A 113171-nucleotide genomic window follows, 5' to 3' on the forward strand; every position below is an offset into this window, starting at 1 on the left:
GATTACCTCGCGGGGGTCGGGGATCGCCCGGTGCGGGCGCAGGTCGGCCCCGGCGAGGTCTACCGGCAGATCCCGGCCGCGCCCCCCGCGACGGGCGAGCCCATGGAGGCGATCTTCGCCGATCTCGACCGGATCATCCTGCCGGGCATGACGCATTGGCAGCATCCGCGCTTCTTCGCCTATTTCCCCGCCAATGCGAGCCCGCCCTCGGTGGTGGCGGAGTTCGTCACCGCGGCGCTCGCCGCGCAATGCATGCTCTGGCAGACCTCGCCGGCCGCGACCGAGCTGGAGAGCCGCGTCACCGACTGGCTGCGGGCCATGATCGGGCTCGGGCCGGACTTCTCCGGCGTGATCCAGGATTCGGCCTCCGGCGCGACCTTGGCCGCCCTGCTCACGGCGCGCGAGCGGGCCCTCGGCCTCGCGGGCAACCGCGAGGGCCTCGCGGGGCAGCCCCCCGTGCGGGTCTACGCCTCGGCGCAGGTCCATTCCTCGGTGGACAAGGCGGTGCGGATCGCCGGGATCGGCGACGCCAACCTCGTGCGCATCCCCGTCGCCGGCCCGCTCTTCGGCATGGATCCGGACGCCCTCGACGCGGCGATCCGCGCCGACCGGGCGGCCGGCCTCCTCCCCGCCGCCGTGGTGGCCTGCCTCGGCGGCACCAGCGTCGGCGCCTGCGATCCGATCGAGGCGGTGGCGGCGGTGGCCCGGCGCCACGGGGTGTTCCTGCACGTGGACGCGGCCTGGGCGGGCAGCGCGATGATCTGCCCCGAATTCCGCGACCTGATGCGGGGCGCGGAGGCGGCCGACAGCCTCGTGTTCAACCCGCACAAGTGGCTGTTCACGCATTTCGACTGCTCGGCGCATTTCGTGAAGGATCCACGGGCGCTCACCGACACGCTCGGCATCCGCCCGCCCTTCCTGCGCACCCTCGAGCGCGAGGGCGTGGTCGATTACAACGAATGGTCGATCCCGCTGGGGCGGCGCTTCCGCGCCCTGAAGCTGTGGTTCGTGATCCGCTCCTATGGGGTCGAGGCCCTGCGGGCGATGATCCGCCGGCACGTGGCCTGGGCGGAGGAGCTCGCGCGGCTGATCGCGGCGCATCCGGATTTCGAGCTGGTGACGGGGCCGATCCTGTCGCTCCTCAGCTTCCGCTACGCGCCGGCCGGGGCGGCGGACCTCGACGCCCTCAACGCGCGGCTCCTCGCGCGGATCAACGACGACGGGCGCACCTACCTCACCCAGACCCACCACGACGGGCGCTTCGTGATCCGGTTCCAGATCGGCCAGACCACGACCACGTGGCGGGACGTGGCGATCGCCTGGGAGGCGGTGCGGGAGATCGCGGGATCGCTGGAGCGAGCGTAGCGGCCGCGCCTCACGGCAGCGGCACGCTCCGCCCGAGCAGGCAGCCCACCGCCTGGCGCCAGCCGGCGAGCTTGCGCTCGCGCACGGGCGCGTCCATGGCGGGGGTGAAGCGGCAATCCAGGCGCCAGCGGTCGGCGAAGCGCGCCGGCTCGGGATAGATCCCGCAGGCGAGCCCCGCGAGGTAGGCCGCCCCGAGCGCCGTCGTCTCCCGCACCTCCGGCCGGTCCACCGGGGCGGCCAGGAGGTCGGCGAGGCGCTGCATGGTCCAGTCCGACGCGACCATGCCGCCATCGACCCGCAGCACCGTGGCGCGGGCGTCGCCGTCCGGCCAATCGGCCCGCATGGCGGCGAGAAGATCCGCGGTCTGGTAGCAGACGCTCTCCAGCGCCGCCCGGGCGAGTTCCGCCGGGCCGGTGCCGCGGGTGAGCCCGGTGAGCATGCCGCGCACGTCGGGCTCCCAGTAGGGCGCGCCGAGGCCCACGAAGGCGGGCACGAGGTAGACGTCCTGGGCGGGATCCGCGCGCGCGGCGAGGTCGCCGGTCTCGGCCGCGGAGGCCACCACGCCGAGGCCGTCGCGCAGCCACTGCACCGCGGCCCCGGCCACGAAGATCGAGCCTTCGAGGGCGTAGGTGCGCTCGCCGCCGAGCTGGTAGGCGATGGTGGTGAGGAGCTTGTTCTGCGACGCGACGGGCGTCGGGCCGGTGTTGAGGAGCGCGAAGCAGCCGGTGCCGTAGGTCGACTTGACCATGCCGGGCCGGAAGCAGGCCTGCCCCACCGTCGCCGCCTGCTGGTCGCCGGCCACGCCCCGGATCGGGATCGGCGCGCCGAACAGCGCCGGGTCGGTGGCGCCGAAATCCCCGGACGAATCGCGCACCTCCGGCAGCAGGCTCGCCGGGACGTCGAGGAGGCGCAGGAGATCGTCGTCCCAGGCTCCGCGATGGATGTCGAACAGCAGGGTGCGGGCGGCGTTGGTGGCGTCGGTGACGTGGAGCCGCCCGCCGGTGAGCCGCCACAGGAGGTAGCTGTCGACCGTGCCGAAGGCGAGGTCGCCCGCCTCGGCCCGGACCCGCGCCCCCGGCACGTTGTCGAGGATCCAGGCGATCTTGGTGCCGGCGAAGTAGGGATCGAGGATCAGCCCGGTCCGCGCGCGCACCAAGGGCTCGTGTCCCTGCTCCTTCAGGCGGGCGCAGAGGCCGGCGGTGCGCCGGTCCTGCCAGACGATGGCGCGGTGCACCGCCTCGCCGGTGCGCCGGTCCCAGATCAGCGTCGTCTCGCGCTGGTTGGTGATGCCGATGGCGGCGACGTCGCGGGCCTCGGCCCCCGCGCGGCTCAGGGCCGCCCGGCAGGTGTCGAGGGTGGTGCGCCAGAGATCCTCCGGCTCGTGCTCGACCCAGCCCGAGGCCGGGAAATGCTGCGGGAACTCGGCCTGCGCGAGCGCCGCGACCGAGGTGTCGGGGCGGAAGAGCAGGGCCCGGGTGGAGGTGGTGCCCTGGTCGATGGCGAGGACGAAGCGCGTCACGGGCGGGCTCCCTGATGATGCCGTCGCGGGTGTCCGGCTGATCCGAGATAGCGCGGGATCCCGGCTCCCGCGCAGCGGAATCGGGGAGGCGCGCCGGGCCGCCCTCAGGCGGCCGCCACGGCCGCCTCCCGCATGAAGGCGTCGAGGGCGGCGGCCTCCCCGGCATCGAGCCGCAGGCCGAGCTTCGTGCGGCGCCAGAGCACGTCCTCGGCCGTCACCGCCCATTCCCGCCGCATCAGGTAGCGCACCTCCCGCCCGGTGAGGTCGGCCCCGAAGACCGGGCCGAGATCGGCGCTGCGCGTCGCGCCCGCCAGGATCTCCCGGGCGTCGGTGCCGTAGGCCCGCACCAGCCGGGCGGCGTGCCCCGCGGCGAGGAAGGGGAAGTCGCGCCGGATCGCCGCCACGAGCGCGTCGTAGCCCGTCGCCGGGAAATCGCCGCCGGGCAGGGGCGCGTTCCGCGTCCAGGCCGGCGCGCGGGCGGCGGGGAGGTGGTCGCGCAGGCGCTCCAGGGCGGATTCCGCGAGCCGCCGGTAGGTCGTGATCTTGCCGCCGAAGACCGAGAGCAGGGCGGGGCGGTCCGCGCCGGCATCAAGGGTCAGCACGTAGTCGCGGGTGGCCTCCTGGGCCTTGGTCGCGCCGTCGTCGTAGAGGGGGCGCACGCCCGAATAGGTCCAGACCACCTCCTCGCGCCGCACCGGCTCGCGGAAATACTCGCTCGCGGCGGCGCACAGATAGGCGATCTCCTCCTCGCTCGCCGCGACCTCGGCCGGGTCGCCGCGATAGTCGCGGTCGGTGGTGCCGATCAGCGTGAAGTCGCGCTCGTAGGGGATCGCGAAGACGATCCGGCCGTCGGGATTCTGGAAGATGTAGGCCCGGTCGTGCCGGAAGAGGCGGCGCACCACGATGTGGCTGCCCTGGACGAGGCGCACCCCGGCCGCCGCGTTCGCCCGCACCACGCCGGTGAGCACGTCGCCGACCCAGGGGCCGGCGGCGTTGACGAGATTGCGCGCCCGCACGATCTCGCGCCGGCCCCCCGCCTCGATGGTCAGCTCCCAGCACTCCGCCCGGCGCAGGGCGGCGACGACCCGGGAGCGGGTGCGGATCGCGGCCCCGCGCGCTGCGGCGTCCCGGGCGTTCAGCACCACGAGGCGCGCATCCTCCACCCAGCAATCCGAATACTCGAAGCCCCGCCGGAAGCCGGGCTTCAGGGCCGCGCCGGCCTCGTCGCGGGTGAGATCGAGGCTGCGGGTGCCGGGCAGGCGCTCGCGGCCGCCGAGGGTGTCGTAGAGCCAGAGGCCGAGACGCAGGAGCCAAGCCGGACGCAGGCCCGGCAGGTGGGGCAGCACGAAGCGCAGCGGCCAGACGATGTGCGGTGCGTTCGCCCACAGCACCTCGCGCTCCCGCAGCGCCTCGCGCACGAGCCGGAACTCGTAATGCTCCAGGTAGCGCAGGCCCCCGTGGATCAGCTTGGTGGAGGCCGAGGAGGTGCCGCTGGCGAGGTCGTTCTGCTCGAACAGAACCACCGTGGCGCCCCGGCCGGCCGCGTCGCGGGCGATGCCGCAGCCGTTGATGCCGCCGCCGATGATCGCGAGATCGAAGAGGCCGGGCTGCTCACGCGGCGGGCTCACGGGTTCGCTCCTGGGTCGAACCGGAGCCTGGGGCGGCTCCGGGGATTTTCGTTTTGAGATCAAAACGAACTTTAGCGCGCCCGAAACCGAAAGCAAGACGGCGAAAGCGAAACGGGAATGGGTTCGGATGCGCCGGAGCCGGGGCCTCGTCCGCGCGGGGCCGGCCCTGGACGGGCGGATCCCGCGCGCGGGATCCACCGGTCCGGCGCCGGCCTGCCCAATCGCGCGACAGGTCCCGCCCGCGATTTCCGCAGCCGATCCTCTTGCGCTCATCCCGGACCCGGGTATCGTTCGTATACGAATGACTTGCCGAAGTTCGGAAAAGCGCCCGATACTCGGCCCCGCGCCTTCAGACGCTGGAGATTCGTGTCATGAACCGTTCCCCGCTCTCTCGCCGTGCCGTGATCGGCGGGCTCGCCGCAGCCCCTCTGATCGCACGGTCCGCGCTGGCGGCGGACGGGCCGGTCCGGATCGGGGAACTCAATTCCTACGGGCGCATGGCGGCCTTCGCGGGGCCCTACCGCAACGCCATGCAGCTCGCCCAGGACGCGATCAACAAGGCGGGGGGCGTCAAGGCGCTGGGCGGGCGCCCGATCGAGATCGTCTTCCGCGACGACGGCTCGACCCCGGGCGACGCGGTGCGGGTGGCCGAGGAGCTGCTCACCCGCGAGAACGTCGCCTTCCTGTGCGGCACCTTCCTGTCGAATGTCGGGCTCGCGGTGGCGGACCTCGCCAACCAGCGCAAGGTGCTGTTCCTGGCCACCGAGCCGCTCACCGACGCCCTCACCATGGGCAGCGGCAACCGCTACACCTTCCGGGTCCGCCCGAGCACCTACATGCAGACGAAGATGCTGGTCGAGGCCGTGAAGGCCCGCGGCGTCAAGCGCTGGGCCATCGTCGCGCCGAACTACGAGTACGGCCAGTCGGCGGCGGCGAACTTCAAGAAGCTGATGGCCGCCGCCGTGCCGGGCTTCGAGGTGGTGGGCGAGCAATATCCGGCGCTCGGCAAGGTCGATGCGGGCGCGACCGTGGGCGCCCTGTCCCAGACCAGGGCGGACGGCCTGTTCAACGTGCTGTTCGGCGCCGACCTCACGGCCTTCGTGCGCGAGGGCAACACCCGCGGCCTGTTCGAGAAGAAGACCGTGGCGAGCCTGCTCACCGGCGAGCCCGAATACATGATCCCCCTCGGCGACGAGACGCCCGAGGGCTGGATCACCACCGGCTATCCGTGGGAGACGGTTCCGACGCCCGGCCACAAGGAGTTCGTGGCGGCCTACCGCGCCCGCTTCAACGACACGCCGCGGCTCGGCTCGCTGCTCGGCTACGTCGTGGTCCACATGATCCGCGACATGCTCGAGACGGCGAAGTCCACCGAGACGGAGGCGATGATCAAGGCCCTCGAAGGGCTCACCTCCGAGACCATCGCCGGCAAGGTCACCATGCGCGCCCTCGACCACCAATCGACGCTCGGCGCCTGGATCGGCGAGACCGCCCTCGACGGCCGCAAGGGCACGATGCGCAACGTCCGCTACGCGGACGGGGCCGATTACATGTTCCCCGAGGCGGAGGTGAGGAGCGCCCGCAAGGCGTGAGACGGAAGCGCGGCTCCCCCCTCCCGCGCGGGCCTCTCCCGCGCGGGAGGGGGGCCACGAGGAGCATCGACGAGACCGCATGGACCCCTCCTTCCTCGTCCTGCAAGCCCTGTCCGGCCTTGCCAGCGCCGCGTCGCTGTTCGTGATCGCGTCGGGGCTCACCCTCGTCTTCGGCGTCACCCGCATCGTGAACTTCGCCCACGGCTCGTTCACCATGCTGGGGGCCTACATCGCGGTCTCCCTCGTCCCGCGCCTGCTCGATCTCAGCTACGCGCCCTGGACCTTCTTCCTCGGAATCCTGCTCGCGGCTTTCCTGGTCGGGCTGATCGGCATCGCCGTCGAGATGCTGCTGCTGCGGCGCCTCTACCGGGTGCCCGAGCTGTTCCAGCTGCTCGCCACCTTCGGCGTGGTGCTGATCGTCGAGGATCTGGTGCTGGCGATCTGGGGGCCGGTCGATCTCGCGGGCCCGCGCGCGCCCTCCCTGCGCCACGGCGTCGAGATCCTGGGCCAGCGCTTCCCGGCCTACGACCTCGTGCTGATCGGCATCGGCCCGGTGGTGCTGGGCCTGCTCTGGCTGCTGATGCACCGCACGCGCTTCGGCATCCTGATCCGCGCCGCCACCCAGGACCGCGACATGGTCGGCGCGCTCGGGGTGAACCAAGCGCGGCTCTTCACCCTGACGCTGTTCCTCGGCGCGAGCCTCGCCGGGTTCGGGGGCGCCCTGCAGATCCCCCGCATCCCCGCCAATTCCCACATGGACCTCAGCGTCATCACGGACGCCTTCGTGGTCACGGTGATCGGCGGCATGGGCTCGGTGCCCGGCGCCTTCCTGGCCGCGCTCCTCATCGGCGAATTGCAGGCCTTCGGCATCCTGATCCTGCCCAAGGCGACCCTGGTCCTCGTCTTCGCCCTGATGGCGGTGGTGCTGGTGGTCAAGCCCTGGGGGCTGCTCGGCCGGCCCGAGGCCGCCTCCGGCGTGGTGCGCCTGCCCGAGGGGATCCTGCGCCTGCGCCGCTTCCGGCCGGCCGAGACCGCCCTCGCGACGTTGGTCGTGGCGGCGCTGCTCGCCATCCCGCTCCTCGGCGACGCCTACATGGTGAAGGTCGCCACCGAGATCCTGATCTTCGCGCTGGCCGCCTTCTCGCTGCAATTCCTGGTCGGCGTCGGCGGCCTCGTCTCCTTCGGGCACGCCGCCTATTTCGGGCTGGGCGCCTACGCGGCGGGTCTCCTCGTCACCGGGCCGCTCAAGGTCCCGATGCTGCCCGCCCTCCTCGCCGCGCCGCTGGCGGCGGCTTTGGGCGCGGCCCTGTTCGGCGCCTTCATCGTACGGCTGTCGGGCATCTATCTGGCAATGCTGACGCTGGCCTTCGGGCAGATCGTCTACGCCATCGGCTTCCAGTGGGTGGAGGTGACGGGGGGCGACAACGGCATCGTCGGCGTCTGGCCGGCGCCCTGGGCCGCCGACCGCTCCGTGTACTTCTACGGCGTGGCCGCCGTCGCGCTCGGGGCCATCGTGCTCCTGCGCCGGATCATCGTCGCGCCCTTCGGCTACACCCTGCGGGCCGCCCGCGATTCCGCCACCCGGGCGGAGGCGATCGGCCTCGACGTGCGCACCCACCGCTGGCTCGCCTTCACCCTGGCGGGGGCGGCGGCGGGCCTGGCCGGCGGCCTCTACGCCTTCGAGAAGGGCTCCATCGACCCGACCCTCGCGGCGATCCCGCTCTCCATCGACTTCCTGGTCATGGTGCTGGTCGGCGGCATCCGGACCGTGATGGGTCCCCTCGTCGGCGCGGGCTTCTTCCACGCCCTCAAGGACGCGGTGATGCCGCTCACCGCCTATTGGCGGCTGCTGCTCGGACTCGCCATCATCGCCACGGTGCTCGTCTTCCCGCGCGGCCTCGCGGGCGCCGCCGAGGCCCTGCGCGCCCGCCGCAGCCCCGAACCCGCGGCGGCCTCCGCATGACGCTCCTCGTCGTCGACCGCCTCGCCAAGCGCTTCGGCGGCGTCGCCGCCGCCAAGGACGTGTCCTTCACGCTCGCCGCCGGCGAGATGCTGGCCCTGATCGGGCCGAACGGGGCGGGCAAGTCCACCACCTTCAACATGGTGGGCGGACAGCTGAAGCCCGATTCCGGCAGCGTGACCCTGGCGGGCCAGCCGATCGCCGGCCTGCCCGCCCGGGCGATCTGGCGGGCCGGGGTCGGGCGCACCTTCCAGATCGCCCAGACCTTCGTGTCGATGAGCGTCGCCGAGAACGTCCAGATGGCGCTGGTCTCCCGGCACGGGCGCAGCCGCTCCCTCTTTTCCGACACGCGCCGGCTCTACCGCGACGAGGCGCTGGAGCTGCTGGCCGAGGTCGGGCTCGCCGCCGAGGCCGACCGGCCGGTGGCCGAACTCGCCTATGGCGACGTGAAGCGGGTCGAACTCGCGGTCGCCCTCGCCTCGCGTCCGAAGCTGCTGCTGATGGACGAGCCCACCGCCGGCATGGCGCCGCGCGAGCGCGGCGGGCTGATGGCGCTCACCGCCCGGCTCGCCCGCAGCCAGCGCATCGGGGTCCTCTACACCGAGCACGACATGGAGGCGGTGTTCGGCCATGCCGACCGGGTGCTGGTGCTGGTGCGCGGCGAGATCATCGCCGCCGGGCCGCCCGAGGCGGTGCGGGCGGATGCCCGGGTGAAGCAGGTCTATCTCGGCGAGGCGGGGGCGGCGGCCGCCCTGCGTGCCCGCCGCCGGGAGGTGGCGTGATGGGCCCGCTCCTCGACGTCGCGGCCCTGCGCGCCGCCTACGGGCAGGCGGAGGTGCTGTTCGGCGTCTCGCTGAGCTTGCGCCGCGGCGAGGTGGCGGCCCTGATGGGCCGCAACGGGGCGGGCAAGTCGACCACCCTCAAGGCCATCATGGGGATGCTGGTGCCGACCGGCGGCCGCGTGACCTTCGAGGACCGTGCCGTGACCGGCTGGGAGCCCTTCCGCATCGCCCGCCTCGGCCTCGGCTACGTGCCGGAGGAGCGGCGCATCTTCACCGATCTCACGGTCGCGGAGAACCTGGAGGTCGGCCGCAAGGGCCCGGCCATCGGGCAAGGCCCGACGGATGGACGGGAGGCCTGGACGCCCGAGCGCCTGTTCTCGATCTTCCCGAACCTCGCCGAGATGCGCGGGCGGCGCGCCTCCGCCATGTCGGGGGGCGAGCAGCAGATGCTCACCATCGCCCGCACCCTGATGGGCAACCCGCACGCGGTGCTGCTCGACGAGCCCTCCGAGGGGCTGGCGCCGGTCATCGTCGAGCAGATGGCCGAGGCGGTGCTGCGCATGAAGCGGGAGGGCATCGCGGTGCTCCTCTCCGAGCAGAATCTCGGCTTCGCGGCGGCGGTCTGCGACCGGGCCTTCGTCATCGAGAAGGGCACGATCCGCTTCGAGGGAACGATGGCGGAGCTGGAGGCGAACGACGCGGTGCGGGAGGCCTACCTCACGGTGTGACGCGGGGCAGGGGGCGGGCCCGCGCGCGGCGGGACCGTTCGTAGACGAACGATCGGGGTGTGGGATGGCGAATCTCTCAGATGATCCGGGGCCGGGGCAGGGGCGACGGCGTTCGGTGTTGCGGGTCGGGTCCCTCCACCTCCCCCTTTCCCGGATCGTCCTCCGCTCTCGCCTCGGTCGTCCGGGACAAGGGGAGCAGCGGAAGCGCTGCGTGGTTCTCGCGACCGGCTTCGGCGGTCGCACCCGGGGAGCCGCCCGATGAGACGCGTGGCCGGCATCGACGTCGGGGGCACCTTCACGGACCTCCTCCTCACCGAGGCCGAGCCGGGCGGGCCGCTCCGGGTGCGCCTCGCCAAGGTGCCCACCACCGTGCGCAACCAAGCCGGCGGCGTGCTCGCGGCGATCGCGGCCGCGGAGGCCGCCCCCGCCGATCTCGACCTCGTCATCCACGGCACCACCGCCACCACCAACGCCGTGCTGGAGCGCAAGACCGCCCGGGTCGGCCTCGTCACCACGGCGGGGTTCCGCGACGTGCTGGAACTCGGCCGGCGCACGCGGCCCAAGCCCTACGGGCTGTTCGGCACCTTCGAGCCGCTGATCCCCCGCGACCTGCGCCGCGAGGTGCCCGAGCGCGTGATGGCGGACGGGCGCGTGCGCACGCCCCTCGACGAGGCGGCCGTGCGCGAGGCCGTCCAGGCGCTCCTGGCCGCGGGCTGCGAGGCCCTGGTCATCCACTTCCTGCACGCCTACGCCAACCCGGCCCACGAGAGGCGGGCGGGCGAGATCGCCCGCGAGATCTGGCCGAACGCCTACGTCACCCTCGGCCATTCGCTGCTCTCGGAGTTCCGCGAATACGAGCGGGGCACCACCGCCGCGGTCAATGCCGCGGTCCAGCCGATCCTCGACCGCTACCTGCGCCGGCTCCAGGAGGAGCTGGCCGCCCAGGGCTTCGCCCGCGACCTCCTCGTCATGAACGGCAATGGCGGCACCGTGCCGGCGGGCCGCGTGGTCGAGGCCGCCGCCAAGACCGTGATGTCGGGACCGGCTTCGGGGGTCATGGCCGCCGCCGCGACGCTCGCGCAATCGGGCCTGTCGAACGCCATCACCTACGACATGGGCGGCACCTCCACCGACGTGGCGCTGATCGCGGGCGGCGTGCCGGAGGTCTCGGCGGAGCTGACCCTCGCCTACGGGCTGCCGATCCACCTGCCGATGGTGGACGTGCACACGGTGGGCGCGGGCGGCGGCTCCATCGCCTCGGTCAACCGGGCCGGCATGCTGCAGGTCGGCCCCGAGAGCGCCGGCTCCGAGCCCGGCCCGATCGGCTACGGCCGCGGCGGCACGCGGCCCACCATCACCGATGCCAACCTCGTGCTCGGCCGCCTCGACCCCGAGCGACTCACCGCCGTGCGCGAGGGCGTCTCCCTCGACGCGATCCGCGCCGCCTTCGCGCGCGACCTCGCCGGGCCGCTGGGCATGAGCGTCGAGGAGGCCGCCGCGGCGGTGATCCGCCTCGGCACCGTGCACATGTCGGGGGCGATCCGCATGGTGTCGCTCTCGCGCGGCTACGACCCGCGCGACTTCGTGCTGTTCGCCTTCGGGGGCGCGGGGCCGCTCCACGCGGTGGCGCTCGCGCGCGAACTCGGCATCCCGGAGGTGCTGGTGCCGGCCCGCCCCGGCCTCACCAACGCGCTCGGCTGCCTCGTGGCGGACCTGCGCCAGGACCGGATCAACACCCTCAACCGGCCCCTCGACGGGCTCGACATGGAGTCCCTGCGCGCCGTGCTGGAGGCGCAGGAGGCGGAAGCCCGCGCGGTGATCGAGGAGGAGCGGGCCGAGATCGACGCCGTCGCGGTGACCTACGGCGCCGACATGCAGTTCCGCGGGCAGACGCACCTGATCCGCGTGACCCTGCCCGGCCCGGACATCACCCGGACCGACCTCCAGGCGCTGTTCGAGGCCGCTTATTACCGGCGCTTCCAGGTGCGGCTGCCGGAGATCCGCGCGGTGGTCGTCAACCTCGTCACCTCGGTGATCGGCCGCCGCCGGGCCTTCCCGCTCGCCGCGCTCCTCGATCCGGCCGCCCGCACCGACCTCGCGGGGGCGCGGCTCGGCACCCGCCCCCTCCACGCCGAGGGGCGCTGGCACGAGGCGGCGGTCTATGCCCGCGAGCGCCTGGCCGAGGGCGCCCGCATCGCCGGGCCGGCGGTGATCCAGCAGGTCGACGCCACCACGGTGATCGAGCCCGGCGCCACCGCCACCGTCGACGCCATCGGCAACCTGAGGATCCGCGTATGAGCGCCATCGATCCCCTCACCCTCGCGGTGATCCAGGCCGGGTTGCAGCAGGTCTGCAACGAGATGGACATCGCCTTCTCGCGCTCGGCCTTCTCGCCCGTGATCGCCGAGGCCGACGACCGCTCGGACGGGATCTACGACCGCGACACCGGCGCGCTGATCGCGCAGGGCGAGTACGGGCTGCCGGTCTTCGTCGGCACCATGCAGCACTCGACGGGCGAGCTGATCCGGCTCATCCGCGAGGGGAGGGTGGGGGCGCCCGAGCCGGGCGACGTCTACATCGTCAACGACCCCTATCTCGGCGGCACCCACCTGATGGACGTGCGCTTCGTGCGCCCGGTCTTCGTGGAGGGCGCGCTGTTCTGCTGGCTGCAGAATACCGGCCACTGGCCCGACATCGGCGGCATGGTGCCGGGCGGCTTCTCGGCCCACGCCACCGAGGTGGAGCAGGAGGGCCTGCGCCTGCCGCCGGTCAAGCTGTTCAAGCGCGGCACGATGGATCCGGAGATCGTCTCGATCATCAGCTCCAACATCCGGGTGGCCGACCAGCGCATCGGGGACATCAAGGCGCAGGCGGCGGCGCTCGCGGTGGGCGAGACCCGGCTCAACGACCTCCTCGCCAAGTTCGGCCGCGCCACGCTCGATCAGGCCATCGCGGAGATCCGCGCCCGCTCGGCCGAGCGGATGCGGGCCGAGATCCGCCAGATCCCGGACGGCACCTACCGCAGCGAGGCCTTCGTCGATTCGGACGGGGTGGTGGACGCGCCCTTGCGCATCGCGCTCACCGTGACGAAACGGGACGACACCCTCACCTTCGATTTCGCCGGCTCCTCGCCCCCCTGCCGCGGGCCGATGAACTCGGTCGTCGCAACGACCTACTCGTCGGTCTACCTCGCGGTGAAGCACGTCTTCCCGGACGTGCCGATCAACGCCGGCACCTTCGAGCCCCTGGTGATCCACCGGCCCGAGGGCACCTTCCTCGACGCGCGCTACCCGCGCCCGGTCTCGGGCTGCGCCGCGGAGGTGAGCCAGCGCATCGCGGAAGCCGTGTTCCTCGCCCTCGTCCAGGCGATCCCCGAGCGGGTGACGGCCGCGCCCGCCGGGACCTCCGGCAATTTCGCGCTGGGCGGCTTCGATCCGGAGAAGAACGCCCCTTACGTGATGTACCAGATCACCGGCGGCGGCTACGGCGGCAACGCCGATCACGACGGGTTGTCGAACGGCTGCTCGACCATCGGCATCTCGAAGACCGCGCCGGTCGAGGTGATGGAGCAGTACTACCCGGTGCTGTTCCGCCGCTTCGCCCTGCGCGAGGGCTCCGGCGGGGCGGGCGCCCACCGGGGCGGCTTCGGGGTGCATTACGAGGTGGAGCTGCTGCGGGGCGAGGCCCGCGCCTCCTTCGTGATGGATCACGGCCGCTTCGGCCCGCCGGGCGCGCGGGGCGGGCAGGACGGGGCGCCGAACGTGGTGCGCATCCACCGCGACGGGGAGGTGTTCACGCCGCTCCACCTGTCGAAGGACCAGAACATCGCCATCCGGGCCGGCGACCGGGTCGAGATCATGACCCCGGGGGGTGGGGGCTACGGCGATCCGCGGGAGCGCGATCCGGCGCTGATCGCGCGGGACGTCGGGCGCGGCTACTACACGGCCGAGGAGGCCGAGACGCTGTGGGGGAGGCGGGGCTGATGCGCTACTTCCGGCCCGCCTCCCTCGCCGACGCCCTCGCCATCCGCCGCGAGCACGCGGTCACCGTGCTGGCGGGGGGCACCGACGTCTACCCGGCCGCCGCCACCCGCCGGGCCTGGGGCGACCCCATCCGCACCGACATCCTCGACATCTCCGGCATCGCCGCGTTGCGCGGCATCGCCGAGGAGGGCGACCACTGGCGCATCGGGGCGCTCGCCACCTGGACCGACCTGATCCGCACCGACCTGCCGCCGCTCCTCGACGGGCTCAAGGCCGCCGGGCGGGTGGTCGGCGGGGTGCAGATCCAGAACCGCGGCACCCTCGTCGGCAATGCCTGCACGGCCTCGCCCGCGGGCGACGGCATCCCGAACCTGCTCGCCCTCGACGCGGTCTTCGAGGTCTCGGGCCGCGCCGTCGCCGCCGCCGATTTCTTCACCGGCTACCGCACCACCGCGGCCGGGCCGCACGACCTCGTGACGGCGATCCGCATCCCCAAGCGCGCGGGGCAGGGCCACTTCGAGAAGCTCGGGGCGCGGCGCTACCTCGTGATCTCCATCGCCATGGCGGCCTTCGCGGTCGAGGCCGATCCGGCCGGGCGCGTGCACGACGCCCGCATCGCGGTCGGCGCCTGCGCGGCGGTGGCCCGGCGCCTCGGCGCCCTCGAGGCGGATCTCCGCGGCGTCCCGCTCGCCGAGGCGCCCGGCCTCGTCGGAGCGCACCACCTCGCGGATCTCGCGCCCATTGACGACGTGCGGGCGAGCGCCGCCTACCGCATGGCCGCCGCCCGCGCCCTGGTGGCGGACGGTCTCGCCGCCCTGAACCCGACCTCCGGCCGGAGGGCCGCCTGATGACGCAAGAGACCGCGCTCCCGATCGCCCTCACCGTCAACGGCGTCGCCTGCACGGTCGCGGCGGCGCCCTTCGCGAGCCTCGCCGACACCCTGCGGGAGGGGCTGCACCTCACCGGCACCAAGATCGGCTGCGAGGCGGGCGATTGCGGCGCCTGCACGGTGCTTCTCGACGGCGAGCAGGTCTGCGCCTGTCTGGTGCCGACCGCCCAGGCCGAGGGCCGCGCGGTCACCACCATCGAGGGCCGCGACCCGACCGGGCTGATCGACCGCCTGCGCGACGCCTTCCTGGCCCACGGGGCGGCGCAGTGCGGCATCTGCACGCCGGCCATGATCCTGGCCGCCGCGGACGGGCTGCGCCGCAATCCGCAGCCCGACCGCCGCGCCGTCGCGGACGCCATCGGCGGCGTGCTCTGCCGCTGCACCGGCTACGTGAAGATCGTGGACGCGGTGATGGACGTGGCCCGCGGCGCCAACGCCCTGGCGCCCGCGCCGGAACCCGGCGCCGCCGTCGGCGCCCGGATGGCCCGCATCGACGGGCGCGCCAAGGTCGAGGGCACGGACCGCTTCGGGGCCGACCACCAGCCGCAGGATGCCCTCTGGCTGCGCCTCGTGCGCTCGCCCCACGCGGCGGCCCGCTTCAGCATCGGCGATCTCGGCCCGGTCCTCGCCCGGCATCCGGGCCTGACGCGCATCCTCACCGCCCGCGACATCCCGGGCGAGAATTCCTTCGGGGTCTTTGCCCACATCAAGGACCAGCCGGTCCTGGCCGACGGGCTCGTGCGGATGCGCGGCGACCCGGTCGCGGCGCTGGTCGGCACCCGGGCGGCGGTGGAGGACTTCCCCGATGCCGACCTGCCGGTCGCCTACGAGATCCTGCCCGCCCTCTCCGGCGCCGCGGCGGCGCTGGCGCCGGGGGCCGCCCCGCTCCACGCGGGCGTGCCCGACAACGTGCTCACCCACGGCCGCCTGACGCGGGGCGACGTCGCCGTGGGCCACGCGGCCGGGGCCGCCACCGCGGCGGGCGCCTTCGAGACCGCCTTCGTGGAGCACGCCTATATCGAGCCCGAGGCGGGCTATGCCCGGCGGGTCGGCGACCGGATCGAGGTCACGGCCTGCACCCAGGCCCCGGTGATGGACCAGGAGGACGTCGCCCGCGTGCTCGGCCTCCCCCTCGCCGCCGTGCGGATCGTGCCCACGGCCTGCGGCGGCGGCTTCGGCGGCAAGCTCGACATCTCGCTCCAGCCGATCCTGGCGGTGGCGGCGTGGCTCACCCGCCGGCCGGTGCGGATGGTCTTCACCCGCATCGAGAGCATGGCCTCCACCACCAAGCGCCACCCGGCGACGATCCGGGCCCGGATGTCGGCGGATGCCGAGGGGCGCTTCACCGCCTTCGAGCTCGACGGCGACTTCAACACCGGCGCCTACGCCTCCTGGGGGCCGACCGTCGCGAACCGGGTGCCGGTCCACGCGCCGGGCCCCTACCGGGTGGCGCATCTGCGCAACCGCACCCGGGCCATCTACACCAACGACACCCCGGCCGGCGCCTTCCGGGGCTTCGGCGTGCCCCAGGCCACCCTGGCGGCCGAGACGCTGATCGACGACCTCGCCGAGCGGCTCGGCATCGACCGCTGGACGATCCGCCGCCGCAACGCCCTCGACCACGGCGACACCACCGCCTCCGGGCAGGTGCTGCACGCCTCGGCCGGCCTGCCGCAATGCCTCGATGCCCTGCGCGACGACTTCTTCCGCCTGGTCGCGGAGGCGGAGGCGTTCAACGCCGGCAGCGCCCGGATCCGGCGCGGCATCGGCCTCGCCTGCATGTGGTACGGCTGCGGCAACACCTCGATGTCGAATCCCTCGCGCATGCGCATCGCGCTCGGGAGCGACGGCACGCTCACCTTCCTCAACGGGGCGGTCGATATCGGGCAGGGCTCTTCGACGGTGCTGCTCCAGATCGCCGCCGACGCGCTCGGCCTGGCCCCCGACCGCTTCCGCTCGGTGATCGGCGACACCGACCTGACCTACGACGCCGGAAAGACCTCCGCCTCGCGCCAGACCTTCGTGTCGGGCAACGCGGCGCGGCTCGCGGGCGAGGATCTGCGGCGGCGCATCCTGGCGCTCGCCAATGCCGGGCCGGAGGCGCGGCTCTCCCTCGACGGCGGGCGGCTGTCCATCGCGGACGGGCCGGCGAGCCGCGTGATCGACCTCGCGACGCTTCCCCCCGACGCCACCGGCGCGGTGCTCTCCGGGGAGGGCTGGTACGACCCGCCGACCACCGCCCTCGACGCGGAGGGGCAGGGCATCCCCTACGCCACCTACGGCTTCGCCGCGCAGGTGGCGGAGGTGGAGGTCGACCCGGTGCTCGCCACCGTGCGGGTGAGGCGGATCATCGCCGCCCACGATGTCGGGCGCGCCGTGAACCCGACCCTGGTCGAGGGCCAGATCCACGGCGGCATCGCGCAAGGCTTGGGGCTCGCGCTGATGGAGGAGTTCATCCCCGGCCGCACCGAGAACCTGCACGACTACCTGATTCCCACGGCGGGCGACGTGCCGGAGATCGACGTGCGGATCATCGAGGATCCGGACCCGGAGGGGCCCTACGGCGCCAAGGGCGTCGGCGAGCCGGCCCTGGTGGCGACCGCCCCGGCGATCCTCGCCGGCATCCGCCACGCCACGGGGGCACGACTCACCCGCGTGCCGGTGCTGCCCCACCGGCTGCACGCGGCGCTGCAGGGACGGGAGGCGGCGGAATGACGGGCGTCCGTCAGCAGGCCCGTGCGCAGGCAGCAGGCGCGACGCGGGAGCCGCCGGATCGGAGGCGGGAGCCGCGGGTCACTCAGCCATCGGTCCGGCGTGCAAGGCTCCGCTCCTTGTTGCCCGGACGTCCGGATCGGCCCCCCTTCGTGGCCTTCACAGCGGCTCCTCATGCTGGGGAGCGCGCCGTCCTCCGGTCTGGTTCAGCCGATGAGCCTGCGATCGCGATCGGTGCAGGCCAAGACCGCGCGCGGAAGCGGAGATTCCGCGTCTTGCCTGAAGGACCCAGCTCATCCGGGGATGAGTGCACGCGGAGCCTGCCATGAGCGCTGACGCCCTCTCCGTCGAAGCCCGCTCGAAGAAGTTCGGCGCCGCGGAAGCCGACGGCATCGTGCGCTGCGATGCCTGCCCGGTGCTCTGCCGGATCCGGCCGGGGCGCGCGGGTGCCTGCGCGCGCTACGCCAACCAGGACGGCCACCTCGTGCGCACCGATCCCGTCGTGCTCCTGCACGACACGGTGGAGGCCGGCGGCCCGCTCGTGCCCTTCACGGGCGCCGCGTGGGACGGGCGCGCGCTCGATCCGGCCCGCACCTTCGTCACCGGCATCGGCTCGGGCACCACCTACCCGGACTACAAGCCCGCCCCCTTCATCGTGGCGAGCGAGCATGCGGGGGTCGAGACGGTCACGGTCGTGACCGAGGGCATCTTCAGCTATTGCGGCGTCAAGGTGAAGATCGACACCGACCGCCATCTCGGGCCCGAGCGGGCCGCGATCCGTGCCGGCGGCGAGGAGGTCGGCCACGTCACCACCGCCGAGTACGGCTCGCAGATGCTCTCGATCGGGGGGGTGCGCCACCTCACCGGCGGTTCCAAGAAGGAGGGCAGCGTCACCTGCGAGACGCTGCTCGCGCTCTGCTCCGGCGAGGCCGTGACGCTCACCATCGACCAGGGCCACGAGGTGGTGGTCCAGGCGGGCCGCGCGCCGATCGTGGACGGAGCCCCCGAGCAGCGCATGCGGGTCGGCTGCGGCTCGGCGACGGTCGGCATCTTCGCGCAGCAATGGCTCGGCCACGCCGACGAGGTGATCGTGGTCGACGACCACATCACCGGGGTGCTCACCGAGCATCAGGCCGGCAAGGTGCTGGGCATGTGCCCCTCCGGCATCCGGGTGCGCGGGCGCCGCTCGACCCCCGGGCGCTACTTCCAGGTGGCCAATCCGGGCATCGGCTGGGGCGGCACCGACATCGCCGACCCGCTCGCGATCATCCAGGCCATCGACCCCAAGACCGCGTGGCCGGGCCTGCGCCTGCTGATGACCTCGACCACCGGAGAGCACGCCCTCTGGCTCGTCCTCGACGAGAGCCTCACCCCGGTCCCGGCCGAGATGCCCCCGGCCGTGCGCGCGGTGGTGGAGCGCATCGGCGAGAATTGCGAGCCGTCGCTGTGCACGGTGCTGTTCATGGCGGGCGCCGGCGGCTCCCTGCGGGCGGGCGTGACCGAGAACCCGGTGCGCCTCACCCGCTCGGTGGCGGCCGGCGAGACCCGGGTGACCATGGGCGGGGCGCCCGTGACGGTGTGGCCGGGGGGCGGCATCACGGTGATGGCCGACGTCACGCGGCTGCCCGGCAACGCCTTCGGCTCCGTGCCGACGCCCGCCATCGTGGCGCCGATCGAGTTCACCCTGCCGCGCGCCCTCTATGCCGATCTCGGCGGGCACATGGGCGACGTGGTGGCGATGACCGATCTCCTGCGCGACGTCGGCCCCGGCGCCCGCCACGAATCCTGGCGGTCCGGAAATCCCTGGCCCCTGCGGGGCGGCCCGCGGGAGATTCCGTGAGCGAGCCCGGCCGCCGGCTGGCGGCACCCCGCATCGACCCGGAGGCGGTGCGCGTCTACCGGGTGGAGGAGCAGGTCGGCTACCTGATCCGCCGGGCGCATCAGCGCGCCTCGGCGATCTTCGAGGCCGTGATGCGGGACTTCGACGTCACCCCGGTGCAGTTCACCGCCATGGCCAAGCTCCACGACCTCGGGCCGACCTCGCAGAACCTGCTCGGGCGCCATGTCGGCATCGATCCGGCGACGATGTACGGGGTGGCCCGCCGCCTCGCCGCCCGCGGCCTCGTGCGGCCGACCCCGGATCCAGACGATGCCCGCCTCGTGCTCCTCGCCCTCACCGCGGAGGGCGGTCGCGTGATCGAGGCCATGAAGAGCCGCGGCGCCGAGGTCACCGCCCGCACCCTCGATCCCCTCACCCCGGCGGAGGCGGCCGAATTCAACCGCCTCATCGCCAAGCTCGGCTGACGCCCGTGGAGGGCGCGCGCGTCCAGGCGCTGTCCGGCGGGCGGCTCCACCTCCAGCACGGGCCGATCGACGTGGTGCTGCGGGCCGACGGCGCCGAGGCCGCGGTGGCGCAGGCCTACCGGGCCGTGGCGGCCCGCTTCGCGACCCTGCTCGGCGAACTCGTCGCGGAACTCCCCGAGTTGCGCAAGCCGATGAGCGCGCGGCCCCGTGTGGCGGGCGCGGTGGCCCGCCGGATGGTGGCAGCCTGCCGCCCGCACCGGGATTTCCTGACGCCGATGGCGGCGGTGGCGGGATCGGTGGCGGACGAACTCCTGGCCGCGATGGTGGAGGAGGCCCCCCTCGACAGGGCCTTCGTCAACGACGGCGGCGACATCGCCCTCCATCTCACCGCGGGCGAGACCCTCGCGGTGGGCGTCGCGGGGGATTTCTCGCGCGGCTCGGTGCCGGCCCTGAACGGCCGGGTGATCATCCGCCACGGCGACGGGATCGGCGGGATCGCCACCTCGGGCCGGCAGGGCCGCTCCTTCTCGCTGGGCATCGCGGATTCGGTCACGGTGCTCGCCCGCGACGCCGCGGGAGCCGACGCCGCCGCGACCCTGATCGCCAACGCGGTCGACCTGCCGGGGCATGCGGGCATCCGGCGCGCCCCGGCCGACAGCCTGGATCCGGATTCGGATCTGGGCTCCCGCCCCGTCACGGTGGGCGTCGCCCCCCTGTCGCCCGAGGCCGTGGCGGACGCGCTCGAAGCCGGCCGCGCCCGGGCGGCGGCGATGCGGGCGGCCGGGCTGATCCGCGACGCCGCCCTGATGCTGCAGGGGCAGACGGTGGTGCTCGGCGGGGTGGCCGGCCGGATCCGGGGCGGCTGATCCCGCGCCCGGATCCGGCTATCCGGTCCGCCGCCGCCTCAGCCTACGAGCCGGGTGCCTGGGTAGAAGCGTCACGCGTGCCGCACGGGCCGCCCCGTTCGGGGAGCCTCCGACACTTCGCGGGGCACGATACTGCCCCAGAGGATGTCTCCCGTAAACTTGAACGGAAAACCCACGGTTCTCGCCGGGAACTAATCCCACGCAGCATCAATTATCGCGGCACACCGCTGTGCGGCCGACCGGGCAGCCGGTTCTCCCGTTCCGAATTCAACCTCGCGGAGATCGTCATGAGCGACCTGCGTCCGGCCGCGCGCGCAGCGGACCCGACCCCGTCCACCCGGGCGCTGCGCGGTCTCGATGCCCTGAACTTCTTCCTGGCCGACGTGCGCGACGGCCTCGGCCCCTACCTCGCCATCTACCTCATCGCCGTGCGCGGGCCCGACCAGGGCTGGAACGAGGCGACGGCGGGCCTCGTGATGACCATCGCGGGCATCGCCGGCCTGATCGCGCAGACGCCGGCCGGCGCCCTCATCGACCGCACGCACCACAAGCGGGCCATCGTCATCGCGGGCGCGGTCGCCGTCACCCTGAGCTGCCTCGCGCTGCCCTTCATCACCAACTTCGCGCTCGTCGCCGCCACCCAGTCGCTGGCCGGGATCGCGGGCGCGATCTTCCCGCCGGCCCTGGCCGCGATCACGCTCGGCGTCGTCGGCCCGAAGGCCTTCTCGAAGCGCATCGGCCGCAACGAGGGCTTCAACCACGCGGGCAACGCGGTCTCGGCGGTGATCGCCGGCGTCACCGCCTACTGGTTCGGCCCGATCGTGGTGTTCTGGCTGATGGCGGTGCTGGCCGCCCTCAGCATCGGCGCCATGCTGATGATCCGGGCGGAGGAGATCGACGACGATCTCGCCCGCGGCCTTGATTCCGCCGCCGAGCCCGCGGGCGCCCACCAGCCCGAGGGCTGGCGGATGCTGCTGCAGAACCGCACCCTGGTGCTGTTCGCCGGCCTCGCGGCGCTGTTCCACCTCTCCAACGCGGCGATGCTCCCCTCGGTGGGCCAGCTCCTCACCCACGTCTCGGGCAAGGACTACGCGACCTCGCTCATCGCGGTCTGCATCGTGGCGGCGCAATGCGTGATGGTGCCGATGGCGATCCTGGTCGGCCACAAGGCCGACAGCTTCGGGCGCAAGCCGATCTTCCTCGTCGCCTTCGGCATCCTGGCCCTGCGCGGCGTGCTCTACACGCTCTCGAACAATCCCTATTACCTTGTGGCGGTGCAGTGTCTCGACGGGATCGGGGCGGGCATCTACGGGGCGCTGTTCCCGATCGTGGTGGCGGACCTCACCCGCGGCACCGGCCGCTTCAACGTGGCCCAGGGGGCGGTCGCGACGGCGCAGGGCATCGGCGCCGCGCTCAGCGCCTCGCTCGCCGGCATCATCATCGTGGCGGCGGGCTATTCCACCGCCTTCCTGGTGCTGGCGGCGATCGCGGGAGCGGGCTTCGCCCTCTACCTGTTCCTCATGCCCGAGACCCGCGGGATCGATCCCACCCCGACCCCCTCGGCGAAAGGCGCCGCCCCGCTCGCCGTTCCGGCGGAATGAGCGGGCCCGCGCCAGCTTCTCCTGCTACGCCTCCCTGATCCGACCGGTGCGGAGAGCCGCGCGCAGGCCTCGGCGTGCCTCAGACAGGAGATTCCCGCATGGGCGCGCTCAGCGTCACCCCCACCATCGCGACCTGGAGCATCGCAGCCCTCGCCACCCTCGGGGTGATCCTGCGCCCCCTCGGCTGGCCGGAGGCGATCTGGGCCGTGCTGGGCGCCGCCGCGCTGGTGGGCCTCGGCCTGCTGCCCGCCGGCACGGCCTGGGACGGGGTGCTCAAGGGCACCGACGTCTACCTGTTCCTGATCGGCATGATGCTGCTCGCCGAGGTCGCCCGGAAGGAGGGGCTGTTCGACTGGCTCGCCGGCATCGCGGTGCGCCGGGCGAGGGGCTCGGCGACGCGGCTCTTCACCCTCGTCTACGGCGTCGGCACCGTGGTGACGGTGTTCCTGTCGAACGACGCCTGCGCGGTGGTGCTGACGCCCGCCGTGTACTGCGCCGCCAAGGCCGCCCGGGTGAAGGACCCGCTGCCCTACCTGTTCGTCTGCGCCTTCATCGCCAACGCGGCGAGCTTCGTCCTGCCGATCTCGAACCCGGCCAACCTCGTCGTCTACGCGGCGCACATGCCGCCGCTCCTCGACTGGCTGGCGCGCTTCACCCTGCCCTCCGTGCTGGCGATCGTGGCGACCTACGCCGTGCTGCGCTGGACCCAGGGGCCGACCCTGCGGGCGCAGACGGTCGCCAGCGACGTCCCGACGGCGGACCTCTCCCGCACCGGGCTCGTCGCGGGCCTCGGCATCCTGGCGACGGGGGCCGCGCTGATCGGCGCCTCGGCTCTGGGCCGCGATCTCGGCCTGCCGACCTGCCTCGCGGGCCTCGCCACCGCGCTCCTCGTGCTCGCGCTGAAGCGGGAGGGCGCGGTCGCCGTGGTCAAGGACGTGTCGTGGAGCGTCCTGCCCCTCGTCGCCGGGCTGTTCGTGCTGGTCGAGGCCCTGGAGAAGACCGGCCTGCTCGGCCTCGTCGCCGAGACCCTGCGGAACGCCGCCCGGGCTGCCCCCGCCGGGACCGCGTGGGGTGCCGGCACCCTCGTCGCCGTCCTGTGCAACGCCGTGAACAACCTGCCGGCCGGCCTCGTCGCGGGCGCGGCGGTGCAGGCGGCCGACGTGTCCGACCGGATCGCGGGCGCGATCCTGATCGGGGTCGATCTCGGCCCGAACCTGTCGGTCACGGGCTCGCTCGCCACCATCCTGTGGCTCACCGCCATCCGGCGGGAGGGGCAGGATGTCGGGGCATGGCGCTTTCTGAAGCTCGGCGCGCTCGTGATGCCTCCTGCCCTCCTGCTGGCGCTCGCCGGCCTCCTCCTCGTGCCGTAGGCTCCCGTGAACGCCGCCGCTCTGCTCTACCCCTTCATTCTGGTCGCCGGGGCCCTCCAGGCACTCGGCAACACGATGAACGCCCGCCTGCGCGGGTCGCTCGTGAACCCGTGGCTCGCCGCCACGGTGTCCTTCCTCCCCATCGTCTTCGTGTTCGTGACCCTGTTCGCCGTTCTGCCGGTGCCGCTGCCGACGGCCGAGGGGCTCGCCCGCATGCCCTGGTGGGCGCCCCTCGGCGGCCTCGCGGGGGCGGTCGCGGTGTTCGGAGGGCTCGCCCTCGTCGACAAGGTCGGGGCCGGCCCCTTCAACGGCCTCCTCATCACCGGCAACATCCTCACCTCCCTCGTCATCGACGCCCTCGGGCTGTTCGGGATGCCGGCGGTCGGCTTCCGGCTCCTGCCCTGGCTCGGCGGGCTCCTGATGATCGGCGGCATCGTGCTGATCGCCCGGGCGGGCCGCAGCGGGGCGGGCGCCGGGGAGGCGCGGGCGCACGGGATCGACGGGCGCCTGCTCTACCCCTTCGTGCTCGGGGCCGGCGCCCTCCAGGCCGTGGGCGTCGTTCTCAACGCGCAACTGCGCGGGGCCCTCGTGAATCCCTGGCTCGCGGCGGCGGTCTCATTCCTGCCGATCGTCTTCGTGTTCCTGACGATCTTCCTCCTGCGTCCCGTGCCCCTGCCGAGCCGGCAGGACCTCGCCGGGATGCCCTGGTGGGCGTCCCTCGGCGGCCTCGCGGGGGCGGTGGCGGTGTTCGGGGGGCTGCTCCTCGTCGACAGGGTAGGAGCGGGGGCGTTCAACGGCCTCCTCATCACCGCGAACCTGATGACCTCGCTCGCCCTCGATCATTTCGGCTGGATGGGCATGCCGGTCTGCCGCGCCGGCCCTCACCGGCTCGTCGGCGCCGCCCTGATGGCGGCCGGCATCGCGCTGATCTCGGCGGCGTGAGGCGGCGCGAGGTGCCGATGACGGGCAGAGGGTTCAGGACTTCTCCTCAGGACTTCTCCTCGGCCGGCCCGTGCTTCTGGGGCCGGTGGCCTTCCTGGCCGGGGTTGTTGTGCTTGTTGTGGTCCCGGCTCTCCTGATGATTCGTCGGCGGGCGGACCGGATCGGCGCTGGTGCGGATGCGGGCGCCGCCGCCCGCCGGCACGTTCGGCCCCTCCCGGTGCTCGATGGTGCGCAGTTCCTGGGCGTGGGTCTTGTCGCCGTGAGGCTTCTCGCCGGCCATGGGCCATCCTCCATCGGGTGTCGGGGGCCAACCGCCGGCGGGCCGGCGCTGTTCCGCCCCCGGCCGGCCGTTCCGCGGGCCCTCAGGAGGCGAGCGCCGCCGCCTCCGGCCGCGCCCGCAGGGTCTCGTAGGCGGCGAGGATCGGGCGGGGCCTGCCGAGGAAGTAGCCCTGCGCCTGCCGGCAGCCGACCTTGCGCACGAAGTCGAGCTGGTCGGCGGTCTCGATGCCCTCCGCCGTGGTCGCCATCCCGAGTTCGTCGGCGAGGCCCACGATCGCGCTCACGATGGCGAGCGAGTTCGCCCGCGTCGTCATCTCGCGCACGAAGGACTGGTCGATCTTGATCTTGTGGAACGGGAAGGTGCGCAGGTAGCTGAGCGAGGAGTAGCCGGTGCCGAAATCGTCGAGCACGATCCGCACGCCCCGGGCGCGGAGGCGCTCCAGGATCGCGACGATGCGCTCGTTGCTCTCGAGCAGCGCCGATTCGGTGATCTCCAGCTCCAGCCGCGCCGGATCGAGACCGGACCCGTCGAGGGCCGCCATGATGCGCTCGACGATGTCCTCCCCCCGCAGCTGCACCGGCGAGAGGTTGACCGCCATGCGGATGCCGGGCGGCAGGGCGGCCGCGTCCCGGCAGGCGCGGTCGAGCACGAAGGCGCCGATCGCCTCGATCTGGCCGGTCTGCTCGGCGAGCGGGATGAAGCGCGCCGGGCTCACGCAGCCCCGCACGGGGTGGTTCCAGCGCAGCAGCGCCTCGAAGCCGCAGACGCGCCCCGCCGCGAGATCGAAGACCGGCTGGTAGGCGAGTTCGAACTGCCCGGCGTCGAGCGCCCCCGCGAGATCGGCCTCGAGCGCCAGCCGCTCGTGCAGCCGCGCGGCGATCCGGGTCTCGAAGACGCGGTGCACGCCCCGCCCGCCGGCCTTCGCCTCGTAGAGGGCCATGTCGGCGTTCTTGAGCAGGGTATCGGCGTCCGGCGCGTCCGGCCCCGACAGGGCGATGCCGATGCTCACGCCGATCTGCACCGTCCGTCCGGCGAGGGGATAGGGCGCGCCGAGGGCCGTGATGATCCGGCGGGCCAGGGCCTCGGCGGCGGCGGATTCCGCCGCGCAGGCCACCGCGAACTCGTCGCCGCCGAGCCGGGCGACGATGCCCTGCGTGCCGAGGCAGGCCACGAGGCGCTCGCCGACCGCGGTGAGCAGCGCATCGCCCACCGGATGGCCGAGGGTGTCGTTGACGTCCTTGAAGGCGTCGAGGTCGAGATAGAGCAGGGCGGCCCGGCCCGGCGCAGGCCCGGCGCCTCGCAGGAGATCGTCGAGGCGGCTGCGGAACAGGACGCGGTTGGGCAGGCGCGTCAGCGGGTCGTGATGGGCGAGGAAGCGGATGCGGTCCTCGGCCTCGTGCTGCTCGGTCACGTCCTCGACGATCGCGACGAAGCCGCCATCCGCCATGGGCCGCTGGCTGATCGAGAGGGCGCGCCCGTCCCACCCCGTCACCGTGAAGGTGCCCGACCGCTGGCGGTCGGCGAGATCCCGCAGGCGGGTGCGGATCTGGGCGAGCGCCCCATCGCCCAGGGGGCTGCAGAGGGCGAGGTCGGTGAGGAGGAGGTCGATGGCCGCCCCCGCGGGCAGCGCCTCGGGCGCGACGCCGAGGAACTCGGCGAGGCGGCGGTTGGCCACGATCAGCCGGCCGGCGGCATCCGCCATCAGGAGCCCGTGGGACATGTTGCCGAGGGCCGCGTCGAAGCGCAGGTTCTGGGTGCGCAGGGTGTGGTCGCGCTCGATCAGGGCCGCGTTCTGCGCCTGCACCTCGGCCATGGCGCGCCCCGCCCGGTCGTTGGCCGCCGCGAGGTCCTCCAGCGCGATCTTCAGGGCGGTGATGTCGGTGCGCATGCCGACGATCTCGCCGGTCGCGGTGCGGCGCTCGGTGATGAGCACCCAGCGCCCGCCCGGCAGCAGGCGCTCGAGGGCGCCGTGATCGCCCCGGTGCCACGCCACGACCTCCCGCACGAAGGCCTCGCCGTCCGTCCCGGCCTGCGGATACTGGCCGTGCTTCACGCCGTAGCGGATGATGTCCTCGAACAGCGTGCCCGGGACCAAAGCGGGGGCGCTCGCGGCGTAGAGGTCCCGGTAGCGCCGGTTGAAGGTCACGAGGCGGTCGTCCCGGTCCCACATGACGAAGCCGTCCGCCATCGCCTCGACGGCGCTCTCCAGCATGGTCCGAGCCCGGTCGCGGGCCTCCTGCAGGTCCTGGTACTTGCGCCACGCGACGATGAGCACCGTGCCCGCGAGGAGGAGCATCAGCTCGACCAGCAAGGCCGTGGCGACGATGCGCGTGCGGTCCCGGGCCCAGTCGGCGAGGGCCTGGTCGCTCTCCAGGGTCACCGCCACGGCGACGTCGCCGTAGAGCGTCGGGCGGGTCGCCGCGATGCGCTCCCGGCTCTCGGGGCCGCCGGGCAGGGTGAAGGCCGCCCCGTCGCGGCGAAGGCCGCTGATGGGCTGCGCCAGCGGCTGTCCGGTGGCGAGCTCGTCATGCGGCAGGCCCGCGAGGAGGCGCCCGTCCCGGCGCTCCAGGGCGACCCGCTGCCCCGGCTGCTCGCCGGATTCGGCGAGCAGCGCCCGGAGCGTGGCGAGCGGCACCTCGGCCACCGCCATCAGCTCGCCCTCTCCCGGCAAGGTCACGGTGCGGGCGAGGTAGATCGCCCACTCGCCCGTGCGCCGGCTGTAGGCGGGGCCGGCCAGCACCATCGCGCCCGTGATGCGCTCCGGCATCATCTCGTCGAGGGGGACGATCGCGGAGCGCGCACGGGCCGAGGCCCAGAGCGAGCCGTCGCGCCGCACCAGCATGAGGTCGCGGAACACGAAGCTCTGGACGTTGAGGCCGCGCAGCAGGCGCCCCGCCGCATCGACGGAGATCGCGCCGCGCGCGCCCTCGATGGTGGAGAACAGAACCGGCAGGCTCGCGAGCGCCGCGTCGATCTGCAGGAACTGACGGTTGATCGCGTGGGCGAGGGTCTGGGCCGTGCGCTCGACGTGGCGCTCCGCCCCGTGTCGGGCGGTCTCGCGGGTTCGTTGCAGGAGGAGGGCGCTGCCCCCCAGGAGCGCGCCGGACAGGACGGCGACGCCGGCCGCCACCGCGAGGGTGACGCGCCGCTTCGCGCCGGCCCGGACCGCCTCAGCGCCCACCGGCCCGGATCCCGATCACCGCGGCCAGCGTCGCGTTCCAGGCGTCGATGCAGGAGCCGCCGCAGCGCTCGATCCAGCCCGGCAGCACCGCCTCCTCGAGGAGCCGGCGCCGCCGCGCCTCGTCCCCCGCGCTCACCGGCACCAGGGTCAGCCGGCCGGGGTTCAGATCCGCGCAGCCCGTCTCGCCCGTGCTGCAGGCGAGCCCCCGCGCCGTGTCCTCCTCGGCCATGCGCCAGATCCGGTCCTCGAGGTCGCCGATGCCCTGCCGGAGCATCGCCCGCAGATCGGGCGGCACTTCGCTCCAGGCCTGACGGCTCGCGCCGAAGAACGACACGCCCCAGCTGATCGGGAGGGCATGGATGTGGGTCGTGACCCGGGTCAGGCCGATCTCCGCCCCGCTCAGCGTGCCGGTGATGGCGCAATCCACCACGCCTCGGGTGAGTGCCCCGACCGTCTCGTTGAACGGCACGATGACCGGCACCGCTCCGAGTGCGCGGACCAGCTCAGACTGGTTCACCGAGGAGGTGCGCACCCGCCGGCCGGCCAGGTCGCCGAGCGTCCCGAACGGCCGGGCGCAGTAGAGCACCTGGGCCGGATAGGCGTAGATGCCGAGAAGCTCGATGCCGTAGCGCTCATCCAGCACCCGGCGCAGATGCGGCCGGTAGGCCTCCACGGTCCGCCGCAGGGCCGCCGTGTCGGGGTTGAGGCCCGGGAGGTCGATGGCGCTCAGCTCCGGATCCTCCCCGGCGGCGAGGGAGACGAGGGCGGTGCCGAACGGGACGACGCCGAGCCGCATGAGCTGGAGCATGTCCTCGCCGCGCAGGCCGCTGCGGTCGAAGGGATGGATGCTGGCCTCGATCCGCCCGCCCGAGCGGGCGGCCATCTCGCGCGCCCAGAACGGCTCCTCGAACTGCGTGAACTGGCGCACCCCGGCGAGGCCGCCCACGATCCGCAGCCGGACCGGCTCCTCGGCCCGCGCGGGGCCGGACGCGGCCCCGGCGGCCGCGAGGGCCGCGAGGAGCCACCGGGCGGCCCGGGATCGCAGTCCATCTCCTCGCGGGGCGGTGGCGGTCATGACGGGATGCTCCGGCGCGACCGCCCCGCGCCGGGGAGGCCGCCCTTGTCCGCCATGAGTTGTGGGATCGGGAAGTTAAGGAATTCGCCCGGCCGGCAGAACAACCGTCGGTAGGATTACCGGAGAGTATGACGCCCGGTCGCGGGATCGTCGATCCGCGGATCGGGCCGGCCCCCGGCCGGACCGGGATGCCGGCCCGGCGCAAGGCTTCAGGCGACGCCGATCTGGAGCAGGTCGTGGATGTGCAGGATCCCGACCGGCTTGGCATCCTCGACCACGAACAGGGCGGTGATCTCGCGGCGGTTCATGAGTTCGAGGGCGGCGCTCGCGAAGCCGCCCGGCGGGACGGTGATCGGCGAGGCGGTCATGATCGCGTCGACCGGGCGGTGCAGGAGGTCGCTGCCCATGTGGCGGCGCAGGTCGCCGTTGGTGATCATGCCGACGAGCCGGCCCGCGGCATCGACCACGCCCGCGCAGCCGAAGCGCTTGCCCATGATCGCGAGCAGGGCCTCGGACATCGGGATGCCCTGGGGCACCAGCGGCATCTCGCCCCCGGTATGCATGAGCTGGCGCACGGTCTTGAGCCGGGCCGCGAGCTTGCCGCCCGGGTGGAAGACCTTGAAGTCGCTCGCCGAGAAGCCGCGCCGCTCCAGGAGGGCGATGGACAGCGCGTCGCCGAGCGCGAGCTGCATCACGCTCGAGGAGGTCGGCGCGAGATTGTGCGGGCAGGCTTCCTTGACGAGGGGCAGCGGCAGCAGGATGTCGGCGGCGAGCCCCAGCGTGCTCTGCGGATTCGAGGTGACGCCGATCAGCGTCACGGCGAAGCGCTTGGCGAAGCTCACGATGTCGCCGAGTTCCGTCGTCTCGCCCGACCACGACAGGGCGATGACGATGTCCTGCGGCGTGATCATGCCGAGATCGCCGTGGCTCGCCTCGGCGGGATGGATGAAGGAGGCCGGCGTGCCGGTCGAGGCCATGGTCGCGGCGATCTTGCGGGCGATGTGGCCGCTCTTGCCGATGCCCGAGACGACGACGCGGCCCGGGATGCCGTGGATGGCCGCGACGGCCGCGGCGAAGCCCGCCTTCAGGTCGCCGTCGAGGGCGCGGGCGAGGGCGTGGAGCGCGTCCGCCTCCGTGCGGACCGTGCGGATCGCCGAGAAATGCGCCGCCTCGACGATCTGCCCGAGGCCGGTCTCCGCGGTCTCGGCCGTTTGCAAACGCTCCATCCTGCTCCCTCGACGCCGATGCGCCGGGCCCCGATTCGTCCGGCCCGGCGGAAACCGGGAGCATAAGCGGGCATTTGCGGCCAGATTGCGTGTGGACCCGCCTTGATTGCGTTCGCGCGCATGTGCACGCGCGATGCAATTTCAGGCGAGCTCCACGGCGATGACGGGCAGGCGGATCGCGAAGGTGGAGCCGGGCTCGGGCGCGTGGCTCTCCGCGATGGCCCGGCCCCCGTGCAATTCGGCGATGCGCTTGACGATCGAGAGACCCAGGCCGGTCGATCCCTCGCCGCCGGTGGGCTTGGCCGAGAGCCGCTGGAAGCGCCCGAACAGCCGGGCCGTGTCCTCCGGCGACAGGCCGGGCCCGAAATCGCGCACCGCGTAGATCACGTCCTCGCCCTCGCGCCCGACCGTGACGACGATCTCGGCGCCGGCCGGGCTGTACTTGATGGCGTTGGAGATCAGGTTGTCCATGGCCTCGCGCAGGCGCTCGCCGTCGCCGCAGATGAACAGGCTCTCGGGGATCGCCGAGACGAGGCGCTGCGCCTTGGTCTCGGCCAGCGGCGCGTTGGCCCCGGACACCTCGCGGGCAAGCGCGGCGAAATCCACCGGCTCGCGCCGCAGGGTGATGTCGAGGGCGTCGTTCATCGCGTCGGCGATGAGGCTCTCGATCATGGCGGTGAGGCGCCGGGCCGAGTCGCGGATGGAGCCGACCTGCGCGCGCATGGCCTCGACCGGCTGGGGCAGGGTGCCGATCATGTCGCCGAGCATCTCGGCGCGGCCGAGGATCACCGCGAGGGGGTTCTTGAGGTCGTGGGCGACCGTGCCGAGGATCTCGGTCTTGAGCTGGTTGGCCCGGCGCAGGTCCGAGCGCTGGAGGGCGAGGCGGCGGTTCGCCCGCATCAGCTCGGCGGTGCGCTCCACCACCCGCTGCTCCAGCCCGACATTGGCCCGCTGCAGCTGCTCGTACAGGATGACGTTGTCGAAGGCGATCGACAGGCGCGAGGTGAACAGCGCGATCAGCGCCCGGTCCGTCTCCGAGAGGGAGCGGTCGGCCTTGAGCAGGGCCACGATCTCGCTGCCGCTCGCCGTGTGGACGTAGAGGGTGGACCAGCGGTCGCCGAACATGTGGCGCCGCTCCGCGAAGGCCCGGCCCACGATGGTGCGGACATCCTCGTCGAGGGGCAGCGCCGCGCCCGGTGGCCCGGCCGTGCCGGGGGCGACGAGGTGCTGGTAGCAGCCCGACCCCGCGAGCACGCAGAGGCTCTCGTCGAGGCCCGCCTTCTCCCGCAGCACCAGGATGCCCTCGCAGGCGACGTTGAGGAGCGAGGCGACCTGCGTCAGCACCCCTTCGGCGAGGCGCTGCATCGACTGGTAGTCGAGCAGCATCGGCGCGGCGTCGATGATGATCTCCAGGCCCCGCCGCGTCTCCTCCAGGCGCTTGAGCTGCTGGTAGGCCCGCAGGGCCGCGGTCAGGCTGGTGAACAGCTTGTCGGCGGTGAGTTCGGTCTTCGCCTTGTAGTCGTTGATGTCGTAATCGACGATGACCCGGCGCTCCGGCGCCTGCCCCGGCTGCCCGGTGCGCAGGATGATGCGCACGGTCTCGTCGCGCAATTCGCGGCGGATGTAGTCGACGAGGCGCAGGCCCGCATCCTCGGTCTCCATCACCACGTCGAGGAGGATCACCGCGACCTCGCCCGCCCGGTCGGCGAGCAGCGCGCGCGCCTCCGCGGCGGAATGGGCGGAGAGGATGTCGAGCCGCGCCCCGTCGAGGGCGTAGCCCGCGAGCGCGAAGCGGGTGCCCTCATGCACCGCGGGATCGTCGTCCACCACCACCACCGGCCACGTGACCGACGCGGCCTCGCCCGGTGCCGCCTCGTCGTCCGGCGCCAGGATCAAGATGTCGTCGTCGCTCATCGGTCCGCCCGCATCGTTCCTCAAGTCGTGGGCCGGCATCCTGACCGGGCGAGGCCCACGGAACAAGCTCGTCCGGAGTCCGGAAGCGGCCGGCGCTCCTGGAATGTGCGGCCTGATCCGGCCCGGACTTCGCTCCGCAGGATCGCGGCGGCCCGCGCGGCCGGAGCCGCGCGGGATGTGCGGCACAGCACAGCAGAACCGGGCGATCCGGGACGCAATCCGCGCGCAACAGGTCCGGTCTCGATCGCGGCTCTTCCGTCGCGAGGTGGCGGACGAACCAGGGAGAGCGGCCATGCTCTGCACGACCCAGTCAGGTCTCGAGGCCCGCGCCCCGGCCCCGGATGCGGAACCCTGGCGCGCGGATCTGGAGGCCCTGCGCCGCCTGCTGCAGGATTCGCGGCCCGCGGAGCCGAGCCGCGCCCAGATCGCGGACCTGATCGAGGACGAGGCCCCGGGCGCCCTGCCGCGGCGGGCCCGCGAGCGGATCGCCGAGCGGCTCGCGGCGACGCTGCGCCGACGCCTCGCCTGAGCCCGTCCGGGCGGTCGGCGGACCGATTCGGTCTCGGAGACGACCGTTGCGGCCGTCCCGTTCCTGCAAAATCGATGAGCGCGGTGTGAAATCGCTTCTGTTCACGCCGGTGCGTCTCATACGGTTTCCGGATGATCGCTTCGCGATGCGGAAACCGGCCTCGCTCAGGCGCCGCGCGGGCTCGTGATACGGTTTCCGAAAGTGATCGTCCGGAAACCGTATCAGAACGCTTATCCCGCCGCCTGCGGTGGATTGTGTTGTCCATCCGGCTCACGGTCCACAAGACAGATCCTGATCCCAGCATGGACGCGGGCGCGGTTCGGCGCCATTGTGGTGCGCGATCCCTTATCCCGTGCGTGTCCCTCGGTGGTGATCCCAACCGCTCTCCGCGTCCTGCCGCATCGCAATCCGCCGAGGTCCGCGCCGTGAGTGCCGGAGCGCAGCGGATCTGCGTCGTCGACGACGAGCCCGAGGCCCGGGCGATGGTGGGCGACTACCTGCGCATGCACGGCTTCGAGGTGGAGCTGTGCGACGGCGGTCCGGCCCTGCGGCGGCTGATCGCCCAGCGCATGCCCGATCTCATCGTGCTCGACCTCAACATGCCGGATGAGGACGGGCTGTCGATCGTGCGCGACCTCAAGGCGCGCAGCACCGTGCCGATCATCATGCTCACCGCCACGGCGAGCCCGATCGACCGCGTCGTCGGGCTCGAACTCGGCGCCGACGACTACCTGCCCAAGCCCTGCGAGCTGCGGGAACTCGTGGCCCGGGTCCGCTCCGTGCTGCGCCGCGCCGCGCAGGCGCGGGCGCCGGAGCCAGCCGCCGGCGAGAGCGGCGGGGTGCGGTTCGGCCGCATGATCGTGGATGTCGAGACCCTGCGCCTGCGCGACGAGAGCGGCGCCGAGCAGATCCTGACCCGCTCGGAATTCGCCCTGCTCAAGGCCTTCCTCGACAACCCGAAGCGGGTGATGAGCCGCGAGCGCCTGCTCGACCTCGCGGATGCCCGCGACCCGGACGCCTTCGACCGGGCGATCGACGTGCGCATCAACCGGATCCGCAAGAAGATCGAGCCCGATCCGGCCAATCCGCGCTTCATCAAGACCGTGCGCGGCCTCGGCTACGTCTTCCGCCCCGAAGGGGACTGAGCGCCTCGGCAGATTGCCCGCAGGCCCATCGTGGAACTCCAGTCTCCGCCCGCCGTTCCTCCGTCAATCTCGGACCCTGAAACGGAGGAGACGACGGTGCTGAAAGGTGGGCTTCTGTGGCTGATCGGTATTCCTCTGCCGATTATCCTGATTCTGTTTTTCCTCGGCTATCTGCACTGAGGATCGGCGACGGAGGATGGCGTAAAAAAGGGCCGGGAGCACAGTCCCGGCCCGATGATCGGCGTCCCGACGAGGCCGCCTACTCGGCGGCCTCGATCCGCGGCCGCTCCTGGTCCTTGCGCTCGCGCTTGACGAGGTCGGCGGTGAGGAACGCCACCTCCAGCGCCTGCTCGGCGTTGAGGCGCGGGTCGCAGTAGGTGTGATAGCGGTCCTGCAGGTCCTCGGCGGTCAGCGCCCGCGCGCCGCCCGTGCATTCCGTGACGTTCTTGCCCGTCATCTCCAGGTGGATGCCGCCCGCATAGGTGCCCTCCGCCCGGTGGACGTCGAAGAAGCCCTGGATCTCCTTCATCACCCGCTCGAAGGGCCGCGTCTTGTAGCCGCTCGCCGTGATGGTGTTGCCGTGCATCGGATCGCACGACCACACCACCTTGCGGCCCTCGCGCTCCACCGCCCGGATCAGGCCCGGCAGGTGGTCGCCCACCTTGTCGGCGCCGAAGCGGCAGATGAGGGTGAGGCGCCCCGCCTCGTTCTCCGGGTTGAGGAGATCGACCAGGCGGATGAGATCGTCCGCCTTCAGCGACGGCCCGCATTTGAGCCCGACCGGGTTCCTGACGCCCCGGGCATACTCGATATGGGCGTGGTCCGCCTGCCGCGTGCGGTCGCCGATCCACAGCATGTGGCCGGAAGTGGCGTACCAGTCGCCGCTCGTCGAATCGACCCGGGTCAGCGCCTGCTCGTAGCCGAGCAGCAGCGCCTCGTGGCTCGTGTAGAAGTCGGTCTGGCGCACCTCCTGGTGCACTTCCGGGTTGATGCCGATCGCCCGCATGAAGTCGAGGGTCTCGGTCATGCGCTGGGCCAGATCCTCGTAGGCCGAGGATTGGGGCGAATCCTTCACGAAGCCCAGCATCCAGCGATGGGCGTTCTCCAGGTTGGCGTAGCCGCCGGTCGCGAAGGCGCGCAGCAGGTTCAGCGTCGCGGCCGACTGGCGATAGGCCTCGAGCTGGCGCCTCGGATCCGGGATGCGGTCCTCCGCCGAGAAGCCGATGCCGTTGACGATGTCGCCCCGGTAGCTCGGCAGGGCGACGCCGTTCACCGTCTCGGTGGGCGAGGAGCGCGGCTTGGCGAACTGGCCCGCGATGCGCCCGACCTTCACCACGGGCGAGCCGCCCGCGAAGGTCAGCACCAGCGCCATCTGCAGGAAGACGCGGAAGAAATCGCGGATGTTGTCGGCCGAATGCTCGTCGAAGCTCTCGGCGCAGTCGCCGCCCTGGAGCAGGAAGGCCTCGCCCGCCGCCACCTTGGCGAGACTCTTCTTCAGCTTGCGGGCCTCACCTGCAAAAACAAGGGGCGGAAAGCTCGCGAGCTGACGTTCGACCGCCTCCAGCGCCGCCACATCCGGATATTCGGGCACTTGCTGAATCGGCAGCCGCCGCCAGCTCGAAGGGGTCCAGCGCTCGCTCATTGGTCTCTCCTGCACACCTCTCCTGAAGGCTCTCGGGTGGGCCCTGGGGATTCGGGAGCAGCGCTTATAGGGCGGTTGCCGGCAAGAAGCGAGCCGCCGCTTTGGGTGAAGTCCCGGCCGCGGGCCCGGTTGCATGCGGAAGGGACGGCGGACCCGCCGCCCGCAAGGATCCGTCCGGATCGACGCAGCGGCAGCGCGCCCCGGTCGCGCAAGCGCCGCTGTAGCGCACGGCCACGCTCTCCCCGCGACGCGCCCACGACAGGCAGAACCGTGACATCAGAGCGCCTGGCGAGCGCGGTATAGCCTCGCTTGGGTCTGACAAATTCCAACAACACTGTCGAATTGCCTGTGATGAGATCGGGCCATTGCGCATATCTTTTGTTAGTGGTCAATCAACCTCGACAAAACCAGTCAACTGAGGATTGTAAACATTTGTAAATGATATGTTCACACATTGTTCATCTTGCAACGGGTCGGCGAAGCAGCAAGCATTGCAGATGAGCACGCTGTTCTGACCGGCTGATCGAGGACCACATGCGTCTGCGCACCGGAGATACGCTGCATCTGACATTGTCTGGTGCAGGCAATAGGGCAGTTGTCAGCCTCAATACATATGCGGTGACGCAACCTGCCCTTGCGGAAGCCCCGTTCAGCGAGGATGGATTTACTTTCGATGCAACACGTTGGCTGCATATCGGGCGTAATGTCCTGTCCGTCGTACTGCTCGGCCCCATTGGTACGGTGCCGTTCCGACTCCTGATCGAGCAGAGCGGCATGCCATCCTGGACCCTCGACGAGGGCGAATTCCTGCCGCTTGCGACGCCGTGGCGGCTCTGGACTTACGGCATCGAAGTGATCGACCGCGGCGTACCCGTGACGGCCGACCATCACGGGTTCGTTCCCGGGTTCCTGCGCCGGGGCGACCGGCCACGCACGAGCGCGTGACGGACCTTACTCGGACACGGCCGAGGGCCGCAACGCCCCCGGGGCAGGACGGGCCGCGATCGGTCCCCGCGTCCGGCGCCCGCGCAGGAGGCTGAGCGGCACCGTCAGGGCCACGATGCCGAACACCCACCAGGCTGGGCGCAGGTCGTAGGACAGATCGAGATTGGCCGCGAGCACGGCCTCCGCCGGAACGCCGGTCGCCAGAGCGTACCATGCCGCCTCCAGCGCCGCGGTGGCGAGCCCCGACGCCAGGGCGAGGCCCGCCAGGGTGAGGGCGTTGGTGGGGACGGCCCGGTGATGCATCAGGCGCCAGCCCATCAGGGCGAGGAACAGCCCGCTCCAGAAGACCGGCTTCGAGACGTCGATCTTCGATTGCAGGAAGTAATGCAGGAGGGCGAGGACGCCGATGCCGTAGACGAGGCGGTGCAGCCGGGTCCAGCGCTGCCCGAGCCGGCGGATCATGCGGTCCGTCGAGGTGGCCCCGAGCACGGCGAGCCCGACGAGGGCGGTGAAGCCGATCGTCAGGTAGATCCGCAGCGCGATCTCGCTCGCCACGCGCGGGAGGTCGAACTTCAGGTCGGCCGCGTAGAGGACGAGGTGGATCACCGCGTAGGCGAGGGCGGCGAGGCCGAGCATCCGCCGCACCAGGATCAGCTTCGGCCAGTCGCCGATGCGCCGCAGGGGCGTGACGGCGAGGGAGGCGATCAGGAAATAGACCGTCCAATCGCCCATCGCGTGCAGGAAGGCGGTGAGCGGCTTCGGCCCGAGCCGGTCGAGCCCGTAGGCGGCCGCGTCGACGAGGCCGGGGCCGAGCACCGCCAGGAAGGTCGCGAGCTTGAGCCAGGACAGGCGGCCGGCACGGTCGAGCCAGGGGAGGGCGAGCATCGGGAAGCGGCACCACGGTGGGGAGACGGGACGTGGACGGGTTTCGCCGCAGATAGGCGCCGGGTTACGCTCCTGCCGCGCCCCGGTTCCACACGATGGCGTGAGGCCGAGCCCGGCCCGCCCTGCGAGGAGACACCTTTGCACGCGTTCGACGTCCGGCCCGTCATCCTCCTGCTCGCCCTCGCCGCTCCGGCGCGGGCCGCCTGCCCGGTGCCGGTGCCGCCGCCCGTGAGCGAGAAGCCCGAGAAGCCGGCGCTGCCGGAGAAGCCGGCCTGCCTGGACGCCAAGGGCGGCTGCCCCGGCTTCGAGGCCTACACCTTCAACGACGCGGTGAAGGCCTATAACGGCAGGCTCCCGGCCTACCGGGCCGGCGCGGAGGCCTATGCGGGCAAGCTCAAGGCCTATGTCGATGCGAGCGTCGCCTACGCGAATTGCGAGATGAAGTCGCTGCAATAGGACGGTCGTGCTGAGGTCGGCCTGCCCGAGTGACGCATCCGGGTGCGCCTCGATCCGGACGTCGTGGAAGTGCCGGGTCCCGCCGTGGTGGTCGAGATCCTGTCTCCCGGAACCCGGCGCACGGATCTCGTCGACAAGCTGGTCGGCGATTTCGAGGTGCCGGGCGTGATGCAGTACCTGAGCGTCGACGCAGGACGCGCCCTCGTCCTGCATCACCGGCGGGGCGAGGGGGTCATCGAGACCCGCATCTGCCCGGAGGGTGTTCTGCGCCTCGATCCGCCCGGGCTCACCCTCGCGGTGGCGGATCTCCTCGCCGAACCCTGACACCGGGCGATCGCGGTCCGGCCCCCTCGCCCCGGAGCGGATTCGCCGCGCAGCTTGACCCTGCCCGCTCCGGATGCGAGAGGCGCGGCCAGAACACTCGCCCGAGTTGCCGCATGACCGCTCCCCTCGACCTCCTCGTCCTCGGCAACGCGATCGTGGACATCATCGCCCGCACCGACGAGGCCTTCCTGGTCCGCGAGGCGGTGCACAAGGGCGCGATGCAGCTCATCGACGAGGCGCGGGCCGAGCACCTCTTCGCCGTCATGGGCCCCGCCACCATCGTGTCGGGCGGCTCGGGAGCGAACACCGCGGTCGGCGCCGCGCAGCTCGGCGCACGCACGGGTTTCATCGGCAAGGTGCGGGACGACGAGCTCGGCCGGCTGTTCCGCCACGACCTCACGGCCACCGGCGTGCGGTTCGACGTCGCGCCGGCCGGCGAGGGACCGGCCACCGCCCGCTGCTTCGTCCTGGTGACGCCGGACGGCGAGCGCACCATGAACACCTATCTGGGCGCCTGCCAGGGCCTCACGGCGGCGGATGTGGACGAGGCGACCGCGGGCAGCGCCCGCTTCGTCTATCTCGAAGGCTACTTGTGGGATCCGCCGGCCGCCAAGGAGGCCTTCCGCAAGGCGGCGCAGGTCGCCCACCGGGCCGGCAACAAGGTGGCGCTCACCCTCTCGGACGCGTTCTGCGTCGACCGCTACCGCGAGGAGTTCCTGGGGCTGATCCGCGACGGCAGCCTCGACATCCTCTTCGCCAACATCCACGAGTTGAAGAGCCTCTACCAGACCGCGGATGCCGAGACGGCGCTCTCGGCCCTGCGCGCGGAGAACGGCCTTCTCGGCGTGGTCACCCGCTCGGGGGACGGCGCCCTCGTGGTCACCCGCGGCGAGACCCGCGCGGTGCCGGCCGCACCGATCGGCGACCTCGTCGACACGACGGGGGCGGGCGATCTCTTCGCGGCGGGCTTCCTCGCGGGCCTCGCCCGCGACCTCGACCACGCGGATTGCGCGCGGCTCGGCGCCATCGCGGCGGCCGAGGTGATCCAGCACATCGGCGCCCGGCCCCAGGCCGACCTGAAGGCGCTGGCCGCCCAGGCCGGACTCTGAGGGGAGGCCGGGGCGATGGTCGAGAACCGCCGCTTCGGCAACCTGATCCCGCACCTCGTCCTGTGGATCGGGGTCGGGATCGTGGCGTTCCCGGTCTACCTCGCCTTCGTCGCCTCGACGCATGACGGCGCGACCGTGGCGAACGGCCAGATGCCGCTCTGGCCGGGCGTCCACGCGCTCGAGAACTACCGCCGGGCGCTGACCGAATCCGGCCTCGCGGGCGCGCCGGTCGCCACCATGCTCCTCAACAGCCTGATCACCGCGCTCGCCATCGCGGGCGGCAAGATCGCGATCTCGCTCCTGTCGGCCTACGCGCTGATCTACTTCCGCTTCCCGCTCCGGCAGACGGCCTTCTGGGCGATCTTCGTCACCCTGATGCTGCCCGTCGAGGTGCGCATCTTCCCGACCTACAAGGTCGCGGCCGACCTGCACCTGCTCGATTCCTATGCGGGCCTCGCCCTGCCGCTGATCGCCTCGGCCACCGCGACGCTGCTCTACCGCCAGTTCTTCCTCATGGTGCCGAACGAGCTGGTGGAGGCCTCGCGCATCGACGGGGCGGGGCCGGTGCGGTTCTTCTTCGACACCCTGCTGCCGCTCTCGCGCACCACCACGGCGGCGCTCTTCGTCATCCTGTTCATCTACGGCTGGAACCAGTACCTCTGGCCGATCCTGGTCACGACCCGGGACGACATGCAGACCGTGGTGATCGGCCTGCGCAAGATGACCACGATCACCGACCAGCTCACCGAGTGGCAGGTGGTGATGGCCACCGCGATGCTCGCCATGCTGCCCCCGGTCTTCGTGGTGGTGGCGATGCAGAAGCTGTTCGTGCGCGGTCTCGTCGAGACCGAGAAGTAGCCTCCTCACGGGGAATCACCATGGCGCGCCTCGTCCTCGATCAGGTGGGCAAGACCTATGCGGGCGGCGTCGCCGCGGTGCGCGGCGTCTCCCTCGACGTGCCGGACGGCGCCTTCTGCGTGCTCGTCGGCCCCTCGGGCTGCGGCAAGTCCACGGTCCTGCGGATGATCGCGGGGCTGGAGACCATCACGGCGGGCGCCATCAGCATCGGCGAGCGGGTGGTGAACACGGTCGAACCGGCCGAGCGGGACATCGCCATGGTGTTCCAGAACTACGCGCTCTATCCGCACATGCGGATCTACGACAATCTCGCCTACGGGTTGCGCAACCGCGGCACGCCCAAGCCCGAGATCGAGACCCGGGTGCGCGAGGCGGCGCGCATGCTCGGCCTCGACACCTTCCTCGACCGCTATCCGCGCCAGCTCTCGGGCGGGCAGCGCCAGCGCGTCGCCATGGGGCGGGCGATCGTGCGCAAGCCCCAGGTCTTCCTGTTCGACGAGCCGCTCTCGAACCTCGACGCCAAGCTCCGGGTTCAGATGCGGGTCGAGATCCGCCGCCTCCAGCGCCAGCTCGGGGTGACGACGGTCTACGTCACGCACGATCAAGTGGAGGCCATGACCATGGCCGACCGGCTGGTGGTGATGAACGGGGGCCTGATCGAGCAGGTCGGCACGCCGATCGAGATCTACCGCCGCCCCGCGACCCGCTACGTCGCGACCTTCATGGGCTCGCCGCCGATGAACATCCTGCCGGCGGAGGTGGTGGAGGGCGGCGTGCGCGTCGCCGGGCGGACCTGTCCGGCCGTGCTGCCCGGCCTCGCGTCCGGCGCCGCGGTGGAGGTCGGCCTGCGCCCCGAAGCCCTGCGGATCGCCCCGGAGGGCCTGCCCTTCACGGTCGCCTTCGCGGAGGAACTGGGCGCGACCCGCCTGCTGCACGGATCGCTCGGCGGGGCCGAGGTGGTGGTGCAGGTGCCGGCCGGGGCCGAGCCGGCCGAGGGCGCGACCGTCGCCCTCGCCTTCGACCCGGCGGAGATCCACGTCTTCGACCGGGAGAGCGGGCGCCGGATCGGCGAGGGGCCGGCGAGCTTATCCTGACCGGGCCCGGCGCGAACCCCGTCGCCGAAGCGGATGAGGGCTTCGGCCCGGGAAGGCCTTGCGGGATGTCGGCGCCGCGGCGAGGCTGTTAGAACGGACGAGGTCCCAGTCGCGTACGAGGCTCACCCCGTGCACAAGCCGCTCGCGGGCATCAAGGTGCTCGAACTCGCCCGCATCCTCGCCGGTCCCTGGATCGGGCAGCTCCTGGCGGATCTCGGGGCCGACGTCGTCAAGGTCGAACGGCCGGGCGCCGGGGACGACACCCGCTCCTGGGGACCGCCCTTCGTGGAGGCGGCGGAGGGCGGCACCCTCTCGGCCTCCTATTTCCACTCGGCGAACCGGGGCAAGCGCTCGGTGGCGGCGGATTTCGAGACCGAGGAGGGCCGCGCCGTGGTGCGGCGGCTCGCCGCTCATGCCGACGTGATGATCGAGAACTTCAAGGTCGGCGGCCTGAGGAAGTACGGGCTCGACCACGAGAGCCTGCGGGCGCTCAACCCGCGCCTGATCACCTGCTCGGTGACGGGCTTCGGCCAGGACGGCCCCTACGCGCCGCGGGCGGGCTACGACTTCATGATCCAGGGCCTCGGCGGGATCATGTCGCTCACCGGCGAGCCCGCGGGCGAGCCGGTCAAGACTGCGGTCGCCTTCGCGGACGTGTTCACGGGGGTCTACGGCACGGTGGCGATCCTCGCCGCCCTCCAGGGCCGCCACGCGACGGGGCGGGGCTGCCACATCGACATGGCGCTCCTCGACACGCAGGTCTCGGTGCTCGGCAACCAAGCGCTGGTCTACCTCGTCTCGGGGCTGCTGCCGCCCCGGATGGGCAACGAGCACACCAGCATCGTGCCCTATCAGGTCTTCCCGGCGGCGGACGGCCACATCATCGTCGCCTGCGGCAATGACGGGCAGTTCGAGAAGTTCTGCGGGGTGCTCGGCACCGAGTGGCACCGCGATCCGGCCTACGCCACCAATCCGGGCCGGGTGACGAACCGCGCCGTGCTGATCCCGCTCATCGCCGCGCAGACGTGCCGCCACCCCAAGGCCGACCTCCTCGCGAGGCTCACCGCCGTCAACGTGCCGGTCGGCCCGATCAACGACCTCGCGGAGGTGTTCTCCGATCCGCAGGTGCTGCACCGGGGCCTGCGGGTCGACCTGCCGGAGCCCCGCGCCAAGGGCGGCAGCGTGCCGAGCGTGCGCTCGCCCATCGTCATCGATGGCGTGCCGATGGTGGCCGAGCGGGCCTCCCCGCAGGTCGGGGATCACACGGACAGCGTGCTGAGCGACCCGGCCTGGGGCGGGTGAGCGCATTCGGAAGAGACCGGAGAACCATGATGGCGGACCCGACCCCCCGCACCGGCGGACAGATCCTCGTCGACCAATTGATGCGGCACGGCGCGCGCGACGTGTTCTGCGTGCCGGGCGAGAGCTACCTCGCGGTGCTGGACGCGCTGCACGACGCGGATGTGCGCCTCACCGTCTGCCGGCAGGAGGGCGGGGCCGCCATGATGGCGGAGGCCGCCGGCAAGCTCACCGGCCGGCCGGGGATCTGCTTCGTCACCCGCGGCCCCGGCGCCATGAACGCGGCGCCCGGCCTGCACGTGGCGCGCCAGGATTCGACGCCGCTGATCCTGTTCGTCGGCCAGGTGGAGCGGGGCGCCCGCGAGCGCGAGGCCTTCCAGGAACTCGACTACCGGGCGGTGTTCGGCACGGTGGCGAAGTGGGTGACCGAGGTCGAGGATCCCGCCCGCCTGCCCGAACTCGTCTCGCGGGCCTTCCACGTCGCCACGGCGGGCCGGCCCGGCCCGGTGGTGGTGGCCCTGCCGGAGGACGTGCTGACCGAGACTGCGAGGGTCGCCGATGCGCCTCCCTTCGCGCCGGTCGAGACCCATCCGGCCCTCGCGCAGATGGTGGCGCTCCAGAAGCTGCTCGCCGAGGCCGAGCGGCCCCTGGCGATCCTCGGCGGCAGCCGCTGGACGGCCGGGGCGGTGCGCCGCTTCGCCCGCTTCGCCGAACTCCTGTCGCTGCCGGTGGCCTGCTCCTTCCGCCGCCAGGGCCTGTTTCCGGCCGATCACCCCTCCTACGCGGGCGATCTCGGGCTCGGCGTCAACCCGAAGCTGCTCGCCCGCATCAAGGACTCCGACCTCCTCCTCCTGATCGGCGGGCGGCTCTCGGAGATCCCCTCGCAGGGCTACACGCTCCTCGACATTCCCGGGCCGCGCCAGCGCCTCGTCCACGTCCATCCGGATCCGGAGGAACTCGGCCGGGTCTACGCGCCCCATCTCCCCATCAACGCGACGCCGGCCAGCTTCGCGGCGGCGATCGAGACCGTGCAGCCGCCGGCCGCCCTGCCCTGGGCGGAGGGCACCGCCACGGCCCATGCCGATTACGGCACCTGGAGCGATCCCACCCGCATCGCCACCCCGGGCGACCTCCAGATGGGCGGCGTGATGGCCCATCTGCGCGCGGTGCTGCCGGCCGACGCCATCGTCTGCAACGGGGCCGGCAACTTCGCGACCTGGGTCCACCGCTTCTGGCCCTTCCGGGCCTTCGACGGGCAGCTCGCCCCGACCTCGGGCTCGATGGGCTACGGCATCCCGGCGGCGGTGGCGGCCAAGCGGCTCCTGCCGGAGCGCGTGGTGGTCGCCGTGTCGGGCGACGGCGACTTCCTGATGAACGGGCAGGACTTCGCCACCGCCGTGCAGTACGACCTGCCGATCTTGGTGATCCTCGTCGACAACGGCATGTACGGCACGATCCGGATGCACCAGGAGCGCGAATATCCGGGCCGCGTCTCCGGCACGAGCCTGCGCAACCCCGACTTCGCCGCCTACGCGACCGCCTTCGGCGGCTACGGCGAGCGCGTGACCCGCACCGAGGATTTCCCGGCGGCCCTCGCCCGCGCCCGCGCCTCGGGCAAGCCCGCGATCCTGCACTGCCCGATCGACCCCGAAGCCATCACCCCGACGACGACGCTGACCGCTTTGCGGGAGCGGGGCCGCCCGGCCTGATCGCCGGCCGACGGGGCCGCGGGAACGCCTCGCCTGCGCGGGACGGGTTCCCGCGCCTGAGAGCCTGCCCGACCGACCGTCCGGTTCACGTCCGCTCCCGGTCATCGGCTCAGGCGACGCTTGCCCAACGCGCGCAGCCATGCTTTTGCAACCTAAACGCGTCGCGCGGACGATGTCCGTCATCGGACTGAGACAGAACCGCCCCATCAGGGCCCGCGGCACAGGAGGAGACGAGGCGCCATGGCCTTGACCAGCATCGTACGCACCACGCTCGCGGCCGCTCTCGGCATCGCCGCGGCGGGGCCCGCCCTCGCGGTCACCGAGTTGCAATGGTGGCACGCCATGGTGGGCGCCAACAACGAAGCGGTCATGAAGCTCGCCGAGGAGTTCAACGCCTCGCAGAGCGAGTACAAGGTCGTCCCGGCCTACAAGGGCACCTATCCGGAGACCCTGAACGCGGGCATCGCGGCCTTCCGGGCCGGCACGGCGCCGCACATCATTCAGGTCTTCGAGGTCGGCACCGCCACCATGATGGCGGCCAAGGGCGCGGTGAAGCCCGTCTACCAGCTCATGAAGGAGGTCGGGCAGCCCTTCGACCCGAACGCCTACCTGTCGGCGATCACGGGCTACTACTCGACGGCCAAGGGAGAGATGCTCTCCTTCCCCTTCAACTCCTCCTCCATGGTGATGTGGGTCAACCGCGACGCCCTGAAGAAGGCCGGCCTCGACCCGAACGCGCCGCCCAAGACCTGGCCCGCGGTCTTCGAGGCCGCCAAGGCCCTCAAGGCCGCCGGCTACACCACCTGCGGCGTCTCCAACACCTGGGTGACCTGGGCGCATCTGGAGCAGCTCTCGGCCTGGCACAACGTGCCGCTCGCCACCAAGGCGAACGGGCTCGACGGGTTCGACACCACCCTGGAGATCAACGGGCCATTGCAGGTCAAGCATCTGGCGAACCTCGCCGAGATGCAGAAGGAGAAGCTCTACGATTACTCGGGCCGCTACGACAACGGCTTCGGGCGCTTCACCTCGGGCGAGTGCCCGCTCTTCCTCGGCTCGTCCGGCTCCTACGGCAACGTGCGCGGCAACGCCAAGTTCGACTGGGCCGCCGCCCCGATGCCCTATTATCCGGACGTCGCCGGCGCTCCGCAGAACAGCATCATCGGCGGCGCCTCGCTCTGGGTGATGGGCGGCAAGTCGGCCGAGGAATACAAGGGCGTCGCCAAGTTCTTCGCCTTCCTGTCGGACACCGAGCGCCAGGCGCGCATCCACCAGACCACCGGCTACCTGCCGATCACCCGGGCGGCCTACGAGAAGTCGAAGGCGGACGGCTGGTACGACAAGAACCCGGCCCTCGAAGTGCCGATCAAGGAGCTGACCAACAAGCCGCCGACCGAGAATTCCCGCGGCCTGCGCCTCGGCAACATGCCGCAGATGCGCGACGTCTGGGCCGAGGAGATCGAGGCGGCGCTCGCCGGCAAGAAGACCGCCAAGCAGGCCCTCGACGAGGCCGCGGCCCGCGGCAACGCGATGCTGCGCCAGTTCGAGAAGCAGGCGGGCCGCTGACGCCCGTGGGAACCGATCGCGTCACCTTCCGGGGCTGGCTGCTGCCGCTCCTCCTGCTCGTGCCGCAGCTCGCCACGGTGGCGCTGTTCTTCTACTGGCCGGCCGCCCAGGCGGTCGGCCAGTCCTTCCTGGCGCAGGACGCCTTCGGGCTCGCCACCGAGTTCGTCGGGCTGGAGAATTACCGCGGCCTGTTCGCGGACCCGGCCTATTACCAGGCGCTCGGCGTCACCGCCGTCTTCTCGGCGGCGGTGGCGAGCCTGTCGCTCGGCCTCGCGCTGCTCTTCGCCGCCATGGCCGACCGGGAGCTGCGCGGCGCGGGCCTCTACCGCACCCTGCTGATCTGGCCCTACGCGGTGGCGCCGGCAGTCGCGGGCGTGCTGTTCGGCTTCCTGTTCCAGCCCTCCCTCGGCATCGTCGCCCGGGCCCTGCGCGACCTCGGCATCGCCTGGAACCCGCTCCTCGACGGCAACGACGCCCTGGTGCTGGTGGTGCTCGCCGCCGCCTGGAAGCAGATCTCCTACAACTTCCTGTTCTTCCTCGCGGGGCTGCAGGCGATCCCGCGCAGCGTGATCGAGGCGGCGGCGATCGACGGGGCGCGGCCGGTGCGGCGGTTCTGGACCATCGTCTTCCCGCTCCTGTCGCCCACCACCTTCTTCCTCCTCGTCGTCAACGTGGTCTACGCCTTCTGCGAGACGTTCGGGACCATCGACGTGCTCACCCATGGCGGGCCCGGCCGCGCCACCCAGACCCTGGTCTACAAGGTCTATCAGGACGGGCGCACGGGCGCGGATCTCGGATCCTCGGCGGCGCAATCCGTGGTGCTGATGGCGCTCGTGATCGGGCTCACGGCGATCCAGTTCCGCTACGTGGAGCGCAAGGTCGCCTACTGAGCGGCGGACCTCCCGCGAGGGGCCACGGCCGCGGAATTCTCATGCGAGGTTTGCGAAACGGAGTTTCGCGGCTTGGCGCTGCCGCCGGGATCGCGCTACACCTCTGGCCCTCTGTCCGCCCCCTCGCGAGGAGCCCCGCATGAATGCCGCGTCCGCCGCCCCCCAGACGACCCTGAGCGCGGCCAAGCCGCATGACGGCAGCCGTGGCGCCTTCCGGTGGGACGATCCGCTGCTGCTGGAGGATCAGCTCACCGACGAGGAGCGGCTGATCCGCGACACGGCCCGCAGCTTCGCGCAGGAGCGCCTGCTGCCCGGCATCGTCGAGGCCTATGCGGAGGAGAAGACCGACCGCTCCCTGTTCAACGCCATGGGCGAACTCGGCCTGCTCGGCGTGACGCTGCCGGAGGAGTACGGCTGCGCGGGGGCGTCTTACGTCGCCTACGGCCTCGTCGCCCGCGAGGTGGAGCGGGTCGATTCCGGCTACCGCTCGATGATGAGCGTGCAATCCTCGCTCGTCATGTACCCGATCTACGCCTACGGCGACGAGGCGCAGCGCAAGACCTACCTGCCCAAGCTCGCGAGCGGCGAGTTCGTCGGCTGCTTCGGCCTCACCGAGCCCGATGCCGGCTCGGACCCCGCCGGCATGAAGACGCGGGCCGAGAAGATCGACGGCGGCTATCGCCTGTCGGGGGCCAAGACCTGGATCTCGAACGCGCCGATCGCGGACGTCTTCGTGGTCTGGGCGAAGTCGCCGGCCCACGACAACCAGATCCGGGGCTTCATCCTGGAGAAGGGGATGAAGGGCCTCTCGGCGCCCAAGATCAAGGGCAAGCTGTCCCTGCGGGCCTCGGTGACGGGCGAGATCGTGATGGACGGCGTCGAGGTGCCGGAGAGCGCGCTCCTGCCGAACGTCTCGGGCCTCAAGGGCCCGTTCGGCTGCCTCAACCGGGCGCGCTACGGCATCTCCTGGGGGGCGATGGGTGCGGCGGAGGATTGCTGGCACCGCGCCCGGCAATACACCCTCGACCGCGTCCAGTTCGGCCGGCCGCTGGCCCAGACCCAGCTCGTGCAGAAGAAGCTCGCCGACATGCAGACCGAGATCGCGCTCGGGCTCCAGGCGAGCCTGCGCGTCGGCCGGCTGTTCGACGAGGGCCGCATGGCGCCCGAGATGATCTCGCTCGTCAAGCGCAACAATTGCGGCAAGGCGCTCGACATCGCCCGCACCGCCCGCGACATGCACGGCGGCAACGGCATCATGGGCGAGTACCACGTGATGCGTCACGCCCAGAACCTCGAGACGGTGAACACCTACGAGGGCACCCACGACGTGCACGCGCTGATCCTCGGCCGCGCGCAGACCGGGTTGCAGGCCTTCTTCTGAGGAACCCGCAGGCCGGATTGTCTCGCGGCAGGCCGTCGCATGGGCGGGGCGGCCCGACTCCGGGTACGGGCCCATCCATGCCCGAACTCATCGTGATGCTCACCGCTGCAGCCGGTGCCCTGGCGGTCGTCGCCGCCATGCACCCGCGCCTGGAACGCCTCTGGCTCCGCCGGGTGCGCTGATTCAGGGCCGGCGGCCGGATCGATCCGGCCGCCGCTCCGTTTCCGGGCCCGCAACGGGCCCGACCGGCTTCCCACGCGTCGAGAGCTGCGGTGCCGCGCGGTGCATCCATCCGCCGCTCTGGCGCGGGAAACCCGTCATACGGTTTCCGGATGATCGCTTCGCGATGCGGAAACCGGCCTCGCTCAGGCGCCGCGCGGGCTCGTGATACGGTTTCCGAAAGTGATCCTCCGGAAACCGTATCACTCCGCCAGGATCGCCGCCGCGACGGCGTCCGGATGCTCCTCGTGCGGCGCGAGCGCCCCGGGGACCTCGCGCGCATCGACGCGTCCGCCGGCGATGAGCGCGTCCATCTCGGCGGCGGAGCGGCGCGGGGCACCGGCGGGGCGCAGCACCCGCACGGGCGGGATCCCGTCGGCGAACAGGGCGAGGAAATCCGCGCGGGTCTCGACCGGGTCGAGGGCCCCCGTGACGAAGGCGGCGGTGCCGAACCGGGCTCCGGTCTGCTGGGCCACCCGCCGCTTGGCGGCGAGGAGCGCGGGTGTGACCCGGGCCGGATCCGCATAGACGTGGGCGCGCATCATCCGGCCGATCACCGGGGTGCTCAGGTTCACCCGGTAGAGGAGGTGGCCGAGGCCGGGCATCTCCACCGCCCGGCGCAGGCGGGCGTAGAGCGGGCGCCGCTCCGGTCCCATGGCGGTGGGCAGCGGCCCCCGCCAGGTCGGGGCGACGAGGGCGAGGCGCCCGAAGGCGCCGGGATGCCGCCGCGCCGCCGCGACGAGGTAGGGCGCCGCGTGGCCCGCCGCGATCCCGAGCGCGTAGGGGCCCGGCAGGGCGGCGAGCAGCGCGTCGAGGACGGCGTGGAGCGCGGCGGGCGAGAGCGGCAGCCGCGCCCGCGTCTCGGCGCCGAAGCCCGGCCAGTCCGGGATCAGGCAGCGGAAGCGGGGCGCGAGCCGCTCGGCGAGGGCGTGCATCTCCTCCCGGGTCGAGATCGAGGACAGGGCCGGCAGCAGCAGCGCGTCCGGCCCCGTGCCGATCACGTCGCAGCCGATCGAGACCGTGCGGTCGGGCAGGGCGAGGGCGAGGCGGCGCGTCTCCATGGCTCGGCGGTCCTCAGAACGGCTTCACGATCACCAGGATCACGACGAGGATCATCAGGAGCGTCGGCACCTCGTTGATCACCCGGTAGAAGGTCGGCGAGCGGGTGTTGCGGTCGGCCGCGAAATCCTTGACGAGGCGCGAGAACCAGCCGTGCAGGCCGCTCAGGGCGAGGACGAGGGCGAACTTCGCGTGCAGCCAGCCCTGGGTGTAGGCACCGCTCATCCAGGCGAGGGCGAGGCCGAGCACCCAGGTGGCGATCATGGCGGGCGTCATGATCGCCTTGGCGAGGCGCCGCTCCATCACCTTGAAGGTCTCGCCCTGGGCCGAGCCGGCGGGCAGGGCGGCGTGATAGACGAAGAGCCGCGGCAGGTAGAGCATCGCGGCCATCCAGGCGATGATCGCAACGACGTGGCCGGCCTTGATCCAGAGATAGAGCATCGGGGTCCCGGGGAGAGGGGGCGTCAGCGGCGCAGGCGCGCCAGCATCCGCTCGACATGGGGGATCGGCGTCTCCGGCGTGATGCCGTGGCCGAGGTTGAAGATGTGGGGCAGGCCCGCCGTGGCGGCCAGGATCGCGTCCACCGCCGCGTCGAGTTCGGCCCCGCCCGCGATCAGCGTCCGGGGATGCAGGTTGCCCTGGGTGACCGCGTTCCCCGGCAGCCGCCCGCGCAGGGCGGCGAGGTCCACGTCCCAATCGACGCCGATCGCGTCGGCACCCGTCTCGGCGAGCGCCCGGGCGTGCCCGTCGAGGCCCGTGCCGCGCGGGAACACGATGATGCGGGCCCCCGGCACCCGGGCCCGGATGCCCGCCACGATGCGGGCGATGGGCCCGAGGCTCCAGCGGGCGAGGGCATCGCCCGCCTCGCCCGCGGGCAGGGCCGGCAGGGTGCCGCCGTGGCTCTCGAAGATCTGGACCGCGTCGGCTCCCGCCTCGAACTGGCGCACCAGATAGGCGATCGAGACCGCGACCAGCCGGTCGATCAGCGCGGTGACGAGGGCGGGCTCGCGCGCGGCGAGGTCCCGGGCCGGGGCGAGATCCGGCGTGCCGCGCCCGCCGATCATGTAGCTCGCCACCGTCCAGGGCGCGCCGCAGAAGCCGAGCAGCGTCGTCTCCCGCGGCAGCGCCGCGCGCAGGCGGCTCACCGTCTCGAAGACCGGGGCGAGATGCTCCATCACCCGGGCGTCGCCCTCCTCGCGCAGGGCCGCGAAGGCCGCCCGGCCGTCGAGGGCATCGAGGCGCGGCCCCTCGCCCTCGACGAAGCGCACGCCCTGGCCGAGGGCGTGGGGCACGACGAGGATGTCGGAGAACAGGATCGCCGCCTCGAAGCCGAAGCGCCGGATCGGCTGCAGCGTGACCTCGGTGGCGAAGTCCGGCGTGTAGCAGAGGTCGAGGAAGGAGCCGGCCTTCGCCCGCAGCTCCCGGTATTCCGGCAGGTAGCGGCCGGCCTGCCGCATCATCCAGGCGGGTGGGGGCGACAGGGCCTCGCCACCCAGCACCCGCAGGACGGGCCGGGCCGCCTGCGCGCCGGTCTCGCTCTCGCCCATCACGCTCGCCTCTCTTCGCTGAAGCCTCGATCTGCCCCGTATGACGGCAGAGCCCGGCCGATGCCAGCCCGGCGCGTCGTCGCTCTCGTGCGCGGCGCTTCCGCATCCTCCCCCGCCGAGCCCTTGCCGCCTCCGAAGCCCTGACACGCGATCCACGGCGGAGCCCTTCAAAGAAAGAGAGATAAGACTCTTAGAGTCTGATTCTTTTTCTAGACCCCCGAATCCCGAGGGATTCGCGGCGTCCACAGACCGTCCCCACGGCCACGGCGTTAAGAGGCCTTTAACGGATTGCCTCTAGTTTCGAGGGATCGCGAGAGTCGCGAGGAGCTTGCCCACGATGGCGAGCGGGAATCGCGATCCGCGTCCCGGATTCTCCCACGGCCGGCTGTCGGCCCCGGGTCGGATTGTGGCCTGTTGACGGCGGAGTCGACAATCCGCGCGGGTCCTCGCCTGGACCGGGCGCGACGGGCGGATTATCCACATTCATCGACTCCCGGGCGGCCAGCGGTGGACAATCCGCGGCGGGGCGTCGGCCCGTCCGGGGAGGGATTGTGGTCCGCAGCTATTTCCACCTTCATCTCGTCTCGGATTCGACGGGCGAGACCCTGATCAATGTCGGCCGCGCGGCGGCGGCGCAGTACGAGGGCGTCTCGGCGATCGAGCACGTCTATCCGCTGGTGCGCTCCGCGGCCCAGCTCGAGCGGGTGATCAACGAGATCGAGCAGGCGCCCGGCATCGTCCTCTACACGCTGGTCGGCCAGGACCTCACCGAGCGGCTGGAAGAGGCCTGCCGGGCCACCGGCTCGCCCTACCTGTCGGTGCTGCAGCCGGTGCACGGCCTGCTGCAATCCTATCTCGGCGCGCATTCGACCGCCCGGCCGGGCGCGCAGCACATGCTGAACGCCGAGTACTTCAAGCGCATCGACGCGATGAACTTCACGCTCGCCCACGACGACGGCAACCTGCCGCTCGATTTCGACGAGGCGGACGTGATCCTGCTCGGCGTCAGCCGCTCGTCGAAGACGCCGACCTCGATCTACCTCGCCAACCGGGGTCTCAAGACCGCCAACATCCCGCTGGTGCCCGGCATGCCGCTGCCGCCGGGGCTGGAACAGGTGCGCAAGCCCCTGGTCGTCGGCCTGATCGCCTCGCCGGAGCGGATCGTGCAGATCCGCCAGAACCGCATCCTCAGCCTGAAGGCGGACGATTCCACCGCCTACGTCGACAAGGACGCGGTGGCCAACGAGGTCGCGGCCTCGCGCCGGCTCTTCGCCAAGCACCGCTGGCCGGTGATCGACGTGACGCGCCGCTCCATCGAGGAGACGGCGGCCGCCATCGTCGAGCTGCACCGCGAGCACCGGCTCAAGTTCATCGCGGATTGAGAGCCGTCGAACAGGCTCCGAGGATCTCCTCAATCCCGTCCGGGGCGGCGGAAGGCCGCTCGCCTTCGTTCGACCTCGTCCCGGATCGCGCAGCCTTCGGCGTGATCGTTGATGAGGCCCACGGCCTGCCTGAAGGCGGCGTCTCGAAGAGCCGGTGGTCGTCGACGGGACGTCCCCATTCGGTGTCGTGATAGGCGGCGAATTCCGGTGCGGCCGCCCATCCGGACCCGGGATCGTCGCGCTCATCCGTCATCCCATCAGGAAGGCGAGGCGCTCGTCGGTCCGGCTCGGCGCGATCTCGATGATCTCCGCGCTCGCCACGTCCTGCGCGACGAAGGGATCGTCCTGGAGCCTCGCCCGGAGATCGGCGAGGGACGTTCCATGGGCGAGGACGCCGCCGCCGGTATCCGGCTTCAGGCTCCCGGTCAGGAGGAACACGCCGTCCGCGAAGCCGCGCCGGATCCACTCCCTGTGCTCCTCCATGTGGCGTGGCGCCTGCGCCCGGTTGGCGGAGAACCTGAGCAGCACGAGAAACCTCGGGGCATCTCCGTCAGATCTGGGCGTTCAGCCACGCGGTCATGGTCTCGACCTCGCGGCGGATGAAGTCTTCGTCGCGGAAGGCCGTGGCGAGCGTCGCCACGCCCTGGCTACGGGCGAGCAGATGCCGCGCCAGGGCGTCCGCCTCCGCCTCGCGGCCGAGACGGCCGAACTGCCGCGCCAGCCAGGTGCGGAACAGGGTGACGATCTCGGCGCCGCGCCGAGGGCGCCGTGGTCGAGCTTGGTGCAGAGCGTGCCGACCGGGCAGCCGGAGAGCATGATCTTCGCCCGGTTCATGATCAGGATCTGGATGAAGCAGCGGATCCGGTCCGCCGGATCCTCCCCGGCCGCCTCCCATTGCTCCAGCATCCGGCCGGTCTTGGCGAGCCGGAGGGCAATCACCGCATTGAGGATCTCGTCCTTGCTCCTGAAGTAGTAATAGAAGTTGCCGCGCGATATCTGCACGGCGGCAGCGATATCGGCGAACGATGTATGCTCGTATCCTTTGCAATAGAACAGATTATCGTCTGCCTCAACGATGTGGTCGCGCGTCGTCGTGCTGCTCATGACGCTGTGCGTTGGCGTGTATGCCGGCCATCGAAGGCGGGAGATCGAACATGACGCCGACGGCCGGCGATTGGTCAGTCGTCCCAAAATCCTTTTAGGACGGTCGTCCAAAACGGTCGAGCCGGCGCCGGCGCGCTGGAACGGCCACGCTGCCCTCGCGCGGCCATGATCCGGGCGGTTACTGGCGATCATCCAGCCTGCGGAACCGTCGCCCATGACCTTCCTCGCCACGCCCCTCCCGAGCGTCCTGACCGCGGCCGACGCGGCCTCGCTGCCGCGCGACCTCACCACCGTCGAGGAGGCGCGCCGCTTCGTCGAGCGCGAGCGCCTGCCGGTGGTGCGCTCCGGCGTTCACTGGCTCGACGTCTACAACCGGCTCACCCGGGCCCAGGCGACGCGGGACGCGACCGACATCGCCTCCGCCTGCGCGGCTCTGGCCGAGGCGTTCCGGCGCGACGCGGCGAGCCGGATGCATCTCGCGGCCTGACGGCGGCGCGGGCGCGCGGCTCGCCGCGACCGGCCGGGCGCCGTCACGGACGTGCGCCCATCTTGCGAAATCCGGTGGAACCGGCAGAAGGGCCGGATGATCGTCTTCTGTTCCACCCCATGACCGCCTCGCCCTGGCGCGGGCCGGCGCCGCTCCTCCTCGCCTCCGCGAGCGCGACGCGGCGCGCCCTCCTCGAAGCCGCCGGCCTGCCCGTCGAGACGCGCGCGGCCGGCATCGACGAGCGCGCGCTGGAGGCCGGGCATCGCGGTGCCCCCGCCGATCTCGCCCTCGCCCTCGCGGCGGCGAAATGCGAGGCCGTGGCGCGCACGGCGCCCGGGCGCGTCGTGGTCGGAGCCGATCAGGTGCTCGATCTCGACGGGACCGTCTTCCACAAGCCGGCCGATGCCGCGGCGGCCCATGCCCACCTGACCCGCCTGCAGGGCCGCACCCACGCGCTGCATTCCGCCGTCGCGGTGGCGGTCGGCGGCCACGTGGTCGAGCGCTTCGTCGAGACCGCCCGGCTCCGGATGCGTCCCCTCGACGGGGCGGCGATCGGCGCCTACCTCGCCGCGGCCGGTCCGGCGGTCACCACCAGCGTCGGCGCCTACCAGCTCGAAGGGCTCGGCATCCACCTGTTCGCGCGGATCGAGGGCGACCATTCCACCATCCTCGGCCTGCCGCTCCTGCCCCTCCTCGCGATCCTGCGCGCGCGGGACCTCCTGAGCGTCTGATCCAGCCATGACCCATCCCGCGCCGAAGGCCTTCGTGGTCGGCCACCCCATCGCGCATTCCCGCTCGCCGCTGATCCACGGCCACTGGCTCGCGACCCACGGGCTGCCCGGCTCCTACGAGCGCGTCGACGTGGCGCCCGCCTCCTTCGCGGAGTTCCTGCGCGACTTTCCCCGGGCGGGCTTCGTCGGCGGCAACGTGACCATCCCGCACAAGGAGGCGGCCTTCCGCCTCGTCGCCGCCATGACGCCGCGGGCCGAACGGATCGGTGCCGTGAACACCCTGAGCCTCGACGCGGAGGGCCGCCTGCACGGGGACAACACCGACGCGCCGGGCTTCCTCGCCCATCTCGACGCCACCCTCGGCGCCGACTGGCCGGAGACGACCGGGATCGGGGCGGGGCGGACGGTGACGCTCCTCGGGGCGGGGGGCGCGGCGCGGGCCATCGCGGTCGGGCTCCTGGAGCGGGGGCTGCCGCACCTGCGCATCGCCAACCGCACGCCCGCCCGGGCCGAGGCCCTGCGCGGCCTCGATTCCGCCCGCGTCGAGGCGGTGGCCTGGGAGCGGGTGCCGGACCTCCTCGGCGGGACGGGCCTTCTCGTCAACACCACCTCCCTCGGCATGGCCGGGGCCGGACGGCTCGACCTCGATCTCGCGGCCCTTCCCGACGGGGCGGCGGTGGCCGACATCGTCTACGTGCCCCTGGAGACGCCCCTTCTCGCGGCGGCGCGGGCGCGGGCGCTGCGCACCGTCGACGGGCTCGGCATGCTGCTGCACCAGGCGGTGCCGGGCTTCGCGCGCTGGTTCGGGGTGACGCCCCGGGTCACGCCGGAGCTGCGGGGCCTCGTGGTGGCGGATATCGAGGGGCGGCGGTGAGCCGGCCGTTCATCCTCGGCCTCACCGGGTCGATCGGCATGGGCAAGAGCGCGACGGCGGCGATGTTCCGCGCCCGCGGCGTCCCCGTCCACGACGCGGATGCCTGCGTGCACGCCCTTTACGGGCCGGGCGGCGCCGCGGCGGCGCGCATCGGCGCGGCCTTCCCCGGCACCCTCGCGCCGGACGGCTCCGTCGACCGCACCCGCCTGCGCGCCGCGGTCCTCGACCGGCCGGACCGGATGGCCGAACTCGAAGCTCTGGTTCACCCGCTGGTGCGCGCGGAGGAGGAGGCCTTCCTTGCCGCCCATGCGGGGGCGGATCTCGCCGTCCTCGACGTGCCGCTCCTGTTCGAGACCGGCGGCGAGGCCCGCTGCGACGCGGTCGCGGTGGTGACCGCACCGGCCGAGATCCAGCGCGAGCGGGTGCTCGCCCGCCCCGGCATGACGCCCGGGACCTTCGCGGCGATCCTCGCCAAGCAGATGCCCGATGCCGAGAAGAGACGCCGGGCGGATGCCCTGATCGAGACCGGCCGGGGCTTCGCCCATGCCGAGGCGCAGGTGGATGCGCTGATCGCGGCGGTGCGGGCGGGACAAGTCCTCCGGCGGGCGCAGCGGCCCTGACCGGCCGCAGGCTTGAATCGTCCGCCGCCTGCGAGCCCGATCACCGCCCGCCGTCCGGGAGGTGATCGGGGTAGGCCGGTTAACCGATCGATCCTATCCAGGGATGCCTGACCAGCGCCGGAGGGAGCCCGCATGCTGCGCGAGATCGTGCTCGACACCGAGACCACCGGGACCGACGCGAAGACTGACCGGCTGATCGAGATCGGCGGCATCGAACTCCTCAACCACATCCCGACCGGGCGCGAGTTCCACCGCTACGTCAACCCGCAGCGGCCGGTCTCCCAGGGCGCGTTCGCGGTTCACGGCCTCTCGGACGCGTTCCTGGCCGACAAGCCGCTCTTCGCCCAGATCCTGCCGGACTTCCTCGACTTCTGCGGCGATGCCACCTTCGTGATCCACAACGCCGCCTTCGACGTGGGCTTCCTCAACGCCGAATACGCGCGGCTCGGCGAGAAGGGCCCGCGGCCCATCGATCTGGCCGGCGTGGTCGACACCCTGGCGCTCGCCCGGCGCAAGCATCCCAACGCCGCCAACAACCTCGACGCCCTCTGCGCCCGCTACGGCATCGACAATTCCCGCCGCACCAAGCACGGGGCGCTCCTCGACGCGCAGATCCTGGCCGAGGTCTATATCGAGCTTCTCGGCGGCAAGCAGACCAGCCTCGGCCTGACCCTCGAAGCGGCGGGCACGGTCCGGGTGGCGAGCCAGGACGGGCCGGCCGCGCACGGGCCGCGCAGCGTGCGCAGCCGCCTGACCGATGCCGATCGCGCGGCGCACGCCGCCTTCACGGCGGGCCTCGGCGCCAGCGCGATCTGGCGCGACTACATCGCCGAGGACAAGGCGGGATAGGCCGGTCGGCCGCCGACGCGCGAACCCGCCGCGGCCGCGACATGGTGGGCCAGGGCCATCGCCGCAGGAGCGCTGCCGATGGCCCCTCCCAGCGACCGACCCGAGAGAACCACGAACCGGCTGCGCCCGGCCCTGGTCGGGCTGGCGCTTCTGGTGGTCGCGGTCCTGCGCCTGATACGGTTTCCGGACGATCACTTTCGGAAACCGTATCACGAGCCCGCGCGGCGCCTGAGCGAGGCCGGTTTCCGCATCGCGAAGCGATCATCCGGAAACCGTATGATCACTGCCATCGGCTTCAGTCCCGGCAGCTGAGCGACCGGTTGCCCGGAGCCGGCCGCGCACCACCCGCCGGGGTGCCGCGTCGCGGCCTCGTCCGGCCCGCTTTCGTGTCCGGGACGGCTCGCCGGCGCCGCGGCTGCGCGGGCTCCGGCCTCGCTGCGCCGTCCATCCCAGCGCCAGTTCCCGCAAGCTGATCCGCGAATGGGCTGCGGGTCATCTGAAATGCCAATGCCGGTGCAGCCCCTCACAGTATCAACCAACCATATGAACGGTGTTTATGGCTTAGCTGGCCCGCGGATCCATGTTCGAATATCCTCCCATTCCCGCAAGGGACAATTCCATCGGCAGACCGCTAAAACATATACTCTACCGGTGTACGTACGGGAAAATCGGAATATTGGAAATAAGTCGAATTTGCCGTTGTTTTTTCAACCGCAAATACATAGAACGCAGTCGTTTTCGTGTCTCGATAAGCCCCAAGGCTCAAGCCGCATGGACGATAAGAATCAGAAGCCCGGCTCCGCCGTCACGCTGACGGCCGATGTCATCTCGGCTTACGTCTCCAACAACCACATGCAGACGAACGACCTCTTGAAGCTGATCAAGGAGGTTCACGCGGCGATCAGCAACCTCCAGCGGCCCGTGAAGGCCGCCGAGCCCATGCACAAGCCCACGGCCGCAGAGATCCGGCGCTCGATCAGTCACGACGCCCTGATCAGTTTCGAGGACGGCAAGCCCTACAAGACCCTGCGCCGCCACCTGACGATGCGCGGCCTCACACCCGAGACCTATCGGCGGAAATGGGGCCTGCCCCACGATTACCCGATGACGTCGGCGAGCTACTCGGAGCAGCGCTCGCACCTCGCCCGGACGCTGGGTCTCGGCCAGCAGCGCCGACGGCGGCGGCCGGCCGATCCGTCCGTCGCGAGCGCCAAGGATTGAGGCGGGTCCGAACGCCAGCCCTCCTCGCCACGGCTGCTCCGTGAGCCCGGGCCTCCGGGCCGGCGCCGAAGATCGGGCGGCAAGCGGGATCCTCGGCGATGGCCTGCGCGATCGCCGAACCGGTGGATGCCGGATTCCCGCGAACGCGCGGGGCACGGCTCCGCACCGATCGGGCTTTCCGGCCGGGCCGGAAACCGGCGGCCCAAAGGCGACGGGCCGGGAGGCGGAACCGCCGGGGGTGGTTCCGCTTGCGCCGTTGTTTTTGCATCGGTCCCGCCGAACCGGTGAGCGCTTCGGCGAAGCGTGATCAGAACCGGCCGCCGACGCCCACCGAGCCGCCGGAGCCGATCGACGGTCCCAGACTGCCGCCGCCGCCGCCGCGCGACGGGCTGTAATCCTCCAGATCCTCACGGCGGATGCGCCGGGGCTGATTGTCCGCGGTCGCTCCGCCGGCCCGGGAATTGGCGGGCACGTTGAGGCGGCGCGTCGGCGCGTTCGCCACGACCTGATCCGGATCGGCATCGGCCGGCGCGGTGCCGCGGGCCGGGGCGCGCAGCTCGCTCCGCAGCGAGGGCGGCGGGCCGACATCGTTCGCCGGCAGCACGCCGCCGGTCTGGCCGAGGGGGTTGCTGATGCAGCCGCCGAGCAGCGCTGCGGTCGCGACGGCGAGGCTGGTCCGGGCGAGCCCGGCTCTGGTGAGGACGAACATCGGTCTCCCCGCGTGATCTTATTGCGAAATCGTCCGTCGCGCTCGGCGCCGGGCGGTCCCCTCATCCGCTCCGTCTAGCCGCCGAACGGGGCGAAGACCAGTCCGGCTCAAGGGAACGAGGGACGCGGAGCGATGTTCGTGATCTGATCGACACGCCGTTCAGGACCGCGATTCCGACCCATGATCCGCACGGTGATCTTCGATATCGACGGAACGCTCCTCGACAGCGTCGATGCGCATGCCGAGGCCTGGGCCCGGAGCTTCGCGGCGTTCGGGATCCCGGTTCCCGCCCGGGAGATCCGCAGCCAGATCGGCAAGGGCGGCGACCAGCTCCTCCCGGTCTTCGTGCCGCCCGAGCGGCGCGCGCGCGAGGGCGAGGCCATCGAGCATCACCGGGCGGACCTCTTCCGGCGGGAATACCTGCCGCATCTGCGGCCCTTCCCGGGCGTGCGGGCCCTGTTCGAGCGCCTGCGCGCGGAGGGGCACCGCCTCGGACTCGCCTCCTCGGGCAAGGCGGACGAGGTGGCGCGCTACGCCGAGATCGCGGGCGTGGCCGATCTCGTGGACGCGGCGACCGATTCCGACGAGGCGGAACGCTCGAAGCCCGCGCCGGACATCGTCGAGGCCGCCCTCGCCAAGCTCGGCTCTCCCCCGGCCCGCAGCACCGTGATGATCGGCGACTCGCCCTACGATGCGGAGGCGGCCGGCCGGGCCGGCCTCGCGACGATCGGGCTCCTGTGCGGGGGCTTCCCGGAGGCGGATCTCGCCGCGGCGGGCTGCTTCGCGATCTACCGCGACCCGCAGGACCTCCTCGACGGCTACGACCGCTCGCCCCTGCGGCTCGGGAAGCCGGCCGGCGCCTGACGCCCCGGAGGATCCCCGCCGGTCGATCCGGAGGGCGGCTCGTCGCGGCCGCACCCGGGCAACTCCGAATCGGCCTTGCCGGGTTGGCCCGGGCCATGCATTCGTGCCAGTGCCTGTGTGGCTCGTCCCTGGTGCCCGGTCCGTCCGCGTCGCGCGCCGTGCCCGCAGCGACGCTCTCGGGAGACCAGGACTCCGCCATGATCCGCCGGACCGCCGTCCTGCTGCTGCTGAGCCTGGCCCCTGCCGCTCATGGTCAGACTCTTGGCCAAACTCTTGGCCAAACCCCCGGTCCAGCCCCCGCACCGGCGGCGAACGCTCCCGATTTCGCGCGGCTCGAGGCCGAGCAGAGCGCGGCCAATGCCAAGCCGGGCCCGCGCGCGGTGCCGGCCCGGCGCATCCCGGTGCCCGGCACGGTGAGCCCCGAATTCCAGGCAGCCATCGCCGCGCCCTACCGGGCTCCGGCCTGGAACGCCAACCCGGATAGCGCAGCCGAGTGGACGGCCCTGGTCGGCCGCCTCGCCGCGCAGACCGCCGAGCCCCTGCCGGCCCTGCGCGAACGGCTCGGCGTCGTCTCGACGCCGGAGGTGATCGGCGGGGTGAAGGCCTGGATCATCGCCCCCCGGGAGGTGCCCGCGCGCAACCGCAACCGCCTGCTGGTCCACATCCACGGCGGCGGCTACGTCTACAATCCGGGCGAGGCCGGCACGGTCGAGGCCGTGCTGATGGCCGCCTTCGGCGGCTTCACCGTCATCTCCTTCGATTACCGCATGCCCCCGGACGCGCCCTTCCCGGCGGCCATGGACGACGCCATGGCGGTGTGGAAGGCGGCGCTCACCCTGCAGCGCCCGGAGAACATGGCGGTGTTCGGCACCTCGACCGGGGGCGCCATGACCCTCGCCCTGATGCTGCGCGCCAGGCAGGAGGGCGTGACGCTCCCCGCCGCGATCGCCCCCGGCACGCCCTGGTCCGACCTCACCGAGACCGGCGACAGCTACAAGGCCAACGAGTGGCTCGACAACGTGCTGGTCTCCTACGAGGGCTACCTCACGCACGCCGCCCGGCTCTATGCGGGCGGGCACGACCTGAAGGACCCGCAGCTCTCGCCCATCTACGGGGATTTCCGCGGCCTGCCGCCCACCATCCTCACCACCGGCACCCGCGACCTGTTCCTCTCGAACACGGTCCGCACCCACCGCAAGCTGCGCCAAGCCGGCGTGGAGGCCTCCCTGCAGGTCTTCGAGGGCATGAGCCACGCCCAGTACCTGTTCAACCCGGACGCCCCCGAGACGCGCGAGGTCTTCGGGGAGATCGCGGCCTTCTTCGACCGGACGCTCGGGAGCGAGCCGCGCGGGCCGTGACGCCGCCGCCCGGGCGACCTGGCGCGACGGATCCATGGCTCACCCCCGGAGCGGGAGGAGTGCCGCCGCGGTGAGGTCGCGGATCCGCCGTGCCGCGGGCAGGCGCGTCTCCAGGTCGAGGCCGGCCAGGGCGGCCTCCTCAAGGTCGCGGCAGGCCTCCGACAGCCGGTCGCAGCCGAGGAGCCCGCAGGTCGAGATCAGCGCGTGCGCCTCCCGGGCGGTCGCGGCGCGGTCCTCGCCGGTCCGGAACGCGGCCTCCAGCTGCTCGATCAGCCGGCCGAGCAGGCGCTTGGCCGTATCCTCGCCCACGAGATCGACCGTGTCCGCGAATTTCCGGCCGTCATGCACCGGAAGGGCCGCGAGGCGCGGATCCTCGTCGCGCGGGGCGGTGGAAGCGTCTGCCGTCATCGGGATAGCGTCGTCCTGCAGGGAAGGCCGCATCGGCCGCGACGATAGCCCGGCCGCCTCCGCAGGGCCAACCATCCGCGCGGGCCGGCCTGCGACGCCGCGACGCTCGATCATCCTCTCCGGGTTGCCATTCTGACGCAGGGTTTAAGTCATATTTTACTGTGTAATGCTACTTACAATTCAGAAATAAACCGCGCGGAAGTGGCCATGTTCAGACTTGCGAATGTCGGAATTCTCAACAAGATGCTGAGCGTGATCCTGATGATCGGCTTGGTCGTCGGGGGCTGCGTCTGGTACGCGCAGGCGCGGATGGCGGCGATCGACGACGCCTATTCCCAGCTGATCGCACGCGACGCACGGGCCACGGTCTCTGCCGTGCGCCTCAACCGTCTGACCTTCGAACTCAACTACTATGCCTATCGCCTGATCACGGACACGGAGGCCGACGCGGCCGCTCGCGCGAGGGCCGGGTTCGACGCCGCGCTCCCCAGGGTCGAGACGGTGCTGGCCGACCTGCGCCAGCAGGCCCCGGACTTCTCCGCCCGCATCGCCGAGCAGGGCGCCCGCCTCACGCGGTACGTGCACGACATGGAGGAGGTGCGCCGGCTGATCGGCGCCTCCCAGAACGCCCAGGCCCTCGCGCTCTTCCGCCGCGCCATCGATCCGACCATCGGCGCCATGGTCTCGGCCGGGACCGCGCTCAACGCCGACGTGGCGGCCGCGATGGACGGGAACTCCGACAGGCTCACCAAGGAGACGAACGCGACCCGGTTCAACCTGATCGCCTTCAGCGCGCTCGGGCTCCTCGCCGGCGTGCTCGGTGCCGTCACGATGGCGATGGTCGGGATCATGCGGCCGCTCCGCCGCCTCGTCGGCGTGCTCCAGCGCATGGCGGCCGGCGAGATCGACGCCGAGATCGCCGAGGCCCGGCGCGGCGACGAGATCGGAACCGTGGGCAGGGCCGTCGAGGGCATCAAGGCCCTGGTGGCGCAGAAGACCGCCGAGGAGGCCGAGCGCAAGCGCATCGCCGACGAGGCCGCCGCCGAGGCCCGCCGCCACGCCATGCTGGAACTCGCCGACGGGTTCGAGCGCGCGATCGGCGGGGTCGTGGGGTTGGTCTCCGCCTCCGCCACCGAGCTGCAGGCCACCGCCCAGACCATGACCGCCACCGCCACCGAGACGGCGGCGCAATCCGCCAGCGTCGCGGCGGCGGCCGAGGAGGCGGCCTCCAACGTCGGCACGGTCGCGGCGGCGGCCGAGGAACTCGGCGCCTCCGTGCAGGAGATCGGCCGGCAGGTCTCGGGCTCGGCCGACCTCGCCCAGGCCGCGGTCGGCGAGGCCGACCGCACCGCCGCCCTCGTCCAGCAGCTCAGCCATGCAGCGAACCGCATCGGCGACGTGGTCGGGCTGATCTCCTCCATCGCCGGCCAGACCAACCTTCTGGCGCTCAACGCCACCATCGAGGCGGCGCGGGCCGGGGAGGCGGGGCGCGGCTTCGCGGTGGTCGCCGCCGAGGTCAAGGAACTCGCCGGCCAGACGGCGCGGGCGACGAACGAGATCTCGGGCCAGATCGCGCAGATCCAGGAGGCGACCGGTCAGGCGGTCTCGGCGATCGGGGCGATCACCGGGCGGATCCGCGAGATCAACGGCGTGGCGACCGGGATCGCGGCGGCGGTGGAGGAGCAGGGTGCGGCCACCCAGGAGATCGTGCGCAACGTGACCCAGGCCGCCTCGGGTACGAGCGAGGTCACCGTCACGATCACCGGCGTGGCGGGCGCGGCCGAGGAGACGGGTGCTGCGGCGGCGCAGGTCCTGTCGGCGGCGGGCGAGCTCTCGCGCCAGTCGGAGCTGCTGACGAGCGAGGTCGGCCGCTTCCTCGCCACCGTGCGGGCCGCCTGAGGGCGGCTCCGGCGGGACTGCCGAGGCGGGACTGCCGAGGCGGAATTGCCCGGCGGCCTTGGCTGAAGGCGATCCTGCCGGGGCGTCTCGTTTCTCGATCATCCGCCGGAGCGGCCACCGCTCCGGCGGATGGCGTTCAGGCGAGGGCGGCCCCTGCGGCCGCCGTCGCGAGGACGACGAGCCAGGGCGGCGCGCGGCCGGCGGTGAGGAGCCCGAAGGCCGTCGCCGCCACGGCCATGTCGCGGGAGGAATGGACGGCGCTCGTCCAGACCGGGTCGTAGAGGGCGGCGGCCAGGATCCCCACCACGGCGGCGTTGGTGCCCCGCATCGCCGCCTGCGCGGCCGGCCGCGCCCGCAGGGCGTCCCAGAACGGCAGGGCGGCGAGCAGGATGAGCAGCCCCGGCAGGAAGATCGCCACCAGGGCGAGGGCTGCGCCGGGAAGCCCGCTCGGCGTCCCCTGCACCACGCATCCGAGGAAGGCCGCGACGGTGAAGAGCGGCCCCGGCACCGCCTGCGCGGCGCCGTAGCCGGCGAGGAAGGCGTCGGCCGTCACGAAACCCGGCGCGACGAGGGTGGATTGGAGCAGGGGCAGCACCACGTGCCCGCCCCCGAAGACCAGGGCGCCCGAGCGGTAGAAGGCGTCGAACACGGCGAGCCCCTGCGCCTCGGTGCTCCCGGCGGGAAACCCGGAGGGGAGGGCGAAGAGGGCGAGGAGGAGCGCGAGCGCCACGAGCCCGGTCCGGCGCGAGACCGGAAAGACGGCGGAGCGGCCAGCCGGCATGGCGGGGCCGCGGCAGAGCGCGAGGCCACCCGTCGCGCCGAGCGCGATGGCCCCGATCTGCCCGCCGGCGCCGGGCGCCAGGACGACGAGCCAGAGCGCGGCGAGGGCGAGGCCGGCCCGCGGCCGGTCCGGGGCGAGGCTGCGGGCCATGCCCCAGACCGCCTGGGCCACCACCGCCACCGCGACGAGTTTCAGTCCATGCAGGATCCCGGCGGCGAGCGGCCCCGGCGCCGCTCCCGCCCCGAGGGCGAGCGCCGCGAGCAGGAGGGCGGAGGGCAGCGTGAAGCCGGCCCAGGCCGCCAAGCCCCCGAGGAGGCCGCCGCCGCGCAGCACCCCGAGGGCGAACCCGACCTGGCTCGATGCGGGGCCGGGCAGGAACTGGCACAGGGCGACGAGATCCGCGTAGGCGGCCTCCTCGATCCAGCGGCGCCGGACGACGAAAGCCTCGCGGAAATAGCCGAGATGGGCGATCGGGCCGCCGAAGGAGGTCAGGCCGAGGCCGAGGAAGGCGGAGAACACCTCCGCGACGCGCGGGGCGGCGCCGTCGCGCCGGGCCGGGAGGGACGGGGGCGGTGTCGTCATCGGCCGGCCGGTTCGCAGCGGGATGGAACCGTTTCCTCCGGCCCTGTCCGGGCGTCAAGCGGAACGCCGGGCGGCCCGAGGCCGTTGGATGCGGCGCGCAGGAGCCCGGCCCGATCCGATCGGGCTCCCTCAAGTCCGCGCTCGCCGAGGCCGAACCGGCATCCGCTCCGGCCCGGGAGCCTTCGAGATGAGGAGACCCGTCATGCGATCCAAGATCCTGCAAATCAAGATCCTGCAAACCAAGATCCTGCTCGTCGCGGCGCTCGTCGCCGCCCCGCTCCTCGCCGCGGGCGGGGCCGAGGCCAAGGGCTGCCTCAAGGGGGCGGCGGTCGGCGGCGCGGCCGGGGCCGCGGCCGGCCACGGCAAGGCCGGCGCGGCGGCCGGCTGCGCCATCGGCCACCACAACGCGAACAAGGCGAACCAGGGCCAGAAGTAGGACGCGCCCCGCCGACGCTGCGCCCGTTCCCCTGCGTCCCGCACGGGAGCGGGATGCGGGAAATGCATGCTCGCGCGAACATGCTTTGCGACTGTCACGGACGCATGCTATCGGCCGGTGCCAACTCGTTGAAAGGCTGGGCCGCTGAGGCGCCCGGCCTCATCCCGCATCAGGAGTTGGTCCATGGCCCGCATCGTTGCCGACAGCATCATCGAGGGCCTGACCTTCGACGACGTTCTGCTGCGGCCCGCCGCCTCCTCGGTGATGCCCGCCGAGGTCGCGGTCCACACCCGGCTCACCCGCACCATCAAGCTCAACCTGCCGATCATCGCCTCGGCGATGGACACGGTGACCGAGGCCCGCATGGCCATCGCCATGGCGCAGAACGGCGGCCTCGGCGTGATCCACCGCAACCTCGAGCCGCACGAGCAGGCCGAGCAGGTGCGGCAGGTCAAGAAGTACGAATCCGGCATGGTGCTCAACCCGATCACCATCCATCCGGACGAGACCCTGGCGGACGCCCACCAGCTGATGCGCCAGAACGGCATCTCGGGCATCCCGGTGGTGGAGCGCGGCCCGAACGGCTCGAAGGGCAAGCTCGTCGGCATCCTGACGAACCGCGACACGCGGTTCGCCACCGATCCGAGCCAGCCGATCGCCGAATTGATGACCCGCGACCGGCTGATCACCGTGCGCGAGGGCGTGACGCAGGACGAGGCCAAGCGCCTGCTGCACCAATTCCGGATCGAGAAGCTGCTCGTGGTGGACGACCACTACCGCTGCATCGGCCTCATCACCGTCAAGGACATCGAGAAGCAGGTCGCCTACCCGCACGCGGTCAAGGACGAGCAGGGCCGCCTGCGCGTCGCCGCCGCCACCACGACGGGCGAGGGCGGCTTCGAGCGGGCCGAGCGCCTGATCGACGCGGGCTGCGACGTGATCGTGGTCGACACCGCCCACGGCCATTCCGCCAAGGTGCTGGAGAGCGTGCGCCGGGTGAAGACGCTGTCGAACGCCGTGCAGGTGATCGCCGGCAACGTGGCGACCCGCGAGGGCGCCCAGGCCCTCATCGACGCGGGCGCCGACGCGATCAAGATCGGCATCGGCCCGGGCTCGATCTGCACCACCCGCATCGTCGCGGGCGTCGGCGTGCCCCAGCTCACCGCGATCATGGAGGCGGTGGAGGCGGCCTCCGACGCCGACGTGCCGGTGATCGCGGATGGCGGCATCAAGTATTCGGGCGACCTCGCCAAGGCGCTGGCGGCCGGCGCCTCGGTGGCGATGCTGGGTTCGCTCCTCGCCGGCACCGACGAGGCGCCGGGCGAGGTGTTCCTCTACCAGGGCCGCTCCTACAAGAGCTACCGCGGCATGGGCTCGGTGGGCGCCATGGCGCGCGGCTCGGCCGACCGCTACTTCCAGGCCGAGGTCAGCGACACCCACAAGCTGGTGCCGGAGGGCATCGAGGGGCAGGTGCCCTACAAGGGCCCGGTGGCGGCGGTGCTGCACCAGCTCGTCGGCGGCCTGCGGGCGGCGATGGGCTATGTCGGCGCCGAGGATCTGGTGGCCTTCCGCGAGCGGGCGCAGTTCATCCGCATCACCAATGCGGGCCTGCGCGAGAGCCACGTCCACGACGTGACCATCACCCGCGAGAGCCCGAACTACCCGAGCCGGACCTGAGCGGGGGACCGATGCCAGACCTGACGATCCGGGACCTCGACGAGGCCGTCTCCGATCCGATCGCCCCTCAGGCCGGGGTGACGAACAAGACGGTGGATGAGGTCGTCCGCGACCTGATCCGGCTCGGCCTCCTCCACGATGGGGAGGGCCGGGTCGCGGTGGCCGACAGCATCCGCGCCCGGACGAAGGGGCCGGTCGAGGAGAGCACCGACATCATCCGCCGGATGCGTGACGCCGTATGATCATCGTTGACGCGCGTGTCGCGGTGACGCGGTTCGTCGCAGAACCGGATTCCCGTCAGGCGCTCGCGCTTTTCCCGTCATCGGACGTGCTGATGAGTCCGGAGCGTGGGCTCGGCGAAATCGGCGAGGTTCTGGTTCGACATTGTCGGCGCGACAATCTCACGATCGATGAGGTTCGCCGCGCGAACAGGGCGGGGCCGAGGCGGCTCGCCGCTTCGCTCGCTGCCACGCCCTGGCGATCCCGTGTGATCCTCCTGCGGGACCGGCGCGATCCCGGTACCGCGGACCCGACCATCCCATGAGCCTCCCCTCCGTCCTCGCCCCCGTCTTCGTCCAGGTCCTGCTGACCTTCGGGCTCCTGATCTGGACCGGGCGGGCGCGCTTCGCGGCGGCCCGGGCCGGGGCCGTCAAGGTCGAGAGGATCGCCATGGGCGAGCGCAACTGGCCGGCACCCGCCCAGCAGGTGGCGAACGCCTTCGCGAACCAGTTCGAGCTGCCGGTCCTGTTCTACGCCCTGACCGCCTTCGCGGTCCTCACGCGCAAGGCCGACCTCGTCTTCGTGATCATGGCCTGGGCGTTCGTGCTGACGCGGATCGCCCACGCCTTCGTCTACGCCACCACCAACCCGCTGATGCTGCGCTTCCGCATCTTCCTCGCGGGCGCCCTGGTGCTGATGGCGATGTGGGTCGTCTTCGCGGTGCGCATCCTCCTCGCGCCGGTGGCGTGAGGAGGATGCGGGCGGATCAGTAGCGCGGGGCGCGCGGCGGCGGGGCGCCGTATTCGAGCTGGGTCTTGGCGTCGTAGGGCCGGGGCGGCGGGGGCGTGAGGTCGGGCGTGGCGGCCGGCGCCGTGGCGCAGGCGGCGAGGGTGAGAGCAAGGAGGCCAGCGAGGGTGAGCGAGGTGAAGGGCGACATGGATTCAAGGCTCCGGACGTGCACGCGGCACCTCGCGGGTGTCCCCGCGCAACGGGCCCAAAGCTTGGCCGTGGCGGGTCGATTCGCCGGCACGAGCATGGCCGTTTCGCGATGACGCCCGCCGCCCGCCTCTCGGCCGCCATCGAGGTCCTGGCCGACATCGCCGCGCGTCGCCGCCCCGTCGCCGACGCCCTCAAGGATTGGGGTCTCGCCCACCGCTTCGCGGGGTCGGGCGACCGGGCCGCCATCGCGAGCCTCGTCTACGACGCCCTGCGCCGTCGGGCCTCGGCCGCCTGGATCATGGGAGACGAGACGCCCCGCGCGGTGCTGATCGGCTCCCTGCGCCTTCAGCGCGGGCTCGCCGGCCAGACCATCGCGGGCCTGTTCACGGGCGAGCGCTTCGCGCCCGATCCCCTCACCGAGGCCGAGCGGACGCGGCTCGACACCGCGACCCTGGCCGACGCGCCGCTCCACGTGGCGGGCGACGTGCCCGAATGGGTGCTGCCCTCGCTGGTGCGGATCCTCGGCGAGGACCTTCTGCCGGAGCTGAAGGCCCTGGCCCGCCGCGCCCCCCTCGACATCCGCGCCAACACCCTGAAGGCCGACCGCGCGCGGGTGCAGGCGGCGCTCGCCCATCTCGACCCGGCTCCCACCCCGCACGCGCCGCACGGTCTGCGGGTGCCGGTGCCCGAGGACGGACGCGGCCCGGCCCTGCACGTGGAGCCGGAATTCCTCGAGGGCCTGTTCGAGATCCAGGACGAGGGCTCGCAGCTCGCCGCCCTCCTGTCGGGCGCAGCACCCGGCGAGACGGTGATCGACCTCTGCGCGGGCGGCGGCGGCAAGACCCTGGCGCTCGCCGCCATGATGAAGAACCGGGGCCGGCTCGTCGCCACGGACGGCGATCCCCGCCGCCTCGCGCCGATCCACGAGCGCCTGCGCCGGGCGGGGGCCGTGGCCGAGGTGCGCACGCCCCGCGGCGGCCGCGCCGCACCGGACGTGCTGGCGGACCTCGCGGGCCAAGCCGACCTCGTCCTCGTGGACGCGCCCTGCACGGGCTCCGGCACGTGGCGCCGCAACCCCGACGCCAAGTGGCGCCTGCGGCCGGGCAGCCTCGCGACGCGGCAGGCGGACCAGACCAGCGTCCTCGACCGTGCCGCGCGGCTGCTGAAGCCCGGCGGGCGCCTCGTCTACGTCACCTGCTCGCTGCTGCCGGAGGAGAACGACGCGGCGGTGGCCGGCCTGCTGGCCCGGCGGCCGGGGATCGCCGTGCGGCCTCTCGCCCTCGATCCCGCCCTCGCGACGGTCGTGCGCCGGACGGATCACGGCGTGCAGCTGACGCCCGGCCGGACCGGAACGGACGGGTTCTACGTGGCGTCGATGACCTCAGCATCATTCGCCGATCGGTGACTGGACAAGTCGCCGTCCCGATGGTTGAGGGGCAGGAGAGATCTCGGACCGACCGGACATGCCGCTCCATCGCAGGACGTTGCTCACGGGAGCGGCCGCCCTCCCGTTCGCGCGCCCCGCGGCGGCGCAGACCGCGCCGGAGGCCGCTCCGGCTCCTCCGGCTGCGGGAACGACCCCCGCGCCGCCCGAGACCGCCCCGGTCCGGCCCGGGGCCGATCTCGAGACGATCTCCCTCTGGCCCGGCATGCCGCCGGGCGGCGGCGGTCCCGACCTCGATGGCCAGGCCTTCGACGAGAGCCGCGAGGGCGTGATCCAGAGCGTGGCGCGGCCCTGCCTGATGGTGGTGCGGCCGGCCCGTCCGAACGGGACCGCGATGCTCATCGCCGCGGGCGGCGGCTACCGGCGCATCGATATCGGGCACGAGGCCCTTCCCACCGCCCGCTGGCTGGCCGGGCAGGGCGTCACCGCCTTCGTGTTCGTCTATCGCCTGCCGGGCGAGGGCTGGGCGGCGGGGGCCGACGCGCCGATCCAGGACGTGCAGCGGGCGATCCGCCTCGTGCGGGCGCGGGCCCCGCGCTACGGCTACGAGCCCGGCCGCATCGCCGTGCTCGGCTTCTCGGCGGGCGGGCACCTGATGGGCTCGGCCACCGTGCGCTTCGGGTCGCCGCTCTACGAGCCGGTGGACGAGGACGACGCGCTCTCGGCCCGGCCCGACCTCGCGGCGCTGATCTACCCGGTCATCACGCTGCGCCCGCCCTTCGACCGCACGTCGAGCCGGCGCGTGCTGGTGGGCGAGCGGCCGACGCGCTTCGCCTCCAACGCCTATTCGGTGGAATTGCACGTGCGGTCGCAATCGCCGCCGACCTTCCTGGCCCAGGCGGCGGACGACCCGGTCGCGGTGGTGGACAATTGCCTGCTGATGTACGGCGCCCTGCGCGCCGCCGACGTGCCGGCGGAGATGCACCTGTTCGAGCGCGGCGGCCACGGCTTCGCCCTCGGCGTCCCGGGCACCCCCGCGGCGGCGTGGCCCGGCCTGTTCTACGCCTGGGCCCGGCGGCGGGGTTTCGTCAGGGGATAGGAATGGTCCCGCAGGACCATTCCCGTGATGACGTGGTCAGAAGCAGCGGCGCTCGCGGGTCACGACGACCCGGCCGAAGGGACCCCGGCGCTTCTTGACCACCACCGTGCAGCGCGGGCCCCGGCGGACGACGCGGCGCTCGACGTACTGCGCCTGCGTGATCCCGGCATCGGGCGCGACGGCGGAGAGGCCGGAGACGGGAAGGGCGGAGGCCGGAGCGGCCGCGAGCGTGGCGGCGCCGATCACCGTGGCGAGGCCGAGGACGATGGTTCTCATGGGAGATTCCTGTCTTGAGGCTGTCGGGGCGCCTCCTCTCGCTCTCCGGTAGTGAATGTGCGGTTAACACGTTCTGCGATCACCCATCCGTGACGGATGACGGTGGCTTGACGCGCGCCCCGCGTTGCGCTGGGGGCCCGGCTCGTCTAACTCACGAGCCATGACGGCCGAGCACGACAAGATCCTGATCATCGATTTCGGGAGCCAGGTGACCCAGCTCATCGCCCGCCGGGTGCGGGAGGAGGGGGTCTATTCCGAGATCGTGCCCTATCAATCCGCGGAAGCCGCCTTCAAGGCGATGAAGCCGCGGGCGGTGATCCTGTCGGGCGGGCCCGAATCCGTCACGATCGAGACCTCGCCCCGCGCACCCCAGAGCGTGTTCGAGGCGGGCGTGCCGGTGCTCGGCATCTGCTACGGCGAGCAGACCATGGCGGCCCAGCTCGGCGGCGAGGTCGAGGGCGGGCACCACGCCGAGTTCGGCCGGGCCGAGATCGAGGTCATCGCCGATTCGGCCCTGTTCAAGGGCATCTGGCACGTCGGCGAGAAATATCCGGTCTGGATGAGCCACGGCGACCGGGTGACGAAGCTGCCGGACGGCTTCTCCACCATCGCGATCTCGCCGAACGCGCCCTTCGCGGCGGTGGCCGACGAGGCGCGCCACTTCTACGCGGTGCAGTTCCACCCCGAGGTGGCCCACACCCCCCACGGGGCGCTCCTGCTGCGCAACTTCGTGCGCGACATCGCGGGCTGCTCGGGCGACTGGTCGATGCGCGCCTTCCGCGAGGAGGCGATCGAGCGCATCCGCCAGCAGGTCGGCTCCGAGAAGGTGCTGTGCGGCCTCTCGGGCGGCGTCGATTCGGCGGTGGCGGCGGTGCTGATCCACGAGGCGATCGGCGAGCAGCTCACCTGCGTGTTCGTGGATCACGGCCTGCTGCGCATGGGCGAGGCCGAGGAGGTGGTGCGGCTGTTCCGCGACCACTACAACATCCCCCTCGTCCACGTGCAGGCGCAGGACCTGTTCCTGGGCGAACTCGCCGGGGTCACCGACCCGGAGGTGAAGCGCAAGACGATCGGGCGCCTGTTCATCGACGTGTTCGAGGCCGAGGCGAAGACGATCGGCGGCGCGGCGTTCCTGGCGCAGGGCACGCTCTATCCGGACGTGATCGAGAGCGTGTCCTTCACGGGCGGCCCCTCGGTGACGATCAAGAGCCACCACAATGTCGGCGGCCTGCCCGAGCGCATGAACATGAAGCTCGTGGAGCCCCTGCGCGAGCTGTTCAAGGACGAGGTGCGGGTGCTCGGCCGCGAACTCGGCCTGCCGGAGGCCTTCGTGGGCCGCCACCCCTTCCCGGGGCCGGGCCTCGCCATCCGCTGCCCGGGCGAGATCACGCCCGAGAAGCTCGACGCCCTGCGCAAGGCCGACGCGATCTACCTGGAGGAGATCCGCAAGGCGGGCCTCTACGACACGATCTGGCAGGCCTTCGCGGTGATCCTGCCGGTGAAGACGGTGGGCGTGATGGGTGACGGGCGCACCTACGACCACGTCTGCGCCCTGCGCGCCGTGACCTCGGTCGATGGCATGACGGCGGATTTCTACCCCTTCGACATGGCCTTCCTGGGCCGCATCGCGACCCGGATCATCAACGAGGTCAAGGGCATCAACCGGGTGACCTACGACATCACCTCGAAGCCCCCGGGCACGATCGAGTGGGAATGATTTTCGTCCATCCGAGCGTATCCGGGAATGCGCCACGCGACGCTATCAGGCCCTGATTTACAAGAATAAGAGTGCCGCCGTGTTTCGGCATCCGTCGCCGGGTTAGGCGTATGGTCCCGGGATGTGGTGTGACGGAACGGTCCGGTGCCGGGTTCGCACCCTCGAAGACGGCGCGGTTCCGCTCGATGGCCGGTCGCCGCGCTGGCGGGCGGCGGGCTCTGCGCAGCATATCCAGCTTCCATGGATGGTTTCGGCGGACGATCCTGCCGGGCGAGGGCTGGGTCGTTCGATTGTGGATCGGGGCGAAAGGGACGATACTCCCTTCGGCCAAGGAACGACGGCGCAGACGCCCATGAAGCTCGACCGTATCGACCTGAAGATCCTCTTGGAACTGCAGAAGAACGGCCGCATCACCAATGTCGAACTGGCCGATCTCGTCAACCTGTCGCCCAGCCCCTGCCTGATGCGGGTCAAGAAGCTCCAGAGTGAAGGCTACATCACCAATTACTGCGCGCAGATCGATGTCTCGAAGCTCGGCCAAACGCTGACCGTCTTCACCGAAGTCACGCTGAAGAACCATCGGCAGATCGATTTTGCCCGCTTCCTCGCGACGGTCGATAAGATCGACGGTCTCCTCGAATGTCACCTCGTCTCGGGCGGCTACGACTATCTCCTGAAATTCGTGACGGCCGGCATCGTCGAATATGAGGCGATCATGGAGCGGTTGGTCGATCTCGATGTCGGGATCGACAAATATTTCAGCTACGTCGTCCTGAAGTCGCCGATCGTGCGGACCCATCTGCCGCTCGACACGATGTTCGAGAACTTCGTTCAGCCGCAATAATGCGGCTCGGGCCTATCGCTGCGCGAAGGCCTTGAGGAGTTCAGGGTCCTGCTCCAGCCCGTCGAGCCAGCCGGTGCGAAGCTGCGGCACGGAGGAGAAGAGGAGCTTAGTATAGGCGTGGCGGGGCTCGCCGCCGTGGATCTCGGGGCGGAGCTGCTCGATCTTCTCGCCCTTGTACATCACCACCACCTCGTCGCAGATGGCCCGGACTGTTTCGAGATCGTGGCTGATGAAGAGGTAGGAGAGCGACAGTTCGCGCTGCAACTCCTTCAGGAGATCGATGATCGCCGCCGCGACCACCGTGTCGAGCGCCGAGGTGATCTCGTCGCAGAGGATCAGCTTGGCATTGGCCGCGAGCGCGCGCGCCAGGTTGACGCGCTGCTTCTGCCCGCCGGACAGCTCGCCCGGCCGGCGATGGCGCAGGGCGCGGGGCAGGCGCACGATCTCCAGAAGCTCGCTGATCCGGGCGTCGCGCTCGCGACCGCCCATGCCGTGATAAAAGGTGAGCGGCCGGCCGAGGATTTCCTCGATCGATTTCGCGGGGTTCAGCGCGGTGTCGGCGCATTGGAAGACGATCTGGATGGCGCGCAGTTCCTCGCGGCTGCGGCCGCGCAGATCGGGCGCGAGGGCGCGGCCCTCGAAGCGGATTTCGCCGCGCGCGGCGGGCATGATGCCGGCGATGACGCGGGCCAGCGTCGATTTCCCACAGCCGGATTCGCCGACGATGCCGAGATTGCGCCCCGGCGCGAGGTCGATCGAGACCTTGTCGAGAACACGGAGGCGCGGCACACCGGTCTTGTCGAGTCCGCCATAGCCGGCGACGATGTCGCGCACGACGAGGAGCGGCTCCGGCGAGGTAGGCTCGGCCTCGGCCGCCACGCGCGGGGCGGTGCTCGGGCGGAAGGCCGCCAGGAGCTGGCGCGTATAGGGGTGCTGCGGACGCTCGAGGATGTCCGGCGTCGGCGCGTCTTCCTGCACCACGCCGTTGCGGAGCACGATGATCCGGTCGGCGATCTGCGCGACGACTGCGAGGTCGTGGCTGACATAGACGCCCGACACCTTCCGCTCGCGCATCACCGCTTTGAAGGCCCGGAGCACCTCGACCTGCGTGGTCACGTCGAGCGCGGTGGTCGGCTCGTCGAAGATCACGAGCTTCGGATCGCCGATCAGCGCCATGGTGGCGGAAAGGCGCTGGAGCTGGCCGCCGGAGACCTGATGCGGATAGCGCTCGCCGATCGTCTCGGGGTTTGGCAGGGCAAGCGCCCGGAAGAGGGCAAGCGCCTTTTCGCGCGCTTGCGCGACCGGCATCGTGCGGTGGATGCGGGCGACCTCGACCACTTGGTCCATGATGCGGTGCGCGGGGTTGAAGGCAGCCGCCGCGCTCTGCGGCACGTAGGAGACCTCCGAGCCGCGGATGGCGGCCCGGCGGCGCTCGGGCAGGGCGATCATGTCGTGGCCGGCGACCTGGACGCTGCCGCCCGTCACGCGGCAGCCCGGCCGCGTATAGCCCATGAGGTTGAGGGCGATCGTCGTCTTGCCCGAGCCGCTCTCGCCGATCAGCGCGACGATCTCGCCTGGCGCGATGTCGAAGGAGACGCCCCGGATGATCTCGACCCGGCGGCCGGAATCGGTGCACGCCTCGATGGTCAGGTCCCGAACTTCCACCAGCGGGGTCATGCTTCGTCGCTCCGGTCGCGGATCTTCTTGGGCAGATTATCGATCAGGAGATTGACGCTGATCGTCAGGCCCGCGATCGCCAGCGAAGGAAAGATCACGGCGGGCGCGGCGAACGACAGGCCACCGATATTCTCCTTCACCAGCGCGCCCCAATCGGCGTCCGGCGGCTGCACGCCGAGCCCGAGAAAGGACAGGCTCGACAGGAGGAGCACGATGAAGACGAAGCGCAGGCCGAAATCGGCGAGCACCGGCCCGATGATGCCGGGCAGGATCTCGGAGCGGATGAGATAGCCGAGCCGCTCGCCGCGCGCCCGCGCCACGGTGGTATAGTCCATGGCGTTGACGTTGACGGCCATGGAACGGGCGAAGCGGTAGCTGCCGGGGATGTAGATGACGGCCAGCGTCACGACGAGGATCGGGATGGAATTGCCGACCGCCGCCACCAGAACGAGCGCCATGATCTTGCTGGGAATGGAGGTCAGCGCGTCGAGGAAGCGGCTGAGCGCGCTGTCGAAGACGCCGCCGAGGACCGCCGCCGTCATGCCGAGCGTGACGCCGCAGAAGCAGGCGATCGATACGGCCGCCAGCGAGATGCCGACCGTGTAGCGCGCGCCGAAGATGATACGCGAGAGGACGTCGCGGCCGAGATAGTCGGTGCCGAGCGGATATTGCGCGGAGACCGGGCCGAAATAGTCGAAGTCGACGATCTCGCCGACCGGATGGGGCGCGATCAGCGGCGCGAAGATGGCGACGAGCGCCCAGGCGAGGATCACCAGGAAGGTGAGGGCGCCCATGAGGTTGATGCGATAGCCGAGTCTCATGCCGCGTGCCTTCCGGGTCTGCGTGAGGGACAGGCTCATGATTGGCGCAGCCTCGGATTGGACAGGATGGCGATGAGGTCGGCGAGCGTGATCAGGACAAGGTAGCCGGCGCAGAAGATCATGGCGCAGCTCTGGATCAGCGGCAGGTCGCGTGTCGACACGGCGTCCAGCATCAGCTTGGCGATGCCGGGATAGTTGAAGATCGTCTCGACGACGAGGACGCCGCCGAGGAGGTAGGACAGCGACAGGGCGACCGCGTTGACGATCGGCCCCAGGGCGTTGGGCAAGGCGTGGTGCAGCACCATCCGCCAGCGCGAGGCGCCTTTCAGCAGCGCCATCTCGACATAGGGCGCGTTCAGCGTCTCGATCACGGCGGCGCGTGTCATGCGGATCATCTGCGCCGAGATGACGAAGCTCAGCGTGATAACCGGCATGGCGAAGGCCTTGAGAAGACCGGACAGCGTGCTCACGTCCCTGGTCATCGACAGGGCGGGCAGCCAGCCGAGATAGACGGCGAAGACGATCACGGCCGTCGTCGCCACCATGAATTCGGGAACGGAGATCACCGCAATGGTGGCGGTCGAGATCAAGCGGTCGTAAACGGTGCCGCGCAGGATCGCCGCCCCGATGCCGAGCGAGAGGGCGACCGGCACCGAGACGGCGGCCGCGATGCCGGCGAGCTTCAGGGAGTTCATGAGCCGTCCGCCGATCAGCTCGGAGATCGGCGTGCCATTGACGTAGGACGTGCCGAGATCGCCGATCGCGAGATGCCCAAGCCAGAGGAGGAAGCGCAGGGCGGCCGGCTGGTCGAGATGCATGGCTGTGCGGAGGCCCGCCACCGCCTCCGGGGTCGCCGCCTGGCCGAGCAGGATTTCGGCGACGTCGCCCGGCAGGAGGGCCGTCGCGAAGAAGATGACGATCGCGGCGATCAGGAGGGTGATCAGTGCGACCGCCACGCGTCCCGCGAGCATGCGAAGGATGAGACCGTTCATGACGACACCTGCGCTCCGGCGTGGAGGAAAGGGTTCTCGGGCGGGCGGCATGCATCCGCCCGAGGCCCCGCGAGCCCTGTCTCAGGCTTCGAGCCAGGCGTATTCGGCGAGCGTGTAGCCCATCATGCCGCCGAGCGGATTGGCGACGAGGCCCTTGAGCTTCGGCGAGACGCCGTCGAGATTGGAGTTGAACACCGGGATGATCGTGCCCGCCTCGCTGGCGACCATCGCCTGCATGTCGCCGTAGATCGCCTTGCGTTTGGCCTGATCGAGCAAGCCGCGGGCCTCGAGCAGCATCGCGTCGAATTTCGGCGACTTGAAGCGGCTCTCGTTCCAGCCGGCGTCGGACTTGTAGAAGAGCGAGAACATGATGTCCGGCGTCGGGCGCGCGTTGATGTCGCCGAAGCCGACCGCATCCTTCAGCCAGTGGGTCGACCAGTAGCCGTCGGAGGGCACGCGGTCGATCGTGAGCTTGAGGCCGATCTTGCCGGCCGCCTGTTGGATGACGGCCGCGTAGTCGAGCGAGCTGCTGGCCGCTTCCGAGGCTACGACGCGGATTTCCTGGCCGAGGATGCCCGCCTTCTCGAACAGCGACTTCGCCCGCTCGGGATCGAACTCGCGCTGTTTCAGCTCGGCGTTGAAATAGGGGCTGGTGGAGGGGATCGGCTGGTCGTTGGCGATGTCGGCGAGGCCGCGCAGGACGGACTTCTGGATGGCCTCGCGGTTGACGAGATACTTGAAGCCCTCGACGACCCCCGCCTTGTCGCCCGGCGCCATATCGAGCCGGAGGTTGAGGTTGGTGTAGCTGCCGAGCTTGCTGACGAAGGCGGCGATCGCCGGGTTGTTCTCGATGGTGCGCAGCGAGCGCGGGTTGAGGTTCGCGCCGACATGGATGTCGCCCGACAGGACGGCGTTGAGGCGGGCCGACTCGTCCGAAATGGCGAAGAACTCCAAGGAGTCCACGAAGGGGCCGGTGCCCTTCCAGTAGTTGTCGTTGCGCGACATGATGGACTTCACGCCCGGCTGGAACTCGTTGAGAATGAAGGCGCCGGTGCCGTTGCCCTTGGAGAAGTTGGTCGTGCCGTCGGCAACGATCATGAAATGGTGCAGCGCCAGGATCGTCGGCAGGTCGGCATTCGGCGCGACGAGCGTGATCTCGGCGGTGAGGTCATCCACCGCCTTCACGTCCGCCATCTGCTTGGCGAGCACGTTGACCTTGGAGCCGACAGCCGGGTCGAGATGGCGCTTGAGCGTGAAGACGACGTCGTTGGCCGTCAGGCTCTTGCCGTCGTGGAAGCTCACGCCCTTGCGCAGCTTGACGGTCCAGACCTTGGCGTCCTTGCTCTCGATGCTTTCGGCCAGTTCCATCGTCGTCCGGCCGGCGCCGTCGATGAAGGTGAGGCGGTTGTAAAGGGCGCAGATGCGCGAATAGTCGGTGGAGTTCGACGCCTTGGCGGGGTCGAGCGTGTCGGCGGTGGAGGAGTGGAAGCCGGCGATCTTGAGGTGGCCGCCCTTGGTCGGGGTGGCGGCGAGCGCGGCGCCCGCCCGGCCGAGAATGAGGCCGCCGGCGCTGAGCGCGACGCCGCCGAGCAGCATCATGTTCAGGAGTTCGCGCCGGTCGGCGCCTCGCCGGATGGCCTTCTCGATCATGGCGTCGTCGGAGGCAGTCCAGTTGGCAATCCGGTCTCGCATGGGGATTCTCCTGTCGGTGATGTCGTGTCGTCCGATTGGGGTGGCAGAGGGCCGGCACCGGCCGCCCGCCTGCATCGGTGCCGCGCCGGAAGGCGCGTGCCATTGCGTCTTCGCGGGGCGAGACGCCGAGGACGGCGGTCCCTCGCCACCTCGATCGCCCTGCGGGGTGGCGCTTCCTGCCTGTCTGCCGGCCGGTCCGCCTGAATTCGATGAACCGAGTTTGGCCTTTCGCGACTGCCGATGGCGTTGAATCGGGGTGCGGCGGCGGCACAAAATTTCGAATATGCCGCATGAACAAAATCTGGGCAGATCGCGGCGGTGCCTAAGCCCTCGGCACTCCGTCATCGCCCCTCGCAGGACCGGGTCGGATCGCGTCTGGTCCGGCGTCCGACGCGGTGCCTCGACGATGCGGCCGATGTCCTCGTCGGTGCAGCAGAGCGGTGGGGCCTCGCCGAGCACGCCCTTGCCGAAGGCAGGGATGACGAGGCCGGTGTTCCAGGCCCGGTCGAAGACGCGGCGAGACGGCTCGGCCGCCGGCGCGCGTGGTTGTCGGAGCGGATGAAGCGGATCGTCGTGTCCACCGCGTCCGAGCCGCCGCGCGTGACAGAGACATGGCCGAGATCGGACATGGTCGAGATCGCCCGGCATGCGCTCGGCCGGTTCGGCGGCGAGGCGGATCGCCGCCTCCGAGCCGAGGCCGAAAGAGCCGGTGGCACAGGGCAGGTCGTGCATCGGCCGGGTGGCGGCCTCGACGATCGAGTCCTGCCCATAGCCGGCATTGACGCACCAGAGGCGGGCGAAGCCGTCCACCATCTGGTGGCCCGTGGCGTCGGCGACGCGCGCGCCGCGGCCCGACCGCGAGACCCGCACGCCCGTCCGCTTGAGCTTCGGGGTTTGGGCGCCTCGCGGCCAACGGCGTGCCGCGCACCCGGCACGATACGCAACAATCTGCTTGCCGCCAGGGGAAATACGGTCGATCCAGGCGCCGTCTCCTCCCTATGATGCTCTCCGTCGACACGCGGTGTCACAGAGATGTCCCGAGGATCGCGCCCCATGAGCCGGCTCCAGCCCAAATACATCACTTTCGACTGCTACGGCACGCTGATCAACTTCCAGATGGCGGAGGCCGCCCGCGACATCTACGGCGCGGAGCTTAGCGAAGAGCGCATGCGGGAGTTCATCCGGAACTTCTCGGCCTATCGCCTCGACGAGGTGCTCGGCGACTGGAAGCCCTATGCCGAGGTGGTCCACAATGCCCTTGAGCGCACCTGCAAGCGCAACGGTGTGGCGTTCCGGCCGGAGGACGCGCACGCCATCTCCGAGCGCGTGCAGAGCTGGGGGCCGCATCCCGACGTGCCGGCGGGGCTCGCCAAGGTCGCCAAGGAGATTCCGCTGGTGATCCTGTCCAACGCCATGGACGCCCAGATCCCGCACAATGTCGAGAAGCTCGGCGCGCCCTTCCACGCCGTCTTCACCGCCGAGCAGGCGCGGTCCTACAAGCCCCGCATGAAGGGCTTCGAATATATGCTTGATCAGTTGAACTGCGGCCCGGAGGATATCTGCCACGTCTCCTCGTCGTTCCGCTACGACCTGATGACGGCGCACGATCTCGGCATCAAGCAGAAGGTCTGGGTGAACCGAGGCCACGAGCCGGCGAACCCCTATTACGGCTATACCGAGATCAGGGACATCTCAGAGCTGCCGGGCGTTTTCGGTCTCTGAGCGGCAAGGCCGGAAGACGAAAAAGGCGGCCCGAACGGGCCGCCTTTTTTCTTGGCCGACGTGAGCGCCGGATCAACCGAGCGCGTCGAGAACGGCCTTGGTGATCGCGTCGGTCCGGTCGCGACCGGGCCGCGTTCCGACGCCGTTGGCCGTCGACGCCTCGACCGCGCGCATCACGTCGGCGGCAGCCTCGCGCTCGCCGAGATGCTCCAGCATCATCGCGCCCGACCAGATCGTGGCGATCGGATTGGCGATCCCGAGATGCGCGATGTCGGGCGCCGAGCCGTGGACCGGCTCGAACATCGAAGGCGCGCTACGGTCCGGATTGATATTGGCGGAGGCCGCGAAGCCGAGCCCGCCCTGGATCGCGGCGCCGAGGTCGGTGAGAATGTCGCCGAAGAGATTCGAGGCGACGACGACGTCGAGCGTCTCCGGCGCCATGACCATGCGCGCCGCCATCGCGTCGATATGGTAGGTCGTCACCTCGACATCGGGATAGTCGGCCGCGACGAGCTTCGTCATCTCGTCCCAGAACACCATCGTGTGTTTCTGAGCGTTGGACTTCGTCACCGAGGCGAGCTTGCCGGCCCTCGCGCGCGCCTGTTCGAAGCCGAAGCGCAGGATGCGCTCGACGCCGGTGCGGGTGAAGATCGCGGTCTCGACCGCCACCTCGTCGGGCGTTCCGACATGGATGCGTCCGCCCGCCCCGGAATATTCGCCTTCGGTGTTCTCGCGGATGCAGAGGATGTCGAAGCCCTCCGCCCGGAGAGGCCCCTCGACGCCCGGCAAAAGGCGGTGCGGCCGGATGTTGGCATATTGCGTGAAGGCCTTGCGGATCGGCAGCAGCAGCCCGTGCAGCGAGACGGAATCCGGCACCTGGGCCGGCCAGCCGACCGCGCCGAGGAAGATCGCGTCGAAGCCGCGCAGCGTCTCGATGCCGTCCGCCGGCATCATCGCGCCGGTTTCGCGATAAAAGGCGCAGGACCAGGGAAAACGCTTGGCCGCCAGCGCGAAGTCGCGCCGGGAGGAGGCGCGCTCCAAGACGCTCCAGGCCGCGTCGATCACGGCCGAGCCGATGCCGTCGCCGGGGATCAACGCTATTCTATGGGTCTTCATGGCAGTCCTCGCGAACGGGATCGGCGGCCCGCCCTCACTCGTAGACGCAGACGTAGATTTTGCGCACCGTCTCGATCGTGCGCCAGATGCCGACGAAGCCCGGCTTCATGACGAAGCTGTCGCCGGCGCGGAAGGTCTTGGTCTCGCCGCCCGTCTCCTCGATCTCGCAGAGGCCGGAGAGGATGTGGCAGAACTCGAAGGTCGTGCCCTTGATCGAATGGGTCTCGCCGGGCGTCGCTTCCCAGACGCCGGTCTTGATCATCCCGCCGCGCGTATCGTCCTGCGCCCAGGTCTTGAAGGTCGGCGAGCCCGAGATCAGCCGCTCGGGCAACGGCGCGCCGGGCTTCGGCGCGAAGGTCGGATCGGTGTCGATGCGCACGAGACGGGTCATGTCGGTGGTTCCTGCTTTGGGACGATAGGGAGCTGTTCAGGCGCCGAGGCGCCGGCCGAGGGCGTGGATCATCGCCAGACACTCGGCGAGTTCGGCATGCGTGATGAATTCATCGGGCCGGTGCGCCCGCGCGATGTCGCCGGGGCCGCAGATGATCGCCTCGAATCCGGCCTCCTGAAACAGGCCGGCCTCGGTGCCGTAGCTGACCGCCTCCAGCGGCGTCTGGCCGGTGAGTTCGCTGAGCAGCGCGGCGAGCGCGCTGTCGCCCGCGAGCGCGAGGGCCGGATAGGCCGAAAGCTCCTGCCAGCCGGTGCGGAAGCCCTCGGCCTCCAGCGCCGCCAGCCGCTCCCGGACCGGCTCCAAGAGCGCGCGCGGGCTCGCGCCGGCGATGGCCCGCACCTCGATATCGGCGGTGCAGCGCTCGGGGATGACGTTGAGGGCCTGCCCGCCCGAGACGATGCCGATCTGGAGCGTCGAAAAAGGCGGCTCGAAGCGGGCGTCGAAGGGCCCGGCCTCCAGCGAGCGCCCCTGCGCCACGGCCTGCCCAAGGACGCCCACCATCGCATGGATGGCGCTGAGGCCCTGGTCCGGCCGCGAGGAATGGCCCGAACGGCCGATCACCTCCAGCCGCGCGGCGGCCTTGCCCTTGTGGGCGAGGATCGGGCGCAGCCCGCTCGGCTCGCCGACGATCACGCCGAGCGGCTTGGCGCAGAGCGCGGGGAGCCTCTCGATCATGTGCGGCACGCCGCGACAGCCCGCTTCCTCGTCATAGGAGAAGGCGAGATGCAGGGGGCGTTCGAGCTTTGCGCCGGCAAGCTGCGGCAGGGCCGCGAGGGCGCAGGCGAGGAAGCCCTTCATGTCGGTGGTGCCGCGCCCGTAGAGCCGCTCGCCCTCGGCCCGCAGCAGGAAGGGATCGGAGGTCCAGCCCGCCTCGGCGGCCGGGACGACGTCGGTATGACCGGAGAGGACATATCCCGGCACGTCGGCGGGGCCGATCGTCGCGAAGAGATTGGCGCGGTCGCCCTCGGGGCCGGGCAGGATCTCGACCGTCGCGCCCTGCGAGCGGCAATAGTCGGCGATCCAGCCCACGATCTCGGCATTGGGCCGGCCGACCGCGGAGGGGAAGCCGACGAGCCGTGCCAGAATGTCCTCGACCATGATGTGCCGCTCGCGTGGAAAGTGCCGTGAGCCTAGCCAAAGTGGCGCGGCGTTCCTGCCGCATGTCGGCCGGTTTCGGTCGAAGATTTCGAAATCGGGCCGATCTTCCGTGGAAACTTCGGCGCCTCTCCGCGCAGGCTATGGGCAGCGGTGGGCCCAAGGGCCGGCGCCGCTTCCAGCGTTTCCGGGGCCGGCGCAGGGCGCGCCGGGGCCGGGATCGATCGCAGGAGACGCAACGGTGACGAGGCCCCAGACCATCCGGCTGAAGTCCTTCGAGCTTGCGACGCAGGATATCGCGTCCGTCGAGGTGCAGAAGCTGCATGCCCTGTCGATCGGGGTCGGCTGGCCGCACCGGGCGAGCGATTGGGACATGCTGCGCGCCCTCGGCCAGGGCTATGCGGCGCTGGACGAGATCGACCGTGTCTTCAGCACGGGCATGTGGTTCCCGCACGGCGACGGCCTCGCGTCGATCGGCATGGTCATCACCTCGCTGCGCGTCCAGACCCATGGCGGCGGACGCTGGATGATGGACCGCATCCTCGACGAATGCGGCGCGCGCCGGCTCGTCCTGAATTCCACCCGCGCCGCCGTCCAGCTCTATCTCGGCCTCGGCTTCGTGCCGCAGGCCGTCGTCTATCAGTGCCAGGGGACGGTCGCCGCCGAACGGCCCGCCCTGCCAAGGGGCGAGGTCGAGCGGATGGACCCCGCCGACCTGTCGGACGCCATGGCGCTGGATGCCGAGGCTTTCGGCGCCCCGCGCCCGCGCCTCCTCGCTCTCCTGGCGGAGGCTTCGGACATCGACATGCGCGGCATCCGGCGGGGCGGGCGCCTCCGCGGCTTCGCCATGCGCCGCGCCTTCGGCCGGGACCAAGTGATCGGCCCGGTCATCGCCGAGAGCGAGGCGGACGCCGTGACGCTGGTCGCCGCGCTCTTGGAAGGCATGGAAGGCCGCTTCGTGCGCCTCGACACGCGCCAGCCGGAGGGCGAACTGCGTGCCTTTCTCGAGGCCTCCGGCATTCCGCTCTACGACACGGTGCGCACCATGGCGCGGGGCTGCGGTCTGCCGGCGGTGACGCCCGGCCGCCCCGGCGTCTACGGGCTGGCGAGCCAAGCCGCCGGCTGACCCCGCGCCCTCTTCCGCCTTCGCGGCCGAGGCCGCCACCACGCAACCCGCTCGAAAGATCCGATTCATCATGGAAGCTGCAACCCGCACGCACGCGCGGCCCGAGGCCGGCGAGGTCTCGCTCGTGCCCTTCACCGAGAAGCATCTCGCGGGCGCGCACAAGCTCTCGCTCGACCTGCGCTGGCCCTTCCGCCTGGAGGACTGGGCCTTCGCCCTGACGGTCGGGCAGGGCTACATCCTGGAGCGCGACGGGGCGGTGATCGGCTCGGCCGTCTGGTTCCCCTATGGCGAGACCCACGCCTCGGTCGGCATGATCATCGTGACGGGTGCCGAACAGGGGCGCGGCTTCGGCGCTCTTCTCTTCGACAAGCTGCTGGAGGCGGCCAAGGGACGTTCGATCCTCCTCAACGCCACGCCCGAGGGCCGGGGTCTCTACGAGCGGCGCGGGTTCCGGCCGATCGGCAAGATCGAGCAGCGCCAGGGCGTCCTGCCGGGCCGCCACCAAGCACCGCCGGAAGACCTTGTACGGGCGATGCGACCGGAGGATTTCGAAACCGTCGCGGCGCTCGACCGGGCGGCCACGGGCCGTGAACGGACGGCGATGTTGCGGCGCCTCGTCGATGCCGGCGAAACCTTCGTCTCCTTCACCGACGGCCGGCCGACCGGCTACGCGATCTCCCGCCTCTTCGGTCGCGGGCATGTCGTCGGCCCGGTCGTCGCGCAGGACCCGGCCGAGGCGCGCGCCCTGATCGAGGCGGCGCTCTCGCGCCTCGAAGGCCGCTTCGTGCGGATCGACCCCCCGGCTGATACGGGGCTCAGCCTCTGGCTCGACGAGATCGGCCTGCCGGAGGTGAGCGACGCGCTGACCATGGTCCTTGGCGAAAACGAGCCTGCCGGACCCGCGCGCCTCTTCGCCCTCGCCAACCAATCCTTCCTTTGAGAGATGCGCCCGTGACCCAGGCCGCCGCTAAGACCCTCGCCACACTCGCCACGCCCGCGCTCGTCCTCGACACAGTCCGGCTGGACCGCAATCTGGGCCGGCTTTCGACGCGGATGAAAGGGCTCGGCGTCACGCTGCGCCCGCATATGAAGACGGCGAAATCCATCGATGTCGCCCGGCGCGCCTTTCCCGAGGGGCCGGGCCCGATCACCGTCTCGACGCTGGCGGAAGCCCGCTATTTCGCCGGTCACGGCTTTCGCGACATGACCTACGCGGTCGGCATCGCCCCGCACACGGCCGCGCATGCGATGGAGCTGCGCAAGGCCGGCGTGGACATCAAGGTCCTGCTCGACACGGTGGAACAGGCCGCGATCCTGGGGGAGGCCGGCCGTGCGGCGGGCGTGACGCCCTCGGCCTTCATCGAGATCGACTGCGACGGCCATCGCGGCGGGCTCCTGCCCCCTGATCCGAAGCTCCTCGCGGTCGCGGCGGCGCTGAAGGACAACGGCGTTTCGCTCGCGGGCGTCCTGACCCATGCCGGCGAATCCTACGCCCTCCACACGCCGGATGCCCTCGAAGCGGCGGCCGAGAACGAGCGGGCGGTCGCCGTGGACGCCGCGACCCGTCTGCGCGCCGCCGGCCATGAATGCCCGACCGTCAGCGTCGGCTCGACGCCGACCGCCCATTTCGCCACGGCGCTGGATGGCGTCACCGAGATGCGGGCCGGCGTCTACATGTTCTTCGACCTCGTGATGCACGGGGTCGGCGTCTGCTCGACCGACGACCTGGCCCTCTCGGTCCTCTCCACCGTCATCGGGGCCAAGCCCGAAAAGGGCTGGATCATGATCGACGCCGGCTGGATGGCCCTGTCACGGGATCGCGGCACGTCGGCCCAGCGCGTCGACCAGGGCTACGGCCTCGTCTGCGACCTCGATGGGCGGCTCTATCCCGACCTCATCGTCGCCTATGCCAGCCAGGAGCACGGTACGCTCGCCATCCGCGCCGGCTCCTCGGCACCGCTGCCCGATCTGCCGGTCGGCGCCAAGGTCCGCATCCTGCCGAACCACGCCTGTGCCACCGGCTCGCAGCATGAGCGCTACCACGTCGTCTCCGGCCCCGGCGGCGCGGTGACGGCCGAGTGGCCGCGCATTCGCGGCTGGTAAGCCGGTTCCGGCGAAGCGATGCCCCTTCCATCCCGAAACGCGCGGATGCTCCCATGAAGTTCACATCCTACTGGCTGGATACGTCGGAGCCTTTTTCGGGCGGCGCCACGGGGCCGGTCGAGGGCAGCTATGACGTCGCGGTGATCGGCGGGGGCCTCACCGGCTCCTCCGCTGCGCTGACCCTCGCCCACAAGGGCGCGCGTCATCCTCCTGGAGGCGGAGACGGTCGGCCATGCCGCCTCGGGCCGCAACGGCGGCATGTGCAACAACGGCTTCGCCCAGGACTACGGGGTGATGTCGGAGCGGCTCGGGCGAGAGGCGGCGAACAAGCTCTACCGTGCCTTCGACGCCGGGGTCGATACGGTCGAGCGCTTGGTGACCGAGGAGGGCATCGATTGCAGCTTCAAGCGCGTCGGCAAGCTGAAGCTCGCCGCCAAGCCCGAGCATTACGACAAGCTGGCGCGGGCGCAGGAACTTCTCGCCGCCAATGTCGATCCCGAGACGGCGATGGTGTCGAAGGCCGATCTCGCTTCCGAGGTCGGGACGGAGCGCTATCATGGCGGCCTCGTCTACAAGAAGAGCGCCGCCCTCCATGTCGGCCGCTTCGTGCGGGGGCTGGCGGAGGCCGCCGCACGCCGGGGCGTCGCGATCCATGAGCGCGCGCCGATGACCGGCCTGAAGCCGGCGCCGGGCGGCAGGCACGTCGTCGAGACGCCGAAGGGCAAGGTCGTGGCGCGGCAGGTGCTGCTTGCCAGCGGCATCTCGCAGGCCGGGCGGCCGCTCTTCTGGGTGCGCCGCCGCATCGTGCCGGTCGGCGCCTTTCTGATCGCCACCGAGCCGCTGCCGCAGGATCTCTTGGACAAGCTGACGCCGCGCCGGCGCAACTGCGTCGACACCAAGCATCTCGTCAACTACTTCCGCACCACGCCGGACAACCGCCTTCTCTTCGGCGGACGGGCGCGCTTCGCCGTGTCGAACCCGGCCTCGGACGAGAAGAGCGGCGCGATCCTGCGCACGGCGCTCAACAACGTCTTTCCCGAATTGCGCGAGGCCCGCATCGACTATTGCTGGGGTGGCATGGTGGACATGACGCGCGACCGCCTGCCGCGCGCGGGCGAGCGCAACGGCATCTACTATTCCATGGGCTATAGCGGCCACGGCACGCAGATGTCGACGCTGATGGGCACGATCATGGCCGACGTCATGGACGGGAACGCCGACGCCAACCCTTGGAAGGACTTCGTCTGGCCCGCCATTCCCGGCCATTTCGGCAAGCCCTGGTTCCTGCCCGCCGTCGGCGCCTATTACCGCATCAAGGACCGCCTCCAATGACCGATCCAGTCCGCCATCTTGCCGGGAGCGGCCATCTCGACCGCTTCCATATCGACGGCGCCTGGGTGCAGCCGCAGGGTCGGGAACGCGCCGGCGTCATCGATCCCGCGACCGAATCCGTCATCGCCGAAATCCCGCTCGGCAATGAGGCCGACGTGGAGCGCGCGGTTCTCGCCGCCCGTAGAGCCTTCCCCGCCTGGTCGCGCACCGCGCCGGCCGAGCGGGCGGCGCTGCTTTCCCGCATCCATGCGCTGATCCTGGAGCGGGCCGAGCTGATCGCGCAGGCGCTCAGCGCCGAGATGGGCGCGGCCATCACCTATGCCCGTCAGGCACAGGTGCCGCTCGCCGCCGAGCATATCCGCGTCGCGCGCGACAATCTCGCGACCTTCCCCTTCGTTCGCCCGCGCGGCACGACGGCGATCCTGAAGGAGCCGATCGGCGTCTGCGCCCTCATCACACCCTGGAACTGGCCGCTCTACCAGATCACCGCCAAGGTCGGCCCGGCGCTCGCCGCCGGCTGCACGGTGGTGCTGAAGCCGAGCGAGTTGTCGCCCTTGAGCGCGCTGCTCTTCGCCGAGATCATGGAGGAGGCGGGCGTGCCGGTGGGCGTCTTCAACCTCGTCCACGGCTCCGGCCCCGTCGTCGGCGCGGCGCTGGCCTCCCATCCGCAAGTCGACATGGTCTCGATCACCGGCTCGACGCGGGCGGGCGTGCTGGTGGCGCAGGCCGCCGCGCCGACCGTCAAGCGCGTCGCGCAGGAACTCGGCGGCAAGTCGCCCAATGTCGTCCTGCCCGACGCCGACCTCGCCCGCTGCGTGCCGCTCGGCGTCGCCGCCGCCATGCGCAATCTCGGCCAGTCCTGCAGCGCGCCGACGCGCATGCTGGTGCCCCGCGCGCGGCTCGCCGAAGCCGAGGCGCTCTCGGCCGAGACGGCCTCGTCCTTCAAGGTCGGCGACCCGCGCGATGAGGCGACGACGCACGGCCCGATCGCCAATCGCGCACAATATGCGCGCATCCAGGCGATGATCGAAGCGGGCATCGCCGAAGGCGCGAAGCTCGTCACCGGCGGCGCGGGACGCCCCGAGGGGCTGACGGCGGGCTTCTTCGCCCGGCCGACGGTTTTCTCCGAGGTGCGCCGCGATATGGCGATCGCGCAGGAGGAAATCTTCGGCCCGGTCCTCGCCATCCTGCCCTACGACACGGTGGAGGAGGCGGTCGAGATCGCCAATGACACGGTCTACGGCCTCGGCGCCCATGTGCATGGGCGCGACCTCGATGCCGCGCGGGCGGTCGCGTCGCAAATCCGTGCGGGGCAGGTCCATATCAATGCGCCGGCCTGGGACCCCCAGGCCCCCTTCGGCGGCTACAAGCGCTCCGGCAACGGGCGCGAATACGGCCGCGAGGGCATGGAAGAATATCTCGAAACCAAGGCCGTCCTCGGCTTCTATTCCCAACCGGCCTGAGAGCCCGTTCGACAACCCGGCCGGGTCGGTCCGCCGGGCCTTTTCCGCCCCCATTTCGTTGCCGATCCTCGCCGATGCCGCCGGCATCGACTGCGTTTGGCGCCTCCTGGGAACAAAAATTCCTCGCCGGTCCCCTGCCGGAAAGGTGTCAAACAGGCTCTGAAGAGGATCGTTCCATGGTCAAGTTCGTTTCGGAAGATGAGACCCAGCGCCTCATCTCCCATGAGGCCGCCTTCGAGCCGGTGCGTCAGGCGCTGGTCGCGGCGGCCTCCGGCGACGCGCGCGTCTTTCCCGCCGTCATCGCCCGCGCCTCCGAGCCGCAGAACACGTTCTCGCTGAAATCCGGCTCGACGGCGGACCTCGCCGGCCTCAAGGTCGGCTCGTTCTGGCCCGGCAACCCGGCCAAGGGCCTGCCGCGCCACAACTCGACGATCTTCTTGATCGACCAAGACAATGGGCGCATCGGCGCGGTGATCGAGGCCTCCGCCGTCAACGCCTATCGCACGGCCGCCGCCGATGCGGTCGCGGCGAAGGCGCTCGCCCGCCCCGACAGCGAGACGCTGGCCGTCTTCGGCGCCGGGCATCAGGCGCTCTACGAATGCGTGGCGCTCGCCCGCGTCCTGCCGCTGAAGCGCGTCCTCGTCGTCGCGCGCGATCCGGCCAAGGCCCAACGTTTCGCCGCGCGTCTCGCCGAGCGGGCAGGGGGACCCGCAGTCCGGGTCGCGGAGGCGGAAGATGCCTGCCGGGCGGCGGATGTCGTCGTCACCGCCACTCCGTCGCGCGCGCCCCTCTTCGACGCCGGCTGGATACGCCCGGGCACGCATGTCGCCGGTATGGGCTCGGACGCGCGCGGCAAGCAGGAACTGCCGCCCGGCCTCTTCGCCCGCGCCCGGCTCTTCTGCGACCTGCCCTCGCAGTCGGTCGAGATCGGCGAGTTCCAGCATGTGCGCGACGAAATCGACCGTGGCGCGCTGACGCTCACCGCGATCGGCGACGTCCTGGAAGGCCGAGCGCCGGGGCGCGCGTCCGCCGACGACATCACCGTCTTCGACAGCTCCGGCATCGCGCTTCAGGACCTTTATATCGGGCGCTTCCTGCTTGCGGCGGCCTCCGAAGGACGGGGCGTCGCGGCGTAACGCCGTCGCACGGGAGCGCCCGCCGACGAATCCGCTTGGCTTTGGCCGAAAACGGAACATTCCACCGCACCCGCCACACCGATCGGTGCATGCTGCTCGCCATGCCTCGCTAGCCTGACGGAAGCGAAAGGCGGGGGGTGGACGATGGCTGCGGCGGCAGGCGGGAGGTGTCTCCCGGTGCCGCGGTCCGGTCCAACCCCGCCGGCCGCCGCCGCTCGGCCGCCTCCGGCCGCCGGCATCGGACAGATCGAGCTTCATTCCAGGTCAGGGCAGTCTCCATGTCTCCAGTCGTCAAGCGGATCCCGAGCGACCCGGCGCTTCCGGCCACGGCGGACGTCGTGGTCATCGGCGGGGGCATCATCGGCGCGACGGCGGCCTTCTTCCTCGCCGAGCGCCGGTATTCCGTCGCCTTGGTCGAGAAGGGCTATGTCGGCTGCGAGCAGTCCAGCCGCAACTGGGGCTGGTGTCGCCAGCAGAACCGCGACGAACGGGAACTGCCGATGGCGGGCCTTGCTCTCAGGCTATGGGACGAGTTCGCGGCCAAGATCGGCGAGGATGTCGGCTTCCGCCGCTGCGGCCTCGTCTATGCCACCGACAATCCGCAGCAACTGGCGGATTGGGAGAACTGGCTGGAGACGGCCCGCCGCTTCGACGTCAACACGCGGATTCTGAGCCCCGCCGAGGCGGAGGAGAAGATTCCGGGCAACGGCCGCAAGTGGCTCGGCGGTGTGCATTCGATGGAAGACGGCAAGGGCGAGCCGGCCATGGCCGCGCCGACGATCGCCGAAGGGGCGCGCAAGTTCGGCGCGACGATCCACCAGGATTGCGCGGCGCGCGGCCTGGAGATCACGAACGGTGCGGTTTCGGCGGTCGTCACGGAAAAGGGCGTCATCCGCACGCAGGCGGTGCTCTGCGCCGGCGGCGCCTGGACGTCGCTCTTCTGTCGCGCCAGCGGCGTGACGGTTCCGCAGGCGAGCGTGCGCCAGACGGCGCTGCGCACGCGCCCGACCGTCAATCTCGGCGAGGCGCTCTACACGCCGGACTGCACCATGACCCGGCGTCTCGACGGCAGCTATACGCTGGCGATCAGCGGCCGGGCGACGCTCGACATCACGCCGCAGGGCATCCGCTTCGCCCGCTGGTTCATGCCGATGTTCGTCAAGCGCCTGAAGGCGGTGCAGGTCGGCCTCGGCGATTCCTTCTTTCGGGGGCCGGAAGCGCTCGGCGGCTGGAGCGGGGGCAAAAGCTCGCCCTTCGAGCGCACGCGCGTCCTTGATCCTGCGCCCCACAAGCCGACGGCGGAAGCGATCCTCTCCCAAATCCGCAGGCAGTTCCCGGCGCTCGCCGATGTCGAGATCGCCGAGAGCTGGGGCGCCTATGTCGATTTCACGCCGGATGCAGTGCCGGTCATCTCGGGAGCGGATGACGTGCGGGGCCTGACGATTGCGGCGGGGGCTTCGGGCCACGGCTTCGGCCTCGGGCCGGGCATCGGCTATCTCGCGGCCGATCTCGTGGCCAACGACGCGCCGAGCCTCGATCCGACACCCTTCCGCCTGTCGCGGTTCGGCGACGGGTCGAAGGTGAAGGTCGGCGCCATCTGATCCCCGCATGCGACGTCAGGTCGAGATCGGCAGCTCCGGCGCAAACGCCCTGTGGTCGTGCGAGCCGTTACGGCAGCGGCATGGGGGACCCCCACCGGAGAGGCGCGACCGGGAGTGACCGGGGCCCCTCCGGGGGCAGGCCCGGGCGCTGGGCCGTCACGCTGCCGGAAGCCGGTCGAGACGCCATCCGCCCGATTGCGTCTCGGATTCTCAATTGAAATGCCCGACCCAGCGCAAGGTATAGCGCTGACCTTCCGGGCGGTTCTGCGCCCCGAACTCGTAATAGGCGTTGAAGAACAGGAAATTGTCCTTGTTCAGGGACCAGAGCGCGCCCGGGCCGAGACCGAACACGCGTTCGCGGCGGCCCGGGACGGCGGCGCCGTTGGCCAGGGTGTCGGTGATCTGCTGCAGCCAGTAGCCGTTGACGCCGAGCTTCAGCGACGGGGTCACGCCGAACTCGCTGGCGAAGTTCGCGTGCAAGGCTTGGCCGGCCCGGGTTGACAGCACCGCCGGGCCGAATCCCGTCGCCGGCCGATCGTTCGTCGCGTTCCAGAGATAGTGGAGGCGGGCCGAGACGGTCCAGTCCGGCGTCAGGAACAGGGTGCCGGAGATGTAGGGGTTGAACGAGAAGAAGTTCGAGCCCGGGTTGACCGCGGCGGCGGGGTCGTAATGCCCCGTGGGCAGGATCATCTGCGCCTCGATGCGCCCGAGGAAGACCGGGCCCGTCTCGCCCATGATCGGATCGAACTGCAGGAACGGGCCGATCAGGATGTCGCCGAAGCCCTGCTCGGTCTTCAGTGCCGCCCCGCCGAGTCCGTCGTCGGTGCGGGAGGCCAGCACGGAGGGCAGCATCAGGTTGAGGCCGGGGGCGGCCGGGCCGAGCTTGAGCGGCGAGACGTAGACGAGCTGGCTGACGCCGACGACGGCGTCGACGTCCTGGCGCGGCAAGCCGAGGCGGCGCCCAGCATTGTCGGTGAGCCGGCCGGCGGAATAGACTTGCAGGTATTGCGCCGGATACCAGCCCGGCCCCGAGGGCGGGGCTCCGTCGAGGAAGCTGGTGAAGCCGAGATTGAGGTTCGGCAGGTCGTAGGCCTGTGCCGGTCCCTCCGCGCCGGCGAGGGTGATGACGCCGGCGGTGAGCGCGGCCAGCGCCCGCCCGGCGGCGCGGCCCTGCCGCCGCAGACGATTCCGGAATGCCTGTCTCCGTATCATGGTCGAGCCTCTCTTCGTTCGAGACGACGCGCGCCCGCCCCGCCGACCGGACGGTCGTGCAGGGTTCGTCGGCCATCGGAATGGTGGCCGGCGAACTGCCAGGGCGATCGAAAACCGGACCGCTCGTCGGTCCGGTTGCGATTAATGATGTCCGCTATTCAGAGTTTTGACGGCGAGATCGGACAATTTATATTCTGTAAATCAGATAAACCATGGAAATAAGCTTCAGATTGCAATATCGGTTCGCCGATGACCATGAGGTCGACCGTTCTCAATGGAAATCGAAGCGGAGAACGGCCTTGATCGCCCGGCCGCGCTCACTGTCCTCGACGGCCTGATTGATGTCCTTGAAGTCGTAGAAGCGGACGATCTTGTCGAAAGGGAAGCGTCCCTGACGATGGAGCTCCACGAGCTTCGGGATGAACAGCTTCGGCACCGCGTCCCCCTCGCAGATGCCCCTGATCTTGCGTCCGAGCAGCAGCCCCCAGGTATCGAAGCCGATCTCGCTCCCGAAGGCCGGGGCCCCGATCATGCCGCACTCGCCCATGATCTGGATCGAGTCGACCGCCTGCCGCAGGGCCGTGAGGTTTCCGGAGGTTTCGAGGGAGAACCGGGTGCCGAGACCGCCGGTGATCTCCCGGATCGCCTCGACGGGAGCGGTCTTCGCCGGGTTGACGACGTGGGTCGCCCCCAGCGTGCGCGCCACCTCCAGGCGCTCCTCGTTGGGATCGACGCAGATGCGCACGGCGCAGCCGGTCACGACGGCGGCGAGGAGCGCCGACAGGCCGACCGAGCCTGCGCCGTAGATCGCGATCGAATCGCCGGCCTGCACGCGCAGGGAGTTGATGACCGCGCCGGCCCCGGTCTGAACGCCGCAGCCGAGCGGGCCCATCAGGTCCAGGGGCACGTCGGAAGGGATCTTCACGACGCTCCGCTCGGTGCCGAGCGCGTAGGTGGCGAACGACGATTGATTGAAGAAGCTCCCGTGAATCACCTCTTCGCACTTGTAGATCGTGTGGCTTCCATCCATGCGCGCGAAGCCGAAATTTGCCTGAAAGAAGTGCCGGCAATACATGGGGTGGCCGGTCTGGCAGGTGTCGCAATGTCCGCAGGAATTGCAGCTCATCACGACATGGTCCCCCGGTTGCAGCCGGCTCACCTGCCTGCCCACCTTCTCGACCACGCCCGCTCCCTCGTGGCCGTAGATCGCGGGGAAGGGCGCCGGGACGACTTGGTCGCGGGGCAGCGTATCGGTGTGGCAGATCCCGCAGCTGACCATGCGGATCAGCACCTCGTCGTCCCGCGGGTCGGCCAGGTCGACCTCCTCCAAGGAGAACCTGCCACCCTTTTCACGCATGACCGCGGCGGTGATTTTCATGACGGACCTCCTCTGCTCATCGGCGACGGGGCTCTCCCGGACGGAGTCGTGCCGGCCCGGTACGGGAGAGCGTGGTGAAGCGGGGGTGAAGACGTCCCGGCCCGGGGCCGGGCGCGGTTCAGGGGCGGACCCTCACGCTTTGGGCGCGTACCAAGCCGGCTTGATCTGCGTCTGGACGGTGATCGCCTTGAGATGGGTGTACATGTTCAGCGTCTCCCGGCAGTACTCGCTGCCGATGCCGCTCTCCTTGAAGCCGCCGAACGGCGATCCGCTGGCAAGATTGAAGTAGTTGTTGATCCAGACATTGCCGGCTTGCAGGCGGTCGGCCGTCTCGATCGCTCGGCTCAGGTCCCGCGTGTAGAGGCCCGCGGCCAGTCCGTAGCGGACGTCGTTGGCCTCGCGAATCATCGTTTCGTAATCCTTCCAGCGGATCACCGAGAGCACCGGTCCGAAGATTTCTTCCTGCGCGATCCGGGATGAATTCGTGGTCTCGAAGACCGTCGGCGCGAAGAACCAGCCGGCGGCGCAGCCCGGGACCGCGACCCGCTCGCCCCCGGTCACCAGGTGGCCGCCCTGCCGGCCGATGTCGATGTAGGACTGGACGCGGCGGCCCTGCTTCTCGGAGACGAGACAGCCGAGGAGCGGCCCCTGGCTCGTGGGATCGGCCACGCGGATCCGCGCCATGCTGGCGAGCAGGCGGGACATGACGTCGTCGTAGATCGCCTCGTGCAGGAACAGGCGGGTGCCGGCGAGGCACGATTGGCCGTTGCAGTACATCGCGGCGAAGGTGACGTTGTCGACGACCGCGTCGATGTCGGCGGCCGCCACGTCGGGAAAGACGATGTTCGGGCTCTTGCCCCCGAGTTCCAGGGAGACGGGCACCAAGCGTTGCGCTCCGGCGACCGAGACGATGCGGCCGACCTCCGAGCTTCCGGTGAAGGCGAGCTTGGCCGCCCGGGGATGCGCGGTGAGCGCCGCGCCCGCCTCGTCGCCGAAGCCCGGGACGACGTTGATCACGCCGGGCGGGAAGATCTCGGCGATGTGCTTGCAGAGTTCGAGCGTCGAGAGGGAGGCGTTCTCGTCCGGCTTCAGGACCACCGTGTTGCCCGCCGCCACTGCCGGGGCGATCTTGAAGGCCGCCATGATGGCCGGGACGTTCCAGGGAATGATCTGGCCGCAGACGCCGTAGGGCTCGCGCTTGGCGATCAGGTAGCCGTCGGGGATCGGACGGCCGAACCCCTCATGCGTGACGATGGCGGCGGCGAAGTACCGGTACTGCGCCACGGCGATCGCGTGGTCGATGCCGGTCTCCCAGAGGCCCCGGCCGATATCGAGGGTGTCGATCAGCATGAGGCGCTCGGCATCGGCCTCGATGGCGGCGGCGAGCTTGTGCAGGCAGGCGGCACGCTCCTCCGGCGCCCGCGCCTTCCAGCTCGGGAAGGCGGCCTCCGCCGCGGCGACGGCCGCCTCGATCTCGTCGGCGCCGCAGCGGGCGATGTCGGCGAGAGGCTCGCCGGTCGCGGCGGCCGCGGCCGGGAACGTGAGGCCCGCCACGGGACGGAAGGCGTTGTCGATGAAGGCCCCGTAGCGTGGGGAAAGCCCGAGGGCACGGGACTGCGGATGGGGCATCGGGGGTCTCCTGCCCCGGTCGGCGGGAACCGAACCGCGTGCCGGTGATCCGGAAGACCGCGCGGCCCTCCGTGCGTCACCGTCGCTGAAGCTGCGCCTCGTGTGCGGTTCCGTGACCTGGGGTGTTTCAGAGACCTCGAGCCTAGGAGGCCGGCCGAGACCCGGTCTATCCGGCCGTTGCGGAGTCGAGGGCCGCGCTATCCACTTCTTGCTCTTCTTCGTGTCTCGCTCGGAAGCTCGCCGAAACGGGCACGATAGTAGGCAGAGAAGCGGCCCAGGTGGTAGAAGCCGTGCAGCATGGCCACGCCCGCGAGGTCGCTCTGCGCATCGGCGAGGAGCGTTGCGCGCACCGAATCGAGGCGCAGCCCCCGCAGCCAGACCATCGGCGGCATGCCCAGATGCTCCTGGCAGAGCACGTTGAGCTGGCGCCTGGACAGCGCCGCCGCCCGGGACAGGTCGTCCAGGGTGACCGGCCGGGTCATGTTCGCCCGCGCGAAGTCGTGGAGACGGTCGAGCCTGCGCCGCGCCGGGCCGCCATCATGCGGCCGCGCCTCCTCCCCACTCACCTCGGCCCGGATGCCCCCGTCCGCCTGCAGCAGCAGGAACATCGCCATGCCCTGCTCCAGATGGGCGAGCCAGGGCTGCAACGCCTCGCTGTCGCGGGCCTGCCGTTCGAGCAGGGCGAAGGTCTGAAGCTGGGACTGCCACTGGCGGCTGCCGGTTTCCGGGAGCAGCAGCCCCGGCATCCGCCGGATCGCTTCGGACAGGCGTGGCCGGCCCATCCGGCCGGCCGCCTCGTCGAGGAGTTGATGGGGGAGGCGCAGGATCAGCTGTTCCGAGTTGCGCGACCAGTGCAGGTTGATGTTGCGCGAGGGCGAGCTGACGATGGCGCGGCCCTGTTCCACCGTCCGGCGATACCCGTCAGCCTCGATCTCGACGGGCTGCCGCAGGGAGAAGTGCACCAGGGAGAAATCCCGGTAGATGTCCGGAAAGATCTCGACCTCCGCTCCGTATCGGAGCGAATACAGCGACAGATGGGTCGCGCTGAGCTTGTAGAAGCGCGTGTCGATCCCGCTGTCGTGCCAGCGCAGGTGGTGATCGCACAGCTCTTCGGAGATGCGGGCATGGGCCTCCATCCGCGTGGTCGAGTGGAAGATGCAATGGGCATACAGTTTCTCGAGATTGGGTGACGGCGATGCCAGCATGGTGCCACCGGCCAGGACAGAGCTAGGCAGATTTCGCAGTAACGGTCGCCGATTTTCCGGCAAAAACCTGCGATGCATCGAGAATCCAAGCGGACGAAGCGTGGGCCCGCCAACGCAAGTCTGCCGGGGGAAAGGAGGCGAGACGCGTCCGTCTGTCGGGAGGCGAGCCCGGACCGGCCGAGACCACGCCCGGCCCCCCGCCGGCGCCGAGACCGCCGTCTCTGGCCAAGCCGGCGCTCGCTCCGGTGCAGACTTGCCGTAGGTCCGGGGCCGATGACCTCGCCGATTGGATCTCTCCCAGAGCCCGGCGGCGTCGACCGGCGCGATCGAGGATCTCCGTGTCGCCGGCACGGCTGCGGCGGCCGGGACGAGATCCCTGCGGCGCGGCCGACCATCTCGTCGCCATTCCGTCCTCGCTGGCATCGTCTCGCGAGGATTAGATACCGGCCGTCCTGAAAGAGCAAATACTACCGGTGAAAGCATCTATGCTATGAGACAACTTGGCCGAGCATCTGGGCTGATCCCGCAGCAAGGCGGTGCGGTCGACCACCGTGCTGCGAGGGATGCGCCATGGGCCGGGCTCGTCACGGAAGCGGCACCACGACGGAGGGATCCGTCGCGCGGTCCGGCGCCATGAAGGGCGCAACGGCACGGGCCGAGCGCTGCGGTGTCACGAGACCCGTGCGCGAGCCTGGGAAGCGACCATTCCTGGTATCGTTTGGGCTCAGGCACACCCAGGACGTTGCGTTTCGAGCGCCTCGCGCACAGGTCTCCCAGCCTCAGATCGGGTGCCGAGGCGGCGCAGGCCTGCGACCGGTACGACGTGCTCGCCGGCGACGGCCAGCCACCTCGCTCGCCCGGGCCGAGGTGGCGGTCGAGCGGCGGATGGAGCGGGACCGTCCCGACACGCCGCTCGCGGCGTGTCGGCTTGATCGGGCGGTCGGTTGCGGGAGCTGGGTCGGCAGGCGTGGATCGGGCGATCGTCAGCCGGTTCAGAAAATCGCCGGACCGCCTTGACGCCCACCCCCGTCCCGCATAGAAGCGCCGGCACCGGGCGCGTAGCTCAGCGGGAGAGCATTCGCTTCACACGCGAAGGGTCACAGGTTCAATCCCTGTCGCGCCCACCATCCCTCCCCCAAGGGATGGCAAGCTTCGGAGGCCGAGCCGGCGGTCTCAATCTCATCGTCGACATTGCATCTTCGCCGATGGCATCGTGACAGCGCGGTCTCGGGCCGAGCGCGAGCGCAGTCCTGTCCCCGCGATCGGGCCGGGGACAGCCGGGCCGTCGCCGGGTCCCGCTCCCGGCTTCCGCGAGCCTCAGGCCGCCGAGCGGGCGAACCCGCCGAGATGCTGCACGGCGTCGAACAGCGCGTCGAAATGGTCGATGATCAGGTCGGGGCCGAGATCCCGCACCGGAATCTCCGTGTAGCCGAAGGGCACCGCCACCACCGGGATGCGAGCCGCCCGCGCCGTCGCGATGTCGGTGCGCGAATCCCCTACCATGACCGCCCGCGCCGGATCCCCGCCCGCCCGCGCGATCGTCTCCGTCAGATGGCGCGGATCGGGCTTGAACCACGGGAAGGTGTCCCGCCCGCAGATCGCCGCGAAGCGGTCCGCCACGCCGAGGCGCTGCAGCAGGCGGACGGAATGGTCCTCCACCTTGTTGGTGCAGACCGCGAGCCGGTAGCCCGCCGCGGCGAGCCGGTCGAGGGCGGCGACGGCCCCCGGGAACAGGTGCGAGCGCTCGCAGAGATGCTGCCCGTAATGGGCCAGGAACGCCCGGAACAGGGCGTCCAGCCGGGCGGGGGCGATCGCGCGCCCGCCCGCCGCGAAGCCGCGCTCGATCATCGCCCGCGCGCCCGCGCCGATGAGGTCGCGCGCCAACGACCCATCCACCGGCGGCAATCCCTCCTCGGCCAGCACGACGTTGAGCGTGGCGATGAGGTCGCCCGCCGTCTCGGCGAGGGTGCCGTCGAGGTCGAAGACCACGACCGGCGCGAGGGAGAGGGGAGGGGACATGCGGACTCGCGGGGTTCGGGCACTCATCTGCGGATCGCCGGCAATCACCGATGGTCCGAGGCGCAATGGGATACATTCCGGGGTAAAGGAATGGTGCCGGGGCGGGAACCCTGCGGCCCCGCTTCGCGCGGCCGTGCCCCGAATCCGCCACGCGGATCCTCGCGCCCTGTGGCCGTCAAGCCGCGCATTCCGGCCTCGCGCGCCGCGCCGCCGGGGGATTGGCCGCAACCCGGCCTCCGCGATAAGGGGAGACCCGCGCCGCCGCGATGCGGTGTTCAGGGTCCATCATGCTCCTTCTCCGCTCCCTGGCGTTCAACATCGCCTTCTATGTCGTGACCGCCGTGATGTTGATCGGCGGGCTGTTCTGCCTCGCCTCGCGCCGGGCCGTGCTGCGCCTCGCCCAGACCTGGGCCCGGGTGACGCTGCGCCTGCTGCGCTGGATCGTCGGCATCCGCGTGGAGTTCCGCGGCCTGGAGAACGTCCCGCCGGGCGGGATCCTGGTGGCGGCCAAGCACCAATCGGCGCTGGAGACGATCGCTCTCACCACCGTCCTCCCGGACTTCACCTACATCCTCAAGCGCGAGCTGATGTGGCTGCCCCTGTTCGGCTGGTATCTCGCCCGCAGCGAGATGGTGGCGATCGACCGCTCGAAGGGATCGCGCGCCCTCGCCCTCATGAACGAGGAGGCCGCCTCCGCCATGGCGGACGGGCGCCAGCTCATCATCTTCCCCGAGGGCACGCGCCGTCCCCCGGCGGCGGCGCCCGCCTACAAGTACGGGGTCGCGCATCTCTACGGCCGGCTCGGCGTGCCCTGCCAGCCCGTCGCCCTCAACACCGGCCTGTTCTGGCCGCGCAACAGCCTCCACCGGCATCCGGGCACGGCGGTCATCGCCTTCCTGCCGCCGATCCCGGCCGGGCTCGACCGCGACGCCTTCTTCGCCCTGCTTCAGGAGCGGGTGGAGAGCGCCTCGACCGCGCTGCTTCCCTGCGCCGGCCGGCGCGACGCCGTGGAGAGCCCGTCCGGCTGAGCAGGTTCCGCGAGAGTGGCCGCCGGTTTTGCGACACAAACCTGCGACGCATCAGGACCCGAAGCGGACGAAGCGTCGGCCTGCCGATGCAAGTCCGCTGAGTGCGCCTCCCGCCGCACCGGATCATGAACATTCCGTAATGCCGGAACGCAGCGGCACCCCTCGGCATTTGTCACGCGCTCGCCCGGTCTTCCGGACCGGGCCGATCGGACTTTTGTTTCGGAAACGTATCCGGCGGTGAGGATCGCTGCCTGATCATCCTGCTGGATCGTCGCAACAGGAGGTGACGATGCGCTGGAAACTCGCGGGTGCGGCATTCCTGGCCCTGGGAACGCTCGTCGGCACGGGATCCGTCGCGGAGGCCCGCGACGGCTGCGGCCCGGGCTTCCACCGGAACTTCTACGGCTTCTGCCGCCCCAACTTCTACGGGCCGCGGGTCTATTACGGCCCGGCCTATTACCGTCCGCGCTTCTACGGACCGGTGGGCTGGTACGGCCCGCGCTGGCACCGCCCCTACTGGCACCGCGCCGGCTGGTATCACCGTCCCTGGGGCGGGTGGCGCGGCGGCTGGCACCGCGCCGGCTGGCACGGGGGCTGGCACGGCGGTTGGCATCGCGCCGGCTGGCATGGCGGATGGCACCGTCACTGGTGAGGGCTGAAGCCTCTCGGCCCGGGACGCGGGTCCCGGGCCGTCTCCCGTTGCGGGCCCGATCGCCGATTCCCATCTCGGATCCCGGAAAGCGGCGCTTGACCCCTGCCGCGATGCGTGGCTAGGATAGAACAAATGGCGAACAGAAGAGCCCTGTCCTGGTCGGCGGCGATGCGGGACATCGAGACGGATCGGTCGAGGAGGTCGGACGTGCGTGAGGAACGCTTGCGATCGGCGATGAACCTGCGCGGCACCCCGGCCCTGGCGCTCAGCGCGTGGCGCGGGCGCTCGGGCCGGCGCTACGTGGTGGGCATCCACGACCTCGACGCGGATGCGGCCGAGATCGGCGAGGCGGTGGTGCTGGCGGTGCGGCGGGACGGCGGCGGCACCGCCGAACTCCTCGATGTCGCGACCATCGGCGACAGCCCGCGCGATCGGCTGCGGGGCTTCGTGACCCGGGTGCGCACCCGCGGCGCCACCGAGATGCACGTGCATCGGCTCGCGGAGAGCGAGGCCGAGCGCCGCGCGGTGGTGGAGGATCTCGGCGGCGCGCCGGTCAGTAGATCGGTCCGGACGACCAGGTCGGGGCGCTGAGCGGCAGCGGCCCGTCGGGCAGGGCCGCTGCGGAGCGCGGCGCGGACGGCCGCGGCGCATAGGCCTGGGTGGGGGCCGGGACCGACGGCGCGGGGACCGGGCTGCGGGCGACCCGGCTCGGATTCGCGGGCTCGTGCCGGCTCATCGGAGTGGCCCCGTAGGGATCGTCCTCCTCGACGTCGATCGGCGCCGGATCGGGGGCGGGCTGCCACGCGGGCGGCTTCTTGCGGATCGGCGAGAGCGGCGTGCCGGGCGGCGGCAGCTGCGGCTGGAACTTGATCAGCGGCTTGCAGATCCGCCGCAGCCCGCGCGGGTCGTGGCGGGCGAGGTCGAGGTGCAGGTGGTCGTAATGATAGATGTTCGACCCCGGCGCCAGCACCGTGGTGAAATGGTTGCAGGCGCCGAGGAAGACCTCGCGCAGGAAGCCCTGCTCGGCCTCGGTGCCCCGCCAGCCGCCCTTCACCGTCACCACGTAGCCGTCGGCGAAGCGGAAGGACATCACGTCGACCGCGTTGCCGAAGGAATGCTCCGAGAGCTTGGCGCCGAGTTGGTTGTTGCGGCCGCGGCAGGCATAGGAGCCGGAATTGATCTCCACCACCGGCTGGCCGAAATAGAGCTGGGCGGCGGGCTGCACGGTGCCGGCGAGCCACGCCTCGACCTCCGGGATGATCGGGCAGGCGAGCGTCATGCGCTGCTTGAGCGCCACGGTGCCGCCCGCGAGCCGGGTCACGCGGAAGGGATGCTCCATCCCGCACACGCCCGGTCCGTCGATCGCCTTGGTCGGAACCACGTCCTCGCTCGGCGTGACGAGGCCGCGGGCGAGGCAGGCCTCCTCGGCCTGCGTCCGCCAGGGTTCGCGCTGCTCAAAAGGTCTGAGCGCGCATCCGGTAAGCCCCAGGCTGAAGAGCGTGAAGGCTGAAAACGCAACGAAGCCATAACGCATGATCCCGACAATGCGCAGCGTGGCGTTAATCGCCGGTCAACCCTGGCTGGCGCGAGCCTGACCCAGATCGGGGCGCTCGTGAGGGGCCGGAGCCGGAGATCGCGTTTGCGGACCTTGCCGCATGAATCGCGACGATCAGATGATCTCTCTCTCCATCTCCCGGACGATTGATACGGTTTCCGGAAGATCACTTTCGGAAACCGTATCACGAGCCCGCGCGGCGCCTGAGCGAGGCCGGTTTCCGCATCGCGAAGCGATCATCCGGAAACCGTATGAAGCGTCGGCGGACGGAGATCCGGGATCCGCACAGAAAGTCGCGAAGCGATCGCTTGTCCGCAACGGCGCACAGACAGCGCTGGGTCCCGGATCGCCTTCCACGTCGTTCCCGTCGTGCAGGCCCGAACGGGCCGGACGGATGCGCCCGGTCGCCCTCACACCGCCGCCGAATGCCGCCCGGTCGGGGCGGGGGAGAAGTGGCGGTCGAAGATCGTGCACAGGCTTCGCACGAAGGGCCGCCCGGCCTCCGTGACGGCGAGCCCGTCGAGGGAGACCCCGCCCTCGCCGCTGGTGAACAGCGTCACGAGCCCGTCCGCCGCCATCGCGTCGAGCCGCTCCCGCACCGGGCCCGTGACCAGGGCCGGCAGGCTGGCGTCGTGGCAGGCGCAGAGCCGGCGCAGGTCGGCCACGAGGTCGCACATCAATCGCTCGATGACGGCGCCGCGCAGCCGGTCCGCCGCGTCCACGGCGAGGCCGCGGGCGGTCGCAAGCTCGCCGGCCGTCACCCGCTCGCGCCACGCCGGCACGCCCGCGTGGTTCTGGACGTAGCCCCCCGGCAGCCGGCTGATCGCCGAGGCGCCGAAGCCGAGCAGCGTCGTGGCCGCATCCTCGGTATAGCCCTGGAAGTTGCGGTGCAGGCGGCCCGCCGCCGCGGCCCGGGCCAGGGCGTCGTCGGGCCAGGCGAAGTGGTCGAGGCCGATCCGCACGTAGCCGAGGTCCAGCAGCCGCGCCGCGGCCTGCCGCTGCTGCTCCAGCCGGGCGACCGGGCCGGGCAGCGCCTCGGCGGGGATCAGCCGCTGGGCGGGCTTCATCCAGGGCACGTGCGCGTAGCCGAAGAGCGCGATCCGCTCGGGCATGAGATCGGCCAGCTGATCGATGGTCGCGAGCAGGCCCGCGGTGGTCTGGTGGGGCAGGCCGTACATCAGGTCGAGGTTGATCGAGCGCAGGCCCGCCCGGCGCAGGGCCTCCACCGACCACGCCACCTGCGCGAAGGGCTGCTCGCGGCCGATCGCCGCCTGCACCCGCGGGTCGAGGTCCTGGACGCCGAGGCTCGCCCGGTTGAGGCCGAGATCGCAGGCGGCCTCGATCCAGGCGGCCGTGAGAACGCGGGGGTCGAGCTCGGCCGCGAAGGGCGTGCCGGGGGCCACGGCGAAATGCCGGTGCAGGGCCGCGACGAGGACGGCGAGGTCGCCCGGCGCCAGCACGTTCGGCGTGCCGCCACCGAGATGGATGGCCCCGGCCGCGAGCCGCGCCGGCAGCGCCGCCGCGACGAGACCGATCTCCCGCACGAGCCGCGCCACGTAATCCGCCACCGGCGCGCGGCTGTGCACCACGCTGGTGTGGCAGCCGCAATACCAGCAGAGCCGGTCGCAGAACGGCACGTGCAGGTAGAGCGACACCGCCTCGGCCGCGTCGACCGCGCCGAGCCAGGCGGCGTGCCGGTCCGGTCCGGTCTCGGCGGTGAACTGGGCCGCCGTCGGGTAGGAGGTGTAGCGCGGCGCCGGCCGGCCGTAACGGGCGAGCAGGGCGGCCGCGCGGGCCGGCTCCAGGCGGGCGCAATCCGGCTTCACCGTGCAGCGGGGGAGCCCGCCGGTCGCCGGGAGTGCCTCCGCCGCCGCCTCGCGCAGGTTCAGATCGCTCCCGTCCATGCCGTCGTCCCTCCGCCCGGCTCACCCGGACCGCGAGGGACGATGGCGTGGCGCGGGGGCCCGCGCCGTGATCCAGATCAAGCCGTCAGAACGCCGCCCGCAGCCCGGCGTAGACGGCCCGGCCGGTGCCGGGATAGAAGGCCGCCGGCCCGCCCGGCGTCGTCCGCGCATCCGCGACGACCGCGATGTCGGAGACGTAGCGCTCGTCCGCCAGGTTGCGGGCGTCCAGGAACACCGACACGCCGTTGCGGAAATCCATCCCCGCCTGGAGGTTGACGAGCACGTAGCCCGGCACCCGCAGGGTGTTGGCATGGTCCGCGAAGGCGCTGCGCGGCACCCAGTCGAGGGAGGGCGCGACGAAGAACCCGCTCGGATGGTCGTAGCGCAGCACCGTGCGCAGCACGTCGTCGGGGATGCCGGCGATGGCGTTGTCGCCGAAGACCGGGTCGCGCACGAAGCGGAAGTCGTTGTGCGTCCAGATCTGGGTGAGGACGAGCGCGTCGCCCGATCCGGCGAGGTCGCGGGCGATGTCCAGGGACACGGCCGCCTCCACGCCCTGGTGGCGCGTGCGCGGCGCGTTGAAGGTGGCGGCCGGGATCAGGCCGGGGCTCACCGAGTAGTTGATGAGTTCGTCCCGAACCTCCGCCCGGTAGAGGGTCACGTCCCAGGACAGGCGGTCGATCCGGCCGCGCGTGCCCGCCTCGATGGTCCAGGCGCGCTGGGCCGCGAGGGGCACGAACACCCCGGTCGTGGTGTTGCTCGACTGCACGAGGTCGGAGAAGTCCGGCACGTCGCGCGAGCGGGTGATGTCGCCGAAGACCTGGATGTCCGGCAGCGGCTGCCAGAGGAGGCCGATCTTCGGGTTGATGCCCTCGTAGGTCTCGTTGGCGAAGGAGGGGAGCGCGTTGGTGCCCGAAAACCCGCCCTTGTTGCTGTAGGTGCGGTTCGCCGAGAACAGCTTGGCGCCGGTCATCAGGGCGACGTCCGGCAGGAACCAGAAGCGGTTCTCGCCATAGGCCTCGTAATTCGCGGCGCTCTGGACCGAGCGGAGGGTCTGCGCCCCGCGCCGGCCGCCGACATTGACGAATTGCAGGGCCGAGTTCTGGCCCGCGAAGGCGCGCAGGCCGAGGAGCAATTCGTTGCGGAAGCCGCCGAGGTCGAAGGTCCCGGCCCAGTGCGGCGCGATCCCGTAGGTCCAGCCATCCTGGTCGATGACCTGGAAGATCGGGTGGTAGAGCGACTTGTGGATCGCCCAGGAATCGATGTCGAGCTTGCCCAGGTCGAGGGCGAACGAGGTGCGGTTGGCGATCCGCTCCGTCTCGACCTGCCGGGACTGGTTGCCGGTGAGCGCCGCCGCGCTGGCGATGCGCGGGGTGGCGAGCGCGTCCGAGAGGCTGAGCGACCCCGGCAGCTTCTGGTCGGTGAGATAGGCCCCGAGATAGAACCGGGTCTCGACGCCGGGCGCGAGCTGGTAGCCGAGATTGGCATTGAGGTTGCGCGTCGCCTGCGCCTCGTGCCGGCGGTAGCCGTCCGCGTTGGTGATCGTGCCGTTGACCAGGACATCCACCGGACCGACGACGCGCGAGACCTGGAAGTTCTCGCGGACGCTGTTGAAGCTGCCGCCGTCGATGCGCAGGATGTTGGGCGCGAAGGCGGTCTGCGCGGTGGGCGTCACGGCGTTGACGGCCCCGCCGAGGGTCGTGGCGCCGAAGGCGAGCGCGTTGCCGCCCCGGTAGACGTCGAGGGAGCGCAGGGACAAGGGATCGATCTGGTAGAAGTCGCCGCTGCCATCCGCCAGGTTGACCGGGATCCCGTCCTGCAGGAGTTCGATCCCGCGCAGGTGGAAGCCGCGGGCGATGCCCGAGCCGCGCACCGAGAGGCGCAGCTCCTGCCCGTAGCGCTCCTGCACGAAGACGCCGGGCGTGTTCTTGAGGACGTCCCGCAGGTTGTTGGCGTAGCTGTCCTGGAAGTCCTTGGCATCGACGAAGGCGACGGACCCGACCGTCGCGTTCAGGGCCGCGCGCTGCTCGGCGACGCTCGGCACGGTGAGCGAGCCGGCGGGCGGTCCGTGGCCCACCACGGTGATCTCGGAGAGGGCGATGGTGTCGGACGCTTGGCCGAGGGCGGGGCCCGACAGCAGCAGCGGCGCCAGCGCGGCGGCGCGCGCGGCCCGGGGAAGGCGGTCCATGGTTGGTCAATCCGTGGTCTGACGGGATCGGAGGGCGGCGATCGGTCAGGCGACGGGCGGGGCGCGGGGGCTGGCCTCGGTTCGGGGCGGGGCGCGGGGCAGGGCCGCGCGCTCGGGCCGCCAGGCGAGGGCGAGGGCCGGGCGGCGCGGCCACGCGACGAGGGTGGAGGCGGGAAGCGGCGGGATCGCCCCGTCGAGGGCGTGCGCGGCCGTGCAGCAGGACAGGTGCACGGGATGGGGCGTCTCCGGCCCGCCGGGCGCGTCGGTCGGCGCGCACAGGACATGCGCGGGCGACGCCGTCGCGATCGCCAGGGCGCCGCCGGCCACCGCCTGGAGGGCGAGCGCGTAGAGCGCGGCCACGGCGATGACCGCGCGCAGGATCGGCCAGCGGAGCGACAGGGCGCGCATCCTGACTGCCTAGGTTGCGGCGGCGACGCCCGTCAACGCGGAGGAAGGGCCGGTCCGACGATTTGTCGCCGGTGTGGCGGCGCTACCGCTCCAGGCTGGCGAGGTAGCGGATCACGTCCTCGATCTGGTCGGGGTCGAGCCGGAATTCCGGCATGGTCGGGTGGCCGGTGGTGATGCCCTCGGCGAGGGCTTCGGCGAGTTCGCTGACCGGATAGCGGGTGTGGAGGTCGCGGAAGCGCGGCGCCTCGGCGAGCGGGCTCTCGCCCACCCGGCCGATGGCGTGGCAGCCGGCGCAATGCGCCTGCACGAAGATCCGCCCGCGGCGCACATGCGCGTCCTCGGCGGCGGCGGGTCCACCGGCCAGGAGACCGGCCATGAGACCAGCCAGGAGACCGGCCAGCAATCCGGTGAGGGCGGGGAGGGGGGATTGGATCAGGGGCATCGGCATCTCCGGGAGCGCCGAGCCTCGCCCGGTGCGTGCCGCGTCGCGTTGATTCAGCGCAAGCCTCAGAAGGCGGTCACCGCCATCCCGGCCACCGCCAGCGCCATCGCGCCGGTGGCGAGCCAGCCGAGCCCCTTCAGCCAGCCCGCGACCGCGAAGCGTCCCATCACGGCGGGATCCGCCGCGAGCCGCATCATCACGGCCATCACCGGCACGGCGACGACGCCGTTGAGCACCGCGCTCCAGAACAGCGCGCGGACCGGATCGAGGCCGGGCGTCAGGCCGATCAGCATGCCGACCAGGGTGGCGAGCGCCACCACCCCGTAGAAGGCCCGGGCCTCCTGCACGTGCCGCGAATAGCCGACGGGCCAGCGCCGCGCCTCCCCGACCGCGTAGGCCGAGGAGCCGGCCAGCACCGGCACGGCGAGGAGCCCGACCCCGATCACGCCGAGGGCGAAGACCGCCTCGGCGAAGGGCCCGGCCACGGGCCGCAGGGCCGCCGCGGCCTCGGCGGAGGTGCGGATCTCCGTGACGCCGCGGGCGTGGAGCGCCGAGGCCCCGGTGCCGAGGATGGCGAGCGCGACGAGGTTCGACACCGCCATGCCGACCAGGGTGTCGAGTTCGATCCGGTGCAGGGCCGCGCGTCCCTGCTCGGGCGCGTGGATGAGGTCGCGGCGGCGGGGATGCACCCGCAGGTCCTCGGCCTCCTCGGAGGATTGCCAGAAGAACAGGTAGGGGCTGATGGTAGTCCCGAAGACGGCCACCACCGTGGTGAGTTCCTCCCGGTCGAAGCCGAGGCGGGGCACCAGGGTGCCGAGCGCGAAGGCGCCCCACGCCACCTGCGTGGTCGCGAGCGCGGCGAAATAGGCGAAGAGCGCGAGGGTCAGCCACTTCAGCACCGCGACGTAGCGCGCATAGGCGAGCCAGGTCTGCAGGACGACGCAGACGCTCGCGAACAGCAGCACCAGCAGCCAGCGGGGCGCGCCGGGCCGGAGGAGGATCGCGGCATCCGCCATGGCGCCGAGATCGGCCCCGAGATTGACCGTGTTGGCGACGACGAGGAGGAGGACGGTGACCTGGAGCAGCCCGTGCGGGGCGTGGCGCCGCAGCACCCCGGCGATGCCGTGGCCGGTGGTGCGGCCGATCCGGGCGGCGATCATCTGCACGGCCACCATCAGCGGGTAGCTGTAGAGCAGCGTCCAGCCGAGGCCGTAGCCGAAGGCGGCCCCGGCCTGCGCGTAGGTGGCGATGCCGCTCGGATCGTCGTCCGAGGCCCCGGTGATCAGGCCGGGGCCGAGCACCCGCAGGAGCCGCGGCTTCGACGGGCCGACGACGGGGCTCGGATCCTCCGGATCGTCGTCGGTGCGGGCGGGCGGCATCGTCCCGGTCAATGCGCCATCAGCACGGGCAGGGCCGCATGATTGAGGATGTGGTGGGTGACGCCGCCGAGGAAGAACTGGCGCACCCGGCTGTGGGTGTAGGCCCCCATGACGATCAGGCTCGCCTCGATCGCGTCCGCCGTCTCCAGGAGCACCGGGCCGACCGCCCGCGTCGGGTCGGGGAAGCCCAGGATCTCGGCCGCGATGCCGTGGCGGGCGAGGTAGGCCGCGAGGTCCGAGGCGGCGGTGCGGTTCTCGTCGCGGCGGGGGGCGGAGAAGATCGCCACCGCGCCGGCCGCCCGCAGGAGCGGCATCGCCAGGGCGACCGCCCGGGTGCCCTCCAGGCTGCCGTTCCAGGCGATCAGGACCTTGCGCAGCGGATCCGTCGATGCGGGGCCGGGCGGCACCACCACGGTGGGCCGGCCGGTGGCGAACACCGCCGCGTCGAAGGCCGCCGCCGCGAAGGGATCGGACCAGTTCGGCCGGTCGATGAGGATGAGGTCGCTGAGGCGCCCCGCCTGGACGAGCATCGCGTCGACCGGGCCGAGCCGCACCGTGAACGAGGCGTCCGTGGTGCCGGGCCGGACCTGCTCCGCCGGCCGCTCGACGACGTCGGCCCCCGTGCACCACGCGTCGAAGGCGATGCGCGAGGCCTCGATCGCCTCCCGGGTCTCGAGTTCCAGGCGCTCGCGCGTCACCCCGGCCGCGATGGCGACCTCGGGAATCGCCGCGAGCACGTCCTCGGCGGGCGGGCTCAGGAAGGCGAGCGCGATATGCGCCGTGAGCCGGTCGCTGAGTCTCTGGGCGAGGTCGAGGCGCGGGCGCGGATCGGTGTCGGGGCCGGTCGGAACCAGCAGGCAGCGCATCGGCATCACGGGGCTCCTCTTGCGGGACGGGCTCGACACCACCACGGTTCGGGCGCGGGGGCCGTGATCTGGATCAACGGATGCCCGGCCGCGCGAGACACCGGGGCGCGGGAGGCGGGGCGATGACCGACGACGCGCGCTGGCGATCCCTGACGGCCGCCGACCTGGCGGCCGTCGACGCGATCGCGGCGATCGTCCATCCGGACTATCCGGAGGACGAGGCCGTCGCGGCCGAGCGCCTCGCCCTGTATCCGGACGGCTGTTTCCTGCTCGAGAGCGCCGGCCGCCCGGCCGGCTACGCGATCAGCCATCCCTGGTCCTTCGGGGAGCCGCCGGCGCTCGATTCGCTCCTCGGGGCGATCCCCGCCGGAGCGACGACCCATTACCTGCACGACGTCGCGCTCCTGCCGGCCGCCCGCGGGGCCGGGGCGACCTCCGCGCTGCTCGCCATCCTGACGCGGCAGGCCGCCGGGGCGGGCCTGGACACCCTCTCCCTGGTGGCCGTGAACGGCTCGGTGGCGTTCTGGGAGCGCCGCGGCTTCCGCGCGGTCGAGGACGAGCGCATCCGTCGGAAGCTGGCGAGCTACGGCCGCGGCGCGCGCTTCATGGCGCGGGCGGTGCCGGCCTGACCGCGCCGGGCTCTGCCGCGGCGAGCGCCCGCCGCAGGGTCTCCTCCGTGTAGGGCTTCTTGATCACCGGTACGGCGCCGAGATCGGCCGGGAGGCGGAAGCTCTCCCCGTAGCCCGTCGCGAACAGGTAGGGGATGCCGAGTTCGGCGAGCCGGCGCGCCACCGGGACGCTGGTCTCGGTGCCGAGATTGACGTCGAGCAGGGCGAGATGCGGCGGCGCCGCCTCGATCAGCCGCAGCGCCTCCCGGGTCGAGCCGGCGAGGTCGACGGAGGGAGCGCCCATCGCGCCCAGGATCTCCTCCGCTTCGAGGGCGATGATCATGTTGTCCTCGACCACGAGGACGGAGCCGGTCAGGTGCGGCGCCGGCGGCGGGGCCCCGGCGGCCACGCCCGCGCTCGTCCGCACGGCCTGCGGGGCGGCCCCCACATAGGTCGCCGGCACGGCGAAGCGCGCCTCGAGCCCGGTGAGCACGTAGCGGATCTCGGCCTCGCCCCTGAGTTCGTAGGGGATCGAGCGCTCGATCAGGGTGGTGCCGAAGCCGCGCCGGGTCGGTGCCTGAACGGCCGGGCCGCCGCTCTCGCGCCAGTCGATGACGAGGCGCTCGTCCGCGTCGCGCTCCCAGCGCAGGTCGACCCAGCCCTCCGCCGCCCCGAGCGCGCCGTACTTGACCGAATTCGTCATCAGCTCGTGAACGACGAGGGCGAGCGTCGAGAAGGCCTGCGGCTCCAGGAGGACGTCGCTGCCGGAGAGCCGGACGCGGTCGGCCTTGGCGCCCAGATAGGCGCCCGCTTCCAGGGTGACGAGATCGCGCAGCGAGCCCGGCCCCCAATTCGTGCTGGTGATCTGGTCGTGGGCCCGCGCCAGGGCCTGGATGCGTCCGCCGACGATCCCGGCGAAATCCTCGACGCTCGCCGCGTTGGCGCGGCTCTGGCTCACCACCCCGCGGATCAGGTTGAGGATGTTGCGGACGCGGTGGTTGAGTTCGGCGATCAGGAGTTCCTGGCGCTCCTGCGCTCCTTTCCGCTCCTTCTCGGCGGTGTCGGTGAGGCGCAGGATCACTTCGAGCAGGGTGATGCGCAGGGATTCGGCGGTGCGCAGCTCCGGGCCGCTCCAGGGCAGCGCCCGTCCGCGCACCACCTCCTGCCACGCCTCGAAGCTCTTGCGCGGGGTGAGCCGCAGGCCGTTCGCGCCCGGCTCGGCCGGCTTGCGCGGATCGCCCGCCCAGGTGACCGTGCGGGCGACCTCGCGGCGGAAGAACACCAGGAAATCCCGCGGCGTGCGCGAGATCGGGATCGCCAGCAGGCCCGCGGCGCGCATGGCGAAATCCCGGCCCGGCTCGTGGATCCGGCCGATCTCGTCCGTGGCGTAGACCCGGCTCGCCGCGGTGCGGTTGAGGAAGCGCACGAGCCCGGCGAATTCCTCGGCCGTCGGCGTGGTGCCCTGCAGGGTCGCCTCGCCGTTCACCCACACGCCGATGCCGTCGCAGGGCACCACGGCCGCGAGGTCGTCCAGGAACTCGATGAGCGTCTCCAGGCTGGTGCCGCCGGAGGCCAGCACGCCCATCAGCCGGTTGTGCAACTCGCGCGAGCGCACCTCGTTGGCGGCCTCCGCCTCCCGCTCGCGGCCCTCCAGGATCCACGAGAACATCTGGCCGAACAGCTCGGCCGCGGTGCGCCGTTCGAGGGAGATGCGCCGGGGCTCGGTGTGGTGGCAGGCGAACAGGCCCCAGAGCCTGCCCCCGCGCAGGATCGAGACCGAGAGCGAGGCCGCCACCCCCATGTTGCGCAGGTATTCGAGGTGGATCGGCGAGACCGCCCGCAGGGTGCCGAGGGAGAGGTCGAGGGGCTGGCCCTCCGGGTCCCGCGGCGGGAGGATGGCGGCCAGGGGCGCGTCCACGTCGGCGATGATGCGCAGCCAGCTGCGCTCGTAGAGGGCGCGGGCCTGCCGGGGAATGTCGGAGGCCGGGTAGTGCAGGCCGAGATAGGGCTCCAGGCCCGAGCGGCGGGCCTCCGCGACGACCTCGCCCGAGCCGTCATGGGCGAAGCGGTAGACCATCACCCGGTCGAAGCCGGTGAGCACCCTCATCTGCCGCGCGGCCTCGCGGCAGAACGCCTCGAAGCTGCCGGCCTGCTGCAGGCGCCCGGCCATGCCGCGCACGATGTTGCCGGCGCTCAGCGTCTCGGGACTGCTCGGCTCCGCCTCGATGACGATGACCGCGCCCGACAGGTGCAGGGCCACGTCGAAGGGCGCTCCGCCCTCCAGAAGATCCACCGCGAAGATCCGGTCGACGGCGTCCGGGCCGCGCAGGGTCTGCAGGTGGCCGCGCAGGAGGTGGACCGCCTCCACGTCGAACACCGCCTCAAGGGGCAGCCCGAGCAGCGCCTCGACGGGGCGGTGCAGCCAGTCCGGCGCATTCTCCGAGACCCGCGCGATCAGCCAGTCCGGCGAGACCGCGATCAGGAACCCGAAGGGCTGCACGGCGCCGAGGGCATGGATCGGCTCGCGGTCGCAGGCGGTGAGATCGACCGTCCCGGTCGCCTCGGCAATCCCGTCGTCACGATTCATCATGCTGCCCGCCTGCGGTTGAGGCCCATGCGGGAGGCCCGGCCATGATCCATCGGACGGTGCGACGCCCGGTCCCGCAGGAAAATAGGGCGGCCGCGAGACGATTACACGCGATCCTGTCACGGCGTCGCGCCGGCCTCAGGCGGCCCGCGGCTGCCGCCCCGGCTCCTGCACGGGGGCGACGAGGGGCAGGGTGAGGACGAAGCGGCTGCCCGCGCCGGGCGCCGCGGCGAGGCTGATGCGCCCGCCGAGCTGATGCGTGACGATGTTGAAGGCGAGGTGGAGCCCCAGGCCCGTGCCGCCGCTGTCGCGCCGGGTGGTGAAGAAGGGCTCGAAGGCGCGCCGCGCCACCTCCTCGCTCATGCCGGCCCCGTCGTCGCTGAAGGTGAGGGCGACGCGGTCGGGGCCGACGAGGTCCGCCGCGAGGTGGATCGTGCCCGCGGCCCGGTCCGCGAAGGCGTGCCGGACGGCGTTGAGGAACAGGTTGGTCAGCACCTGCCCGAGCGGCCCGGGGAAGCTGTCCATGACGATCCCGGCGGGCAGGTCGAGGGTGAGGCTGATGCGGGCCGAGCGCAGCTCCGGCCGCAGGCTCGCGACGATCTGCTCGCAGGTCTGGCCGAGGTCGAAGCGGCGGCGGTTGTCCTGGCTGCGGTCGACGGCGACCTGCTTGAAGGATTCCACGAGGTCGCCCGCCCGCATCAGGTTGGCGACGAGCTGCTTGCTCGCCTCGCGCACCCCCTCGATGAAGGC

The 113171-nt window shown here is 71.5% G+C and carries 98 protein-coding genes, 1 tRNA gene and 3 pseudogenes (2 of these 102 running past the window's edge); 61 read left to right on the plus strand and 41 right to left on the minus strand.

Annotation, left to right across the window (positions count from 1 at the left end; translation table 11 throughout):
* Window positions 1–1365 carry the 3' portion of a pyridoxal phosphate-dependent decarboxylase family protein gene (locus ACE101_RS02220; protein ID WP_379125906.1) on the plus strand. It extends 54 nt beyond the left edge of the window, so 1365 of the gene's 1419 nt are visible here — the last part of the coding sequence; its start codon lies off the left edge, out of view; the stop codon is at window positions 1363–1365.
* A 10-nt stretch (window positions 1366–1375) separates the two neighbouring features.
* Here ACE101_RS02220 and glpK read toward each other — a convergent pair whose 3' ends face one another.
* Window positions 1376–2884 carry a glycerol kinase GlpK gene (glpK, locus tag ACE101_RS02225; RefSeq protein ID WP_379125907.1) on the minus strand — a complete coding sequence of 503 codons (1509 nt, stop codon included), beginning with the start codon at window positions 2882–2884 and terminating at the stop codon, window positions 1376–1378.
* Between the two features lie 104 nt (window positions 2885–2988).
* Window positions 2989–4512, minus strand: a complete 1524-nt coding sequence (glpD, locus tag ACE101_RS02230; RefSeq protein ID WP_379125908.1) for a glycerol-3-phosphate dehydrogenase — start codon at window positions 4510–4512, stop codon at window positions 2989–2991.
* A 371-nt stretch (window positions 4513–4883) separates the two neighbouring features.
* On the opposite strand from glpD, the gene ACE101_RS02235 reads away from it, so the two are divergent.
* From ACE101_RS02235 to ACE101_RS02300, 14 genes are all read left to right on the plus strand, one after another.
* Window positions 4884–6104, plus strand: a complete 1221-nt coding sequence (locus ACE101_RS02235; protein WP_379125909.1) for an ABC transporter substrate-binding protein — start codon at window positions 4884–4886, stop codon at window positions 6102–6104.
* Window positions 6105–6183: 79 nt separating this feature from the next.
* Complete coding sequence (locus ACE101_RS02240; RefSeq protein ID WP_379125910.1) at window positions 6184–8067, plus strand: ABC transporter permease; 1884 nt, start codon at window positions 6184–6186, stop codon at window positions 8065–8067.
* Window positions 8064–8846: an ABC transporter ATP-binding protein gene (locus ACE101_RS02245; RefSeq protein WP_379125911.1), complete on the plus strand. Its 783-nt coding sequence runs from the start codon at window positions 8064–8066 to the stop codon at window positions 8844–8846. The genes ACE101_RS02240 and ACE101_RS02245 overlap by 4 nt, the downstream gene beginning before the upstream one ends.
* Complete coding sequence (locus ACE101_RS02250) at window positions 8846–9574, plus strand: ABC transporter ATP-binding protein (RefSeq protein WP_379125912.1); 729 nt, start codon at window positions 8846–8848, stop codon at window positions 9572–9574. Before ACE101_RS02245 ends, ACE101_RS02250 begins: the two co-directional genes overlap by 1 nt.
* A gap of 258 nt (window positions 9575–9832) precedes the next feature.
* Window positions 9833–11872 carry a hydantoinase/oxoprolinase family protein gene (locus ACE101_RS02255; protein WP_379125913.1) on the plus strand — a complete coding sequence of 680 codons (2040 nt, stop codon included), beginning with the start codon at window positions 9833–9835 and terminating at the stop codon, window positions 11870–11872.
* On the plus strand, window positions 11869–13557 hold the full coding sequence (locus ACE101_RS02260) for a hydantoinase B/oxoprolinase family protein (protein WP_379125915.1): 1689 nt from the start codon (window positions 11869–11871) through the stop codon (window positions 13555–13557). The genes ACE101_RS02255 and ACE101_RS02260 overlap by 4 nt, the downstream gene beginning before the upstream one ends.
* On the plus strand, window positions 13557–14405 hold the full coding sequence (locus tag ACE101_RS02265; RefSeq protein WP_379125916.1) for an FAD binding domain-containing protein: 849 nt from the start codon (window positions 13557–13559) through the stop codon (window positions 14403–14405). Before ACE101_RS02260 ends, ACE101_RS02265 begins: the two co-directional genes overlap by 1 nt.
* Window positions 14405–17161: a molybdopterin-dependent oxidoreductase gene (locus ACE101_RS02270; protein WP_379125917.1), complete on the plus strand. Its 2757-nt coding sequence runs from the start codon at window positions 14405–14407 to the stop codon at window positions 17159–17161. Before ACE101_RS02265 ends, ACE101_RS02270 begins: the two co-directional genes overlap by 1 nt.
* A gap of 322 nt (window positions 17162–17483) precedes the next feature.
* Window positions 17484–18998 carry a 6-hydroxynicotinate reductase gene (locus ACE101_RS02275; RefSeq protein ID WP_379125918.1) on the plus strand — a complete coding sequence of 505 codons (1515 nt, stop codon included), beginning with the start codon at window positions 17484–17486 and terminating at the stop codon, window positions 18996–18998.
* Window positions 18995–19462 carry a MarR family winged helix-turn-helix transcriptional regulator gene (locus tag ACE101_RS02280; RefSeq protein ID WP_379125919.1) on the plus strand — a complete coding sequence of 156 codons (468 nt, stop codon included), beginning with the start codon at window positions 18995–18997 and terminating at the stop codon, window positions 19460–19462. The genes ACE101_RS02275 and ACE101_RS02280 overlap by 4 nt, the downstream gene beginning before the upstream one ends.
* Before the next feature lie 5 nt (window positions 19463–19467).
* Entirely contained in the window at window positions 19468–20328 is an 861-nt protein-coding gene (locus tag ACE101_RS02285) for a UPF0280 family protein (RefSeq protein ID WP_379125920.1), read from the plus strand.
* A 287-nt stretch (window positions 20329–20615) separates the two neighbouring features.
* A complete protein-coding gene (locus ACE101_RS02290) occupies window positions 20616–21929 on the plus strand; it encodes an MFS transporter (protein ID WP_379125921.1) in 1314 nt (437 codons plus the stop codon).
* Window positions 21930–22027: 98 nt separating this feature from the next.
* Window positions 22028–23299: an arsenic transporter gene (locus ACE101_RS02295; protein ID WP_379125922.1), complete on the plus strand. Its 1272-nt coding sequence runs from the start codon at window positions 22028–22030 to the stop codon at window positions 23297–23299.
* 6 nt (window positions 23300–23305) lie between these two features.
* Window positions 23306–24241 carry a DMT family transporter gene (locus ACE101_RS02300; protein ID WP_379125923.1) on the plus strand — a complete coding sequence of 312 codons (936 nt, stop codon included), beginning with the start codon at window positions 23306–23308 and terminating at the stop codon, window positions 24239–24241.
* Between the two features lie 46 nt (window positions 24242–24287).
* Here ACE101_RS02300 and ACE101_RS02305 read toward each other — a convergent pair whose 3' ends face one another.
* The 5 genes from ACE101_RS02305 to ACE101_RS02325 form a co-directional block, all read right to left on the minus strand.
* Entirely contained in the window at window positions 24288–24521 is a 234-nt protein-coding gene (locus tag ACE101_RS02305) for a hypothetical protein (RefSeq protein WP_379125924.1), read from the minus strand.
* 82 nt (window positions 24522–24603) lie between these two features.
* Complete coding sequence (locus ACE101_RS02310) at window positions 24604–27702, minus strand: EAL domain-containing protein (protein ID WP_379125925.1); 3099 nt, start codon at window positions 27700–27702, stop codon at window positions 24604–24606.
* Window positions 27692–28777, minus strand: a complete 1086-nt coding sequence (locus tag ACE101_RS02315) for a TRAP transporter substrate-binding protein (protein WP_379125926.1) — start codon at window positions 28775–28777, stop codon at window positions 27692–27694. The genes ACE101_RS02310 and ACE101_RS02315 overlap by 11 nt, the downstream gene beginning before the upstream one ends.
* A gap of 209 nt (window positions 28778–28986) precedes the next feature.
* Window positions 28987–30003 (minus strand): KpsF/GutQ family sugar-phosphate isomerase, encoded by a 1017-nt coding sequence (locus ACE101_RS02320; RefSeq protein WP_379125927.1) that lies wholly within the window; start codon window positions 30001–30003, stop codon window positions 28987–28989.
* Between the two features lie 141 nt (window positions 30004–30144).
* Entirely contained in the window at window positions 30145–31917 is a 1773-nt protein-coding gene (locus tag ACE101_RS02325; RefSeq protein WP_379125928.1) for an ATP-binding response regulator, read from the minus strand.
* A 292-nt stretch (window positions 31918–32209) separates the two neighbouring features.
* Here ACE101_RS02325 and ACE101_RS02330 point away from each other — a divergent pair, with 292 nt between their 5' ends.
* Together ACE101_RS02330 and ACE101_RS02335 are read left to right on the plus strand one after the other, a co-directional pair.
* Window positions 32210–32446, plus strand: a complete 237-nt coding sequence (locus ACE101_RS02330) for a hypothetical protein (protein ID WP_379125929.1) — start codon at window positions 32210–32212, stop codon at window positions 32444–32446.
* A gap of 425 nt (window positions 32447–32871) precedes the next feature.
* A complete protein-coding gene (locus ACE101_RS02335) occupies window positions 32872–33591 on the plus strand; it encodes a response regulator (RefSeq protein WP_379125930.1) in 720 nt (239 codons plus the stop codon).
* Window positions 33592–33850: 259 nt separating this feature from the next.
* Here the strand turns inward: ACE101_RS02335 and ACE101_RS02340 are convergent, their stop codons facing one another.
* Window positions 33851–35233 carry a class II 3-deoxy-7-phosphoheptulonate synthase gene (locus tag ACE101_RS02340; protein WP_379125931.1) on the minus strand — a complete coding sequence of 461 codons (1383 nt, stop codon included), beginning with the start codon at window positions 35231–35233 and terminating at the stop codon, window positions 33851–33853.
* A gap of 534 nt (window positions 35234–35767) precedes the next feature.
* Between ACE101_RS02340 and ACE101_RS02345 the strand changes: the two genes are divergently transcribed.
* On the plus strand, window positions 35768–36178 hold the full coding sequence (locus ACE101_RS02345; protein WP_379125932.1) for a hypothetical protein: 411 nt from the start codon (window positions 35768–35770) through the stop codon (window positions 36176–36178).
* 6 nt (window positions 36179–36184) lie between these two features.
* On the opposite strand, the gene msrQ is transcribed toward ACE101_RS02345, so the two are convergent.
* Window positions 36185–37063 (minus strand): protein-methionine-sulfoxide reductase heme-binding subunit MsrQ, encoded by an 879-nt coding sequence (msrQ, locus tag ACE101_RS02350; RefSeq protein ID WP_379125933.1) that lies wholly within the window; start codon window positions 37061–37063, stop codon window positions 36185–36187.
* A gap of 138 nt (window positions 37064–37201) precedes the next feature.
* On the opposite strand from msrQ, the gene ACE101_RS02355 reads away from it, so the two are divergent.
* The 10 genes from ACE101_RS02355 (at window position 37202) to ACE101_RS02400 (ending at window position 47749) form a co-directional block, all read left to right on the plus strand.
* Window positions 37202–37519: a hypothetical protein gene (locus ACE101_RS02355; RefSeq protein WP_379125934.1), complete on the plus strand. Its 318-nt coding sequence runs from the start codon at window positions 37202–37204 to the stop codon at window positions 37517–37519.
* Window positions 37520–37561: 42 nt separating this feature from the next.
* Window positions 37562–37843 (plus strand): Uma2 family endonuclease, encoded by a 282-nt coding sequence (locus ACE101_RS02360; RefSeq protein WP_379125935.1) that lies wholly within the window; start codon window positions 37562–37564, stop codon window positions 37841–37843.
* A gap of 113 nt (window positions 37844–37956) precedes the next feature.
* Entirely contained in the window at window positions 37957–38952 is a 996-nt protein-coding gene (locus tag ACE101_RS02365; RefSeq protein ID WP_379125936.1) for an adenosine kinase, read from the plus strand.
* A gap of 15 nt (window positions 38953–38967) precedes the next feature.
* On the plus strand, window positions 38968–39810 hold the full coding sequence (gene ugpE / locus ACE101_RS02370; protein ID WP_379125937.1) for a sn-glycerol-3-phosphate ABC transporter permease UgpE: 843 nt from the start codon (window positions 38968–38970) through the stop codon (window positions 39808–39810).
* 20 nt (window positions 39811–39830) lie between these two features.
* The gene (locus ACE101_RS02375; RefSeq protein ID WP_379125938.1) at window positions 39831–40904 is read left to right on the plus strand and encodes an ABC transporter ATP-binding protein; all 1074 of its coding nucleotides are present in this window, start codon (window positions 39831–39833) and stop codon (window positions 40902–40904) included.
* 129 nt (window positions 40905–41033) lie between these two features.
* The gene (locus ACE101_RS02380; protein WP_379125939.1) at window positions 41034–42206 is read left to right on the plus strand and encodes a CaiB/BaiF CoA transferase family protein; all 1173 of its coding nucleotides are present in this window, start codon (window positions 41034–41036) and stop codon (window positions 42204–42206) included.
* A gap of 29 nt (window positions 42207–42235) precedes the next feature.
* Window positions 42236–43912 (plus strand): thiamine pyrophosphate-binding protein, encoded by a 1677-nt coding sequence (locus tag ACE101_RS02385; protein WP_379125940.1) that lies wholly within the window; start codon window positions 42236–42238, stop codon window positions 43910–43912.
* 240 nt (window positions 43913–44152) lie between these two features.
* Window positions 44153–45478 carry a sn-glycerol-3-phosphate ABC transporter substrate-binding protein UgpB gene (gene ugpB, locus ACE101_RS02390; RefSeq protein ID WP_379125941.1) on the plus strand — a complete coding sequence of 442 codons (1326 nt, stop codon included), beginning with the start codon at window positions 44153–44155 and terminating at the stop codon, window positions 45476–45478.
* 5 nt (window positions 45479–45483) lie between these two features.
* Window positions 45484–46368, plus strand: a complete 885-nt coding sequence (ugpA, locus tag ACE101_RS02395) for a sn-glycerol-3-phosphate ABC transporter permease UgpA (RefSeq protein WP_379125942.1) — start codon at window positions 45484–45486, stop codon at window positions 46366–46368.
* A 139-nt stretch (window positions 46369–46507) separates the two neighbouring features.
* Complete coding sequence (locus ACE101_RS02400; protein WP_379125943.1) at window positions 46508–47749, plus strand: acyl-CoA dehydrogenase; 1242 nt, start codon at window positions 46508–46510, stop codon at window positions 47747–47749.
* Window positions 47750–48171: 422 nt separating this feature from the next.
* On the opposite strand, the gene ACE101_RS02405 is transcribed toward ACE101_RS02400, so the two are convergent.
* Genes ACE101_RS02405 through hemE form a run of 3 tightly spaced genes read right to left on the minus strand, consistent with a single transcriptional unit; the run spans window position 48172 to window position 50574 of the window.
* Entirely contained in the window at window positions 48172–49029 is an 858-nt protein-coding gene (locus ACE101_RS02405) for an alpha/beta fold hydrolase (RefSeq protein WP_379125944.1), read from the minus strand.
* Window positions 49030–49042: 13 nt separating this feature from the next.
* Entirely contained in the window at window positions 49043–49468 is a 426-nt protein-coding gene (hemJ, locus tag ACE101_RS02410; RefSeq protein WP_379125945.1) for a protoporphyrinogen oxidase HemJ, read from the minus strand.
* A gap of 23 nt (window positions 49469–49491) precedes the next feature.
* A complete protein-coding gene (hemE, locus tag ACE101_RS02415) occupies window positions 49492–50574 on the minus strand; it encodes a uroporphyrinogen decarboxylase (RefSeq protein WP_379125946.1) in 1083 nt (360 codons plus the stop codon).
* A gap of 551 nt (window positions 50575–51125) precedes the next feature.
* Here hemE and ACE101_RS02420 point away from each other — a divergent pair.
* A complete protein-coding gene (locus ACE101_RS02420) occupies window positions 51126–51956 on the plus strand; it encodes a pyruvate, water dikinase regulatory protein (protein ID WP_379125947.1) in 831 nt (276 codons plus the stop codon).
* A 249-nt stretch (window positions 51957–52205) separates the two neighbouring features.
* On the opposite strand, the gene ACE101_RS02425 is transcribed toward ACE101_RS02420, so the two are convergent.
* Window positions 52206–52484 carry a YciI family protein gene (locus tag ACE101_RS02425; RefSeq protein WP_379125948.1) on the minus strand — a complete coding sequence of 93 codons (279 nt, stop codon included), beginning with the start codon at window positions 52482–52484 and terminating at the stop codon, window positions 52206–52208.
* A 22-nt stretch (window positions 52485–52506) separates the two neighbouring features.
* Window positions 52507–53060 (minus strand): annotated as a pseudogene (locus tag ACE101_RS02430) (TetR/AcrR family transcriptional regulator).
* Between the two features lie 214 nt (window positions 53061–53274).
* On the opposite strand from ACE101_RS02430, the gene ACE101_RS02435 reads away from it, so the two are divergent.
* From ACE101_RS02435 to ACE101_RS02465, 7 genes are all read left to right on the plus strand, one after another.
* Window positions 53275–53547: a hypothetical protein gene (locus ACE101_RS02435; protein ID WP_379125949.1), complete on the plus strand. Its 273-nt coding sequence runs from the start codon at window positions 53275–53277 to the stop codon at window positions 53545–53547.
* A gap of 119 nt (window positions 53548–53666) precedes the next feature.
* Window positions 53667–54278, plus strand: a complete 612-nt coding sequence (locus ACE101_RS02440) for a Maf family protein (protein ID WP_379125951.1) — start codon at window positions 53667–53669, stop codon at window positions 54276–54278.
* A 7-nt stretch (window positions 54279–54285) separates the two neighbouring features.
* Window positions 54286–55152: a shikimate dehydrogenase gene (locus ACE101_RS02445; RefSeq protein WP_379125952.1), complete on the plus strand. Its 867-nt coding sequence runs from the start codon at window positions 54286–54288 to the stop codon at window positions 55150–55152.
* On the plus strand, window positions 55149–55772 hold the full coding sequence (gene coaE, locus ACE101_RS02450; protein WP_379125953.1) for a dephospho-CoA kinase: 624 nt from the start codon (window positions 55149–55151) through the stop codon (window positions 55770–55772). The genes ACE101_RS02445 and coaE overlap by 4 nt, the downstream gene beginning before the upstream one ends.
* A gap of 132 nt (window positions 55773–55904) precedes the next feature.
* Window positions 55905–56621 (plus strand): DNA polymerase III subunit epsilon, encoded by a 717-nt coding sequence (gene dnaQ / locus ACE101_RS02455; RefSeq protein WP_379125954.1) that lies wholly within the window; start codon window positions 55905–55907, stop codon window positions 56619–56621.
* A 78-nt stretch (window positions 56622–56699) separates the two neighbouring features.
* Window positions 56700–56933, plus strand: a complete 234-nt coding sequence (locus ACE101_RS02460) for a hypothetical protein (protein WP_379125955.1) — start codon at window positions 56700–56702, stop codon at window positions 56931–56933.
* 459 nt (window positions 56934–57392) lie between these two features.
* Complete coding sequence (locus ACE101_RS02465; protein ID WP_379125956.1) at window positions 57393–57842, plus strand: Ros/MucR family transcriptional regulator; 450 nt, start codon at window positions 57393–57395, stop codon at window positions 57840–57842.
* A 307-nt stretch (window positions 57843–58149) separates the two neighbouring features.
* Here the strand turns inward: ACE101_RS02465 and ACE101_RS02470 are convergent, their stop codons facing one another.
* Window positions 58150–58551: a hypothetical protein gene (locus ACE101_RS02470; protein ID WP_379125957.1), complete on the minus strand. Its 402-nt coding sequence runs from the start codon at window positions 58549–58551 to the stop codon at window positions 58150–58152.
* Window positions 58552–58731: 180 nt separating this feature from the next.
* Here ACE101_RS02470 and ACE101_RS02475 point away from each other — a divergent pair, with 180 nt between their 5' ends.
* Together ACE101_RS02475 and ACE101_RS02480 are read left to right on the plus strand one after the other, a co-directional pair.
* Complete coding sequence (locus ACE101_RS02475) at window positions 58732–59415, plus strand: HAD family hydrolase (RefSeq protein WP_379125958.1); 684 nt, start codon at window positions 58732–58734, stop codon at window positions 59413–59415.
* Window positions 59416–59612: 197 nt separating this feature from the next.
* Window positions 59613–60773 carry an alpha/beta hydrolase gene (locus ACE101_RS02480; protein WP_379125959.1) on the plus strand — a complete coding sequence of 387 codons (1161 nt, stop codon included), beginning with the start codon at window positions 59613–59615 and terminating at the stop codon, window positions 60771–60773.
* A gap of 39 nt (window positions 60774–60812) precedes the next feature.
* Here ACE101_RS02480 and ACE101_RS02485 read toward each other — a convergent pair whose 3' ends face one another.
* The gene (locus tag ACE101_RS02485; RefSeq protein WP_379125960.1) at window positions 60813–61181 is read right to left on the minus strand and encodes an Hpt domain-containing protein; all 369 of its coding nucleotides are present in this window, start codon (window positions 61179–61181) and stop codon (window positions 60813–60815) included.
* Window positions 61182–61388: 207 nt separating this feature from the next.
* Here ACE101_RS02485 and ACE101_RS02490 point away from each other — a divergent pair, with 207 nt between their 5' ends.
* The gene (locus tag ACE101_RS02490) at window positions 61389–63080 is read left to right on the plus strand and encodes a methyl-accepting chemotaxis protein (RefSeq protein ID WP_379125961.1); all 1692 of its coding nucleotides are present in this window, start codon (window positions 61389–61391) and stop codon (window positions 63078–63080) included.
* Window positions 63081–63216: 136 nt separating this feature from the next.
* Here ACE101_RS02490 and chrA read toward each other — a convergent pair whose 3' ends face one another.
* The gene (gene chrA / locus ACE101_RS02495) at window positions 63217–64443 is read right to left on the minus strand and encodes a chromate efflux transporter (protein WP_379125962.1); all 1227 of its coding nucleotides are present in this window, start codon (window positions 64441–64443) and stop codon (window positions 63217–63219) included.
* A 202-nt stretch (window positions 64444–64645) separates the two neighbouring features.
* Here chrA and ACE101_RS02500 point away from each other — a divergent pair, with 202 nt between their 5' ends.
* The 5 genes from ACE101_RS02500 (at window position 64646) to ACE101_RS02520 (ending at window position 67525) form a co-directional block, all read left to right on the plus strand.
* Window positions 64646–64879, plus strand: coding sequence for a hypothetical protein (locus tag ACE101_RS02500; protein WP_379125963.1), 234 nt, complete (start codon window positions 64646–64648; stop codon window positions 64877–64879).
* A 183-nt stretch (window positions 64880–65062) separates the two neighbouring features.
* Window positions 65063–66556 carry an IMP dehydrogenase gene (gene guaB, locus ACE101_RS02505; protein WP_379125964.1) on the plus strand — a complete coding sequence of 498 codons (1494 nt, stop codon included), beginning with the start codon at window positions 65063–65065 and terminating at the stop codon, window positions 66554–66556.
* A gap of 11 nt (window positions 66557–66567) precedes the next feature.
* Complete coding sequence (locus tag ACE101_RS02510) at window positions 66568–66798, plus strand: hypothetical protein (RefSeq protein ID WP_379125965.1); 231 nt, start codon at window positions 66568–66570, stop codon at window positions 66796–66798.
* Window positions 66795–67100 carry a hypothetical protein gene (locus ACE101_RS02515; RefSeq protein ID WP_379125966.1) on the plus strand — a complete coding sequence of 102 codons (306 nt, stop codon included), beginning with the start codon at window positions 66795–66797 and terminating at the stop codon, window positions 67098–67100. Before ACE101_RS02510 ends, ACE101_RS02515 begins: the two co-directional genes overlap by 4 nt.
* The gene (locus ACE101_RS02520) at window positions 67097–67525 is read left to right on the plus strand and encodes an MAPEG family protein (protein WP_379125967.1); all 429 of its coding nucleotides are present in this window, start codon (window positions 67097–67099) and stop codon (window positions 67523–67525) included. The genes ACE101_RS02515 and ACE101_RS02520 overlap by 4 nt, the downstream gene beginning before the upstream one ends.
* Window positions 67526–67541: 16 nt before the next feature.
* Here the strand turns inward: ACE101_RS02520 and ACE101_RS02525 are convergent, their stop codons facing one another.
* Window positions 67542–67712, minus strand: a complete 171-nt coding sequence (locus ACE101_RS02525; RefSeq protein ID WP_379125968.1) for a hypothetical protein — start codon at window positions 67710–67712, stop codon at window positions 67542–67544.
* 111 nt (window positions 67713–67823) lie between these two features.
* On the opposite strand from ACE101_RS02525, the gene ACE101_RS02530 reads away from it, so the two are divergent.
* Together ACE101_RS02530 and ACE101_RS02535 are read left to right on the plus strand one after the other, a co-directional pair.
* A complete protein-coding gene (locus ACE101_RS02530; RefSeq protein ID WP_379125969.1) occupies window positions 67824–69119 on the plus strand; it encodes an RsmB/NOP family class I SAM-dependent RNA methyltransferase in 1296 nt (431 codons plus the stop codon).
* Between the two features lie 58 nt (window positions 69120–69177).
* Window positions 69178–70197 (plus strand): alpha/beta hydrolase, encoded by a 1020-nt coding sequence (locus ACE101_RS02535; protein WP_379125970.1) that lies wholly within the window; start codon window positions 69178–69180, stop codon window positions 70195–70197.
* A gap of 36 nt (window positions 70198–70233) precedes the next feature.
* Here the strand turns inward: ACE101_RS02535 and ACE101_RS02540 are convergent, their stop codons facing one another.
* Window positions 70234–70473 carry a hypothetical protein gene (locus ACE101_RS02540; protein WP_379125971.1) on the minus strand — a complete coding sequence of 80 codons (240 nt, stop codon included), beginning with the start codon at window positions 70471–70473 and terminating at the stop codon, window positions 70234–70236.
* A 160-nt stretch (window positions 70474–70633) separates the two neighbouring features.
* On the opposite strand from ACE101_RS02540, the gene guaA reads away from it, so the two are divergent.
* Both guaA and ACE101_RS02550 read left to right on the plus strand, forming a co-directional pair.
* Window positions 70634–72190, plus strand: a complete 1557-nt coding sequence (gene guaA, locus ACE101_RS02545) for a glutamine-hydrolyzing GMP synthase (protein WP_379125972.1) — start codon at window positions 70634–70636, stop codon at window positions 72188–72190.
* Between the two features lie 352 nt (window positions 72191–72542).
* Window positions 72543–73034 (plus strand): Lrp/AsnC family transcriptional regulator, encoded by a 492-nt coding sequence (locus ACE101_RS02550; RefSeq protein ID WP_379138432.1) that lies wholly within the window; start codon window positions 72543–72545, stop codon window positions 73032–73034.
* Between the two features lie 12 nt (window positions 73035–73046).
* On the opposite strand, the gene ACE101_RS02555 is transcribed toward ACE101_RS02550, so the two are convergent.
* From ACE101_RS02555 to ACE101_RS02575, 5 genes and pseudogenes are all read right to left on the minus strand, one after another.
* On the minus strand, window positions 73047–74711 hold the full coding sequence (locus ACE101_RS02555) for an ABC transporter ATP-binding protein (protein ID WP_379125973.1): 1665 nt from the start codon (window positions 74709–74711) through the stop codon (window positions 73047–73049).
* A complete protein-coding gene (locus tag ACE101_RS02560; protein ID WP_379125974.1) occupies window positions 74708–75571 on the minus strand; it encodes an ABC transporter permease in 864 nt (287 codons plus the stop codon). Before ACE101_RS02560 ends, ACE101_RS02555 begins: the two co-directional genes overlap by 4 nt.
* The gene (locus tag ACE101_RS02565; RefSeq protein WP_379125975.1) at window positions 75568–76524 is read right to left on the minus strand and encodes an ABC transporter permease; all 957 of its coding nucleotides are present in this window, start codon (window positions 76522–76524) and stop codon (window positions 75568–75570) included. The genes ACE101_RS02560 and ACE101_RS02565 overlap by 4 nt, the downstream gene beginning before the upstream one ends.
* Before the next feature lie 81 nt (window positions 76525–76605).
* Complete coding sequence (locus ACE101_RS02570) at window positions 76606–78216, minus strand: ABC transporter substrate-binding protein (protein WP_379138435.1); 1611 nt, start codon at window positions 78214–78216, stop codon at window positions 76606–76608.
* Between the two features lie 473 nt (window positions 78217–78689).
* Window positions 78690–79098: pseudogene (locus ACE101_RS02575) on the minus strand (aminotransferase class III-fold pyridoxal phosphate-dependent enzyme); the annotation flags it as partial.
* A gap of 171 nt (window positions 79099–79269) precedes the next feature.
* On the opposite strand from ACE101_RS02575, the gene ACE101_RS02580 reads away from it, so the two are divergent.
* The gene (locus ACE101_RS02580; RefSeq protein WP_379125976.1) at window positions 79270–79938 is read left to right on the plus strand and encodes a haloacid dehalogenase type II; all 669 of its coding nucleotides are present in this window, start codon (window positions 79270–79272) and stop codon (window positions 79936–79938) included.
* A 72-nt stretch (window positions 79939–80010) separates the two neighbouring features.
* On the opposite strand, the gene ACE101_RS02585 is transcribed toward ACE101_RS02580, so the two are convergent.
* The 3 genes from ACE101_RS02585 to argE are packed head-to-tail and all read right to left on the minus strand — an operon-like array spanning window position 80011 to window position 82606.
* Window positions 80011–81054 (minus strand): tartrate dehydrogenase, encoded by a 1044-nt coding sequence (locus ACE101_RS02585; protein ID WP_379125977.1) that lies wholly within the window; start codon window positions 81052–81054, stop codon window positions 80011–80013.
* 34 nt (window positions 81055–81088) lie between these two features.
* Window positions 81089–81445: a cupin domain-containing protein gene (locus ACE101_RS02590; RefSeq protein ID WP_379125978.1), complete on the minus strand. Its 357-nt coding sequence runs from the start codon at window positions 81443–81445 to the stop codon at window positions 81089–81091.
* A gap of 36 nt (window positions 81446–81481) precedes the next feature.
* Window positions 81482–82606, minus strand: a complete 1125-nt coding sequence (gene argE, locus ACE101_RS02595) for an acetylornithine deacetylase (RefSeq protein WP_379138438.1) — start codon at window positions 82604–82606, stop codon at window positions 81482–81484.
* 235 nt (window positions 82607–82841) lie between these two features.
* Between argE and ACE101_RS02600 the strand changes: the two genes are divergently transcribed.
* The 7 genes and pseudogenes from ACE101_RS02600 (at window position 82842) to ACE101_RS02630 (ending at window position 91361) form a co-directional block, all read left to right on the plus strand.
* Window positions 82842–83726, plus strand: a complete 885-nt coding sequence (locus ACE101_RS02600) for a GNAT family N-acetyltransferase (RefSeq protein WP_379125979.1) — start codon at window positions 82842–82844, stop codon at window positions 83724–83726.
* A 70-nt stretch (window positions 83727–83796) separates the two neighbouring features.
* A complete protein-coding gene (locus ACE101_RS02605; protein ID WP_379125980.1) occupies window positions 83797–84666 on the plus strand; it encodes a GNAT family N-acetyltransferase in 870 nt (289 codons plus the stop codon).
* Between the two features lie 11 nt (window positions 84667–84677).
* Window positions 84678–85829, plus strand: coding sequence for a DSD1 family PLP-dependent enzyme (locus tag ACE101_RS02610; RefSeq protein WP_379125981.1), 1152 nt, complete (start codon window positions 84678–84680; stop codon window positions 85827–85829).
* A gap of 53 nt (window positions 85830–85882) precedes the next feature.
* Window positions 85883–87161, plus strand: a pseudogene (locus ACE101_RS02615) (NAD(P)/FAD-dependent oxidoreductase).
* A complete protein-coding gene (locus ACE101_RS02620; RefSeq protein ID WP_379125982.1) occupies window positions 87158–88624 on the plus strand; it encodes an aldehyde dehydrogenase family protein in 1467 nt (488 codons plus the stop codon). The pseudogene ACE101_RS02615 and the gene ACE101_RS02620 overlap by 4 nt, the downstream one beginning before the upstream one ends.
* A 176-nt stretch (window positions 88625–88800) precedes the next feature.
* Window positions 88801–89760: an ornithine cyclodeaminase family protein gene (locus ACE101_RS02625; RefSeq protein WP_379138440.1), complete on the plus strand. Its 960-nt coding sequence runs from the start codon at window positions 88801–88803 to the stop codon at window positions 89758–89760.
* A gap of 278 nt (window positions 89761–90038) precedes the next feature.
* Entirely contained in the window at window positions 90039–91361 is a 1323-nt protein-coding gene (locus ACE101_RS02630; RefSeq protein ID WP_379125983.1) for an NAD(P)/FAD-dependent oxidoreductase, read from the plus strand.
* A 210-nt stretch (window positions 91362–91571) separates the two neighbouring features.
* On the opposite strand, the gene ACE101_RS02635 is transcribed toward ACE101_RS02630, so the two are convergent.
* From ACE101_RS02635 to ACE101_RS02650, 4 genes are all read right to left on the minus strand, one after another.
* Window positions 91572–92573, minus strand: coding sequence for a SphA family protein (locus ACE101_RS02635; RefSeq protein WP_379125984.1), 1002 nt, complete (start codon window positions 92571–92573; stop codon window positions 91572–91574).
* A gap of 271 nt (window positions 92574–92844) precedes the next feature.
* Window positions 92845–93951: an NAD(P)-dependent alcohol dehydrogenase gene (locus tag ACE101_RS02640; RefSeq protein ID WP_379125985.1), complete on the minus strand. Its 1107-nt coding sequence runs from the start codon at window positions 93949–93951 to the stop codon at window positions 92845–92847.
* Window positions 93952–94083: 132 nt separating this feature from the next.
* Window positions 94084–95580 (minus strand): aldehyde dehydrogenase family protein, encoded by a 1497-nt coding sequence (locus tag ACE101_RS02645; RefSeq protein WP_379125986.1) that lies wholly within the window; start codon window positions 95578–95580, stop codon window positions 94084–94086.
* A gap of 197 nt (window positions 95581–95777) precedes the next feature.
* On the minus strand, window positions 95778–96863 hold the full coding sequence (locus ACE101_RS02650; RefSeq protein ID WP_379125988.1) for an AraC family transcriptional regulator: 1086 nt from the start codon (window positions 96861–96863) through the stop codon (window positions 95778–95780).
* A gap of 974 nt (window positions 96864–97837) precedes the next feature.
* Between ACE101_RS02650 and ACE101_RS02655 the strand changes: the two genes are divergently transcribed.
* Window positions 97838–97912, plus strand: a tRNA-Val gene (locus ACE101_RS02655).
* Between the two features lie 190 nt (window positions 97913–98102).
* Here the strand turns inward: ACE101_RS02655 and ACE101_RS02660 are convergent.
* Window positions 98103–98804, minus strand: a complete 702-nt coding sequence (locus ACE101_RS02660) for an HAD family hydrolase (RefSeq protein WP_379125989.1) — start codon at window positions 98802–98804, stop codon at window positions 98103–98105.
* A gap of 287 nt (window positions 98805–99091) precedes the next feature.
* Here ACE101_RS02660 and ACE101_RS02665 point away from each other — a divergent pair, with 287 nt between their 5' ends.
* From ACE101_RS02665 to ACE101_RS02675, 3 genes are all read left to right on the plus strand, one after another.
* Window positions 99092–99832: a lysophospholipid acyltransferase family protein gene (locus ACE101_RS02665; protein ID WP_379125990.1), complete on the plus strand. Its 741-nt coding sequence runs from the start codon at window positions 99092–99094 to the stop codon at window positions 99830–99832.
* 289 nt (window positions 99833–100121) lie between these two features.
* Window positions 100122–100484, plus strand: a complete 363-nt coding sequence (locus tag ACE101_RS02670; protein ID WP_379125991.1) for a GCG_CRPN prefix-to-repeats domain-containing protein — start codon at window positions 100122–100124, stop codon at window positions 100482–100484.
* A gap of 132 nt (window positions 100485–100616) precedes the next feature.
* Window positions 100617–101075: a hypothetical protein gene (locus tag ACE101_RS02675; RefSeq protein ID WP_379125992.1), complete on the plus strand. Its 459-nt coding sequence runs from the start codon at window positions 100617–100619 to the stop codon at window positions 101073–101075.
* Here ACE101_RS02675 and ACE101_RS02680 read toward each other — a convergent pair.
* The 7 genes from ACE101_RS02680 to ACE101_RS02710 form a co-directional block, all read right to left on the minus strand.
* Window positions 101038–102018 (minus strand): extensin-like domain-containing protein, encoded by a 981-nt coding sequence (locus ACE101_RS02680; RefSeq protein WP_379125993.1) that lies wholly within the window; start codon window positions 102016–102018, stop codon window positions 101038–101040. The genes ACE101_RS02675 and ACE101_RS02680 overlap by 38 nt on opposite strands.
* A gap of 431 nt (window positions 102019–102449) precedes the next feature.
* Complete coding sequence (gene hemN, locus ACE101_RS02685) at window positions 102450–103943, minus strand: oxygen-independent coproporphyrinogen III oxidase (protein ID WP_379125994.1); 1494 nt, start codon at window positions 103941–103943, stop codon at window positions 102450–102452.
* Window positions 103944–104028: 85 nt separating this feature from the next.
* On the minus strand, window positions 104029–106131 hold the full coding sequence (locus ACE101_RS02690) for a TonB-dependent receptor family protein (protein ID WP_379125995.1): 2103 nt from the start codon (window positions 106129–106131) through the stop codon (window positions 104029–104031).
* 45 nt (window positions 106132–106176) lie between these two features.
* Window positions 106177–106539 carry a hypothetical protein gene (locus ACE101_RS02695; protein ID WP_379125996.1) on the minus strand — a complete coding sequence of 121 codons (363 nt, stop codon included), beginning with the start codon at window positions 106537–106539 and terminating at the stop codon, window positions 106177–106179.
* Between the two features lie 82 nt (window positions 106540–106621).
* Window positions 106622–106981 (minus strand): c-type cytochrome, encoded by a 360-nt coding sequence (locus ACE101_RS02700; protein ID WP_379125997.1) that lies wholly within the window; start codon window positions 106979–106981, stop codon window positions 106622–106624.
* Between the two features lie 65 nt (window positions 106982–107046).
* On the minus strand, window positions 107047–108360 hold the full coding sequence (locus tag ACE101_RS02705) for an NRAMP family divalent metal transporter (RefSeq protein ID WP_379125998.1): 1314 nt from the start codon (window positions 108358–108360) through the stop codon (window positions 107047–107049).
* A gap of 8 nt (window positions 108361–108368) precedes the next feature.
* Window positions 108369–109232 (minus strand): universal stress protein, encoded by an 864-nt coding sequence (locus tag ACE101_RS02710; protein ID WP_379125999.1) that lies wholly within the window; start codon window positions 109230–109232, stop codon window positions 108369–108371.
* A gap of 116 nt (window positions 109233–109348) precedes the next feature.
* On the opposite strand from ACE101_RS02710, the gene ACE101_RS02715 reads away from it, so the two are divergent.
* A complete protein-coding gene (locus ACE101_RS02715; protein WP_379126000.1) occupies window positions 109349–109855 on the plus strand; it encodes a GNAT family N-acetyltransferase in 507 nt (168 codons plus the stop codon).
* Here the strand turns inward: ACE101_RS02715 and ACE101_RS02720 are convergent.
* Both ACE101_RS02720 and ACE101_RS02725 read right to left on the minus strand, forming a co-directional pair.
* Complete coding sequence (locus ACE101_RS02720; protein WP_379126001.1) at window positions 109830–112424, minus strand: HWE histidine kinase domain-containing protein; 2595 nt, start codon at window positions 112422–112424, stop codon at window positions 109830–109832. The genes ACE101_RS02715 and ACE101_RS02720 overlap by 26 nt on opposite strands.
* 135 nt (window positions 112425–112559) lie before the next feature.
* Window positions 112560–113171, minus strand: partial view of a sensor histidine kinase gene (locus tag ACE101_RS02725; protein WP_379126002.1) — the end only. 1350 nt of this gene lie beyond the right edge of the window; 612 of the gene's 1962 nt are visible here — the last part of the coding sequence; its start codon lies off the right edge, out of view; the stop codon is at window positions 112560–112562.

The sequence above is a fragment of the Methylobacterium carpenticola genome, from assembly GCF_042748905.1.
GTDB lineage: Bacteria > Pseudomonadota > Alphaproteobacteria > Rhizobiales > Beijerinckiaceae > Methylobacterium > Methylobacterium carpenticola.

What these genes read in the sequence shown, in the direction of transcription:
- ACE101_RS02235 (WP_379125909.1), top strand. Translation starts at nt 4,884, where the DNA reads ATGAACCGTTCCCCGCTCTCTCGCCGTGCCGTGATCGGCGGGCTCGCC.
- ACE101_RS02240 (WP_379125910.1), top strand. Translation starts at nt 6,184, where the DNA reads ATGGACCCCTCCTTCCTCGTCCTGCAAGCCCTGTCCGGCCTTGCCAGC.
- ACE101_RS02245 (WP_379125911.1), top strand. Translation starts at nt 8,064, where the DNA reads ATGACGCTCCTCGTCGTCGACCGCCTCGCCAAGCGCTTCGGCGGCGTC.
- ACE101_RS02250 (WP_379125912.1), top strand. Translation starts at nt 8,846, where the DNA reads ATGGGCCCGCTCCTCGACGTCGCGGCCCTGCGCGCCGCCTACGGGCAG.
- ACE101_RS02255 (WP_379125913.1), top strand. Translation starts at nt 9,833, where the DNA reads ATGAGACGCGTGGCCGGCATCGACGTCGGGGGCACCTTCACGGACCTC.
- ACE101_RS02260 (WP_379125915.1), top strand. Translation starts at nt 11,869, where the DNA reads ATGAGCGCCATCGATCCCCTCACCCTCGCGGTGATCCAGGCCGGGTTG.
- ACE101_RS02265 (WP_379125916.1), top strand. Translation starts at nt 13,557, where the DNA reads ATGCGCTACTTCCGGCCCGCCTCCCTCGCCGACGCCCTCGCCATCCGC.
- ACE101_RS02270 (WP_379125917.1), top strand. Translation starts at nt 14,405, where the DNA reads ATGACGCAAGAGACCGCGCTCCCGATCGCCCTCACCGTCAACGGCGTC.
- ACE101_RS02275 (WP_379125918.1), top strand. Translation starts at nt 17,484, where the DNA reads ATGAGCGCTGACGCCCTCTCCGTCGAAGCCCGCTCGAAGAAGTTCGGC.
- ACE101_RS02290 (WP_379125921.1), top strand. Translation starts at nt 20,616, where the DNA reads ATGAGCGACCTGCGTCCGGCCGCGCGCGCAGCGGACCCGACCCCGTCC.
- ACE101_RS02295 (WP_379125922.1), top strand. Translation starts at nt 22,028, where the DNA reads ATGGGCGCGCTCAGCGTCACCCCCACCATCGCGACCTGGAGCATCGCA.
- ACE101_RS02305 (WP_379125924.1), bottom strand. Translation starts at nt 24,521, where the DNA reads ATGGCCGGCGAGAAGCCTCACGGCGACAAGACCCACGCCCAGGAACTG.
- ACE101_RS02315 (WP_379125926.1), bottom strand. Translation starts at nt 28,777, where the DNA reads ATGACCGCCACCGCCCCGCGAGGAGATGGACTGCGATCCCGGGCCGCC.
- ACE101_RS02320 (WP_379125927.1), bottom strand. Translation starts at nt 30,003, where the DNA reads ATGGAGCGTTTGCAAACGGCCGAGACCGCGGAGACCGGCCTCGGGCAG.
- ACE101_RS02325 (WP_379125928.1), bottom strand. Translation starts at nt 31,917, where the DNA reads ATGAGCGACGACGACATCTTGATCCTGGCGCCGGACGACGAGGCGGCA.
- ACE101_RS02330 (WP_379125929.1), top strand. Translation starts at nt 32,210, where the DNA reads ATGCTCTGCACGACCCAGTCAGGTCTCGAGGCCCGCGCCCCGGCCCCG.
- ACE101_RS02340 (WP_379125931.1), bottom strand. Translation starts at nt 35,233, where the DNA reads ATGAGCGAGCGCTGGACCCCTTCGAGCTGGCGGCGGCTGCCGATTCAG.
- ACE101_RS02345 (WP_379125932.1), top strand. Translation starts at nt 35,768, where the DNA reads ATGCGTCTGCGCACCGGAGATACGCTGCATCTGACATTGTCTGGTGCA.
- msrQ (WP_379125933.1), bottom strand. Translation starts at nt 37,063, where the DNA reads ATGCTCGCCCTCCCCTGGCTCGACCGTGCCGGCCGCCTGTCCTGGCTC.
- ACE101_RS02365 (WP_379125936.1), top strand. Translation starts at nt 37,957, where the DNA reads ATGACCGCTCCCCTCGACCTCCTCGTCCTCGGCAACGCGATCGTGGAC.
- ugpE (WP_379125937.1), top strand. Translation starts at nt 38,968, where the DNA reads ATGGTCGAGAACCGCCGCTTCGGCAACCTGATCCCGCACCTCGTCCTG.
- ACE101_RS02375 (WP_379125938.1), top strand. Translation starts at nt 39,831, where the DNA reads ATGGCGCGCCTCGTCCTCGATCAGGTGGGCAAGACCTATGCGGGCGGC.
- ACE101_RS02385 (WP_379125940.1), top strand. Translation starts at nt 42,236, where the DNA reads ATGGCGGACCCGACCCCCCGCACCGGCGGACAGATCCTCGTCGACCAA.
- ugpB (WP_379125941.1), top strand. Translation starts at nt 44,153, where the DNA reads ATGGCCTTGACCAGCATCGTACGCACCACGCTCGCGGCCGCTCTCGGC.
- ACE101_RS02400 (WP_379125943.1), top strand. Translation starts at nt 46,508, where the DNA reads ATGAATGCCGCGTCCGCCGCCCCCCAGACGACCCTGAGCGCGGCCAAG.
- ACE101_RS02405 (WP_379125944.1), bottom strand. Translation starts at nt 49,029, where the DNA reads ATGGAGACGCGCCGCCTCGCCCTCGCCCTGCCCGACCGCACGGTCTCG.
- hemJ (WP_379125945.1), bottom strand. Translation starts at nt 49,468, where the DNA reads ATGCTCTATCTCTGGATCAAGGCCGGCCACGTCGTTGCGATCATCGCC.
- hemE (WP_379125946.1), bottom strand. Translation starts at nt 50,574, where the DNA reads ATGGGCGAGAGCGAGACCGGCGCGCAGGCGGCCCGGCCCGTCCTGCGG.
- ACE101_RS02435 (WP_379125949.1), top strand. Translation starts at nt 53,275, where the DNA reads ATGACCTTCCTCGCCACGCCCCTCCCGAGCGTCCTGACCGCGGCCGAC.
- ACE101_RS02440 (WP_379125951.1), top strand. Translation starts at nt 53,667, where the DNA reads ATGACCGCCTCGCCCTGGCGCGGGCCGGCGCCGCTCCTCCTCGCCTCC.
- ACE101_RS02445 (WP_379125952.1), top strand. Translation starts at nt 54,286, where the DNA reads ATGACCCATCCCGCGCCGAAGGCCTTCGTGGTCGGCCACCCCATCGCG.
- dnaQ (WP_379125954.1), top strand. Translation starts at nt 55,905, where the DNA reads ATGCTGCGCGAGATCGTGCTCGACACCGAGACCACCGGGACCGACGCG.
- ACE101_RS02460 (WP_379125955.1), top strand. Translation starts at nt 56,700, where the DNA reads ATGGCCCCTCCCAGCGACCGACCCGAGAGAACCACGAACCGGCTGCGC.
- ACE101_RS02465 (WP_379125956.1), top strand. Translation starts at nt 57,393, where the DNA reads ATGGACGATAAGAATCAGAAGCCCGGCTCCGCCGTCACGCTGACGGCC.
- ACE101_RS02470 (WP_379125957.1), bottom strand. Translation starts at nt 58,551, where the DNA reads ATGTTCGTCCTCACCAGAGCCGGGCTCGCCCGGACCAGCCTCGCCGTC.
- ACE101_RS02475 (WP_379125958.1), top strand. Translation starts at nt 58,732, where the DNA reads ATGATCCGCACGGTGATCTTCGATATCGACGGAACGCTCCTCGACAGC.
- ACE101_RS02480 (WP_379125959.1), top strand. Translation starts at nt 59,613, where the DNA reads ATGATCCGCCGGACCGCCGTCCTGCTGCTGCTGAGCCTGGCCCCTGCC.
- ACE101_RS02485 (WP_379125960.1), bottom strand. Translation starts at nt 61,181, where the DNA reads ATGACGGCAGACGCTTCCACCGCCCCGCGCGACGAGGATCCGCGCCTC.
- ACE101_RS02490 (WP_379125961.1), top strand. Translation starts at nt 61,389, where the DNA reads ATGTTCAGACTTGCGAATGTCGGAATTCTCAACAAGATGCTGAGCGTG.
- chrA (WP_379125962.1), bottom strand. Translation starts at nt 64,443, where the DNA reads ATGACGACACCGCCCCCGTCCCTCCCGGCCCGGCGCGACGGCGCCGCC.
- ACE101_RS02500 (WP_379125963.1), top strand. Translation starts at nt 64,646, where the DNA reads ATGCGATCCAAGATCCTGCAAATCAAGATCCTGCAAACCAAGATCCTG.
- guaB (WP_379125964.1), top strand. Translation starts at nt 65,063, where the DNA reads ATGGCCCGCATCGTTGCCGACAGCATCATCGAGGGCCTGACCTTCGAC.
- ACE101_RS02510 (WP_379125965.1), top strand. Translation starts at nt 66,568, where the DNA reads ATGCCAGACCTGACGATCCGGGACCTCGACGAGGCCGTCTCCGATCCG.
- ACE101_RS02515 (WP_379125966.1), top strand. Translation starts at nt 66,795, where the DNA reads ATGATCATCGTTGACGCGCGTGTCGCGGTGACGCGGTTCGTCGCAGAA.
- ACE101_RS02520 (WP_379125967.1), top strand. Translation starts at nt 67,097, where the DNA reads ATGAGCCTCCCCTCCGTCCTCGCCCCCGTCTTCGTCCAGGTCCTGCTG.
- ACE101_RS02525 (WP_379125968.1), bottom strand. Translation starts at nt 67,712, where the DNA reads ATGTCGCCCTTCACCTCGCTCACCCTCGCTGGCCTCCTTGCTCTCACC.
- ACE101_RS02530 (WP_379125969.1), top strand. Translation starts at nt 67,824, where the DNA reads ATGACGCCCGCCGCCCGCCTCTCGGCCGCCATCGAGGTCCTGGCCGAC.
- ACE101_RS02535 (WP_379125970.1), top strand. Translation starts at nt 69,178, where the DNA reads ATGCCGCTCCATCGCAGGACGTTGCTCACGGGAGCGGCCGCCCTCCCG.
- ACE101_RS02540 (WP_379125971.1), bottom strand. Translation starts at nt 70,473, where the DNA reads ATGAGAACCATCGTCCTCGGCCTCGCCACGGTGATCGGCGCCGCCACG.
- guaA (WP_379125972.1), top strand. Translation starts at nt 70,634, where the DNA reads ATGACGGCCGAGCACGACAAGATCCTGATCATCGATTTCGGGAGCCAG.
- ACE101_RS02550 (WP_379138432.1), top strand. Translation starts at nt 72,543, where the DNA reads ATGAAGCTCGACCGTATCGACCTGAAGATCCTCTTGGAACTGCAGAAG.
- ACE101_RS02555 (WP_379125973.1), bottom strand. Translation starts at nt 74,711, where the DNA reads ATGACCCCGCTGGTGGAAGTTCGGGACCTGACCATCGAGGCGTGCACC.
- ACE101_RS02560 (WP_379125974.1), bottom strand. Translation starts at nt 75,571, where the DNA reads ATGAGCCTGTCCCTCACGCAGACCCGGAAGGCACGCGGCATGAGACTC.
- ACE101_RS02565 (WP_379125975.1), bottom strand. Translation starts at nt 76,524, where the DNA reads ATGAACGGTCTCATCCTTCGCATGCTCGCGGGACGCGTGGCGGTCGCA.
- ACE101_RS02570 (WP_379138435.1), bottom strand. Translation starts at nt 78,216, where the DNA reads ATGCGAGACCGGATTGCCAACTGGACTGCCTCCGACGACGCCATGATC.
- ACE101_RS02580 (WP_379125976.1), top strand. Translation starts at nt 79,270, where the DNA reads ATGAGCCGGCTCCAGCCCAAATACATCACTTTCGACTGCTACGGCACG.
- ACE101_RS02585 (WP_379125977.1), bottom strand. Translation starts at nt 81,054, where the DNA reads ATGAAGACCCATAGAATAGCGTTGATCCCCGGCGACGGCATCGGCTCG.
- ACE101_RS02590 (WP_379125978.1), bottom strand. Translation starts at nt 81,445, where the DNA reads ATGACCCGTCTCGTGCGCATCGACACCGATCCGACCTTCGCGCCGAAG.
- ACE101_RS02605 (WP_379125980.1), top strand. Translation starts at nt 83,797, where the DNA reads ATGGAAGCTGCAACCCGCACGCACGCGCGGCCCGAGGCCGGCGAGGTC.
- ACE101_RS02620 (WP_379125982.1), top strand. Translation starts at nt 87,158, where the DNA reads ATGACCGATCCAGTCCGCCATCTTGCCGGGAGCGGCCATCTCGACCGC.
- ACE101_RS02625 (WP_379138440.1), top strand. Translation starts at nt 88,801, where the DNA reads ATGGTCAAGTTCGTTTCGGAAGATGAGACCCAGCGCCTCATCTCCCAT.
- ACE101_RS02630 (WP_379125983.1), top strand. Translation starts at nt 90,039, where the DNA reads ATGTCTCCAGTCGTCAAGCGGATCCCGAGCGACCCGGCGCTTCCGGCC.
- ACE101_RS02635 (WP_379125984.1), bottom strand. Translation starts at nt 92,573, where the DNA reads ATGATACGGAGACAGGCATTCCGGAATCGTCTGCGGCGGCAGGGCCGC.
- ACE101_RS02640 (WP_379125985.1), bottom strand. Translation starts at nt 93,951, where the DNA reads ATGAAAATCACCGCCGCGGTCATGCGTGAAAAGGGTGGCAGGTTCTCC.
- ACE101_RS02645 (WP_379125986.1), bottom strand. Translation starts at nt 95,580, where the DNA reads ATGCCCCATCCGCAGTCCCGTGCCCTCGGGCTTTCCCCACGCTACGGG.
- ACE101_RS02650 (WP_379125988.1), bottom strand. Translation starts at nt 96,863, where the DNA reads ATGCATCGCAGGTTTTTGCCGGAAAATCGGCGACCGTTACTGCGAAAT.
- ACE101_RS02660 (WP_379125989.1), bottom strand. Translation starts at nt 98,804, where the DNA reads ATGTCCCCTCCCCTCTCCCTCGCGCCGGTCGTGGTCTTCGACCTCGAC.
- ACE101_RS02665 (WP_379125990.1), top strand. Translation starts at nt 99,092, where the DNA reads ATGCTCCTTCTCCGCTCCCTGGCGTTCAACATCGCCTTCTATGTCGTG.
- ACE101_RS02670 (WP_379125991.1), top strand. Translation starts at nt 100,122, where the DNA reads ATGCGCTGGAAACTCGCGGGTGCGGCATTCCTGGCCCTGGGAACGCTC.
- ACE101_RS02675 (WP_379125992.1), top strand. Translation starts at nt 100,617, where the DNA reads ATGGCGAACAGAAGAGCCCTGTCCTGGTCGGCGGCGATGCGGGACATC.
- ACE101_RS02680 (WP_379125993.1), bottom strand. Translation starts at nt 102,018, where the DNA reads ATGCGTTATGGCTTCGTTGCGTTTTCAGCCTTCACGCTCTTCAGCCTG.
- hemN (WP_379125994.1), bottom strand. Translation starts at nt 103,943, where the DNA reads ATGGACGGGAGCGATCTGAACCTGCGCGAGGCGGCGGCGGAGGCACTC.
- ACE101_RS02690 (WP_379125995.1), bottom strand. Translation starts at nt 106,131, where the DNA reads ATGGACCGCCTTCCCCGGGCCGCGCGCGCCGCCGCGCTGGCGCCGCTG.
- ACE101_RS02695 (WP_379125996.1), bottom strand. Translation starts at nt 106,539, where the DNA reads ATGCGCGCCCTGTCGCTCCGCTGGCCGATCCTGCGCGCGGTCATCGCC.
- ACE101_RS02700 (WP_379125997.1), bottom strand. Translation starts at nt 106,981, where the DNA reads ATGCCCCTGATCCAATCCCCCCTCCCCGCCCTCACCGGATTGCTGGCC.
- ACE101_RS02705 (WP_379125998.1), bottom strand. Translation starts at nt 108,360, where the DNA reads ATGCCGCCCGCCCGCACCGACGACGATCCGGAGGATCCGAGCCCCGTC.
- ACE101_RS02710 (WP_379125999.1), bottom strand. Translation starts at nt 109,232, where the DNA reads ATGCCGATGCGCTGCCTGCTGGTTCCGACCGGCCCCGACACCGATCCG.
- ACE101_RS02715 (WP_379126000.1), top strand. Translation starts at nt 109,349, where the DNA reads ATGACCGACGACGCGCGCTGGCGATCCCTGACGGCCGCCGACCTGGCG.
- ACE101_RS02720 (WP_379126001.1), bottom strand. Translation starts at nt 112,424, where the DNA reads ATGATGAATCGTGACGACGGGATTGCCGAGGCGACCGGGACGGTCGAT.